General features: G+C 32.7%; 103 protein-coding genes and 1 tRNA gene (2 of these 104 cut by a window edge). 54 read left to right on the forward strand and 50 right to left on the reverse strand.

Annotated elements, in window-relative coordinates:
- On the forward strand, nucleotides 1-1,076 hold the 3' portion of the coding sequence (locus P6733_RS04995; protein WP_306350571.1) for an aminotransferase class I/II-fold pyridoxal phosphate-dependent enzyme. It extends 127 nt beyond the left edge of the window; only the last 1,076 of its 1,203 coding nucleotides appear in the window; its start codon lies beyond the left edge, outside the window; the stop codon is at nucleotides 1,074-1,076.
- 149 nt (nucleotides 1,077-1,225) lie between these two features.
- The gene (locus tag P6733_RS05000; RefSeq protein ID WP_306350573.1) at nucleotides 1,226-3,400 is read left to right on the forward strand and encodes a S9 family peptidase; all 2,175 of its coding nucleotides are present in this window, start codon (nucleotides 1,226-1,228) and stop codon (nucleotides 3,398-3,400) included.
- 77 nt (nucleotides 3,401-3,477) lie between these two features.
- Here the strand turns inward: P6733_RS05000 and P6733_RS05005 are convergent, their stop codons facing one another.
- Nucleotides 3,478-5,418: an amino acid permease gene (locus tag P6733_RS05005; protein WP_306350575.1), complete on the reverse strand. Its 1,941-nt coding sequence runs from the start codon at nucleotides 5,416-5,418 to the stop codon at nucleotides 3,478-3,480.
- Nucleotides 5,419-5,735: 317 nt separating this feature from the next.
- Between P6733_RS05005 and P6733_RS05010 the strand changes: the two genes are divergently transcribed.
- From P6733_RS05010 to P6733_RS05055, 10 genes are all read left to right on the forward strand, one after another.
- Nucleotides 5,736-6,371, forward strand: coding sequence for a peroxiredoxin (locus P6733_RS05010; protein WP_306350577.1), 636 nt, complete (start codon nucleotides 5,736-5,738; stop codon nucleotides 6,369-6,371).
- Between the two features lie 11 nt (nucleotides 6,372-6,382).
- Nucleotides 6,383-6,697, forward strand: coding sequence for a thioredoxin family protein (locus P6733_RS05015; RefSeq protein ID WP_306350578.1), 315 nt, complete (start codon nucleotides 6,383-6,385; stop codon nucleotides 6,695-6,697).
- The gene (locus P6733_RS05020; RefSeq protein WP_306350579.1) at nucleotides 6,678-6,935 is read left to right on the forward strand and encodes a DUF6952 family protein; all 258 of its coding nucleotides are present in this window, start codon (nucleotides 6,678-6,680) and stop codon (nucleotides 6,933-6,935) included. Before P6733_RS05015 ends, P6733_RS05020 begins: the two co-directional genes overlap by 20 nt.
- Before the next feature lie 214 nt (nucleotides 6,936-7,149).
- Complete coding sequence (tpx, locus tag P6733_RS05025; RefSeq protein ID WP_306350580.1) at nucleotides 7,150-7,647, forward strand: thiol peroxidase; 498 nt, start codon at nucleotides 7,150-7,152, stop codon at nucleotides 7,645-7,647.
- 29 nt (nucleotides 7,648-7,676) lie between these two features.
- The gene (locus P6733_RS05030) at nucleotides 7,677-8,051 is read left to right on the forward strand and encodes a diacylglycerol kinase family protein (protein WP_306350581.1); all 375 of its coding nucleotides are present in this window, start codon (nucleotides 7,677-7,679) and stop codon (nucleotides 8,049-8,051) included.
- A gap of 45 nt (nucleotides 8,052-8,096) precedes the next feature.
- Nucleotides 8,097-10,601 carry a DNA translocase FtsK gene (locus P6733_RS05035; protein ID WP_306350582.1) on the forward strand — a complete coding sequence of 835 codons (2,505 nt, stop codon included), beginning with the start codon at nucleotides 8,097-8,099 and terminating at the stop codon, nucleotides 10,599-10,601.
- Nucleotide 10,602: 1 nt separating this feature from the next.
- Nucleotides 10,603-11,247 carry a LolA family protein gene (locus P6733_RS05040; protein ID WP_306350583.1) on the forward strand — a complete coding sequence of 215 codons (645 nt, stop codon included), beginning with the start codon at nucleotides 10,603-10,605 and terminating at the stop codon, nucleotides 11,245-11,247.
- 6 nt (nucleotides 11,248-11,253) lie between these two features.
- Entirely contained in the window at nucleotides 11,254-12,690 is a 1,437-nt protein-coding gene (locus P6733_RS05045; RefSeq protein WP_306350584.1) for an LptF/LptG family permease, read from the forward strand.
- Between the two features lie 17 nt (nucleotides 12,691-12,707).
- Complete coding sequence (gene ribB / locus P6733_RS05050; protein ID WP_306350586.1) at nucleotides 12,708-13,841, forward strand: 3,4-dihydroxy-2-butanone-4-phosphate synthase; 1,134 nt, start codon at nucleotides 12,708-12,710, stop codon at nucleotides 13,839-13,841.
- Between the two features lie 34 nt (nucleotides 13,842-13,875).
- Entirely contained in the window at nucleotides 13,876-14,265 is a 390-nt protein-coding gene (locus P6733_RS05055; RefSeq protein ID WP_306351136.1) for an acyl-CoA thioesterase, read from the forward strand.
- 88 nt (nucleotides 14,266-14,353) lie between these two features.
- On the opposite strand, the gene P6733_RS05060 is transcribed toward P6733_RS05055, so the two are convergent.
- The 8 genes from P6733_RS05060 to P6733_RS05095 form a co-directional block, all read right to left on the reverse strand.
- Entirely contained in the window at nucleotides 14,354-15,193 is an 840-nt protein-coding gene (locus P6733_RS05060; RefSeq protein ID WP_306350588.1) for a tetratricopeptide repeat protein, read from the reverse strand.
- 108 nt (nucleotides 15,194-15,301) lie between these two features.
- Entirely contained in the window at nucleotides 15,302-16,552 is a 1,251-nt protein-coding gene (gene fabF, locus P6733_RS05065) for a beta-ketoacyl-ACP synthase II (RefSeq protein WP_306350590.1), read from the reverse strand.
- A gap of 1 nt (nucleotide 16,553) precedes the next feature.
- The gene (locus tag P6733_RS05070; RefSeq protein ID WP_306350592.1) at nucleotides 16,554-16,991 is read right to left on the reverse strand and encodes a PaaI family thioesterase; all 438 of its coding nucleotides are present in this window, start codon (nucleotides 16,989-16,991) and stop codon (nucleotides 16,554-16,556) included.
- Nucleotides 16,992-16,999: 8 nt separating this feature from the next.
- A complete protein-coding gene (locus tag P6733_RS05075) occupies nucleotides 17,000-18,184 on the reverse strand; it encodes an acetyl-CoA C-acyltransferase (RefSeq protein ID WP_306350597.1) in 1,185 nt (394 codons plus the stop codon).
- 46 nt (nucleotides 18,185-18,230) lie between these two features.
- Nucleotides 18,231-18,872: a TetR/AcrR family transcriptional regulator gene (locus P6733_RS05080; RefSeq protein WP_306350598.1), complete on the reverse strand. Its 642-nt coding sequence runs from the start codon at nucleotides 18,870-18,872 to the stop codon at nucleotides 18,231-18,233.
- Between the two features lie 71 nt (nucleotides 18,873-18,943).
- On the reverse strand, nucleotides 18,944-19,423 hold the full coding sequence (locus tag P6733_RS05085) for an anthrone oxygenase family protein (protein ID WP_306350600.1): 480 nt from the start codon (nucleotides 19,421-19,423) through the stop codon (nucleotides 18,944-18,946).
- A gap of 35 nt (nucleotides 19,424-19,458) precedes the next feature.
- On the reverse strand, nucleotides 19,459-20,295 hold the full coding sequence (locus tag P6733_RS05090) for an NAD(P)H-binding protein (protein WP_306350602.1): 837 nt from the start codon (nucleotides 20,293-20,295) through the stop codon (nucleotides 19,459-19,461).
- A 66-nt stretch (nucleotides 20,296-20,361) separates the two neighbouring features.
- The gene (locus P6733_RS05095; RefSeq protein ID WP_306350604.1) at nucleotides 20,362-21,183 is read right to left on the reverse strand and encodes a helix-turn-helix domain-containing protein; all 822 of its coding nucleotides are present in this window, start codon (nucleotides 21,181-21,183) and stop codon (nucleotides 20,362-20,364) included.
- 180 nt (nucleotides 21,184-21,363) lie between these two features.
- Here P6733_RS05095 and P6733_RS05100 point away from each other — a divergent pair, with 180 nt between their 5' ends.
- Nucleotides 21,364-22,524, forward strand: coding sequence for a pepsin/retropepsin-like aspartic protease family protein (locus P6733_RS05100; protein WP_306350606.1), 1,161 nt, complete (start codon nucleotides 21,364-21,366; stop codon nucleotides 22,522-22,524).
- Between the two features lie 50 nt (nucleotides 22,525-22,574).
- Here P6733_RS05100 and P6733_RS05105 read toward each other — a convergent pair whose 3' ends face one another.
- The 3 genes from P6733_RS05105 to P6733_RS05115 form a co-directional block, all read right to left on the reverse strand.
- Nucleotides 22,575-23,315, reverse strand: coding sequence for an SDR family oxidoreductase (locus P6733_RS05105; RefSeq protein ID WP_306350608.1), 741 nt, complete (start codon nucleotides 23,313-23,315; stop codon nucleotides 22,575-22,577).
- Nucleotides 23,316-23,382: 67 nt separating this feature from the next.
- Complete coding sequence (locus P6733_RS05110) at nucleotides 23,383-23,964, reverse strand: TetR/AcrR family transcriptional regulator (protein WP_306350610.1); 582 nt, start codon at nucleotides 23,962-23,964, stop codon at nucleotides 23,383-23,385.
- A gap of 128 nt (nucleotides 23,965-24,092) precedes the next feature.
- Entirely contained in the window at nucleotides 24,093-25,355 is a 1,263-nt protein-coding gene (locus P6733_RS05115) for a T9SS type A sorting domain-containing protein (protein WP_306350612.1), read from the reverse strand.
- A gap of 449 nt (nucleotides 25,356-25,804) precedes the next feature.
- Between P6733_RS05115 and P6733_RS05120 the strand changes: the two genes are divergently transcribed.
- From P6733_RS05120 to P6733_RS05140, 5 genes are all read left to right on the forward strand, one after another.
- Nucleotides 25,805-25,892, forward strand: a tRNA-Ser gene (locus P6733_RS05120).
- A 485-nt stretch (nucleotides 25,893-26,377) separates the two neighbouring features.
- Nucleotides 26,378-27,373, forward strand: a complete 996-nt coding sequence (locus tag P6733_RS05125) for a hypothetical protein (RefSeq protein WP_306350614.1) — start codon at nucleotides 26,378-26,380, stop codon at nucleotides 27,371-27,373.
- A 22-nt stretch (nucleotides 27,374-27,395) separates the two neighbouring features.
- Nucleotides 27,396-27,746, forward strand: a complete 351-nt coding sequence (locus tag P6733_RS05130; RefSeq protein WP_306350616.1) for a hypothetical protein — start codon at nucleotides 27,396-27,398, stop codon at nucleotides 27,744-27,746.
- Between the two features lie 366 nt (nucleotides 27,747-28,112).
- Nucleotides 28,113-28,598, forward strand: a complete 486-nt coding sequence (locus P6733_RS05135; RefSeq protein WP_306350618.1) for an SseB family protein — start codon at nucleotides 28,113-28,115, stop codon at nucleotides 28,596-28,598.
- 146 nt (nucleotides 28,599-28,744) lie between these two features.
- A complete protein-coding gene (locus tag P6733_RS05140; protein ID WP_306350620.1) occupies nucleotides 28,745-29,491 on the forward strand; it encodes a hypothetical protein in 747 nt (248 codons plus the stop codon).
- Between the two features lie 211 nt (nucleotides 29,492-29,702).
- Here P6733_RS05140 and P6733_RS05145 read toward each other — a convergent pair whose 3' ends face one another.
- Nucleotides 29,703-29,906, reverse strand: a complete 204-nt coding sequence (locus tag P6733_RS05145; protein ID WP_306350622.1) for a hypothetical protein — start codon at nucleotides 29,904-29,906, stop codon at nucleotides 29,703-29,705.
- 177 nt (nucleotides 29,907-30,083) lie between these two features.
- Between P6733_RS05145 and P6733_RS05150 the strand changes: the two genes are divergently transcribed.
- The 15 genes from P6733_RS05150 (at nucleotide 30,084) to P6733_RS05220 (ending at nucleotide 47,863) form a co-directional block, all read left to right on the forward strand.
- Nucleotides 30,084-30,296, forward strand: coding sequence for a helix-turn-helix domain-containing protein (locus P6733_RS05150; RefSeq protein ID WP_306350624.1), 213 nt, complete (start codon nucleotides 30,084-30,086; stop codon nucleotides 30,294-30,296).
- On the forward strand, nucleotides 30,289-31,515 hold the full coding sequence (locus tag P6733_RS05155) for a DNA cytosine methyltransferase (RefSeq protein WP_306350626.1): 1,227 nt from the start codon (nucleotides 30,289-30,291) through the stop codon (nucleotides 31,513-31,515). Before P6733_RS05150 ends, P6733_RS05155 begins: the two co-directional genes overlap by 8 nt.
- Before the next feature lies 1 nt (nucleotide 31,516).
- Nucleotides 31,517-33,901: a sensor histidine kinase gene (locus P6733_RS05160; protein WP_306350628.1), complete on the forward strand. Its 2,385-nt coding sequence runs from the start codon at nucleotides 31,517-31,519 to the stop codon at nucleotides 33,899-33,901.
- On the forward strand, nucleotides 33,885-34,796 hold the full coding sequence (locus P6733_RS05165; protein ID WP_306350631.1) for a DNA-binding transcriptional response regulator: 912 nt from the start codon (nucleotides 33,885-33,887) through the stop codon (nucleotides 34,794-34,796). The genes P6733_RS05160 and P6733_RS05165 overlap by 17 nt, the downstream gene beginning before the upstream one ends.
- Nucleotides 34,797-35,113: 317 nt before the next feature.
- On the forward strand, nucleotides 35,114-36,589 hold the full coding sequence (locus P6733_RS05170; RefSeq protein ID WP_306350633.1) for a serine hydrolase: 1,476 nt from the start codon (nucleotides 35,114-35,116) through the stop codon (nucleotides 36,587-36,589).
- A 186-nt stretch (nucleotides 36,590-36,775) separates the two neighbouring features.
- Entirely contained in the window at nucleotides 36,776-37,591 is an 816-nt protein-coding gene (locus P6733_RS05175; RefSeq protein ID WP_306350635.1) for a DUF2971 domain-containing protein, read from the forward strand.
- Between the two features lie 185 nt (nucleotides 37,592-37,776).
- On the forward strand, nucleotides 37,777-38,769 hold the full coding sequence (locus P6733_RS05180; RefSeq protein WP_306350639.1) for a phosphotransferase: 993 nt from the start codon (nucleotides 37,777-37,779) through the stop codon (nucleotides 38,767-38,769).
- 187 nt (nucleotides 38,770-38,956) lie between these two features.
- On the forward strand, nucleotides 38,957-39,838 hold the full coding sequence (gene bla / locus P6733_RS05185; RefSeq protein WP_306350641.1) for a class A beta-lactamase, subclass A2: 882 nt from the start codon (nucleotides 38,957-38,959) through the stop codon (nucleotides 39,836-39,838).
- 177 nt (nucleotides 39,839-40,015) lie between these two features.
- Nucleotides 40,016-41,065: a serine hydrolase domain-containing protein gene (locus P6733_RS05190; RefSeq protein ID WP_306350643.1), complete on the forward strand. Its 1,050-nt coding sequence runs from the start codon at nucleotides 40,016-40,018 to the stop codon at nucleotides 41,063-41,065.
- A gap of 160 nt (nucleotides 41,066-41,225) precedes the next feature.
- Entirely contained in the window at nucleotides 41,226-42,020 is a 795-nt protein-coding gene (locus tag P6733_RS05195) for a peptidase MA family metallohydrolase (RefSeq protein WP_306350645.1), read from the forward strand.
- Between the two features lie 235 nt (nucleotides 42,021-42,255).
- A complete protein-coding gene (locus P6733_RS05200) occupies nucleotides 42,256-42,987 on the forward strand; it encodes a YARHG domain-containing protein (protein ID WP_306350647.1) in 732 nt (243 codons plus the stop codon).
- Between the two features lie 235 nt (nucleotides 42,988-43,222).
- Nucleotides 43,223-44,143 carry a VOC family protein gene (locus P6733_RS05205; RefSeq protein WP_306350649.1) on the forward strand — a complete coding sequence of 307 codons (921 nt, stop codon included), beginning with the start codon at nucleotides 43,223-43,225 and terminating at the stop codon, nucleotides 44,141-44,143.
- Nucleotides 44,144-44,208: 65 nt separating this feature from the next.
- The gene (locus P6733_RS05210; protein ID WP_306350650.1) at nucleotides 44,209-44,613 is read left to right on the forward strand and encodes a hypothetical protein; all 405 of its coding nucleotides are present in this window, start codon (nucleotides 44,209-44,211) and stop codon (nucleotides 44,611-44,613) included.
- A 109-nt stretch (nucleotides 44,614-44,722) separates the two neighbouring features.
- Nucleotides 44,723-45,913 carry a winged helix-turn-helix domain-containing protein gene (locus tag P6733_RS05215; protein WP_306350652.1) on the forward strand — a complete coding sequence of 397 codons (1,191 nt, stop codon included), beginning with the start codon at nucleotides 44,723-44,725 and terminating at the stop codon, nucleotides 45,911-45,913.
- 408 nt (nucleotides 45,914-46,321) lie between these two features.
- Nucleotides 46,322-47,863, forward strand: coding sequence for a Fic family protein (locus tag P6733_RS05220; RefSeq protein WP_306350654.1), 1,542 nt, complete (start codon nucleotides 46,322-46,324; stop codon nucleotides 47,861-47,863).
- A 36-nt stretch (nucleotides 47,864-47,899) separates the two neighbouring features.
- Here the strand turns inward: P6733_RS05220 and P6733_RS05225 are convergent, their stop codons facing one another.
- Nucleotides 47,900-48,862, reverse strand: a complete 963-nt coding sequence (locus P6733_RS05225; RefSeq protein WP_306350657.1) for a helix-turn-helix domain-containing protein — start codon at nucleotides 48,860-48,862, stop codon at nucleotides 47,900-47,902.
- Between the two features lie 106 nt (nucleotides 48,863-48,968).
- On the opposite strand from P6733_RS05225, the gene P6733_RS05230 reads away from it, so the two are divergent.
- On the forward strand, nucleotides 48,969-50,099 hold the full coding sequence (locus tag P6733_RS05230) for an FAD-dependent oxidoreductase (protein WP_306350659.1): 1,131 nt from the start codon (nucleotides 48,969-48,971) through the stop codon (nucleotides 50,097-50,099).
- Nucleotides 50,100-50,186: 87 nt separating this feature from the next.
- On the opposite strand, the gene P6733_RS05235 is transcribed toward P6733_RS05230, so the two are convergent.
- Both P6733_RS05235 and P6733_RS05240 read right to left on the reverse strand, forming a co-directional pair.
- A complete protein-coding gene (locus P6733_RS05235; RefSeq protein ID WP_306350661.1) occupies nucleotides 50,187-50,564 on the reverse strand; it encodes a VOC family protein in 378 nt (125 codons plus the stop codon).
- Between the two features lie 171 nt (nucleotides 50,565-50,735).
- The gene (locus tag P6733_RS05240) at nucleotides 50,736-51,197 is read right to left on the reverse strand and encodes a DinB family protein (protein ID WP_306350663.1); all 462 of its coding nucleotides are present in this window, start codon (nucleotides 51,195-51,197) and stop codon (nucleotides 50,736-50,738) included.
- Between the two features lie 258 nt (nucleotides 51,198-51,455).
- On the opposite strand from P6733_RS05240, the gene P6733_RS05245 reads away from it, so the two are divergent.
- Nucleotides 51,456-52,190 (forward strand): hypothetical protein, encoded by a 735-nt coding sequence (locus P6733_RS05245; protein ID WP_306350665.1) that lies wholly within the window; start codon nucleotides 51,456-51,458, stop codon nucleotides 52,188-52,190.
- Nucleotides 52,191-52,234: 44 nt separating this feature from the next.
- Here the strand turns inward: P6733_RS05245 and P6733_RS05250 are convergent, their stop codons facing one another.
- The 10 genes from P6733_RS05250 to P6733_RS05295 form a co-directional block, all read right to left on the reverse strand.
- Entirely contained in the window at nucleotides 52,235-52,768 is a 534-nt protein-coding gene (locus tag P6733_RS05250; protein ID WP_306350667.1) for a Crp/Fnr family transcriptional regulator, read from the reverse strand.
- Between the two features lie 81 nt (nucleotides 52,769-52,849).
- Nucleotides 52,850-55,285, reverse strand: coding sequence for a TonB-dependent receptor (locus P6733_RS05255; protein ID WP_306350669.1), 2,436 nt, complete (start codon nucleotides 55,283-55,285; stop codon nucleotides 52,850-52,852).
- The gene (locus P6733_RS05260; RefSeq protein ID WP_306350671.1) at nucleotides 55,275-55,820 is read right to left on the reverse strand and encodes a GNAT family N-acetyltransferase; all 546 of its coding nucleotides are present in this window, start codon (nucleotides 55,818-55,820) and stop codon (nucleotides 55,275-55,277) included. Before P6733_RS05260 ends, P6733_RS05255 begins: the two co-directional genes overlap by 11 nt.
- A 1-nt stretch (nucleotide 55,821) precedes the next feature.
- Entirely contained in the window at nucleotides 55,822-56,595 is a 774-nt protein-coding gene (locus P6733_RS05265) for an ABC transporter ATP-binding protein (protein ID WP_306350673.1), read from the reverse strand.
- Entirely contained in the window at nucleotides 56,592-57,605 is a 1,014-nt protein-coding gene (locus P6733_RS05270; RefSeq protein WP_306350674.1) for a FecCD family ABC transporter permease, read from the reverse strand. The genes P6733_RS05265 and P6733_RS05270 overlap by 4 nt, the downstream gene beginning before the upstream one ends.
- Nucleotides 57,606-57,620: 15 nt before the next feature.
- On the reverse strand, nucleotides 57,621-58,661 hold the full coding sequence (locus P6733_RS05275) for an ABC transporter substrate-binding protein (RefSeq protein ID WP_306350675.1): 1,041 nt from the start codon (nucleotides 58,659-58,661) through the stop codon (nucleotides 57,621-57,623).
- Between the two features lie 19 nt (nucleotides 58,662-58,680).
- Nucleotides 58,681-59,133 (reverse strand): urease accessory protein UreE, encoded by a 453-nt coding sequence (locus P6733_RS05280; protein ID WP_306350676.1) that lies wholly within the window; start codon nucleotides 59,131-59,133, stop codon nucleotides 58,681-58,683.
- 4 nt (nucleotides 59,134-59,137) lie between these two features.
- Nucleotides 59,138-59,854 (reverse strand): hydrogenase nickel incorporation protein HypB, encoded by a 717-nt coding sequence (gene hypB, locus P6733_RS05285; protein ID WP_306350677.1) that lies wholly within the window; start codon nucleotides 59,852-59,854, stop codon nucleotides 59,138-59,140.
- A 7-nt stretch (nucleotides 59,855-59,861) separates the two neighbouring features.
- Complete coding sequence (locus P6733_RS05290) at nucleotides 59,862-60,209, reverse strand: hydrogenase maturation nickel metallochaperone HypA/HybF (protein ID WP_306350679.1); 348 nt, start codon at nucleotides 60,207-60,209, stop codon at nucleotides 59,862-59,864.
- Nucleotides 60,210-60,315: 106 nt separating this feature from the next.
- On the reverse strand, nucleotides 60,316-60,699 hold the full coding sequence (locus P6733_RS05295) for a hypothetical protein (RefSeq protein ID WP_306350681.1): 384 nt from the start codon (nucleotides 60,697-60,699) through the stop codon (nucleotides 60,316-60,318).
- 248 nt (nucleotides 60,700-60,947) lie between these two features.
- Between P6733_RS05295 and P6733_RS05300 the strand changes: the two genes are divergently transcribed.
- From P6733_RS05300 to P6733_RS05345, 10 genes are all read left to right on the forward strand, one after another.
- On the forward strand, nucleotides 60,948-61,847 hold the full coding sequence (locus P6733_RS05300) for a helix-turn-helix domain-containing protein (protein ID WP_306350683.1): 900 nt from the start codon (nucleotides 60,948-60,950) through the stop codon (nucleotides 61,845-61,847).
- A gap of 162 nt (nucleotides 61,848-62,009) precedes the next feature.
- On the forward strand, nucleotides 62,010-62,372 hold the full coding sequence (locus P6733_RS05305) for a hypothetical protein (RefSeq protein ID WP_306350685.1): 363 nt from the start codon (nucleotides 62,010-62,012) through the stop codon (nucleotides 62,370-62,372).
- A gap of 118 nt (nucleotides 62,373-62,490) precedes the next feature.
- Complete coding sequence (gene ureA, locus P6733_RS05310; protein ID WP_306350687.1) at nucleotides 62,491-62,793, forward strand: urease subunit gamma; 303 nt, start codon at nucleotides 62,491-62,493, stop codon at nucleotides 62,791-62,793.
- Nucleotides 62,794-62,809: 16 nt separating this feature from the next.
- Nucleotides 62,810-63,178, forward strand: coding sequence for an urease subunit beta (locus tag P6733_RS05315; protein ID WP_306350689.1), 369 nt, complete (start codon nucleotides 62,810-62,812; stop codon nucleotides 63,176-63,178).
- A 2-nt stretch (nucleotides 63,179-63,180) separates the two neighbouring features.
- Entirely contained in the window at nucleotides 63,181-64,902 is a 1,722-nt protein-coding gene (gene ureC, locus P6733_RS05320) for an urease subunit alpha (protein ID WP_306350692.1), read from the forward strand.
- Nucleotides 64,903-64,994: 92 nt separating this feature from the next.
- Nucleotides 64,995-65,498 (forward strand): urease accessory protein UreE, encoded by a 504-nt coding sequence (locus tag P6733_RS05325; protein ID WP_306350694.1) that lies wholly within the window; start codon nucleotides 64,995-64,997, stop codon nucleotides 65,496-65,498.
- A 4-nt stretch (nucleotides 65,499-65,502) separates the two neighbouring features.
- Nucleotides 65,503-66,192, forward strand: coding sequence for an urease accessory protein UreF (locus P6733_RS05330; RefSeq protein ID WP_306350696.1), 690 nt, complete (start codon nucleotides 65,503-65,505; stop codon nucleotides 66,190-66,192).
- A gap of 10 nt (nucleotides 66,193-66,202) precedes the next feature.
- Nucleotides 66,203-66,841, forward strand: a complete 639-nt coding sequence (ureG, locus tag P6733_RS05335; protein ID WP_306350697.1) for an urease accessory protein UreG — start codon at nucleotides 66,203-66,205, stop codon at nucleotides 66,839-66,841.
- A gap of 4 nt (nucleotides 66,842-66,845) precedes the next feature.
- Nucleotides 66,846-67,679, forward strand: coding sequence for an urease accessory protein UreD (locus P6733_RS05340; RefSeq protein WP_306350699.1), 834 nt, complete (start codon nucleotides 66,846-66,848; stop codon nucleotides 67,677-67,679).
- A gap of 4 nt (nucleotides 67,680-67,683) precedes the next feature.
- Nucleotides 67,684-68,580, forward strand: a complete 897-nt coding sequence (locus P6733_RS05345; protein WP_306350701.1) for an urea transporter — start codon at nucleotides 67,684-67,686, stop codon at nucleotides 68,578-68,580.
- Between the two features lie 95 nt (nucleotides 68,581-68,675).
- Here P6733_RS05345 and P6733_RS05350 read toward each other — a convergent pair whose 3' ends face one another.
- A complete protein-coding gene (locus P6733_RS05350; protein WP_306350703.1) occupies nucleotides 68,676-69,443 on the reverse strand; it encodes a phosphatase PAP2 family protein in 768 nt (255 codons plus the stop codon).
- Nucleotides 69,444-69,592: 149 nt separating this feature from the next.
- Nucleotides 69,593-70,804, reverse strand: a complete 1,212-nt coding sequence (locus tag P6733_RS05355) for an NAD(P)/FAD-dependent oxidoreductase (protein WP_306350705.1) — start codon at nucleotides 70,802-70,804, stop codon at nucleotides 69,593-69,595.
- A 184-nt stretch (nucleotides 70,805-70,988) separates the two neighbouring features.
- On the opposite strand from P6733_RS05355, the gene P6733_RS05360 reads away from it, so the two are divergent.
- The 5 genes from P6733_RS05360 (at nucleotide 70,989) to P6733_RS05380 (ending at nucleotide 77,549) form a co-directional block, all read left to right on the forward strand.
- Complete coding sequence (locus tag P6733_RS05360; RefSeq protein ID WP_306350707.1) at nucleotides 70,989-71,399, forward strand: hypothetical protein; 411 nt, start codon at nucleotides 70,989-70,991, stop codon at nucleotides 71,397-71,399.
- Nucleotides 71,400-71,477: 78 nt separating this feature from the next.
- Entirely contained in the window at nucleotides 71,478-72,800 is a 1,323-nt protein-coding gene (locus tag P6733_RS05365) for a TolC family protein (RefSeq protein WP_306350709.1), read from the forward strand.
- A gap of 73 nt (nucleotides 72,801-72,873) precedes the next feature.
- Nucleotides 72,874-76,020: an efflux RND transporter permease subunit gene (locus P6733_RS05370; protein ID WP_306350711.1), complete on the forward strand. Its 3,147-nt coding sequence runs from the start codon at nucleotides 72,874-72,876 to the stop codon at nucleotides 76,018-76,020.
- 4 nt (nucleotides 76,021-76,024) lie between these two features.
- Entirely contained in the window at nucleotides 76,025-77,122 is a 1,098-nt protein-coding gene (locus P6733_RS05375) for an efflux RND transporter periplasmic adaptor subunit (protein WP_306350713.1), read from the forward strand.
- Between the two features lie 4 nt (nucleotides 77,123-77,126).
- Nucleotides 77,127-77,549, forward strand: coding sequence for a hypothetical protein (locus tag P6733_RS05380; RefSeq protein ID WP_306350714.1), 423 nt, complete (start codon nucleotides 77,127-77,129; stop codon nucleotides 77,547-77,549).
- 63 nt (nucleotides 77,550-77,612) lie between these two features.
- Here P6733_RS05380 and P6733_RS05385 read toward each other — a convergent pair whose 3' ends face one another.
- From P6733_RS05385 to P6733_RS05410, 6 genes are all read right to left on the reverse strand, one after another.
- Nucleotides 77,613-78,482, reverse strand: a complete 870-nt coding sequence (locus P6733_RS05385) for an AadS family aminoglycoside 6-adenylyltransferase (protein ID WP_306351138.1) — start codon at nucleotides 78,480-78,482, stop codon at nucleotides 77,613-77,615.
- A 107-nt stretch (nucleotides 78,483-78,589) separates the two neighbouring features.
- Nucleotides 78,590-79,678 carry a hypothetical protein gene (locus P6733_RS05390; RefSeq protein WP_306350716.1) on the reverse strand — a complete coding sequence of 363 codons (1,089 nt, stop codon included), beginning with the start codon at nucleotides 79,676-79,678 and terminating at the stop codon, nucleotides 78,590-78,592.
- 116 nt (nucleotides 79,679-79,794) lie between these two features.
- The gene (locus tag P6733_RS05395; protein WP_306350717.1) at nucleotides 79,795-80,205 is read right to left on the reverse strand and encodes a VOC family protein; all 411 of its coding nucleotides are present in this window, start codon (nucleotides 80,203-80,205) and stop codon (nucleotides 79,795-79,797) included.
- Nucleotides 80,206-80,271: 66 nt separating this feature from the next.
- Nucleotides 80,272-81,165, reverse strand: a complete 894-nt coding sequence (locus tag P6733_RS05400) for an alpha/beta fold hydrolase (RefSeq protein WP_306350719.1) — start codon at nucleotides 81,163-81,165, stop codon at nucleotides 80,272-80,274.
- A gap of 16 nt (nucleotides 81,166-81,181) precedes the next feature.
- Nucleotides 81,182-81,589, reverse strand: a complete 408-nt coding sequence (locus P6733_RS05405; RefSeq protein WP_306350721.1) for a VOC family protein — start codon at nucleotides 81,587-81,589, stop codon at nucleotides 81,182-81,184.
- 31 nt (nucleotides 81,590-81,620) lie between these two features.
- On the reverse strand, nucleotides 81,621-82,040 hold the full coding sequence (locus P6733_RS05410) for an SRPBCC family protein (protein WP_306350723.1): 420 nt from the start codon (nucleotides 82,038-82,040) through the stop codon (nucleotides 81,621-81,623).
- Nucleotides 82,041-82,168: 128 nt separating this feature from the next.
- Between P6733_RS05410 and P6733_RS05415 the strand changes: the two genes are divergently transcribed.
- The 4 genes from P6733_RS05415 to P6733_RS05430 all read left to right on the forward strand — a co-directional run bounded on the left by P6733_RS05415 (nucleotide 82,169) and on the right by P6733_RS05430 (nucleotide 86,070).
- A complete protein-coding gene (locus P6733_RS05415; protein WP_306350725.1) occupies nucleotides 82,169-83,161 on the forward strand; it encodes a GlxA family transcriptional regulator in 993 nt (330 codons plus the stop codon).
- A 159-nt stretch (nucleotides 83,162-83,320) separates the two neighbouring features.
- On the forward strand, nucleotides 83,321-84,028 hold the full coding sequence (locus tag P6733_RS05420) for a DsbA family oxidoreductase (protein ID WP_306350726.1): 708 nt from the start codon (nucleotides 83,321-83,323) through the stop codon (nucleotides 84,026-84,028).
- Nucleotides 84,029-84,130: 102 nt separating this feature from the next.
- Nucleotides 84,131-85,477 carry a Na+/H+ antiporter gene (locus tag P6733_RS05425; RefSeq protein ID WP_306350728.1) on the forward strand — a complete coding sequence of 449 codons (1,347 nt, stop codon included), beginning with the start codon at nucleotides 84,131-84,133 and terminating at the stop codon, nucleotides 85,475-85,477.
- Between the two features lie 41 nt (nucleotides 85,478-85,518).
- Complete coding sequence (locus P6733_RS05430; protein ID WP_306350730.1) at nucleotides 85,519-86,070, forward strand: DUF4468 domain-containing protein; 552 nt, start codon at nucleotides 85,519-85,521, stop codon at nucleotides 86,068-86,070.
- A 2-nt stretch (nucleotides 86,071-86,072) separates the two neighbouring features.
- Here P6733_RS05430 and P6733_RS05435 read toward each other — a convergent pair whose 3' ends face one another.
- The 16 genes from P6733_RS05435 to P6733_RS05510 all read right to left on the reverse strand — a co-directional run.
- Nucleotides 86,073-86,237, reverse strand: coding sequence for a hypothetical protein (locus tag P6733_RS05435; RefSeq protein WP_306350732.1), 165 nt, complete (start codon nucleotides 86,235-86,237; stop codon nucleotides 86,073-86,075).
- Nucleotides 86,238-86,244: 7 nt separating this feature from the next.
- Nucleotides 86,245-87,591: a c-type cytochrome gene (locus tag P6733_RS05440; RefSeq protein ID WP_306350734.1), complete on the reverse strand. Its 1,347-nt coding sequence runs from the start codon at nucleotides 87,589-87,591 to the stop codon at nucleotides 86,245-86,247.
- The gene (locus P6733_RS05445; protein ID WP_306350736.1) at nucleotides 87,584-89,053 is read right to left on the reverse strand and encodes a c-type cytochrome; all 1,470 of its coding nucleotides are present in this window, start codon (nucleotides 89,051-89,053) and stop codon (nucleotides 87,584-87,586) included. Before P6733_RS05445 ends, P6733_RS05440 begins: the two co-directional genes overlap by 8 nt.
- A gap of 186 nt (nucleotides 89,054-89,239) precedes the next feature.
- Nucleotides 89,240-90,106, reverse strand: a complete 867-nt coding sequence (locus tag P6733_RS05450) for a helix-turn-helix domain-containing protein (protein ID WP_306350738.1) — start codon at nucleotides 90,104-90,106, stop codon at nucleotides 89,240-89,242.
- 39 nt (nucleotides 90,107-90,145) lie between these two features.
- Entirely contained in the window at nucleotides 90,146-90,520 is a 375-nt protein-coding gene (locus tag P6733_RS05455) for a hypothetical protein (protein WP_306350740.1), read from the reverse strand.
- Entirely contained in the window at nucleotides 90,520-91,158 is a 639-nt protein-coding gene (locus P6733_RS05460; RefSeq protein WP_306350742.1) for an SCO family protein, read from the reverse strand. Before P6733_RS05460 ends, P6733_RS05455 begins: the two co-directional genes overlap by 1 nt.
- Nucleotides 91,159-91,499: 341 nt before the next feature.
- Nucleotides 91,500-92,498 (reverse strand): SH3 domain-containing protein, encoded by a 999-nt coding sequence (locus P6733_RS05465; RefSeq protein WP_306350744.1) that lies wholly within the window; start codon nucleotides 92,496-92,498, stop codon nucleotides 91,500-91,502.
- Between the two features lie 60 nt (nucleotides 92,499-92,558).
- Nucleotides 92,559-98,468 (reverse strand): hypothetical protein, encoded by a 5,910-nt coding sequence (locus P6733_RS05470; RefSeq protein WP_306350746.1) that lies wholly within the window; start codon nucleotides 98,466-98,468, stop codon nucleotides 92,559-92,561.
- 10 nt (nucleotides 98,469-98,478) lie between these two features.
- Nucleotides 98,479-104,580 carry a hypothetical protein gene (locus P6733_RS05475; RefSeq protein WP_306350748.1) on the reverse strand — a complete coding sequence of 2,034 codons (6,102 nt, stop codon included), beginning with the start codon at nucleotides 104,578-104,580 and terminating at the stop codon, nucleotides 98,479-98,481.
- A 4-nt stretch (nucleotides 104,581-104,584) separates the two neighbouring features.
- The gene (locus P6733_RS05480; protein ID WP_306350750.1) at nucleotides 104,585-105,691 is read right to left on the reverse strand and encodes a hypothetical protein; all 1,107 of its coding nucleotides are present in this window, start codon (nucleotides 105,689-105,691) and stop codon (nucleotides 104,585-104,587) included.
- Complete coding sequence (locus P6733_RS05485) at nucleotides 105,684-106,787, reverse strand: hypothetical protein (RefSeq protein ID WP_306350752.1); 1,104 nt, start codon at nucleotides 106,785-106,787, stop codon at nucleotides 105,684-105,686. Before P6733_RS05485 ends, P6733_RS05480 begins: the two co-directional genes overlap by 8 nt.
- A complete protein-coding gene (locus P6733_RS05490; protein ID WP_306350754.1) occupies nucleotides 106,780-107,883 on the reverse strand; it encodes a hypothetical protein in 1,104 nt (367 codons plus the stop codon). The genes P6733_RS05485 and P6733_RS05490 overlap by 8 nt, the downstream gene beginning before the upstream one ends.
- A complete protein-coding gene (locus P6733_RS05495) occupies nucleotides 107,876-108,979 on the reverse strand; it encodes a hypothetical protein (protein ID WP_306350755.1) in 1,104 nt (367 codons plus the stop codon). The genes P6733_RS05490 and P6733_RS05495 overlap by 8 nt, the downstream gene beginning before the upstream one ends.
- Nucleotides 108,972-110,075: a hypothetical protein gene (locus P6733_RS05500; RefSeq protein ID WP_306350756.1), complete on the reverse strand. Its 1,104-nt coding sequence runs from the start codon at nucleotides 110,073-110,075 to the stop codon at nucleotides 108,972-108,974. The genes P6733_RS05495 and P6733_RS05500 overlap by 8 nt, the downstream gene beginning before the upstream one ends.
- 3 nt (nucleotides 110,076-110,078) lie before the next feature.
- Entirely contained in the window at nucleotides 110,079-113,795 is a 3,717-nt protein-coding gene (locus tag P6733_RS05505; RefSeq protein WP_306350757.1) for a peptidoglycan-binding domain-containing protein, read from the reverse strand.
- A 36-nt stretch (nucleotides 113,796-113,831) separates the two neighbouring features.
- Nucleotides 113,832-115,343, reverse strand: the 3' portion of a protein-coding gene (locus P6733_RS05510) for a hypothetical protein (RefSeq protein ID WP_306350759.1). 591 nt of this gene lie beyond the right edge of the window; only the last 1,512 of its 2,103 coding nucleotides appear in the window; its start codon lies off the right edge, out of view; the stop codon is at nucleotides 113,832-113,834.

The raw sequence follows: 115,343 nt of genomic DNA on the forward strand, positions 1-115,343 counted from the left end.
TTGAAGGAAATGCTGAAGGTTGTTATTTATATTCTCGCCATTCTTCTCCTAGTAATTTGTATTTAGGACAAGCACTTGCTGCCATGGAAGGAACTGAAACGGCTAATGTTGCTGCTTCTGGAATGGGAGCTATTACACCTGTATTATTACAATTGTGCAGTGCTGGTGATCATATTGTTTCGAGTAGAACGATATACGGTGGAACATATGCTTTCATGAAAAATTTCATGCCTCGACTTTCCATCAAAACTACTTTTGTAGACATTACAAAATTGGATGTTGTTGAAGCTGCCATAACGCCTCACACAAAAGTATTGTACTGTGAAACTGTGAGTAATCCATTATTGGAGGTTGCTGACATTGAAGGCTTGGCAAAAATCGCTAAAAGACACAATCTGAAATTGGTTGTGGATAATACTTTCTCTCCACTATCTGTTGCTCCTGCAAAAATGGGCGCTGATGTAGTAATCCACAGTTTAACAAAATTCATCAATGGTAGTAGTGATACTGTAGGTGGTGTAACGTGTGGTACACAGGATTTTATTAATGATTTACGCAATGTAAACGATGGAGCTAGTATGTTATTAGGCCCTACTATGGATAGCTTACGTGCTGCTAGTGTATTGAAAAATTTACGCACTTTACATATTCGTATTAAACAACACAGTCACAATGCCCTTTACCTGGCAGAACGTTTTGAAAAAGACGGACTAAGACCTGTATATCCAGGTTTAAAAAGCCATCCAAGTCATACCTTATATAAAAGCATGATTAATCCTGAGTATGGTTATGGTGGAATGCTTACACTGGATGTAGGTACTCTTGATAAAGCTAATGAATTAATGGAATTAATGCAGAATAGAAATCTAGGATATCTGGCAGTAAGTTTAGGGTTTTACAAAACACTATTCAGTGCACCGGGTACTTCTACTTCAAGTGAAATTCCATTGGAAGAGCAAAAAGAAATGGGGTTAACGGATGGTTTAATCCGTTTCTCAATTGGTTTAGATAATGATATCGAACGTACCTATCAAATGATGAGAGAATGTATGGTTGAATTATCAATTCTAACTTAGAATACAAAAGGAAACTAATACCGTAAAGCAGTGTCAAAACCGACACTGCTTTTTTATTTCTAAATTACTTTTGTCTAAACTTTATAGACATTTTAACTTTATTACGTTCTTGCTTTTGATTACATTAGCCTTTTAAAAAACTATACCGTATGAAAAAAATTTCCATATTATTCCTATTCATAGGAGTAATGGCATTTGCTCAGAAGAAATTAACGATCGAAGAGGCTACTCTAGGTCAATACAGAGCTTATGCACCTCAAAATTTAGTGGCGAACCAATGGAGAAAAGACACTAAAACAATTACTTATCTGGATAATACTTATTCCAAATTACTAAGCCGTAGTCAAGAGAATAACTGGAGTGAAAATACACTAGTTACTAAAGACGAACTTCAAAAGGCTTTAAAAAGTAAATTCCCTTCTGATGATTTCAATTTAAGAATGTTCCCTTATACTTATGAGTGGAAAAACAAAAATACATTAGCCCTTAATGTGGGTGGGAAAAATGGGAATTACTTCGTTCAATTTGATGTTGAAAAAAAGGAAATCACCAATGCTTTTCAACTGACTCAAAGTGCAGCACAACAAGCCATTGCTCCAAACGATGCTTATATCTCTTGGCTAGACAAAAACAACATCAATATTACTACAAGTCAAGGACAGACGATTTCTGTTACACACGATGATAATATTGGAATTGTAAATGGTAGTGATTATACACACCGTCAAGAATTTGGTATTAAAAAAGGAATGTGGTGGAGCCCGAAAAGCGATAAATTATTATACTATCGCAAGGATGAAACAATGGTTAAAGATTACCCATTGATTGACTTTGGTACTAGAATTGCCGAAGTAAACAATATTAAATATCCAATGGCGGGTATGAAAAGTGAAGAGGTTACTTTAGTTGTATTTGATGTTGCATCAAAACAATATGTTACCTTGAAAACGGGTGAACCAAAAGAGCAGTTCTTAACTTCTGTGACTTGGGATCCTAGTGGAAACTATGTCTATGTTGGTGTTTTAAACCGTGAACAAAATCATTTGAAAATGAATCAATATGATGCAAAATCAGGGAATCTAGTAAAAACATTATTTGAAGAAAAAGCAGCTACATACGTAGAACCACAAAACGATCTTACTTTCTTACCTACTAAATCAGATGAATTCTTATACCGTACTGAAAAAGATGGATATCAGCAATTATACCTTTATAATACACAAGGTAAAATGGTGAAGAAATTAGGCTACAATGATGTTGTGGTTAAAGAATTATTAGATTTTGATACTGATACAAAAAATGTATTTTACATCGGTACTGCTAATAATGGTTTAGATCGTTTAGTTTATAAAGTAGAATTAAAATCTGGAAAAACAACTATCGTTACTCCTGCTTCAGGAACACATCACGCTCAATTGAATAGTGATAAAACACTTTTATTAGATCAATTCAGTAGTACTACTGTTGCCAATGAGATTTCAATTGTAAATCTTAAATCAAATAAATCAAATTCGATTTTAAAAGCTGACAATCCATATGCTGGGAAAATAGATTTACCTAAAATGGAATTTGTTACAATTACTTCTGCCGATGGGAAAACACCACTAAATGGTCGTTTACTATATCCAAGTAACTTTGATCCATCAAAAAAATACCCTGTAATGGTGTATGTTTACGGAGGTCCACATGCTCAATTGGTTACAAACGATTGGTTAGGTGGTGCTCGTTTATTTGATAATTACATGGCACAAGAAGGTTATGTTGTATTTACATTAGACAATAGAGGAAGTGATTCTCGCGGTCGTGATTTTGAACACGTAAACCATAGACAATTAGGTCAGAATGAAATGGCTGATCAAATGAAAGGTGTTGAATTCTTAAAATCTAAATCATTTGTAAATGCCGACAAAATTGGTGTTTATGGATGGAGTTTTGGTGGATTCATGAGTATTTCATTAATGTTAAATCAAAGCGATACTTTCAAAGTTGGGGTTGCTGGCGGTCCAGTTTGTGATTGGAAATACTACGAAGTAATGTATGGTGAGCGTTATATGGATACACCTGAGGAAAATCCTAAAGGATATGAATTGGCAAATGTAATCAATAAGGCAAATCAATTGAAAGGTGATTTATTAGTAATTCACGGAGCACAAGACCCTGTTGTAGTACAACAAAATAGTATGGAATTTATCAATGCTTGTATTACCAACGGAAAACAAGTAGATTACTTCCTTTACCCTACTCACGAACATAATGTAAGTGGTAAAGACAGAGTTCATTTAAATCAAAAAATAGCCAACTATTTCAATCTTCATTTGAAATAATAAAATTTTATTATCAATAAAAAAACTCCGTTTAGATCGATTTCTAAACGGAGTTTTTTTATTGATAATAGAGTAAACTATTCTTGTGTTTTCATATTTGCCTTATTCAGCATACTGTTTTTCACACCGTAGGTGAAATACATTACTAAACCTAATGCTAACCAAATTAAGAACATCACCCAGTTTTTCCAACCTAGTTCTGCCATCATATAGAAGCAGCATAGCATTCCTGCTAACGGAATAAAGGACATTTTTCTGGTAATACTCTTATAGGTCATGAAAAGCGCAATAAAGATAAAAACCCACATTGGGATTTTATGTTTGAATAGAGCTAATCCACTTTCATATTTCTGATCATGATTTAATGGTAATTGATCTACAATTTTACTATAACGTTCAGTACCTAAATTCTTTAAATATTTCTCTAGATGTACTGGATTTGCATCCAATTGATCTCCATTAATAGTGGCTATTTTTTCGGCTACCAGTTTCAGTTCTTCTTTGTCTAATGAAGAAACTAATGCTTCCGCATTATACATCACAGGTTTATTATTAACAAAATCCATCGTTTCCGTTCGGAAGAAATAACCCGCAATGAAAACCGTAACAACAAAAATTAATGGCATCACATAGGCTGAATTCAAATAAGGTGTCTTAAACTTCCCTCTTGGTCCGTTTGGTGTACTTTCTAACTTTAAGACTCCTGCACAAACTAATACAAAGGCAAATAAAGTACCAATACTACAGACATCTACCACAAGGTTTAAATCTGTAAATAAAATTGGCACACCTACTACAAATCCTGTAAAGATTGTCGCAAATGAAGGCGTTTTAAATTTTGGATGTACTCTAGAAAATGCTTTTGGCAATAACCCATCTCTACTCATAGTCATCCAAATTCTTGGTTGACCCAACTGGAAAATAACAAATACACTTGCCATCGCCACTACCGCACTCACAGCAACGACTTTACCTAACCATTTCAAATCTTGTATTTTACTAAACACAAAAGCCAATGGATCACCCACATTCAATTCAGAATAGCTCACTAATCCTGTAATAACTAACGCAATAGCAATATATAAAACGGTACAAATAATAATCGAATAGAAAATACCTCTTGGTAAATCACGTTGTGGATTTTTACATTCTTCGGCAGTTGTACTAATCGCATCAAAACCAATATATGCAAAGAATACAGAACTAATCCCTCCTAATACTCCTGCAATACCGTTAGGTGCAAATGGATCCCAATTGTCTGTATTTACATAGAATGAACCTACAACAATAACCAATAATACCACAACAATCTTAATAACAACCATCATGTTACTGGCCTTTCTACTTTCATTAATCCCTCTGTATACCAAGGCTGTAATTAAAAAAGTAATCAGTAATGCAGGTATATCCAACACTAGGTTAAATCCAATTTGTGGCGCATTAGCATAGGCTAAATATTTTGGGATTTCTTGTGCAAATTCAGAAGCAGCTATAGATTCTAATGTATGTCCATTTTGTAATAACTTATTTACTACTTCAAATCCATTCTTAGCGGTGAAATAGTCCATAGTCATCCATTCGGGGATATGTAAACCGGGTATTCCATTGACGAGTGCTGTAAAGTAATCACTCCATGAAATCGCCACAACAATATTACCAATAGCATATTCCATAATTAATGCCCAACCAATAATCCAGGCAAATAATTCTCCAAATGCTACATAACTATAGGTATAAGCGCTCCCAGATACAGGAACTAAAGAAGCAAATTCAGCATAAGCAAAGGCCGTAAAGGCACAAGCAATAGCAGTAAATAAAAATAAAAATACAACGGCAGGACCTCCTTCATAACTCGCTCTTCCGATAGTACTAAAAATCCCAGCTCCAATAATCGCTGCAATTCCAAATCCTGTTAAATCCCTAACTCCTAAGTGTTTTGCTAATGAGCTATGCTCCTCATTTGCACTTGCTAGAATATTCTCAACTGTTTTTTTTCTGAATAAATTTGAAAAAGCCATAAATTAAATTTTCTGCTTAAATGAATTTTAATACCAAATAAGACAATAGATTCTCTACTCTTATTTTTTTATTTTAAGCAAAACAAATATATAAAACCAATCTTAAAAATAGGTTTAATGGAATAAAAAAATACAATTGATACATTTATTACACTTTTTTTCTAAAAGTCGCAGTTATTTGTTAAAACCGGGAAATATTTCACATAACAAATCTTTATATCTCAATAAATAATTATAATCATAACCTATATAAAAAATCTAGCCTTATTCCCTATTTTTGCACTATTAAAATTAGTAACCTTAAAATCTAAATAATCATGTCATTAGTAGGAAAAAAATTCCCAAACATTGCAATCGACGCCATCTCGGAAATGGGTGATAATTTAAAAATTAACATCTTTGAAGAAGCTACTCAAAAAAACAAAAAAGTATTATTGTTCTGGTACCCAAAAGATTTCACTTTTGTATGTCCTACAGAATTACATGCTTTTCAAGATGCTTTAGGAGAATTTGAAAAAAGAAATACAATTGTAATTGGTGCTTCTTGTGATACAAACGAAGTTCACTTCGCTTGGTTGAACACACCAAAAAATAATGGAGGAATCGAAGGAGTTACTTATCCAATCTTAGCGGATACTAACCGTAACTTATCTAACATCTTAGGGATTTTAGATATCGAATCTACAAGCTACAGCGAAGAAACTGATTCAGTAATCATCGAAGGATCAAACGTTACTTTCCGTGCAACTTATTTAGTGGACGAAGATGGAAAAATTTTCCACGAAAGTGTAAACGATATGCCATTAGGTAGAAACGTAAACGAGTACATCCGTTTGATTGATGCGTATACTCACGTACAAGAAAAAGGTGAAGTATGTCCAGCAAACTGGGAAGAAGGAAAAGAAGCAATGTTAGCAAACAGAGCTAGTGTAGCAAGTTATTTAAGCAATTAATAATATAAATTATGCTAATTGAATTAAACGAAGACGGATTGCAGGAATTAGTCGCAAATAACGAGAAAGTAGTAGTACAATACTCTGCTTCTTGGTGTGGCAACTGCAGAATTATGAAACCAAAATTCAAAAAATTGGCTTCAGAAAATGAAAACCTAACATTTGTAATCGTGGATGCGGAGAAATTTCCAGAATCAAGAAAATTAGCTAATGTGAGCAATTTGCCAACATTTGCAACTTTCGTAAATGGAAACATTGTAAATCAAACGCAAACGAACAAACAAGAAATTTTAATCGATCTAGTCAATGAAATTACCAGTAATTAAGCATTTAACTCAGTTTATTGAAGAAAATGATCAAGATTATCTTATCGAAACCATTGAAGTTTTAGAGCATTTAACTGAACTTCCAACAATTAAAGATGAGGAATTAGATGTTATTGCTGAATTAATTTCTAATATGTATGGTGCACTTGAGGTAAACCAAATGATCAAAGAAGGAACAGACAAGAAAGAAGCTCTTAATGCGTTCATGAAACGTGTTATGGGTTCTATTGACAAATAAGTTCCGGCAAAGAATATCTAAAACGCTCCCTAGTGGGAGCGTTTTTTTTATGCCCTATTCTCTTCAAATAACAGAATAATATTCTTAAAATCATAGGAATTATGGTATGAATTAGGCCATCTCATCAAGAACAATTCAAGTTGCTTCATTTTGCCCTCCATCTTTGTATTACCGATATAATTTCATACTTTTGAATCCTAAAAAATCACGAAAAATGGCTACAATAACATTAAAAGGGAATGCAATACACACTTCTGGTGAATTACCAAAAGTAGGCTCAAAAGCAGCAGATTTTGAACTTGTAAAAACAGATTTATCTACTATTAAATTATCGGATTTAAAAGGTAAAAATGTAGTTTTAAATATTTTCCCAAGTGTTGATACTGGAACTTGCGCAGCTTCAGTAAGAACATTCAATAAAAAAGCTTCTGAATTACAAAACACTACTGTACTTTGTATCTCAAGAGATTTACCTTTCGCTTTAGCCCGTTTTTGTGGTGCAGAAGGTTTAGAAAATGTAGTACCTGTTTCTGATTTCAGAGCTGGTGCATTTGGTAAAGCCAATGGTTTAGAAATTACAGATGGTCCTCTTGCTGGTTTACACTCTAGAGTTGTCATTATTTTAAACACAGAAGGTGAAGTAGTTTATACAGAACAAGTACAGGAAATTGTTGATGAGCCTAATTACGAAAAAGCACTAGCTGCATTGTAATTTTTCTAAGCATTACCTATAAAACTAATATGACAAAAGAAAATTCATTCGTTACAGGAAGATTAAAAAGTATGGTATATGCTGTAAAAGGCTGTTACAAACTCATTACTACAGAACACAGTGTAATGGTACAATCTTCAATCGCAGTTTTAATTACTATAGCCGGTTTTGTTTGTGAGATATCCAGAACAGAATGGATGTTTCAAATTCTAGCAATCGGAATGGTATTAGCTATTGAGGGATTAAATACGGCAGTAGAAAAAATTGCCGATTTTATTCATCCTAATTATCACGATCGAATTGGATTTATTAAAGATATTGCTGCTGGTGCTGTATTTTTTGCAGCCCTTGCAGCTATAGCAATTGGCTTGATTATCTATCTCCCAAAAGTGTTTAGCTTTTAATATTCTATTAATTTCTTTATTTTTGTAAAAATCACAAATCAGATAATGGCCAAAACAAGTAAAAAAGAAACTGTTGATAAAAAAACAGCAAGTCCCAATACTAAAAAAACACCTTGGAAAATAGGTAAACAGCAAAAAATCCTTTTTGGAAGTTTGTTGGTTTTATTTTCCATCGCCTTACTTCTAGCCTTTATATCCTTTTACATTTATGGTCAATATGACCAAAGTGAATTATCTGCTTTTTCTGATCGCTCAGAGACAGTAAATAACTGGTTGGGTAAATTTGGTGCCTTTTTAGCCGATTTCTTTGTTTACAAAGGATTTGGTATTGCGGCATTTCTATTTGTTCGTTTATTTTTTCTTACCGGATTATACAACATCTTAGACCTCTCTATTGGGAAGTTAAAGAAAATCTGGTTTTGGGATTTATTTGCCATTATAATATTCTCTATTCTTTGTGGCTTTTTCGGTAACCTTTTACCAGAATTAGGTGGAACAATTGGATATGAAATGAATATCTTTTTACAAGATTACTTAGGTAAAATTGGAACTTTACTATTATTACTATTTGGCGTGGTTATCTATTTGATTTTTAAAATTCAAATTTCACCAGAAAGTATCAAGTCCTTTTTCGAAAAAACAAAAAAAGACATCTCTAAAGATTTAGCGAGTCTTTCAAAAGAAAAAACAGTTGACAATCCTATTATTGAGGAAGATAAACCTATTATCCCTACTACACCATCTTACTTAACAGAAGAGGATTATTCCGAAGAAGATTTAGGAGAAATGACATTGAATACCCTTCCTACTCCACCTCCTTCACAGTTTGAAATTAATAAGGAATCACTAAAACCAACAATTAGTCATTCTTCTGAAATACATTTAGCAACTACTCCAGTTACACCAAAAGTTATCGTTCCAGAACCTGTAGCTCCTACCATTATTGAAACAAATGATAGTGCTTTTGTAATCGAACAAGTAGCCGAAGAAGTTACGGTTGAAGAAAACCTTGCTGCTCGATTAGTCAAAGATTTTGGAGAATTTGATCCAACCTTAGAACTTTCCAATTACAAGTTCCCAACAATCGATTTATTAAAAGAATATTCTTCTGGGGGAATAACCATCAACCAAGAGGAATTAGAAGAAAACAAAAACAGAATTGTTGAAACCCTTCGTAACTATAAAATTGAGATTGCTCAAATTAAAGCTACTGTAGGTCCATCTGTAACCCTATATGAAATTGTACCGGAAGCGGGTATTCGAATTTCAAAAATTAAAAGCTTAGAAGATGATATTGCACTTTCATTATCGGCCTTAGGTATTCGTATTATTGCTCCTATCCCTGGAAAAGGAACTATTGGTATTGAGGTACCGAACAAGAATCCAACTATGGTTTCTATGAAAAGTGTAATTGGTTCACCAAAATTCCAAACGGCAGAAATGGAACTACCAATTGCCTTAGGGAAAACAATTTCGAACGAAACATTTGTTGTCGATTTAGCAAAAATGCCTCACTTATTGATGGCAGGTGCTACAGGACAAGGTAAATCTGTAGGACTAAATGCGGTTTTAACTTCTTTATTGTATAAAAAACATCCTGCTGAAGTAAAATTTGTTTTGGTTGATCCTAAAAAAGTGGAGCTTACGCTTTTCAATAAAATTGAAAGACATTATTTAGCAAAATTACCGGATTCAGGAGATGCAATAATCACCGATAACACAAAGGTAATCAATACTTTAAACTCTTTGTGTATTGAAATGGACAACCGTTACAATCTGTTGAAAGATGCTATGGTTCGAAATATAAAAGAATACAATGAAAAATTTAAAGCTCGTAAATTAAACCCTGAGAATGGACATCGATTCTTACCATATATTGTATTAGTAGTCGATGAGTTTGCCGATTTAATTATGACGGCAGGTAAAGAAGTAGAAACTCCTATTGCACGTTTGGCTCAATTAGCACGTGCTATTGGTATTCACTTAATTATTGCAACACAAAGACCATCAGTGAACGTAATTACAGGTATTATCAAGGCCAACTTCCCTGCTCGTATCGCCTTTAGAGTAACTTCAAAAATTGACTCTAGAACGATTTTGGACAGCCAAGGAGCCGATCAATTAATAGGTCGTGGGGATTTATTATACACCAATGGAAATGACTTAGTGCGTGTTCAGTGTGCATTTGTCGATACTCCTGAGGTTGAGAAAATTACAGAATATATTGGTTCACAAAAGGCATATCCTGATGCTTATTTACTTCCAGAGTATGTAGGCGAAGAAACTGGCATCAATCTTGATATAGATATCTCCGAAAGAGATTCAATGTTCAGAGAAGCTGCTGAAGTAATTGTAACGGCACAACAAGGTTCCGCTTCATTATTGCAAAGAAAATTAAAATTAGGCTACAACAGAGCTGGTCGATTAATCGATCAATTAGAAGCTGCTGGTATTGTAGGACCTTTTGAAGGTAGCAAGGCACGTAGTGTTTTAGTCCCTGATTTGACTTCTCTAGAGCATTTTTTAAATAATGAAAAAAATAATTACTAACATGCAAAAACTTGTCCTCCTGACAGTATTATTCTTAGCGAGCTTATCCATTAATGCACAAGACGCTAAAAAAGCAAAAGATTTATTAGACGAAGTTTCTACCAAGGTGAAAAGCTACGACAATATTTCTATTGACTTTAAATATGCTGTTAATAATCCTAAAGATAACGTAAACCAAGAAAGTCGTGGCGATGTTATCCTAAAAGGAAATCAATATTATTTGAACTTCATGGGAATCAGCAAGATATTTGATGGAAAAAAAATATATACAATTGTTCCTGAAGACGAAGAAATCAGTATCTCAAAATATACTGACGATGATAATAATGCAATGACCCCTTCTAAGATGCTTACCTTTTTCACGAATGGATATAAGTATACTTGGGATATACTTCAAAACGTAAAAGGCCGTAAGATTCAGTATGTGAAACTAACACCTGTAAGCGCTAAAGATCAACGTAAAGAAATCTTATTAGGTATAGATGTACAAACAAAACACATCTATAATATGATTGAAACTAGTAAAAATGGAACTAAAACCACTTTAACTGTAAATTCTTTCAAAACGAATCAACCATTGTCAAAAAATCAATTTACCTTTACCGAAAGTAAATATCCCAATTACTACATTAATAAATTAGATTAATTTGAGGTGAAAATTCTTGACCGTTACATTCTAAAAACATATCTGATAACATTTACCTCGGTATTTGTTATCCTTTTTTTTATATTCATTTTACAGACTGTTTGGCTCTTTATTGCTGAATTAGCGGGTAAAGATTTAGATTTTATTCTAATCATTAAGTTCTTATTATTTGCTTCCCCTAAGTTATTTCCATTAGTACTACCACTTACAGTGCTCTTGGCTTCTATCATGACCTTTGGAGATTTGGCTGAGAACTATGAATTTGCTGCCATGAAATCTTCGGGAATATCACTGCAAAGAGCCATGAAAAGCTTAATTGTTTTTATATTATTCCTAAGTGTTGCAGCATTTGTATTTGCCAATAATGTAATTCCCTACGCAGAATACAAGTTTATTAATTTCCGTAAAAATATTGCACAAGTAAAACCTGCAATGGCTATTGCCGAAGGACAATTCAATGACTTGGGGATTTACAACATTAAAGTCAATAAAAAATCGGGAGAAAATGGTGAAAAACTTGCCGGGATTACAATCCATAAAAAAACAGGACTTGGTGGTAATACAACCGTTGTAATTAAGGCCAAAGATGGAGAATTGATTAGTAGTGAAAAATCGAATATTCTTCAAATGGTTTTAAATGATGGTTATTATTATGATGACATCGTACCTAAAAAATATGAAGACCGTCAGAAGTTTCCTTTTGCAAAAAGCTCTTTTAAAAAATACATTATCAATATCAACCTAACGGAACTAAATCCTGTTGATGTCGATGAAGAAAAAGTAGCTAATACAAACAATATGCTTAACGTAACCGAATTACGTTATACACTAGATTCATTAAATACGAGTTACAAAAAAGATTTAATGTCTTTTACGGACAATATCTACCAACGTACGGGTATAGCATACTTCCCTCTCAATCCAGCTTTAGCAAATAAAGATACTGTAATCAATAATTTGTTACCGCTATACACAAGAGATGAACAGACTCGAATATTAGAAATTGCGAGTAGTAATATTATCAGTTCTCAGTTTAATATTGACAACATTAAAATTGGTTTAGAAGGACAACTAAAAAACATTAATAATCACTGGTTGGCCTTAAATGAAAAGTTTGTAATTGCCTATGCTTGTATTCTAATGTTTTTCATTGGTGCACCCTTAGGCTCTATCATCCGTAAAGGAGGACTTGGATTACCTATTGTTTTTGCCGTATTAATTTTCATTACTTTCCACTTCATCAATACCTTTGGTCGAAAAGTGGCTCAAGAAAACGAATTATCACCCTTTTTAGGGTCATGGATGTCCTCTATGTTGTTGACTCCATTTGCTATATTATTAATTCATCGTGCCACAAACGATATTGGATTAATTAACATGGATGTGATTACACTTCCAATACAAAAATTATTTAATAAGATTTTTAAATCCAAGAAGAACTAACTACACAATAAATACACATGTCAACTACAAAAATAAAACTGAATACTATAGAAGAAGCTATAGAAGATATCAGACAAGGGAAAATAATCATCGTAGTGGATGATGAAGATCGTGAAAATGAAGGTGATTTTATCGCTGCTGCGGAAAAGGTAACACCCGAAATGATCAATTTCATGGCGACCAACGGAAGAGGTTTAATCTGTGCTCCATTGACAGAAAGCCGTTGTAAAGAACTTGACTTAAACTTAATGGTAACCAATAATACTGTTTTACACGAAACACAATTTACAGTTTCTGTAGATTTAATTGGTCACGGTTGTACTACAGGAATTTCGGTTCACGATAGAGCTAAAACGATAAAAGCATTAATTACTGAAGATACTAAACCAGAAGATTTAGGTCGTCCAGGACATATATTCCCATTACGCGCAAAACAAGGTGGTGTATTGAGAAGAACAGGACATACTGAAGCTGCAATTGACTTTGCTCGTTTAGCAGGTTTAAAACCAGCAGGAATCTTAGTAGAAATCTTAAATGAAGACGGATCAATGGCACGCTTACCACAATTGGTAGAAGTTGCTCAACGATTTGATCTGAAATTAGTTTCAATTGAAGATTTAGTAGCTTACAGAATGCAACACGACAGTTTGATCGTTAAGAAAGAAGACTTTGATATCGAAACTCGTTTCGGAACATTCCGTTTAAGAGCTTATGAGCAAACGACAAACAAACAAATACATTTTGCCTTAACAAAAGGAACATGGAACTTAGGTGATTCTATTATTACCCGAATCAACTCTACTTCTGTTAACAATGACATTTTAGGAACTTTGACAAACAATGCTGATGAAAAATTAGACAATATGTTCAAAGTAATTAACGACGAAGGAAAAGGCGCAATTATATTCATCAATCAAGAAAACCAATCGCTTAATTTATTAAACCGTTTGGCAGAATTGAAAGTATTACAAACACAAGGTATACACAAAGCTCCACAAATTAAATTGGACCATAAAGACTTTGGAATTGGAGCTCAGATTTTACATGATCTTGATATTTCAAAAATCCGATTAGTTTCCAATTCAGAACAAACGAAACGTGTAGGAATGATCGGTTACGGTCTTGAAATTACAGAATACGTTTCATATTAATATTTTTTATAATAGATACATGCCAGAATTATCAATGAATACCCTTGAACAGAAAATACAGAACTCTGAAACGCATATTTTCAAAGCTGTTTTTCCAAATACAACCAACCATTACGACACCCTTTTTGGTGGTACTGCATTACAATTAATGGATGAAGTTTCTTTCATCTGTGCGACCCGTTTCAGTCGTAAAAAAGTAGTGACTATCTCTACTGGGCAAATCGATTTCAAAAAAGCTATTCCAGCAGGAACTTTAGTAGAATTGATTGGTCGCGTTATTAAAGTAGGGCGTACAAGTTGCCAAATCCAAGTGGATATTTATATGGAACAAATGTATTCTGATTTAAGAGAAAACGTTGTTTCAGGTACATTTACTTTTGTAGCAGTGGGAGAAAACAAGAATCCAATTCCTATTTTAGATTAAACCTATACTTCATTTTGAAGAAAATAAAAGCCTCATTTTAGTTTTAAAATGAGGCTTTTTTAATGATTTAACAGATCAATAAATTCTATTATTTTGTTCTTTTAAGCTGATACGGATACAATTCATAAATAGCATTGTCTTCATTAATCGTATATCCTTTTGCTAAATCTATTTTAGCTTGCTCTGAGAGTACTTTCGATTCTTCCATTTTTCCCATTTTATACAGGCATAATGTTTTGTAATATTTAGCATCCGAAAAATTGGTGTATACGCTTAAAGCCTTATCAAATTCTTGATTCGCCTCTTCCCATTTTTTCTGTTCATATTTTGTTATGCCTAAATAAAAAACATCTAAATAATGTGCTTCTCCCCTTTTCTTTTCCTGATCTAAAATATCATGGGTAAATAACTCTTCTGCTTTTTTAAATTCATTGAGTTGCAAATAAGACAAAGCGATATAGAAATTATAAGTATGGTCCATTTCATATTGATTTCCATATTTTACGATACATTCCTTGAAATCTATAATGGCATCTTTGTATTCTTTCGAAAAAATACATTTGATAAAAGCACGATACGGTAAATACTCTGCATTGTTATAATATACTGCTTTATCAATCAATGCCATTCCTACTTCATACTTTCGTTGTTTAAAATAAGGCATTGCTTTCTGTTGCCACAAATAGGCAATTGTACTATCTTTTTTCAAACCAGCATCCAAGCATTCCTGCCATTCTGGAAAAAAATAATGACTTTTATGCGCGCAATTTTCGGCAAATTCTTTGATAATTTTATCCTGTCTTATTTTCTTATCGACATCTAATTCTGTTTTCGTCTGACTGAATACCAAACCAAAATTCAACAATAACACCAAAGGGATAAGAAATTGATAGCTTGAGTAATAATAAACCTGATGAACTTTTTGCATAGAACAAATTTTATATAAATATCAAACCAAAAATAGAAACAAAAAGCCACTCAATCATGAATGGCTTTTAAAAATTTACATTATATCCGAGTAATTAAATTTTCTGTATTACAACTCCACTTTCTTAAAAATCGTACTAGCAGTATGTCCACCAAATCCAAAGGTGTTGTTTAAAGCATATCGAATTGTTTTCTTAAGTGGTTTACCCAAAACAATTTGATCTTTATTGACAATTTGATCATCCAAATGTTCTGTATTAATAGTAGGTGGAACAATTCCATCCTGAATAGCCATAATAGTAATAATACTTTCTACTGCTCCTGCTGCACCCAACAAATGTCCAGTCATTGATTTTGTAGCACTCACAGCAATTGGGAGCGTATCAAAAACAGTATGAATGGCTGTTAACTCACTCAAATCACCTTGCGCAGTAGAAGTTGCATGTGCATTAATATAATCGATATCCGATGGTAAAAGTTGGGCATCTGCCAATGCTTTTTGCATTCCTAATGCAGCTCCAAAACCATCGGGTGGAGTTCCTGTTAAATGATAAGCATCGGCGGCCATACCACCACCCACCATTTCGGCATAAATTTTAGCACCTCTTTGTACAGCATGATCCCAATCTTCCAATATTAAAGCGCCTGCTCCTTCCCCAGCAACAAATCCATCACGATCACGATCAAAAGGACGCGAAGCACCTGCCGGATTATCATTGTGTTTGGACAAAGCTTGGGAAGCATTAAACCCACCAATCGATGAAGCGGTAATAGCGGCTTCAGAACCGCCTGCAATCATAATGGTAGCCTTTCCTAATCGAATGGTATCAAAAGCGTTTATAATTGCTGTATTGGACGATGCACAAGCCGAGACTGTTGCATAATTAGGACCATGTAATTTATTCTTGATCGAAATAACGCCTGCCGCAATGTCCACAATCATTTTTGGAATAAAGTAAGGATTGAAATGTGGTGTACCATCTCCTGCATGAAACTCTTTCAACTGTTCTTCAAATGTTGTAATTCCCCCATTACCCGAAGCCCAGATTACTCCAATTTCTGAGCGCTCTGCCTGACTCATGTTTTCAAAAGATAAATTGGCATCTTGTATGGCTTCATCTGAAGCAGCAATAGCATATTGCGTAAACAAATCATATTTTCTGATTTCTTTACGTTCCATATATTTTTCAGGATCAAATCCTTTGACCTCACAACCAAATTTAGTTTTGAATTTAGTGGTATCAAACTTCGTTAATAGTCCTGCACCACTTTTTCCTGCTACTATATTTCCCCAAAATTCTTTTACAGAATTCCCCAATGGTGTTATGGCACCTAGTCCTGTGATAGCTACTCTTTTCATTTTATTTTTTTATTTCGGTTTTCAACAAATTGGTATATCCTTTGGCTATTAATCGGGTTTTATCTTTATCCCAAACTTCGCACTGAGCATTCACAATTGTTTTTCCTTTTTTATTAATTGTTGTTGCTGCGATGATAACATCATTTTCCTTAGCAGAGGCAAAATAATCTATAACATTATTGATGGTTACATAGAAAAAAGGTTCTCCATATGAAATCATGGTTGCCCCAATAGCATCGTCAATCATCGCCCCTATTACCCCACCATGTAGTGTTCCAAAAGGATTAGTCATTTCTTTTCGAATCGTATATTCAAATGTTAGACTTCCTTCTTGTACAGCTAACATTTTTGGTTTTAACCAAACCATAAATGGCGAAGGTGAATCTGTAATTTCTTTACCAATATGATTTTTCAAAAATTGCATTGCATCATTACTCATAAAGTCTATTATTTAGTGTTCGTTAAATTTTCTACTACTATAGCGGATGCACCACCGCCACCATTACAGATTGCTGCTACTCCATATTGTCCGCCTTCTTGCGCTAATACAGATAGTAAGGTCGTAATGATTCGAGCTCCAGAACATCCTATAGGATGCCCCATAGCAACTCCACCACCGTATACATTTATTTTTTCTGGCGCAATACCCAATATTCTTTGATTGGCTAAAATCACAGCCGAATAGGCTTCATTAATTTCAAAATAATCGATTTGATCTAGAGATAAATTCGCTTGTTTCAATGCTTTTGGAATGGCAATAGATGGTGCAGTAGTAAACCATTCTGGTGCTTGAGCAGCATCGGCATATCCAATTATTTTTGCCAAAGGCTTTAGATTGTTTTGTTTTAATACTTTTTCTGAAACTAATAGTAATGCAGCAGCTCCATCATTCAAATTACTTGCGTTTGCAGCCGTTATCGTACCTCCTTCTTCAAAAGAAGGTTTCAGTTTACTTACTTTTTCTGGAATAATTTTGTAAATATCTTCATCGTCCGTAATCGTAACTACACCTGTTTTTTGTTGAATTTCAATCGGTACAATCTCTTTTTTAAATTTTCCTGATTGGGTAGCGCGGGTTGCTTTTTCGTATGATGCTAAAGCATATTCATCTTGTTCTTCTCTGCTTAGGTTATATTCTCGGGCGCACAATTCGGCAGCATTTCCCATGTGATAATTATTATAAACATCCGTCAGACCATCTTTAAGTAAACCGTCTACCAATACTGCGTTTCCAAACTTATCGCTTTTTCTATGCATCAAGTAATGGGGTGTATTACTCATACTTTCCATTCCCCCTGCCACTACGATATTATCAATTCCCAATTGGATTTGTTGTGCCCCTGTTATTACAGCTTTCATACCCGCGGCGCATACTTTATTTACTGTAGTACAATCGGTTTCTACTGAAATCCCTGCAAATATTGATGCTTGACGGGCTGGTGATTGTCCCACATTGGCAGACAATACGTTACCCATATAAACTGAATCAATTTCGGTTGGTGCAATCGATGTTTCTTCAAGCACACTACGTATTGCTATTTCACCCAATTGTGGTGCACTAAAGTTGGATAAATTCCCTAACAAACCACCAATAGGCGTTCTTTTGGCTGCTACTATATATACATTTTCCATAATAAAAATATTTTATACCATTCGGTATATTTTTGGTTAAAAAATTTTAGGTTAGCTCGTCAATTATTTTTTTTATTGAATTCATGATTAATTTCATATTCCCCATATTACCCGAAAGCTTGGTAATCATTATAGATCCTTCAATCAAGGCGATAATAGTTAAGGCGGTTTGTTCCGTCTGTATATCTTTGGCTTTAAATTCTCCCGCAATGATTCCTTTTTCAATAAGGGATATAATACTCGACTTCCATTTTTCTAATGCCTTATTTGCCAGTTCTTTTAAAACCGAATGGGTATCGTCTGCTTCTATCGCAGTATTCAAAATCGGACAACCTCCTCTCGCCATAAGTGCTGTAAAATACTTTTCATAAAAAGTAGAAAAGACCATTAGTTTTTCTTTATAGCTTTCTTTCTTTGCTATTTCCTGTTTGAACGCATTTTGAAAATTCTGATGGTTGTAATGAAAAACCGCAATGGCTACTTCATCTTTATTCTCAAAATTGCCATAGATACTGCCTTTGGTCAGTCCAGTTGCCTCGGTTATATCATTTAAAGAAGTGCCAGCAAATCCTTTTTGATTAAAAATAGGTGCTGTTCTTTCAATTATAAACTGTCGAGTACGTTCTGCTTTGGTCATTTTTTCTATTGTTGGTGTAAAATTATACCAATCGGTATTAATCTGCAACAAATTTTAGATTAATTTATGAAGAGCATTTGCAACACCAGGCCACAAATGCTCTATAGACTGAAAAAGTAAAATTAATTTTTATCAAAAATGCAGCGCACTAAAACGAGAACTAAAGAGGAAATGGAAGCTATCGTTCTTATCCAATTCAAAGTATTCCAAGTGTTTTCGAAAGCAACTCTACTTTCTTTAATTTGTTCTATGCTAAGTTCTTTTAAATTTATAGCTTCTAATGTAGTATTCAAAGGAACATTTCCCATCATGGTCACCCCAAATGCTCCTATCCAATAAAACAAAGTGGCAGATACAAGTAACCAGAAGTGATAGGACATTCCAGAGGTGTAATTCAAATAGGTACTGATAGGCAACAATACCATAGCACCCATAAAACAGAGCAAAAATACAGGATTCTGAATTTCACGATTGATGGACTGCATTGCTCCTAGGTATTCTACATCGGATAATTTGCCTAATCCTAAGGTTACTGCGCAAGACCAATTGAAAAAAAGTCCGGCGATTAAGGCTACTGTAATGGCTGTGAATAGTAAGATCATCTTTTTTCGTTTCATGGTTACTAAATCTCAAATTATTAATTCCAAATTCCTGTTGCTGCAACTTCTCTCACGTATTGTTGAAAGTCCTTTGGTTCTCTTCCTAGAGCACGTTGTACCCCATTGGACACTTGGGCATTTCTACCGTCCAGAACTTCTGTAAACAAATAGGTCAACAATCCAATGAAATCTTCGGGAACATGGTATTCTTTTAGCATAGCGTTATATTCATGTATTGCAACCTGCTGATACTCTATGATTCTATCTGTTGCCTTACTAATTTCTTTCATCGCATCACTAAACGTAATTAAATGTGTTCCGGTTACTTCATAAAGTTCGCCATTGTGTTTATCATCCAGAATGGAGGCAACAGCAACATCGGCAATATCATCTGCATCAATAAATGGCTCTCCAATTTCACCAACGGGTAGCGCTACAAATCCTGCTTGTATGGACTCTAAAAAATTCCCTTCACTAAAGTTTTGATTGAACCAACTGGCTCTGATAATCGTCCAATTGCATCCAGCTTCTTGTACAATTCGTTCACATTCTTGTGCTTCTGCTTCACCACGTCCAGAAAGTAATATTAGTTTTTTTACTCCTTCTTTAACGGCTAGTTTTGTAAAATTCTGAATGGTTGCAATTGCTCCTGGCACGGCTAAATCTGGTTGGAAAGAAATATATACCGTAGTAATATCTTGCAAGGCAGGTTTCCATGTTGATTCATTTTCCCAGTCGAAAGGTATTTCTGCCGATCTTGAACCAATGCGTACGGGATAATTTAGTTCTTTCAATCGCATCACAATTCTGCGACCTGTTTTTCCAGTTGCTCCTAATACTAATGTTTTCTCTTTTGTTTGTGCTGTTGATTTCATAATTTCTATTATTTTTCAACAAATTTAGAAGCGTTATACTTCTCAAAATAGTACGAATCCGACAGCTTAGAAAATAGTGGTCTCTTTTATTATTGGTTCTTTAGGTGTATTCAGTACCAAATAATCTGTGGGCGTTAATCCTGTAAATTCTTTAAAAGTCTTTATCAAATGGGATTGATCTGTAAAACCATTATCATAGGCTACATCTGTTAATTTCGAATAAGAATCGGTATTGAGCTGATTGAGCGTAGATTGAAATTTGCAAATCCGGGCAAACATACGTGGAGACATGCCTACATGATGCATAAACTTTCGTTCCAATGTACGTTCGGATAATTTTAATGTCGTGTATAGTTCATAAATGGAAATATCACCATTGTTCTTAATCATCTGATGGGTAGCAAAATGCAATATTGGGTCAATTTCTAAATTCTTTCTTCGAATGCGATTCAGTATGTAATTGGATATAATATTAATTTGATCTTGTAGCTCAACGTCATCCAATAATTGTTCGGTTACTGTATTAAATAAAGTAGGATCGATGAGTTTTAAATCAATACAATCATTGGTAATTTCATGGGCATTAAAACCAAAAAGTGACTTTACCACATGTGGATAGAGAAAAAACACAATCATTGTGAATGAACCTTTGGCTACAATTTCAATGGGTTTTATCGTTTGTCCGTGTAAGTATATTGTGGCTAATTTTTTATTGACAGGATTCAATATTAAATTATGGGCTGACTGTCCGTATATAATACCAGGGCAACCGTCTGCAAAAAATTTCATAATGTGATTTTTATTCATCCCATCTATACAGGAGATAACACCTATTTCTTTTACAAAAGGGGCCAATGGTATCGTTGGTTGTAGAATCTGGTAGTTCATTAGACTAAAAATTACACTTCACTTAAAACAACATAAAGATATTAAAATCAGAACATTAAACTAAAACTATATCTTGAATTTTATCTTCAAAAATAAAACTCCTGTATTCTAGTTAATTATAGTGATACTTTCTTATTTTTAGAATTCTTAAAATCAACCCATTACTCGCTATCATTACTTATGAAAAAAGTACTCTCCTGCTTATTTTTACTGGTACTTACTATTGCCTCTGCTCAGATTAACATCAATTCGGGTGAAATACTAGAGAAAAATTATTATACCAAAATCCCTTATAGAATTGTCAATGGGCTCATCATTATTGAAGTAGAAATCAATGCTGTAAAACACGATTTTCTATTGGATACCGGAGCGATTACCACGCTATTTTCAAAATTCCGCTCTTCCGATTTCAAACAAGATATTGCAATTCCAATTAAAGATTCACAAAACAATATAAAAGAACTAACCACCTTAACCATTAATCAATTCAAGATTGCAGGTTTAACATTCCAAAACATCCCTAGCCTACTGGAACATGAGGACAACATTATTAGTGATTGCTTTAATGTTGATGGAATTATAGGTAGTAATGCCTTCCGCAATTCTGTTATAGAATTTAACTTTGATAAGTCGGAAATTATTGTGACAAACGATGTTAAAAATTTAGATTTAAAAAAAGGGAAACCATTGAAATTTACAATGGAAAGCAAACAAAATTCGCCTATATTTTTCATTGCTCATTCTGGAAAAAAAACGGTTCAAAACACCATTTTATTTGATACCGGATACAAAGGTTTTTATATGATTACGTCTAAATCCTATGATGCATTTAAAGAATATCATGTATTCCAAAAAGAAATTATAGGCAAAGGAATAAACTCTTACGGTTTATTTGGTTCTGAAGCAGAAAGTGATAAAAAAAGGATTTTAATTCCTGATTTACAAATTGGTAATACGACGATTGAAAATATTTGGACGGAAACTTCCAACGATAACATCTCAAAACTAGGAGTTGATTTATTACATTATGGAACGGCTATTATTGATTACTCAAAGAAAAAATTCTATTTCATATCCAATGCTTCAAAACTTCCTTATAAGAATACTATTTGGCCCATTAGTCCAAACTTTAAAGATGGAAAATTAGTTGTAGGTGCCCTATGTGATACTTATCTAAACAAAGCCAATCTTGGAGATGAAATCATAAGCATTGATACCATTGAAACCAAAGTAAGCAGTATTTGTGATTTGATTACTGATCCTATTCTGAAAAAGAAAAGTATCTTGAAACTAAAGAAGAATACGGGTGAGATTTATACCGTTGAAATGGATAAATTATAATACAAGAAATCGGGAATAAGCCATGGGTATATTCCCGATTCTCATTTTTCTTAATTCTGATTGATTAAACGCAATGTATCTTCTGGAGATTTAAGCATCATTTGGTAAATATCCTTAGTCTGACCATTTCGAATGGCATAAAGATCATTTTCTAATCCTTCTAATACATCTTGCGCCACTGCTTCAGAAGACATCATCGGAATATCCAATCCTTCTGTCATTTCTGTTTCGGTAAAGTGTGGGAAAACTTCAAATACTTTTATAGAAAATCCTTTTTGTCCAAGTACTGTTCGCAATGATTGAGAATAGGAATGTAAAGCTGCTTTAGAAGCGCTATAAGTCGCTACATTTGCTAACGGTAAATACGATAATACGGAAGCAACATTTACAATTGCAGCTTCTTTACTTTCTTTTAATAATGGTAATAATACTTGTGTTAAACGAACGACAGAGAAGTAATTAACCTCCATTTCATAACGGGCATTCTTCAATAAATCGTCTCCTTCATCTGGACCTTGCGGAGTCAAAACTCCTGCGTTATTGATTAGAATATCAATACCTTGGTGCTCATTTTTGATTTTCTGAACTAATTGTTCTACATCTGCTTCTTTGGATACATCACTTACCACATAGGTTGTGTTTTTTAATGTTTGTATCGCTTTCTTTAGTTTTTCTTCATTCCTACCGGTAATAATTACTTGATTTCCTTTTTCTGAAAAAATTTTTGCCATAGCTAGTCCAATTCCTGAACCACCGCCTGTAATTACAATTTTTTTATGCTCAACATTCATGATTATATAGTTTTTAAATTAATTAAATTTAGACCGTTCGGTCTTTTATTTTAGAAAAAAAAATGAATCAAAAAGATTCAATTTCAATTTTTAATTGTTCCATAATTTTTTTCATCTGATTGGTATTGCCCTGAATACGCCCAATCAATATGCCGCCTTCAACTAATGCAAAGGTTTTAATTGCAAACAATTCTGCATCTACATTTTTGTTAAACTCACCTTTGGCCATTCCCTCTTCTACAATGTTTTTAATTCGGTTTTGGGCATCCATAATGGCTTTATTTACCTGCATCTTGATTTGTGGATTTGTATCATCCGTTTCAGTACCAAAATTCAACAGCGGACATCCTCCTAAATCATTCATCGCCAAATCGTTCGTATAGTGATCCAATAGAAAAAAGAGCTTATCTTTTGCTGTATTCCGTTTTATTAAAACACGATCAATGCCATCGGCAACCCCTTTGGTCAAGTAATTAAAGGCTTCTAAACAAATTTCATCTTTACTTTCAAAATTACCATATATACCTCCCTTTGCAAGTTTGGTCGCTTCCATAATATCACTGATGGCTGTACCCGCTATCCCTTTTTGGTTAATAATTGGTGCTGCTTTTTCAATAATAAATTGTCTGGTTCTTTCTGCCTTGGTCATTTGTTCTTTTCATTTGATGGTACAAATTTAGACCGTTCGGTTTTATTTACCAACTATTATTTCATTTATTTTTAAAAATAAAAAAAGCGACCCTTAAACTGAATCGTTTTAAAAGACTGTTTTCCAACTTATTGTATACTTATTTTTTGATTATAATCTATTGTATCAGATTTTAATCGTACCAAATAAATACCGCTTTTACAGTGTAAATTATTTAAGTCCAACGTATAATTTCCTTGCGAAAACAGTACCTTATTAGAAAATATTCGCCTTCCAGACAAATCGTATAAAGAGAGTTCTACCCTTTCATTCCCAGTAGTTCCAGGAATCCTGAAATTTAGAAGATCTTTTGCCGGATTAGGATAAAGTACCGCTTTTGTTAGGTCAAAATCGGCAACGGATAAACTTCCGATTGTAATTTGCTTTTCTATGATTTCTTCACAGCCATTGCGTATTGCTTTCAACTTGATTGTTTTAATTCCATTGGTTAGAAAAACATGCGATGGATTTAAATCTGTAACAATAGTACCATCGCCAAAATCCCACTCTAAGGTAGTATAATTTGCAGCAGCATTCGTAAAATCGACAGTATTACCATTCACCACATAATTAAAATCAGAATGAAGATTAAACATATTAATGCGCCATTGTGCTTTATTCGGTAAAACAACCTGATCGGCTATTCCATGAAAATATTCTGCTCTAGCTTGTGGTATTCCACCATAAAAAGTAGTTCCTGTTACAGGTTCTTGAAAGATCGCTGCATACATTGTGGCAGCAATTAAATAAGATCCATTTAAATTCGGGTGAATGTCGTTGAAAGAACCGTGCAATAATAAGTCTTGTTGGGCTGTGTAATGCATTCTAGCACTCTCCCCTGCCGGAATCATCGGAATCTGCAATCCATCTGCCATTTTGGTTAAAGAATCTTTTATTCGCGTCTGAACAACGAAATAATTGGGATAGGTTACCGCGGACTGAATTCCATTGGATATTTCATACAATAATATCTTCGCGCAAGGACTGTACTTTTTAATGGAATCCATCAGTCTTTTCCCTCTTTCAATCGTGGTATTCACCGAAGCCGAAGTTCCTCCTGATTCATTACTCCCCGGTTGTAAAACGACTACATCCCAAACATTATTCTTAAATAGGTTATACACATTCGCATCGGCTACATGGTTTACAAAACCCGTTCCACCCGGAGCATACATTTGTGTTGTTACATTTTTACCTTTATTGTTTGCCACATCGCGAAACAAAATAGGCATATCATTAAAGTAGGTAATACTGTTTCCTACAAATAAAACTCTCTTCTCTGGATTTTGAGCAAAAAGGCTCGTATTTCCTGCCCAAAGCAACAGGCATAAGCAAAGTAATTTTGATTTCATATGCGTTTGTGGTATTGTGATGGATTAATCATTCATGGTATTGAATATTGGTCTCTGTTTTTTCAAGCATAAATATATAAAAACCAATGTATTAAATGCATATTACAAAAACGGTAGTTGTGCCTTTCGTCTCTATTATGCATTCTAATTTAATTATTGATTCTATTTTGTTTTAGAATGTTCCTTCTTTTTACCTAGCATTTTTATCATTTTTATTCTATAATACGGGCTTATCTATTTCTCAGAATGTCTTTACTTTCGCTTGAGAATGGGAGATTCTGTGTTTTTTTGCATTAAAAAGTAAAAATTATTTTGCAGGGAAATACTGATACTGAAATGGTTAAAAAAATAGTCCACATTTGAGCAAAAAAAAGTTCAGAAATGTTTTTGATAATCGGAAAACCTTCCTATATTTGCACCGCAATCAAGGCGATTGATTGTGACATACTGGAGAAATGGCAGAGCGGTCGAATGCGGCAGTCTTGAAAACTGTTGACTGTAACAGGTCCGGGGGTTCGAATCCCTCTTTCTCCGCCAGTAAATAACAAAACCCTTTAAATCATATGATTTAAAGGGTTTTTACTTTTTAGACAATACTGAAAGTTGTTTATTCAAATCTTATAACGAAAAACAAAACACTTCTCAAGATTTCATCTTTCGTTTTTCTCTCATTCCTATTTAAGAAAATAGGTATAAATACCTAAGGCTTCATTTTTATTTAATAGTATACTTGTAAAAATAAATTTTAGTTGATTGCGGTTTTCCGTAAAAGACTTGATTATAAAAGGCTAATCTTTGTTTTGAAATGAATTGAAATAGAAAAACAATGTCTTTTTAAGTAAACAATTTTACAAGAATTTCTGAAGGAATAGAAAAGAATACTATTTAATTTAATTTACAGAAAAATAATTATATTAGCTTATAATTTCACGAAATACAGATATAGATGGAGTTTCACGAAGCTTTAATGTCTTTTGTTTCGTAAAAAAACAATGTTAGCTTCCACCTTAAACCAAATTATAATGAATATAGAATCAATGTTAAGAGGAAATCAACAAAGAGTGAACAATAGACGAGACCTAATTTCGTCTTTAAAGGATTACTTCGATATTGCATTATTCTCCAAGCTAAAATCCGAGAAAAATGAAAGTATACAAGATCAGGTAATCTATGATAATAGTGATTTTTGGAATAAGGCTTTGTCTTCAAATCTATATGCAGGACAAATAATAAAATTACAGAGTTTTAAAATGCTTGAGTGGATTCCAATTTCACCAGGATTGTTTCACACACAATTTGCTAGAAATAAAAGAGATTATGCATTAGAGAGGCACTTTGAGAATGAAAGAAGAAAAGGAAATGGACAAATTGAACCACATTTTATTGAATTACGACCTGGTGATAAAAAAAGTATGGTCAAAGGTGGTATTGGTTCGTTGAGACTTGGTCCTAAAAAGATTGAAGGTAACCTAAAACATATAATGTGTGCATCATCCAATGGTGTCAGTCATGAGGGAATAGTTGTTCTGTTGGAATCTGAACATTATAGCGATGTAATCTCGGAGATTAGTTCCAAGCAAAACCCAACTGTAAATCTCAAAGGAAGAATTATGTTACTTCCAAAAGAGCTATCTTTAATTAGCTATGAATATAATAGAGACGTACCTAAATTTTATATTGAAGTGGAAGAACTAACGTTGCTAAAGAATGACAATCCCAGTCAAGGTGTGGTAAGCGTTGCAATTACTTATGCTAGAGAAGAGGCATTAAAAGAATATGATGCCTTTTCGTATTCCTTCTGTCAATTTTCGCCATCATTAACGGAGCATAATTTAGATGGAGTGACCGATTGGTTGAAAAACTATGCGATTAAGTATTCGCAAACTGATTCACCTTTGATAGTTGGAGATTTTGATGAATATTATAATCACTTTGAAAAAGTGCAATTTCCAATAAGTGACATAGCAAATGGAATGATATCAGTTGAGAATCTACATAAATTTAAAAAGCTATTTTGAATTTAAGATAAACGAAACAACAATGGGAGACAAGAATATTATAAACAATTCGCAAGTAGGTGCAGTAGGCTCAAATTCAAAATCAACTAAGAATAAATTTGAGCAAAATAACTATACTTTACCTGATAATATAAATTTTGACTTATTAAGCCAAGAGTTAAGCAAGCTAAAGAATAATTTAAAGTCTAATGCAGAGAGTCCAGAAGAATTCAAGGCGATTAGCGAAGTAGCTGAAGCTGAAAATGCTGCAAAAAAGAAAGACGGCAATAAGGTTGTACAGCATCTTTTAAATGGAGGCAAATGGGTTTTAAATACCGCAAAAGACATAGGAGTTGAGGTAGTGGCTGAGATTATAAACAAACAACTGAAATAAAAGGCGAAAAGCTAACAGGCGTTTGGCAAAAGTGACGGTTCAGTGCTCCGCAGACACATTTGTGGTAAAAATCGCCACCTTCGCAAAGCCCCAAACCGTTAGCTGTCATTGTACAGCGCCCCGTAACTAAAGACAAATCAAAAATTGATGACAGCGAAATTTCCAGCTATAAATACTACACTTTCACCTGCCGAACTTGGTAAACTTATTCAAGAGAAATATAATTTAAGTGACAAAACCGAATGTAACATCTTTCGGCTTGCAACGAACCATTTATACATAGTTCAAGATGGTGAAGCAAAATATGTTTTTAGAGTTTATACCCACAATTGGCGGACATAATTAAAAAACAATTAAAATCTAATTATGAAATTTATTTACCTAATATTATTTACCACACTAATTTCTTGTAACAATCAAAAAAATGAAATCGTAACAAATGAAATAGAACCGGAAGTGGAAAATACCGAACAAAATAACGAAGTGTTTAATACAGAACAAAATGACAAAGTGTTTCTTGGAAAAGTTGTAATAATTTTGTCTGAAGAATTGAAAGGAAAAGAAAAATTAATAAATATTCAAGACTACGTTGAAAATGGAAAATCATTTATTCCAATTTTTTCTTCAATTGAAAAATTTAACGAATCTACTCAAGGGAAAGTAACTAATGAGATTGTTGAAGTTGATGGAATATTTTTATTGTCGATATTAGATGGAACTGAAACTTTGAAATTAAATCCTGGACTTAAAGATGAAATAGTTTTTAATTCCGAAAAGTTAAAAGAAAAGTATTCTGAAAATATAACAAAAATAAAAGCGAAAATGGAAAACATAAAAAACAGACAAAAATAATACGTCTGTCAATAGCAGTTGTGGTAAATTCCTGTTTTTTTTTCACATTAAAAAAATACTCGGCTTCGAAAGTCCCCAACCTCGCAAAGCCCTAAACTGTTAGCCGTCATTGTACAGCGACACCATAAATATTGAACAAATAGAAAATGATTGACAGTTTACCAACATATATTTCGCTGACTTTCGGACTGACAACAGTTACGACTTTATTGTTTTTTATTTGGACAATTAGAAATTCAAATTCTGAACGAACACGAAAAAAAGCAATGCCAATTTCTATCGGTTTAACAATTTGGTTGATAATCCAAGCGGTTTTGACTTTAAAAAACATTTACAACTCTGATACAAACACTTTTCCACCAAAAATTATATTGACAGGAATTTTGCCTACAATTTTGACAATTATTTTATTGTTTTCAACCTCAAAAGGAAGACAATTTATCGACAGTTTACCACTTAAAAACTTGACTTACCTAAATATTGTAAGAATACCGGTTGAAATAATTTTGTTTTGGCTTTTTCTCAACAAAACAATTCCAGAATTAATGACTTTTGAAGGTCAAAATTTTGACATTCTTGCCGGAATTTCTGCACCAATTATTGCATATTTTGGACTGACAAAAACAAAATTGAACCGAAAAACTATTTTAATATGGAATTTTATTTGCCTTGGACTTTTAGTAAATATTGTTGTGAATGCTCTATTTTCAGCACCTTCACCAATTCAAAAATTTGCTTTTGACCAACCGAATATTGCGATTTTAAATTTTCCATTTAGTTGGTTACCGACATTTATTGTTCCAATCGTATTGTTTGGACATCTAACATCAATCAGACAATTAATGAAATATAAAACTGAAATAATCGCGAACGAAAAAACAACGAACGGCTAACAAGGGTTTTGCAATAGTGGGGCGAAGCTGCAAAGTTCAACTGTTGTGCAAAATTGAAGTTTTGCGCTTCGATTGCCCCACCATCGCAAAGCCCCAAACCGTTATCGCTCAGTGTAAAAGCCAACCGCACAAATGGCACATTTGGTTTTCCCGACACACGAGTCAACGCTCAAAAAACCAAAAGAGCCATTTCCTTCCCCCCTACCAATAGTTACGATTTTGACTTTCTTCTGGTCGGATACATTACTTGTTGATCTTTGAACTGACCGATTTCTTCTCTGAGTGTTTGATTAATATTTTGGATTAAGTCATTTTGAAATTTCATAATGCCTAATAAATCGTGCATTGCGTTTAAATTTTCTAACTGTTTATAGACTATTTCCTCTAAATCAGCTTTGGTATATCGTTTACTCATAGTGTATATTTTGAATTATATATTGTAATACAACATATATACATATTATTTTATCATATTTCACAACACGTTTTTATATTGTAATTTCGTATATTAATATAAAGCAGTAAAAATAAGGTGTTAAATTATATTACTACACCATATAAAAATATTTACACTGACTTATAAATGGTCAAAATGAACAGAATTAAGGAAGTCCTAAAAGAACAAGGAAGAACTCAAACATGGTTATCTGAACAGATTGAAAAAAGCTATGTAATAGTAACAAATTACTGTAATAATAATGCTCAGCCTAGCATTGAAGTACTCCGGAAAATTGCAAACATACTAGACGTTGATGTTAGAATATTATTAGTTCCCACAAAAAATAGTAATCCTGAGGATGAGTAAAAAGAAAACATATATAGACCTTTTTGCGGGGTGCGGTGGACTTTCTCTTGGATTGTTTAATACGGGTTTATGGAAGGGTAAATTTGCTGTTGAAAAAAGTCTAGACGCATTTGAAACACTTCAATATAATTTGATTGATAAGAAAAATCATTTTGATTGGCCAGACTGGTTGCCAAAACAAAATCACGACATAAATGAAGTAATCAAAAATCATAAAGCCAATTTAAAATCACTCAGGGGAGAAATTGACCTAGTCGCAGGTGGACCACCTTGCCAGGGGTTTTCAACAGCTGGAAGAAGAATTGAAGGAGATTCAAGAAACGAATTAATAAAGTCTTACATCAAATTTATTAGACTTGTTCAACCTAAAGTTATCTTTTTTGAAAATGTAAAGGGCTTTACTCAGAAGTTTGATAAAAACAAAATCAAGGGAAAAATCTATTCAGAATATGTTACGAACGCACTGGAATACGACTCTCTAAAAGGCGATTTTCAAGGTTATAAAGTTGAGGGCAAACTGATTGATTTTTCAGAATTTGGTATTCCACAAAAAAGGACAAGATTTATATTAGTTGGCATTAGAAAAGATATTGTTAGTCAAATGAAACCAAACGATTTTTTTGAGCAAATCCAAAAACAAAAAGAGGCCTTTTTAATTAAAAAAGGAATTGGATTGACAAATTCGTTGGAGGATGCTATTTCAGACTTGCTAAAAATTAATGAGGTTGTATCTCCCGATACAAAATCATTTTCAGCAGGTCTTTACAATCCAATTCAATCAAAATATCAAAAATTACTCAGAGGTAAAGTTGATTCAAAAATTCCTGACAGCCACAGATTTGCAAAACACAGCGAGGAAACATTAAGAAAATTCGAGTTTATTCTCCAAAATGCTGAAAAGAATAAAACACTTTCAAACGAACTTAAAGAAAGGTTCAATCTTAAGAAGAGGACGGTGATTCCATTATCAGGTAAGACACCAACATCAACAATAACAACCTTGCCAGACGACTATATTCACTATTGTGAACCAAGAATTTTCACAGTTCGGGAGTATGCAAGAATACAATCATTTAATGATTGGTATGAGTTTAAAGGAAAATATACTACTGGAGGAAAAAGAAGAACCCAAGAAGTACCGAGATATTCTCAAATTGGAAATGCAATCCCACCACTTTTTGGGGAGCAAGCAGGATTAATTCTTAATAAATTATTTTAAAATGCAGAAGCCGTTACAATTTAAAATCAGCTCTGCTTTAAAGAATATTATAGGTAGAGATTTAATTACAGATGATTTCATAGCAGTATTTGAATTGGTTAAAAATTCGTATGATGCACACTCAACTAGAGTTGATGTAATCTTTGAAGACATATACAGTAGTAATGGAAAAATCATTATAAAAGATAATGGAAAAGGAATGAGCTATCAAGATTTACTTGACAAATGGCTTTTTGTTGCCTACTCAGCCAAAAAAGAAGGAAAAGAAGAGGATAGTTATGAAAACTATCGCGATAAAATTAAAGTTAAACGTGCTTATGCTGGAGCAAAGGGTATTGGAAGATTTTCTTGTGATAGACTTGGAAGTGAATTATACCTTGAAACTTTGAAAGACCAAACGGATGCAAAATCTGAAGTTTTAATTACCGATTGGAATAAGTTTGAAGAGGATAGTAATGATGAATTTGTAAATGTTAGCGTTCTTCATGAAACGTTAGAATCGAATTCATATGGAATACAACACGGAACCGTATTAGAAATATCAAATTTACACAGTGATTGGGATCGTAAAAAATTTGAAAATCTGAAAGATTCCTTAGCAAGATTAATTAACCCTTCTTCCATACAGGATGAAGATCCCTTTAGGATTTTTTTAACCGTCACGGATGAAATAGATGGAGATAAAAAACAGATTACTAAAAACTCAAAAAAGGCAAAAGAGGGTAAACTTGATGAAAACGAAATAGAATATTTTAATGTTATTAACGGTCAAATCCGAAATCCAATATTTGAGACATTACAATTAAAAACAAGTTACATCGAATCTGATATTCAAAAAGATAAAATTATCACCACTTTATTTGAGGGTGGCAAATTTGTTTATAAGATCGAAGAAGAAAATCCATATACGGATTTAGTTGATATACATTATGCTATCTATTTTTTAAACCAGTCTGCAAAATCCACATTTACTAGGCGTATGGGTGTAGAGCCAGTAAACTATGGACATATTTTCGTTTATAAGAACGGTTTGAGAATATATCCATATGGTGAAAGAGGCGAAGATCCATTTAAAATGGATAATCGAAAAGCCCAAGGACACTCAAGATACTTAGGTACAAGAGAGGTTATTGGATATATCTCTATAAGTAGTAATAATCCTAATTTGAAAGAAACATCAAGTAGAGGTGATGGTTTTATCAAAACTAAAACTTATGATAATCTTGTCGAACAATTTTATGAAACTTTAAAAAAGCTTGAAAAATACACAATAGAAATTACTGATTGGGGTAATTTTTTATCAGAAGATGATTATATCAATATAAATCAGTCTTTCATTAAAAATGAAGGAAAAGATAATCAAAGTAATTTTGATGTAAATGACAATATATCAAAGTTAATTAAAAATTTAACCACATCTAAAAATGTTTTAAGTTTTCAGCTATCAGAGAATATTTTGAGCATTTTAGATGCTAAAAGTGAACAATCTGCTCAAGGGGTTTTGAAAACGATTTCCGAAAAAATTAAGCAGGGAGAATTTGACGAAAAAGAAGTAATTCAAACAATTAAAAATGTAGAGAAGAAAATTTCTGATTTACGGAAAAGTAAAATTGAAGCAGAAGAAGAAGCATTACTTAAACTTGTAGAAAACGAAGAGTTAAAAAATGAATTAGACCGGGAAATTGCGGAAAAACTTTTTGATAAATCTCAGATTGGTCGTGAGAAAAAAGATTTATTGGCTCTTCAACATCAAATAATCCATACCGCTGGAAATATAACTTGGAGTTTAGATTCTTTAATTGATTCAATCAACGAAGATATGCCCAAAGATAAACTGATTAAAGATGTTAAGGATATTAGTCTTGAAGTACTAAGGATTGTAAGTGCTTCAAGATTTGTAACAAAGGCTGGGTTTAATACACAAGCAGAAAAAATAACAAATGACCTTGTATCTTTCGTCAATGATTATGTTCAAAATATTTACGTTCCTGCAGACTCCTTCATACATCAAAAAAGACCAATAAAAATTGAAATAAAAGAAAAAAGCTCAGTTAAACATATACTAAAATTCAGGCCGTTTGAAATCACAGTGATATTAGACAATTTGTTTTCAAATTCAAGAAAAGCCAAGTCTACTAAAATTGAACTTGATTGGATAAAGAGTAAAGAATATTTGGTTTTAAATTTTAAAGATAATGGAAGTGGTATTCCAGATGAAATCAAGGATAAAATTTTTGATTTTAGATATAGTAATACAGATGGTTCTGGTATCGGGCTTTATCACGTGAAAGATTTATTAAGTAAATATAAAGCATCAATTGAATTTGTGCAATCTAATCAAGGAGCCGAGTTCAACTTAAAATTCCCGTATGAAGCTAAATTATAAAATTATCTGGGTTGAAGATAAAATTGACACTCGACCATTCTTATCTTTAATAGAAAATGTAAAAAGTCATCTTGAAAATGAGTTTTTCAATGTTCATATCTATACAGCAGAAGATTTTGACGAGTTCAAAGAAAAATATGAAGACAGTCAAACCTATGATCTAATTATTACAGACTTAAATCTAAATGAAAGCCACGGAAATGAAGTAATTGATTTTATTCGTGATGAAAAACATATCTTAACAGAAATATTTTTCTACTCTGCAAATAGTGAATTGCCTACTACAAAGTTAGCAAACAGTAACAGAATAACGTTCTACCAGCTTGACGGACAAGATTATCATAAAGAACTGCAAAATTCAATAATTGAAGTGATTAACTTAACAATTGCAAAGTTTCAGAACATTGTAACAATGAGAGGGATGATAATGCAAGAAACAAGTTCCTTGGATTTGAAAATGGAAGAAATTGTTCGAAAACAGTTACATAATCCAAACCTTAAAGAACATATTACGCCATTATTGAATACGATTTTTGACAACATTTTTGCCAACGCTAAGGAAAAATACGAAAGAGCAGAAAAAAGAAAAGTAAAAGATATTTTACGAGATACTGTTCTTTTTAATTCTTCTCAGAAAATATTTGCTTTAGGTGCAATTTTAGAAATAATGCAAGAAGACAATTTTGCATCTAAATACAATGATGAAGTTATACTCATCCGCAACCAATTTGCACATTCTGAACTTAAAAAAAATGAACAAGGCAAGCAGTATTTTAAAGTTAAAGGAGAAGAAGTGTATTTCGATAAGGAGTTATGTAAAAAGATTAGACGTGACTTGAATGATTATATCATAAAAATTAATGCAATTGAAAACAAAATTAATCCTACCGAATAGCCACACACACATTGCCAAGTCGCACCAGCCCAAGCTCAAGCCAAAACTTAGCAAAGAGTGTGTCTGCCCAACCGCACCGCAAAACCGACAGATAACCAAGCGGACGAAAAAGAACAACGAAGCGATAACATCACCTATACGCAAGCAGGGGTTCTGTGCTTTGTAGGACAGGTAATTAGTGAATTTGAAGTTCAGTTCTTCGTAGGAAGTTCAGGGGTTAAAATCCCTGCCTGTGTATAGCCGAAAAACGTTGCCATCAATTATAAAAAATCGTCACAATCAACGAAATTTATCGTCTTTAGAGAAAAATATATTAAATGAAACATCAATTTTACAGTCTATTAATTGTCTTATCAATTTTTGCTTCCTGCTCGAGTATTTCAAAAACTGAAACATCCAAAAAGAATATTCAATCCCAACAACTCGATTCATTGTTCAATTTCTGCCACTCGAATGGAATGTTTAATGGAGCTATTTTGGTTGCAAAACACGACTCTATCATTTACAAAAAATCTTTTGGATTTACGAACGAAGAAACGAAAAAAAAAATTACTCCTGAATCAGTTTTTTACATTGCATCGGTTTCCAAACAATTTACTGCAATGGGAATTATGATATTACAAGAACAAGGTAAATTATCTTACGATGATAAAATCAATGACTTTTTCCCAAACTATCCCGAATATCTAAAAAACATAACCGTAAGACAACTTTTAAACCATACTTCAGGAATTACGGATAAGGAATATTATAAGTTGACCAACCCAAGCAACAAAGATGTACTCGATATGCTTCTGAAACAAGATTCCCTTGAACTTGAAAATGGAAAAACATTTAGATATAGCAATGCGGGTTATGTTATGCTCGCTTTGATAATCCAAAAAATATCGGGGAAACCAATTGATCAATTCTTCAATCAAGAGATTTTTGAGCCTTTAAAAATGCAAAACACTACAGCGACTAAAACTGCAGTAGAAAAAATTTCCACCAAGGTTGATGGCTACAATCTAATTGGGTCAAAAGTTGATTACACATCTTCCGTAATTGGACCCGGTGGAATTTATTCAACTCTAAACGATATAGAAAAGTGGAACAAAGCATTAAATTCTAATAAATTAATCTCGAAGAAAACGCTCAATGAAGCTTTCAAAAATGGTAAGCTAAATAAAGATTCTATAACCATCAATATGAACGGTCAAGAATATGGTTATGGTTTTGGTTGGATGCCATATAATAAAAATGAAAAAGAGTATGTTCAACACGATGGATTCGTGGAAAGTTACAGGTCTTTAATAAAGAAAAATCTAACTGATGGTTATGATTATATATTCCTGACAAATCAGGGTGCTAAACTTGCAATGAATGAATTGACTAAATCAATTGACATGATACTTGATCAATCCAAATATCAAAAACCAAAAATTCCTGTTATCAACAAAATATTAAGTGAGCTAAACTTAAATGGCTCATCAGATTTGGCAAGTAACGTCAAGAATAAAATTGATAAAAATCCTACTGATTACATTTATGATGAAATTAGTATAAATGAACTTGCTTACACATTCCTTCGAGACAATCAACCAAAAACAGCGATTGAAGTTTTCAAACTTAATACAGAATTAAATCCAAATTCCGCAAATACTTTTGATAGTTTAGCTGAAGGTTATTTTTCCAATAAACAATTTAAATTATCAACAGAAAATTATCAAAAATCAATAGAATTAAATCCAGAAAATAAGAATGCAAAGGTAATGATTGAACGTATAGGAAAAATAACTGTGGAGAATAACTAATGGCAACACACGTTTTGCGCTATTGCGAATTTTGTGCAAGCCGGACGTTTACATTTCGCAAGAAACTTTATCTTTAACAGAAAATAATTCGTTCCGAACTTCGCAACCATCGCCAAGCGACCAAACGTTGTGCGTTATTTTACAGCGACAGGGAACTTAACGAGACATCAAAAATTGCAAAACTATATGACTAAAAATTACGCTGAAAATTATCCTAAAATAATTTACAAATACAGAAGTTGGTCAAATAAATATCACAAAGATATTTTGTTAAAAAATCAAGTTTATCTTTCTTCACCAATAGAATTTAATGATCCATTTGATTGTAAAATTCCAAAAAACTTTCTACTAATTAACACACCTGAAAAAGTTGAAAAATATGTAAACGATGTAATTGAACGACAAAAAGATTTTATTATTTCAAAAGGTTTGAGCATAGAAAATGAAATAATAGAATACGCAAAAACATTACAAAATATTCAGAAATTCCAAAAAGAAAGAGAAGAAATAGAATTTCCAATGATTGATAATCATTACGGAGTTTTATGTATGAGCGCTAAATGGAATTCAATTCTAATGTGGTCGCATTATGGAGATTATCATAAAGGTTTTTGTATTGGATTTAATGAAGAAAAAATGAGGGAATCTGGACTATTTGGAAAAGGCGGACCAGTAACTTATTCAGAAAATTTTCCCATAATAAATCCGTTAGATAATGAAGATCGCATGATTGTCTCATTTTATCAAACATATTATAAATCAGTAGAATGGTCTTATGAAGAAGAATATCGTTTCACAAACTTGATGTTTCCAGAAAAACCATCGAATGAAATGAGAATAAAAGTTTTTGCAGAAAATTGTATTGAGGAAATAAATTTAGGCGTAAATATTGAACCAAGCCACAAAGAAGAAATCATAGTTGAAGCAAAAAAAAGAAATATTAAAATTTATCAACTTATAAAAATTCCATTCAAATTTGAATTTGACAGAATCGAAATATAAAAAAACAACGCACAACAGCCGTTTCTCGCAATTGCGAATTTTGTTGTACGTTCAGGTTCACATTTCGCAAGAAACTTTATCTTTAACAGAAAATAATCAATTCCGAACCTCGCAACCATCGCCAAGCGACCAAACGTTAGCTATCATTGTACAGCGCCCCGTAACTAAAGACAAATCAAAAATTGATGACAGCGAAATTTCCAGCTATAAACACTACACTTTCACCAACCGAACTTGGTAAACTTATTCAAGAGAAATATAATTTAAGCAACAAAACCGAATGTAGCATCTTTCGGCTTGCAATGAACCATTTATACATAGTTCAAGATGGCGAGGCAAAATATGTTTTTAGAGTTTATACCCACAATTGGCGGACAAAGTTAGAAATCGAAGAAGAATTACGACTTTTAATTCATTTAAAAGAAAACGACAAACAAGTTGCTTATCCAATAGCAGACAAATCGAGCGAACAGATACAAGAAATTGAAGCACCAGAAGGAAAAAGATTTGGTGTTTTATTTTCTTACGCAAAAGGAACAAAAACAGCAAAATTTTCAGATCAAACTAGTTTCTTAATTGGACAAGCATTAGCAAAAATCCATCAATCGGCTGAAAATTTTGAAGTATCAAGAATATCATACAACACTCAAAACTTGCTTGACGACTCTATTTTAAGAACAAAAGAATTCTTTAATAAAACTAACAGCGAAATTGAATTTTTGGAGAAATTGTCAGCTTTTTTGACATTGAAAATGAATGAAATTGACAATCAAAAAATGAGATCTGGAAGTATTCATCTCGACGTTTGGTTTGACAATTTACACATTGACAATGAAAAAGACGTAACATTTTTTGACTTTGATTTTTGTGGTAACGGTTATTTATGTTTTGACATTTCTTATTATTTATTTCAGTTACTTGCAACAAATTTGAATGAAGAAGAATATCAAATAAAAGCCGATAGTTTTTTAAACGGTTACCAAACAATAACAGAAATTAGCGACGAAGAAAAAAAGTTTTTGCCTTTTGCGTGTTTAGCAATTATGAACTATTACATAAGTATTCAGTGTGACAGATTTGAATATTGGACAAATATTTTCCTAAATGAAGATCATTTAAAAAGAATGGTTGGGAATTTAAAACGTTGGATTGCTTACAATAAAATTGAAATAGAATAACGAACGGTTAACTTTGGTTTGGCAAGATTACAGGTTTAGTGTTTAATTTAAAGTTAGTGCTATCTTTGAAATTAGTGCTAAATCGAAAGTTTCAGCTTCTTAATCCGCCACATCGCTAAGTCGCGAACCCTTGAACCGACCGTAAACACAATGCAAACATTAATATTAAATAATTTTTAGAACATAGATGAGACTATTTTTTTTAACTTTTTTAATTTTCTTAACTTCTTCACAAATCTTTGGACAGACTGAACTTCGACAAGAATTAGAAAATATCATTGCGACAAAAAACGCTACAATCGGAATATCTATAAAAAACATTGAGAACAAAGATACATTAAACATTAATGGAACTCTAAACGCTCCTTTAATGAGTATTTTTAAATTTCATATTGCTTTGACTACATTAGACTTGGTCGACAAAGGAAAACTTTCATTAAAGCAGAAATTTTTTGTAAAAAAAGAAGAATTACACGAAAATACTTGGAGTCCAATAAGAGAAGAATATCCAAACGGAAATATGTATTTGACATTAGACCAATTATTGCGATATACAGTTTCACATAGTGACAACAATGGATGTGACATTCTTTTAGAGTTGATTGGTGGTACAGAAACTGTTCAAAAGTTTATCAACAAGCAAGGGATAAAAGATTTTACCATCAAAATAAACGAACAAGAAATGCGGACTTGGGAAAGTTTTTACATAAACACAACAACACCATTGGCAACAACAGAGCTACTTGAGAAGTTTTATAAAGGGCAAGTTCTAAAAAAGAAGACAACAAAATATTTATATCAGTTAATGGTTGAATGTTCGAGAGGAATTACTTGGATGAAAGCTGGACTTCCCAAAGAAACAGAATTAGCACATAGAACTGGAATTTCAGATAGAAATAAGAACGATTTAAGAGCAGCGATGAACAACGTGGGAATTTTTAAACTTCCGAACGGAAATCATATTATTCTTTCTATTTACTTAAAAAATATTACAGAAGGACGTGAGGATACCGAAAAAATAATTGCCGACATAACAAAAGCGACTTGGAATTACTACACGAAAAAATAAAAACTGCCACCAACAAGGGTTTTGCAATAGTGGCTCGAAAGTGCAAAGTTCAACTGCTGTTCCTTGGTTCAACTTTTGAGCAAAGTTGAAATTTTGTGATTCGATTTCCGCCACATCGCCAAGCGCCAAGTGTTATGTTCTATTTAATCACATAATCAGACAATTAAACTATAAACTATGACAATAAAATATTTAATGATATTTTTGATTTTTGCATTATTTGGTTGTAAAAGTAATTCGCTAATCAATAAACAAAATGTTGAGAATGCGATTACAAAAAATGCTCTTGAGTTATTAGAAGACAAAAGATTTCATTCTGTTTCTGTAGCGGTGTTTAAAGATGGGGAATCAACGATAAAACATTTTGGTGAATTATCTATTGGAAAAGGAAATAAACCAAACGATTCTACACTTTATGAATTAGCTTCTGTAACTAAAACTTTTACTGGCTATGTAGCCGCTAAAGCCGTACTTGATAAAAAAATAAATTTAGATGATGATATTAGAATATATTTAAACGGGCTTTATCCTAATTTAGAATTTAAAGGGGAAAGTATAAAAATCAAGCACCTCCTCACGCATACAAGCGGGTTTCCTAATTTCCCTATAAAAAGCGAAAATAAAGAAGCTTTTTTTGAGGGATTAAAACTAATCAAAATTGAAACAAAACCTGGAGAAATATATTCCTATTCAAACACGGCTCCAGAGTTAACAGCATATATACTTGAAAAAGTGTACCAAAAAAGTTTTGAGGAATTGGTAACTGAATTTATTTTGAAACCAAATAAAATGAACCAAACCAAATTCACATTAAATGATAATGAAAAAGCAATTTTAGTAAGAGGTTACAATGATAAAAACGAGTTAATGCCAAACTTCAATAGAACTTTATGGGGAGGAATTGCAGGATTACACTCTACGACTACGGATTTAGTAAAGTATATGAAATTGCAACTTGACAAGTCAAATCTTATTATAAATGAATCTCATAAAAAATTATACAAAGAAGGTTCTGATTTTTGGGAAGGCTATCATTGGTATATATTAGAGAATGGTAATGAATTAATTTATAGACATCACGGAGGTATATATGGAATGCAGAATTGGTTTGTGATTTATCCTAAACAAAATATAGGGATATCTATATTGACAAATACTAGCTTCAATGAAACAGGAGAAATTTTGGAAAAAGTAGTTGATAAATTGTATGGCGACATAAACAAATAGATATAAGCTAAAAAATAAACCGCACATAACTGCCGTTTGGCAATATGACAGGTTTACTACTAAATTGAAAGTAACTGCTTCGAGATCTGCTTCTTCACCAAGCGTCAAATTAGCGGTCATTGGATTGTGAAACCATATAAATACAAAATCTATTAAAAAAATGAATACTAGAAAACTTATTTATTTGCTTCTAATTTTATCATTCTACAGTTGCACTACGCACAAAAAAGCAATAAATGATGAAAATTGGACGAAGATTGCTACAGAAACTAAAACTATAAACAATATAACGTATTACTTCCCTTCTGAAGTTGAAATTCCACGTAGAAATCTTGCAATTGAAGAATGTCAAAAAGCAATTGATGAAAATTTAAAACTCATTGGAGAAACAGAATTCAACAATAAAATGGACGTTGAATTTTTAAAATCAAGAAAAGAAATGCTAAAATATGGTGGAATGGCTGCTCAAGGCTTGGCTTTACCTGACAGCGATGTATTATTTTCACTACTTAAAGATACTGGATCGCCGATAAAACATGAAATGATGCACATGATTACAATGTATAAATGGGGAATGCCTCCAACTTCTTCAACGTGGATGAATGAAGGGTTAGCAACTTATTCAGGTGGAACGTGTTCTAAATACGCATTGGAAGAGATTTATAAATATTTTATTCAGAGTGATAAACTTATTACTATGGACAATTTAACACAAGATTTTTATAAAAATCCCGATATGATTGCTTACACTCAAGCTGCTTTTATTTGTGAATTTCTAATTGAGAACTATGGAATATCGAAATTCAAAGAACTTTGGAAAAACGGATATGAGAAGCTAAATGAAATATATGGTTTCGACTCACAAACATTAGAACAAACTTTGAAAGATTATATAAACCGAAAATACCCAACAAATATAAATTTTAATTGGGAGGAGTTTAATAAAGGATGTTAAAAGCAACGAACCGCTAGCAGGTGTTTGGCAAGATGGAGGTCTTGAACTGGATTTAAAGCTGATTTTGTACTTATAAAAATACATTATAGAAAAAGTATCTTTTCCCCTAACCTCTCCAAGCATCAAAACATTTTTCTCTCCAATATGCTTTTTATTGGAACTCAACTATTATTTTTGGACTTCTATTATATTGGTTGTCGCATTTTCTTTAATTATCATTTAAATGAGCTTTAAAATGAAACAAATCCTTTACCTATCCTTTTTGTTCTTTTGTTTTAAAGGAACCGCACAAATACTAAAAGACTGCTCGACTTGCTCAACGCAAATCATCAAATCGGAACAAATAAAAAATTTGAGTATTGACGAAATACGATTATTAATCAACGAGATTTTTGCACGAAATGGGTATCAATTTGAAAACTCAAGATTCCAGAATTATTTTGAAGAAAAATCTTGGTACAAATCAAAAAACGACAACAAAAGTGTTTTATTTAATAAAACCGAAAAACAAAACATAAGTTATTTACAAGAAGTGACAAAATCACTAAAAGCAAAACAGGGTGAGCTGATTAATCAGATAAAATTATTTAAAGAATTTGTTTTAACCAACAGAACGAAGGAGCTAAAATCACAATTTGGTTTTTTCTATGAAAACCAGACGGGAGATGATGAGCCAAAATCACTCAAAAAGGTTCTGAATAAAATCAATTTAGACGATATCAATTATTACAAAAACAAAGGGTTGAATAGTGTAATGGAAGATAATGGCTTTGTGAAAATTGTATACGAACTTTCAATAGAAGGAGAAAGCATCAACTTCTACTATAATTATATGAGTCATTCAAAAATAATTGAAGGTTTTGATGTATTTACAGATTATCACTCAGAAGAAGAATATATGTATAATTGGCAATTTGAGTTTACAAATGGTAAATTAAAATTTATACGGTTAGCGGTTGCAGGATAAAAAACTGCCGAAAGCGACAGAACTAAATTACAAAAGACACTTTCATAAAAAGTATATTTATCTATAAATTAGGAAGTAATACGGAATGAAAAATAAATACTACTACTAAGTATTTGGTGAGATTACGAAATTTTCGATAAATTCACGTTTCCATAAACATTAGTGCTCAATTGAAAGTCGTTACTTTTACAAGCCGTGGCTCATTAGGTGAAAATATAACCGAAAACCGTAGAAAATGACATTTAGATATGCAAGACATACAACTGACCTCCATAAGATTGAAAAATTTTATACCGAAATCGTTGGACTTCAAAAAATAGGCGGTTTTGAAAATCACAAGAATTATAATGGACTTTTTTTAGGCCATAAAAACTCAAATTGGCATTTAGAATTCACTACTTCGACGGACAAACCTAATAACAAATTTGACGAAGATGACATACTTGTTTTTTATCTAAACTCTACTATCGAATTAACGGAAATCGAGAAAAGAATAAAACTAAGAAACATAAATCTTGAAGTTCCTAAAAATCCATATTGGGCAGATAATGGAATTATGATTTCTGACCCAGACAATTTCAAAGTTATCTTTTCGGTTAGACAACTTGATTTTAATTCTAAAGATGATTTGACAAATTTAATCATAGACAAAGGCATCAAAAATTGGAGTGAATTAATTGAGTTTACAAGGAATTTGCCATACGGAAGAAACTTAAACCGAAAGGATTTTTCACTTGTTATTAAAGAAAACAAAGGAACTTGTAGTTCTAAACATTCCTTTTTAAAGAAAATTGCCGACTTAAATAATTTTGATAGTGTAAAACTAATTTTAGGGATGTATCGAATGAATAATTTGAATACACCAAAAATTGGGAATACTATTTTAGAAAGTGGGTTAGAATATATTCCAGAGGCACATTGTTATTTAAAATTAGACAACCAACGGATCGACATAACAAATTCTAATTCTGATATTGAAAATTTAACCCGTGATATTATACTAGAGGTTGAAATTGAACCTGAACAAGTGGATACTTTTAAAGTTAACTTTCATAAAAATTATTTGAAAAATTGGATAAATGAAAATGAAATCAAAATGGACTTTGACAGGGTTTGGGAAATCAGAGAACAATGTATAAAAAAACTCGAAGAATAATACGGCTAACCAAATGTATTGGAACAATCAAATGGATATAAAATACTGAAAATATTGAGGACAGCATGAAAAGTAAGTTACGAAAAATAACTATCGACAATTTAGAGTATCTATATGCTGTAATTGACAAATATAATTTAGGAACTCAAACCAATACTTTGACCGTAAAAGTATTTTTAAGTGGACAAAAGCAGACACCCTTAGTTATTGAATTTCTAACGATTGGTATTTATTATAGCCTTGGTCACGATGCTATGGAAAGTCCACTGATATCAGGAATTAATTTGACCAATAAAGTAACAAACGTGGTAGAAAAAATAAATCTTAATGAGCCAAAGAATATACGTGAACTGATTTTACAGGGACGGAAAAACGGTTGGGTAGGAAGTAACAAAATAGAAAACCAAAATGGCCTAAATTATTTGATCGCATTGGGTTATGAAATAGATGTTTTAAAACCACTAAATTAAACGAAGTAATACATAATGCCTCTACATCTTTAATCCCAACGAGATCAAGTTTCACAGTAAAAAATAACACAGAAATAGAAACTTCTATTGCAATTATTGAACAGAATTTATGACGAGAGAATTAACTTTATCACAACTTCGTTTTTTGACATTAGAAAGTCAAGGATTAACCACGCCCTACCCTTTTGGAAAAGGAAAAAATGCTGTACTTAATGCTCTGGAACAGCTCGGATATTTACAAATAGATACTTTATCAATCGTAGAAAGAGCTCATCACCATACCCTTTGGACAAGAATTCCAGATTACAAAAACATCTATTTGGATGAATTAGTAAAAGAACAAAAAGTATTTGAGTATTGGTTTCATGCTGCCTCCTATCTTCCAATGAAAGATTTTCGATTTGTATTACCTCAAATGTTAGAGATAAAACAGAGTAAAACACATTATTACAATGCAGATCCAAAAGTTATGCAATATGTAATGGACACCATTCGTACAGAAGGTCCAAAAAAAGCAAGAGATTTTGAAAATGAAACTAAAAAAGCAGGAAGTTGGTGGAGTTGGAAACCTACCAAAATAGCACTTGAAAGGCTTTTTATGCAAGGAGATTTAATGATTTGTGGCCGCAACGGGATGCAAAAACTGTATGACATAAGCGAAAGAGTATTGCCGCAACATATTGAAACAACAATGCCCACTGATCGTGAATTTGCAGAGTATTTGGTAAAAACCTATTTGAAAGCTTACGGGTTTACTACAGTAAAACAGATTACATATCTTAAAAAAGGAGCATTAATACGGAAAAACGTTGATGAAGTATTAAATTCAATGCTCCAAGATGGAACAATACAACAGGTAAATATTGAAAATATGTCTCCTGTTTTTGTGCATAATGATTTACTAGAGAAATCTTTAAACAAAACGACTTCAACCATTCGGCTTTTATCACCATTTGACAATTCAATTATTCATAGAGACCGTGTAAAACAACTTTTTGACTTTGATTATAAAATTGAGTGTTACACACCAAAAGACAAAAGAATGTATGGTTATTTTTGTTTACCGATATTGTTTGGCGATGTATTTATAGGTCGTGTTGATTGCAAAGCTCATCGAAAAGAAAAGGAGTTTGAACTGATACAATTACACATTGAAAACACAGATATAAATCCAGAATTATGGATCAAACCTTTTATTGAATTAGTAAAAACCTTCGCTACTTTTAATAATTGTGAAAGTTTGAAACTAACAAACGTAAATCCATCCAAATTCACAAATACAATTAAACAATTATTATAATCTAAAAAAGGAGCACAAAAAGTCAAACGCACTATTACTCGTATACTAGTGCAATTCTAATCGATTGTAAAATATTTTTAGAGTTTTTTTGCCATCCTAAACACTCTATTATTTTAAAATTTTAATTCACAATTATTTAATTAATTTAGCTAAATCATTCTGTAAAATGCAACTATGATAACCTTTGTTTCTTATATACTGGGATACTCAATGTTCTACCTTTTAGCCATATTAATAGGAATATTTTTTGACCTTATTGTAAAATTGAGAGTATTCAATACCATTCGCATAGGAGATTTCCAAAAGGATAATTAAGTATTATATCCCAAAAAATTAAAATTATAAGTGTTTTTCACCTTTTATAAGTATTTTTCACTACTTTTAAATAATCATTTTTCACTTTAGGACATGGATAATAAGCATTTTTCACGAAAAATAAGTGTTTTTCACGGTATTAAAACACCGGAAGAAGGAACATTAGTAGGTTATGGAGCTATCATTGAACACTACTCCTTACCTATTCCATTTCCTAATCGATTAGTATTGATAAGTCCTAAAAAACGTCAATACACAACCGAAGACTGGCAGGTACTAACCTCACGTCATGAACCTGAAGATACTTTATACAAACAACTTGTATTTGCTTTAAAATATGAAGGTGTTAATTTATTATTCTTCAAAAAACTTTTTGAATTAATTCCTGAACAGGATATTATAACCTTAGTTCAAATAGAACCTCAAGGACAATACAGCCGTAAGATTTGGTTTTTGTATGAATGGTTGTCTGGAAAAACACTACCTATCCCAGACTTAGACAAGGGAAACTTTGTTACATTAATAGATGAAAGTATTCAGTTTGGACTATCCACCAGCACAAATTCCAGTAGACATCGCATCAAAAATAATTTGCCCGGAACCGTTGAATTTTGCCCAATAATCTATAAAACAGATAAATTGGCAAACTATATCAACGAAAACCTTTCTCATAAAAAGAATAATTATCTAAGAGCAATCCGTAAAGATGTATTACAAAGAGCTTCTGCATTTTTGTTACTCAAGGATTCAAAAGCATCCTTTACAATTGAAGGGGAAACGCCTACCAATACTCGTGTTGTAAGATGGGGAAAAGCTATTGGTCAAGCGGGTTCAAAACCTTTAGATAAAGAGGAATTACTTCGTTTGCAGCAAATTGTCATTGAAAATAGTCGTTTTATTGAAATGGGATTTAGACAGGAAGGTGGCTTTGTAGGGGAACATGACCGAACTACAGGAGAACCTATTCCAGAGCATATTTCGGCAAAATGGCAAGATCTCGATAGCCTCATAAATGGCCTATTTGCTACCTATCAAAAAATGGAAGAATCAAAATTTGATGCTGTATTAGCAGGCGCAACCATTGCTTTTGGTTTTGTCTTTATCCACCCTTTTGTTGATGGTAACGGAAGAATTCATCGCTATTTAATTCATCATATATTATCGAAAATGCAGTTTGCACAGCAAGGTATTATTTTCCCTGTTTCAGCTTCTATTTTAAATCATATTGATGATTACAGAAAGGTTTTAGAATCTTACTCTCATCCCTTATTAGATTTTATCGAATGGGAAAAAACGAGATCTAACAATGTTGAAGTTCTAAATGATACAATAGATTTTTATCGCTATTTTGATGCTACCAAGCAAGCTGAATTTTTATATGACTGCGTAAACGATACGATTGAACATGTTATCCCACAAGAGGTAGATTATCTCCAGAAGTATGATGAAATGAAAAGCTATCTGGATGATATTTTTCAAATGCCGGATAAAATGGTCGCGTTGCTCATTCGTTTTTTAGATCAAAATAATGGGAAACTTTCGAAAAGGGCTATTGAAAAAGAATTCTCAAAATTAACAGAAGAAGAAATAGAAGAAATAGAAAGTAATTACAAGAAAATAATGCTTGAAGTATAATCTGGTTGATTAATAAAAGAAAAGAGTTCAACCTCTTTACTGTACCGAATACTTTTTGGGTTTCATACCCATGTGTTGCTCAAACATTCTTGAAAAATGACTTAGATTCGTAAAGCCCAATCGATAGCCAACTTCTGATACCGATAGTTTTTCTTCTTTCAAAAAACGAGCTGCTTCTTTCATCCTAAATTCCTGATAATAATTGAAAATACTATTCCCAAAAATTTGCTTGAATAATCGCTTCAATTTGGTTGGGCTCATGTTCGAACTAACTGCCAATTCCTGAAGTATCGGTGGTACATCCAAATGAGTAAGGATACGTTCTCTTACCTTGTAAATTATTTGTACATCATTACCGTTTAAAGCATAGATGTGCTTTTCATCTCGCTTAACCAATTCCATCAGTAATCGGCAAATCAACTCTTCCGCTTTTATCCTCATAAAGAATACTTCAAAGGTTTCATCAACTGATTCTGTTATCATTTCATCTACAATTTTTTGTAGTGAAGGAAAAACCATTTGTTCAAACAATAAGGGCTGTGTATTCTCTAATAGACTTTGTAAAATGGGTGATTTTTCTGAGGTATATAGTAATTCATTCAGATAATTAGCATCCACATCTATATTAATCGCTTCCGTTTTTGTATCAATAGGAATGATAACGTCAGTATTCATTCTGCTAGTTCCAATTAAAACTGAAGGAATTAATTTTAATTGATTTTCCGTAGATTCTATTTCTGTTTTCGGAAAAATGTGTTGGAATTTAAATAGTATCATCTTTCCTAAATTATTGACATCAGGATTTTCTAAAACAATTTCCTCATGCAATTCATAGTTTAAAATCAATATTCGAATGTGTCCGTTAAAAACAAATCCCGCACAATATCCGTTACCATATTTCTCGGGTATTTCCACTCTTCCATTTATCACTTCTGTACCCAATAACTCCGCTAAGCTTTTGAGAACATTAGGTACTGTTTGTTGTCTATCGTTTTTCATAAAGTCTTTTTATAAAAGTCTTTTACGACTATTTTTGAATCAAATATAGCTATTTTACCTCTAAAATAGTTACCAATTTTGTACTGTACTTAAACAATATGAAATTATGTTACTAGACCATAAAAAAATAGCAATCATCGGTGCAGGACCAGTTGGTCTTACGATGGCCAAATTATTACAACAAAAAGGCATAGACGTAACCGTCTATGAAAGAGATACAAATCCACAAGCAAGAATTTGGGGTGGTACACTCGACTTGCATAAAGATTCAGGGCAGAAAGCCATGAAAAAAGCGGGATTACTAGAAAGTTATTATGCCTTGGCTTTGCCTATGGGAATAATTATTACAGATGAACAATGTAATAGGTTGTACACTAAAAAAATAACACCCGAAAATCAATATGATAATCCAGAAATCAACCGAAACGATTTAAGAAAAATGATTCTCAATAGCTTAGTAAACGATACAGTTGTTTGGAATAGAAAGCTTACTGGACTTAAAGAACAGAACAATAAATGGCTTTTACATTTTGAAAATAAACCGGATGAAACAGCAGATGTTGTGATCATAGCCAATGGTGGAATGTCCAAAGCGAGAAGCTTTGTTACTGATAGTGAAGTTGAAGAAACGGGAACTTTTATTATACAAGGAGATATTCCACAACCTGAAATAATATGTCCCGAATTTTATCAGCTATGCGATGGTAAAAGGTTAATGACTTCTCATCAAGGTGATTTATTTGTTGCAAATCCCTACAACAATGGTTCTTTGACCTATGGTATAATTTTTAAAAAACCTGAAAAATGGAGTAATGGTAATGAATTGAACTTCCAGAATACCGACAGCATTGTTTCCTTTCTTTTGGACAAATTTTCCAATTGGGATAAACGATACAAAGAGTTAATCCTTTCAACACCATCATTTGTGGGATTACCCACTAGAAAAATCACCTTAAATACACCTTGGAAAGATAGTCGTCCCTTACCTATAACGTTAATTGGAGATACGGCCCATTTGATGCCTCCTTTTGCAGGACAAGGTGTAAATACTGGACTTATAGATACTTTGATTCTATCGGAAAATCTTACCAATGGGAAATTTGAAACTATTGAAGCTGCTATTAAGGATTATGAACAACAAATGTTTGTTTATGCCTCTGAAGCACAGGAAGAATCAAGCAAAAATGAAATAGAAATGCGTAATCCTGACTTCTCTTTTAAAACACTTATTGGTTAAATTTATTTTCCTCAACTAAAAAAAACAAGCCCTTAAAATCATATGACTTTAAGGGCTTTCTTATTCTTAATTTGTTCTACTTATTCCTTAATCGATCGGTTCCCATAATTGGATTTTGTTTCCTTCCATATCAATAATATGAACAAACTTTCCGTAATCGTATGCTTCTATTGTGTCCACAATCCTAACACCTTCTTTTTTTAATTCTTCAACTAACGCTTCCAGATCTGCTACTCTGTAGTTAATCATAAAATCTTTGGTTGAAGGTTCAAAATATTTTGTTGTTTCAGGAAATGGACTCCATTGCGTCGATCCATTTTTAGTGGAATCTGAAGCTTCTTTCCATTCAAAAGTTGCTCCATAATCGTTGGTATCTAAACCAAGATGGGTTTTATACCACTCTCTCATTTTGTTTGGATCATTACACTTAAAAAAAATGCCTCCAAGACCTGTTACTTTTTTCATTTTATTGGTTCTTAATTGGTTTTAGTCAAAATTGAATTGAATACGAAAACGGAATTTTCGTTCGCACCAAAAATATTATTATTTTATCAATAATTTAATATTTTAACTACTGTAAATTATACTAATTAAGAACTCATGTCACTATATATAAATCATTTTGATCTAAAAGAATTACACAGCGTATTTGCGCAACCAAACAATCTGCCCTAAATGATAAGCATCGTGATCCAGTAACCCATGAATATGGTATATAGCAGAATTATCACTATTTGACAATTGTTTTTCTAGATCTTCTTCCGGAAAGTTCCGAATAATATCCGCTGTTTTTTTAAATGATTGTTGTAGCTGTTGTAATGTAATTTGCCAATTTTCCTCTGTTTGATGTTCTGGCAAATAAAAATCAGGAATATCACCCTCTTGTACTAGTTCTTCCAACTGAATAACTCGCATGGCGCGTTGATGCCAATAAATAACATGATTGACTAATTGCCAGGCATTATTGGAAGTTCCTATTTCACGTAACGCTTCTTCTGCTGTCATACTTAAAAGATAACTTTGAAAAGAAACGCCTAGCCATGGATCGCCACTATATACTTCTTCTAGCTGATCCGCTATAAATGTGGTATATTTCATGATATTTTTTTTATAAATATATAAAAAACAACAATATACTCAACTCCATACATCTCTTTTAATCAAAAGGTTACAGTTCATATTATGGATAGATTTTCATTTTTAATTTAGATTCTAGGTCTTCTTCTTTTACAAAAAAAGTTAAAGTTTGAATACCTAATTAAAAATTTAATAGGTTCGTATTCAATCCAAATGAATTCAATTATTTAATAGAGCATAAAACAGGAATCTATTTTATGAAATTCTAAAAAAATCATGATGAGAAAAATAATACTATTATCCGTATGTTTTATATATGGAATACAATTTGGACAAGTTCCTCATGGATCCATTCATGTTGATGTGACTTTCTTATTAAAAAATGAAATAACGAATCCTGTAAAAAACAAAAAGGATTTAGAACCTCTTTTATTACAGGAAAAAATTTCAATATTTCCTGCTTACGCAAGTATTGGAGTATCCAAAATGCATAGCGATAGTTTGATTATAGGGTACTCAACAGATCCAATATTCATAATGTTTGAAGAAAAAAATCTGCCCAACACCAATGAAAATAGTGTTGGATTACGAGACGGCTGGGTTAATTTCTCCTATCTAAACAACAATTATTATGTGACAAAGCTAGTACAAAATGGAGTCGAAATGATGCTCTATCTCTATACTGGTGTAAGTGATTCATTTTTTAAAAACAAACAACCGAATTTAGAGATTACCAATGTGTACTATGATAAAATAAAATTTAATCCCGGTACCTATGTTATAGATCTACACAACAAAGATTCTTTCGTGTCTAAGAAGCTTGAAAAGAATGAAGATGTATCGAACTATTACAATATTGGAATGGATGGTTACCTAGTCATAAAGAATGAGGCTATCATTTTAAGTAAGGTTAGCAATACGGTTATTTCTCCCGAAGAGTTACAAAAAGCTTATAAAACCAAAAACTTTAAGAACAATAGTGTCTTACAGAAAATATTAAGGGTTTATAATTAATAACGATTGGATTACATCAATGCAAAAAAAAATCTTGAATTAAATCAAGATTTTTTTAAACGTGATAACGTTTCGGGAGTCATTCGCAAATAATTTGCAATATGTTTATTTGGGATTTCCTGAAACAATTGAGGACTTCTTTTTAAAACCCGTTCATATCGTTCCTTTGGTGAATTGGTCAAAAGATCTTTCTCCCGTTCAATTTGTTGCAAAATCAGATCTTCTAACACTGAATTCCATAATTTAATATGTACCAAATCCTTATTCATAAAGTCTAGAAACTTTTTTTTCAATATAACCCGAACTGTAGTCTTCTTTAAAGCCTGAATATAAAAATCTGAAGCTTTTTCCGATAAAAAAGAATCCAAAGCAACTATCAGATTATGTTGATACCCAAAGCGTATCATCCGTTCTTCATTGTCATCTATTACAAAAATCCGAAGGCTTCCACTTTCTACGAGATAAATAGCCGTGTCAATACTACCTCCTATTTTCAAATATTGATTTCGCTCAATTATCCGAGTTTCCTCAAATAAATCATGCTGTTCTATGAGATTTTTTATTGCTTCGTTTTTCATTTTATCGGAGTACAGTACTCAAATATATGAATTTACTGAACTTATTTCTTCCTATTCATTTTCATTCTTTTTGAATATCATTTAAAAAGAGTAACCAATAGAACCCATAATTGTTCTTGGAGCACCTGGAAAGGCACGAGTATAATCAAATCCCCCAATAAAATAATAACGATCAAATACATTATTGACATTTAAAGCCATATCAAAATTTCCAATGTGGTAATAAGTTGCAGCATTTACAGTTGTATAAGACGGCCAATATCCCCAAAGTTTATTTCCAGCACTATCCGTTCCTATCGCATTATCCATTCTTCTCTCATCTACATAATTGAAACCAGCACCAAAACCTAAACCTTTTAAAGTTGATGCAGGAATCACATACTTCAACCAAGCGCCTGCCATATTTTTTGGAGCATTTCCTAATGGTAATCCAACTTCGGAAGCAATGGATGAGCTTTTCACCTTCGTTTTATCATAACTATAATTGGCCATAATTTGTAAATCGGGTGTAATATTACCGTGTATCTCCAATTCTACTCCTTGTGAAGTAACACTACCCGATTGTCTGTAAATTGGATTTCCTGCATCCGTTAAAGCTCCCGTTGTAATTAGCATATTGTCTCTTTGAATATGAAAGAAAGACAAATCTACTTGTAATTTTTTCTTAAAAAATTCTGTTTTAAAACCTGATTCTATTTGAAAACTTTGTTCCGATTTAAAAGGTTTATCGGATCCATATAGTTCTGGTTTTGCAACAAAATTGGCGGCTAATGGCACATAACCTTGTGAATAACTCGCAAAGTAATTAATTTGATTCGTTAAGTGATACATTAATCCCAATCGCGGTAATATAGCCTGTTGTTTAGCCGTAACTATTTCATTTGGAGCTGTTGTTTTTGAATTGTAAAACTCCTGACGTAACCCCAATACAAGGTTTAAGCGATCGCCTATATTCATCTGATCCTGAGCATATACACCTACGGCATGATAAGGACTTAGAAAAGGAAAAGAGGCTTGCGGTAGACGAATGTAGTTCCCTACATTATGCAAACTATAAGTAGGATGTTCTAAATCGAATGTAAGTGGTACTGCTGTTCCATTCACTAAAGCACTACGGGCTTCCCATTGCTGATTCTTTGAATCTCCCATATAAGAGGAATAGTCTACTCCGAAAACAAAATGATGCCTGATTTTTGATCCTTCTAAATTATACGTAAGATAGGTTACTGCATTGTCTGTATATTCTTTAACATCACGCGCCAAAAAACGCATGTTCATGATGGTATTTGTTGGTGCATTAGCAAAACTATTTAACGTACGATGTTCATTCAATTGCTCTTGGTATATAAACTTCATATAATTGGCATGAAGCATCAATCCTTCGGCTAATTTTTGCTCTAAATTTACCGATAATGAGTAGTCTTGAACTTTAAAAAAATCACTCGGTTGACTCAACGTAAATGAACGTGGCAAAGCATAAAAATCATTTCGGCTAATTCCCATACCGCGATCTAAATATCCATCGAAATTATCCATAATAAAATCAACATTTACTTGAGTTCCTTCCGCCGGTTTAAAAGTAAAAGAGGGTGCAAAAATCAATGTTTTACGTTGGTTAACATCACGGAAAGTTTGCGAATTTTCATACCCAAAATTAAAACGGTACAAAATAGTTTTATCTTCATTTAATGGACCTCCAACATCGACTGTAGTTCGTAAAGTTTGAAAACTTCCTGATGAAAAAGCAACTCTTCCTTTGAAATCATCCAAAGGTTTTTTGGTCACCATATTTATCGTTCCTCCAGGTGTAATATCTCCAAAAAGTGAAGCTCCCGGTCCTTTCAATACCTCAATACTCTCTAGATTAACCGTCAAGGGTACTCGGAAATAACTCGTTCCATACCCATAACCCGAACGTAAACCATTTACAAGTCTATAGCCTGTTTCATAACCACTTTTAAAACCTCGAATGGTGAAGTCATCATAGGAGGATGCCAAATTAACACCGGCCATATCATGTGCCATTTCTGTAATCGTAAAAGCTTGTTTATCTTCTATTAAACCACGTGTTATCAAGGATACAGATTGTGGTAAATCTTTTAATTTCCCCGTAAGCTTTCCGCCTAATTCAGCATTATTCGTCCGATAAGAGGTCTTTTTTCTTCCTAGAACAACAACTTCATCTAATTGCGCCCCTTCTTCTAAATGCAATAAAAAACCATTTTTAGTATTCCAATCTATTGAATCTAATTGAATGTATTGTTCTTGATATCCCGCTGCGGAAAGTTGCAATTGTACGGGGAAATGTAATACCTGAGAAAAAGAAAAAGTTCCCTTTGCATTCGAAACTGTTATTGCACCATTCTCTAATTGTATCGTTACTGTTGGAATGGGTTGATTTTGTTGATTCACCACTTGCCCAAATATTCTTTCTGAATCTGATTGTGCAAAAAGCATTACAGGGAATAAAATAAACAGTCCCCATAAAATCATATTTTTGTTGTGCTTATTGTTCATGTAAATTGGATAATTTATGTTCTAATTCTTTATTATTATTGAGATTTTGATCCATATGCAACGTGTGAAAACCGTCTTTATAAATTTCTTTTTTAAGTATAAATCCTTGTCGACACCAAAATTCATAGGCTCCTGTTAAAAAAGGATGCGTATGCAGATATAGGTAGTCTAAATTGATATTATATGCTTCTTGCAAAAGATGATTGAACAGCATTGATCCTAGACCTAATCTTCGGTAAGCTGGTTCAACATACAAGCGGGCAACTTCAACTATTCGGCATTTTGGATAGTCTAATTCTTCAAATCTATAATCGTAAGGAATCATCCCAATAACCCCTATTAGCTTATCATCATTATCTCTAGCTTGCCAAAAACCTCCCGTTTCAGAAAATAAGTACGTTTCCTTGAAATAGTGCAAATCTTTAGGTTGTTGCTTTGGATCAAGCATTGGGAATAATTCTATTCGGGTTTGGGTTACATATGCCACAATCTCGTCTACTTGAGATTCCAGTATGCGGGAAATATTAATATTCATCTTAATGCTGTTGTAAAAGTGGAGAAATCATTAATTTCCCTTGGTTTTCCAAAAATATCAAAGGCAATTGGTATACCTCTTCTAGCAATGCTCCTCGTTGTAAATCGTTTAAATCACGTAATTCTACTAAGCCTTTATTTCGCATAACATAAAATTCATCTCCATACATAAAAGCCAAATTGGGATCATGCATAATACAGATAACCGTAATTCCTTTTTGGGTTAATGTTTTTAGTTTTTCCAATATAAATACCTGATAATACAGGTCCAGATGATTCGTTGGTTCATCCAGTAAAATAATCTCCGGTTGTTGTACTAACACACGGGCTAATAAAATAAGTTGTCGTTCACCACCTGACAAACTTGTGTATTCTTTATCTCTTAGGTGTAGAAGATTTAAATCGGTCAAAACTGATTCTGCTATTTCGTAATCTTTCTTATGGGGCATATAGGTTGAAAAAGCAGCTCTTCCCGTTAACAATACATCAATTACCTTGAATGGGAATGTTGTTTTGTGAAACTGTGGAAGAAAACCTAATATACTACTGAGATTTGCATACGTGAGTTTTTTTCTGTCTTTTTCATAAATTGAAACGGTTCCTGAATAGTTTTTTTCGAGTCCGGTCATGACATGAAACAAAGTAGATTTCCCACTTCCATTGCGTCCTAAAATCACCGATAATTTTCCTTTTTCAAAACCAACATTAAGTCCGTTAATAATTTCTTCTTTCCCATATTGGAAAGCTAAATCATCTATTTGTATTGCTATTTTCATGAGTTCCAGTAAATAAGTGTCTTTTTCATTAGATATATAAAAATTGGGGCGCCAATAAGTATTGTAAAAACTCCTATTGGTATTTCAAATGGCATCACAGAGCGTGAAAAATCATCTATTATCAACAAAAGCATTCCTCCAATGCAAATATTTGAAGTGGTTGTATGTACATTGCTCGCGCCAAAAATCATACGGCTCATATGGGGTACTACTAGTCCAAATAAGCTAATCACTCCAACGGCTGCCACGGCTGCTGCAGTCACTAATGTTGTAGCAGCTATTAAAAGAATTTTCAATGCCATAGGATTTACACCTACTGCTTTGGCTTCATCGTCTCCCAAGGCTAATAAATTTAGCTTCCATCGTAAAACCATCATTACAGTTAATCCTAAGATTATTGGAGGTGCTGCATACTGTAATTTTTCCCAAGAAGCCGTATGTAGATTTCCCATAGTCCATTGTACGATGGCTTGCAATTTATACGGATCACTTAAATACTGTAGAATGGTTAGACAGGCTGTAAAAATTCCGGATACCATCATTCCCGAAAGTACCACGCTTACCATATTCGTCTTCGATTTTGAATACGAAATAAAATACGTGAGTACTACTGCCACTATACCAAAACTAAAGGCAGAAATATTAAGGGACAACAACGGAAATACAATGGCAAGTGCTGCTCCAAAAGCAGCTCCAGAAGAAATCCCTAGGATAAAAGGGTCCACAATAGGGTTTCTAAAAATTGCTTGTAAGGTTCCTCCACAGGAAGCTAAGGAGGCTCCTACCAAAAAAGTAAGCAAGACTCGAGGCAATCGTATATTACACAATATAATCTCCATTTCGGAGCTATTAACTGTTAAGTCTGCCCGAAAATCATGCATTATATAATGTTGTAAATACTGTAATAATGCAACAATATTTAGTGATTCCGATGACCCTAGCATCAATGATATTAGCACAACCGGTAAAGGAAATGCTAATAAAACACCCAATTTAAATCTCTGTGACATACTCTTTTATATGATTTAATTGGAAGCAGTACTTTCCGTAAAAGAGGCCGCTTTTGAACCGTACAATTTGTTTAGAACTTCCTTGCGCTCCAGTTGCATTTCCTCAGCAGTCGTTTGACCGTATACTAAATGGCGTAACTCTTTGGCTAATAGTAAAAACTTCAACGTATGCGGATCATAGAAAAATGTAGGTTTTAAAACATAAACTTGTTTCGTTTTGACGGCTTTTAAAGATGAAAGTTCTTTTAAGTCATAGACATCACTAGCACTTGAATTCCAAAGTAATATTGCATCTGGATTCCATTTATATAATGATTCTGCTCCTACATTTGGAGCTTCCAATGTTAATGGGCATGCATTCTTTGTTCCTGCTAAATTCATAGCCAAATCCAAAAGTGTTCCCTTTCCTGACGTAGAGAAAACACGTCCTTTTGACCAAGCATAATACACGCTTTTTACCTCTTTAATTTCAAGATTGAATTGTTGCATTTCAGCAATTTCTGCTTGTACAAAATCTAAAACTTTCTTCCCACGTTCCTCAGTTCCTGTTAAAGTTGCCACTCCCATGAACTCGTTAAAAATTGCTTCTTTATTTGAGCTTGACGCAGAAAAAACAGGGATTTTTAAGCTTTCTAATTGGGCTATCGTTTCGGTCTCTGACTCGTATACAATAACTAGATCAGGTTTTAAACTGAGTATTTTTTCCAAATTGGTTCCTATAATACCAGATGTAGGTGTAGCAATAGCTTTTTGGGCAATACGTTCGTCTAATTTGGCGAAATATGAAAATTGATCTGCATTCTGGTATACCTGTAATGGAATTCCCTGAATTCTATCACCAGCCTGTAACATTAATAATTCATCTACAAAAGGTGCAAAAAGAACAACTATACGTTGTGCAGGTTTGGTCAATCTAACATCTACCCCTCTAGAATCCTTCGCATGAATATTCCCTTCATTTTCCTTTGGTTTTGCAGCATTTTGACAAGCTGTCCCAAAAAATAGTACGATCCCAATACCCAATATAAAAAGGAATCTATTTTTATTAATTATCATTGATTTATAAACTAAAGTTTTAATAACGGATAAAGTTTTTTGCTAAAAAATACGTTTGTTCTAACGTAATAGCATTCTCATATTTTCGAACTAATTGCTCATACAAATTCCCATCATAGGGTACAGCATAACCCTTATTATTGCTATGATAAATAGGCAAATGTCGATTTCCAATGTAATAACAGAAGTCTGCTATTAAACTAGGCGAATCTGAATAAAAGCAAATTCCTAAATAAGGTTTAATACTAATCGTTGCAATATGTTTCTCATTGCTGTACAAACGCATTCCTTGTCCCCATTCTAGGTTTGATTCTTTGGATAGCGATAGTAAGTGTCCTTGAGAAGTAATTCTGGTAAATTGTTTTTTTTTGGTTTCATACCATTCAATTTCCAAAATATCCGGAGATAAAGTTTCCATTGGATTGTGATCGTCTAAGGAAACTTTATCAATATAAATAGGCTCCAGATGCATTGTATTAATTACTCGTTTCTGCTATTTTTTGTTTTTTATCAAGTACTTTTTGTTCTAACCAAGCACACCATTCTTCCATTCCGTCTCCTTTTAAGGTACTTATCGTTTGAACTTCTAATTTTGGATTTACCTCCCAAGCATCTTTAGAAACTGCTTCTACTGAAAAAGGAACATAAGGCAATAAATCGCACTTGGAAACCAATACTAACTCGCTGGTTAAAAACATACGAGGGTACTTTTTAGGTTTATCATCACCTTCTGTTGTTGCCAATAATGTTACTCTGTAGTCTTCTCCCAAATCAAAGGCAGATGGACATAGCAAATTCCCCACGTTTTCAATGAATAACAAATCAACTGCTGTCAAATCAATATGGTCTAAGGCTTGTAAAATCATTTGCGCTTCAATATGACACATCCCACCAGTTACAATCTGAAGTGCATTAATCCCTACTTCTCTCATCCTAACAGCATCACGCTCAGTCTCTGGATCACCTACTAATACGGCAATGTTGAGTTTTTCTCCCAGCATCTTTCCCGTTTCTTGTAATAAGGTTGTTTTTCCAGATCCTGGAGAAGAGCATACATTGATGACACAAACATCTTTTAAGCGTTCACGAATTGCTTTGGCTACAAAATCATTCGCTTTTAATAAGTGTAATGTGGTATTATCACATTGCACCGAACCTACCGGCATGCGGTTACTTTTTGGTGTATTAGACATAAAATTGTTATTTTTTTGTTTTAAAAATCACTTTGGATATATAAAGTTCATTACCCTGAATAATTACATGGGACGGTGTCCCGCAGGGACACACGAAGCGATGATAATAGACTTCAAAATTCGCCTGACAAGTTTCGCAAAAAGCAATAATGTCATTGATCCGAACTTCTAGTTCTACTTTTGAAAATGGAGAGTCTTCCGCTGTATAAGCATCAAAGGCATTTTGAATTAATATAGGTTGTACATTACAGAGTAAACCGGCAGTCACCTCTATTTTTTCAACCTCTTCAACACGCTTTCCATATTGTTCTTCTAGGGTTTGAAAAATATCCTTTACAATGCTTAATTCATGCATAGAATAAGGAATATCACATTAATTAATAATGACTATTTTGAGAGAGTAATAGATATAGTTCTAAAAAGAATAGAAGTGGTCAGTGAGAAATCTATTCTAGAAAAAATTACGAGGGAATTCGCAACTGATGAAATAAAAGATACTTAGGAAATGTAGACGGAATACATTTTATTAAAGGAGTTTTTATCCGTTTTAATGCTGAATTATTTCCATACCAGACACTTAAATGAAATAATTTTATTATGGATGAAGTAGTTTTATAGGTCTCAAAATCATTAGACGTATCCAAACTACCTGCACTTAAACTATAGCACCCAGTTGTTTTTTCTGGCTGTACTGCAGTAACAGCACTTTCCTGTACAAGATGACTTCTAAGTAAGAAGATATTTGACTCAACAGGATGCAACTCATTTTTAGTACTTGCCTGTGAAGTACTCCCTATTCCAAAGCATAAAAGCAGCAAGAAAATCTTGATAATATTAGGGAGCATAGCTTTCATTGCAATTTATAGATACTTTTGATGGTTAAATTATTGCAGCAAATTTACTGCACTGCTACAATGGTCACTAGCACAAATCTTGACTTTTTGTATCCAAAATTCATCAATAATCTCAATATTTTTTCTATTGGCGAAAGAAATAACGTACATTTGAAAAAAATAAAATCCCACTTTGCTGAAGTTACAAATTAGAAAAAACAGGTCACTCTAAAAAACGTATCATATTAAAAGTCAAGGTTATGGATTCATCGATTAAATTAATATCAAATTACGAGTATAAAAAATTCTTCTTGCCTGATGTTTCAGAGGGTGCATTATTTAATACTTCTTCTTTACAGGTATATGCTATTCAGAATTACCTCAAGCATATTTTAATTCCTGTAAAACCATACCGTACTAGTTTTAATTTTTTAATGTATATCCAAAAAGGATCTGTGAAGCAACATTTAGACGGATTGGATTATTTTGTTGGAGAAAATCAAATCTTAAATATCAAACAAGGTACAATCACAGCAACATTAGAATTATCTGATGATGCAGAGGGTTATATGGTTATTTATGAAAACAATATTATTACTAATATTTCCATCAACAAGCATGATTATCATTTCTTCAACTCAAGTCCACATATTACCGTACAAGAACATAGTAAAGACTGGCTCATAAAAATATTAGAATTACTCAAAGAAGAGTTACTGACAGCCAACAATCAGTTGGAGATCGCTATTACCCTTTTTCAGGCGATGTTATTAAAACTAATTCAAACTGAAAAAATATCAAAACATAGTCCCGTTCATAGTAGTCGACAACTCGATATTGCCTTTCGATTCAGAGAGATGGTTCAAGAGCATCATATCGATCATAAGAATGTAAACTTTTATGCTCGTAAACTAAATATCTCGGAAAACTATTTGAATAAATGTATTAAGGAAGTATCGAATAAGCCTCCTAAACAATGGATCAATGAAATTAGTATACTACACAGTCAAATTCTATTACAAGATAATTCAAGAGATATTGCTGGAATCGCTTTCGAGCTAAATTATCAATCTCCTTCTTATTTCACACGCTTATTTAAAAAACTAACCGGCTATTCTCCCACAGATTACCGCTTATTGAAACAACAACAAAGTAAATAATACTATCATTTTAGATATAGAGTTCATTTTTAAATAATGCTATGTATCTCGAAAAAATGAGTCCTGATTTATACTATAAAAAGCAAGATTTGAACTACTCTCTGTAGACAACTAATTCTGAAATTTGTGGCAATTAAAAGGTACAAGCCTGTTATTCCACCAATGATAAGATTCAAATGTAAAAAAGCTCTAGGAATCGCAATATTCGTTATTGCGCAGCTCTTTGTCATGTTATCTTTACATCATTCTCATGTACCTTCACACTACCACTCTAAGAAACAAATTGAAGCCAGTCGCTTATCTTCTCGCTCCAATATTAGCATTATAGAAGACGTTTTTGATTTACAAACAATACCAGAACGCATCATTCCCACACCTCCTATAGCCCTACTAAGTGCTTTTTTTCGAATTTGCACGGAGGTAACATTAAAAGCTTCACAGCTAAATTATGCACAAGCCAATAGTACTATTGATAGTTCTACTGTGCCCATTTATATTCTCTACCGTCATTTAAAAGGATTGTAACCCGCAACAATTTCCCTTTATTAAACATTTAGACTGAACGAAAACAATTCGTTCTGTTTAGCTATTGCATTGGAATGAATTGTAATAGATCAAAAGCATTAACCTAATATTTATAATTATGCATTTAGTACCTAGAGAGACTGAAAAGCTCTTATTGCACCTAGCTGGTGAACTCGCTAAAAAGAGAAAAGCACGCGGAGTAAAATTAAATTACCCAGAAGCAATTGCCTACATCAGTTCGGAATTGATGGAAGCAGCACGAGATGGAAAAACGGTAGCTGAATTAATGAAATTTGGCGCCACCTTACTCACTACAGATGATGTTATGCCAGGAATTTCAGAAATGATACACGATGTACAAATCGAAACTACATTCACTGACGGAACCAAACTGGTAACAGTACATAATCCTATTCGATAATTTAAAAAAGTAAATCATGATTCCAGGAGAATATTTTATTCAAGATTCCGATGTTGTTTGTAATGAAGGTCGAGAGGTTACTACATTAAAAGTAGTTAATACTGGAGATCGTCCTATACAAGTAGGTTCACATTATCATTTTTTTGAAGTGAATAAAGCGATGTTGTTCGACCGCGAACAAGCTTTTGGTAAACGTTTAAACATTATTGCTAGTACAGCAATTCGTTTTGAACCCGGAGAAGAAAAAGAAATTATGTTAGTTCCTTTTGCAGGAGCAAAAAAAATATACGGACATAACAATCTAACCAATGGCGATACTGATGCAGAAATAAGCAAAATGAAAGCTATGGAACTCGTTCGTGAATTAAACTTTAAGACTTTATAGCCATGAGCTTAAGCGTAAATAGAAAAAATTACACCAATATATTTGGCCCAACCACAGGAGATAAGGTTCGTTTGGGTGACACGGAAATTATTATTGAAATTGAAAAAGACTATGCTTCTTATGGGGATGAAACCAAATTTGGAGGTGGAAAAACAGTCCGAGATGGTATGTGTCAATCTTCCTTGAGTACTCGAGATGAAGGTGTTTTGGATTTGGTAATTACAGGAGCTATTATTTTAGATCATTGGGGCATTGTAAAAGGTGACATTGGAATCAAAGATGGGAAAATAGTTGGTGTTGGTCGTGCCGGAAATCCGGATACAATGGACAATATTACACCAGGAATGATCATTGGAGCTTCCACGGAGGTGCATGGCGGATCTGGTTACATTGTTACACCAGGAGGAATTGATACACACATCCATTATATCAGTCCAACACAAATAGAAACTGCCCTCTATAGTGGTGTTACTACAATGATTGGTGGTGGTACTGGACCTGCAGATGGTACCAATGCAACAACGGTTACCCCTGGAAAACATTGGCTAAAACGTATGTTACAATCTGCTGAAGCCTTTCCTATCAACTTTGGTTTTTTCGGAAAAGGAAATGTGGGTAGCGAAGCTCCAATAATAGAGCAAATAGAAGCTGGAGCCTTAGGGGTAAAAATACACGAAGACTGGGGAGCAACTCCTGCCACGATTGATAAAGCTTTAACGGTTGCCGATGAATACGATGTTCAAGTTGCGATTCATACGGATACATTGAATGAAGCTGGTTTTCTAGAAGATACCATGGCAGCCATAAATGGTCGTGTAATTCATACGTTCCATACTGAAGGTGCGGGTGGCGGACATGCTCCTGATATTATTAAAGCGGCAATGTATCCCAACGTTTTACCTGCTTCTACAAACCCTACACGTCCATTTACAATCAATACGATTGATGAACATTTGGACATGCTTATGGTATGTCACCACTTGCGTAAGGATATTCCTGAGGATGTTGCCTTTGCCGATTCACGTATCCGACCTGAAACTATTGCTGCCGAAGATATTCTTCAAGATTTAGGGGTATTTAGTATTATGTCTTCTGATTCACAAGCCATGGGACGTGTTGGTGAAGTAATTACCCGAACTTGGCAAACTGCAGATAAAATGAAAAGACAACGCGGTTTTCTACCTGAAGATCAAACATTACAAAATGATAATTTTAGAGCAAAACGTTATATAGCAAAATATACAATCAATCCTGCTATTGCACATGGTATTTCCAGTTATGTAGGTTCTATTGAACCTGGAAAGATTGCCGATCTTGTTATTTGGAAACCCGCTTTATTTGGTGCAAAATCAGAGATTATTGTCAAGGGAGGAATGATTGTAGCGAGCAAAATGGGAGATGCCAATGCCTCTATCCCTACTCCACAACCTATTATAATGCGTACTATGTTTGGTGGATATGGACGAGCCCTTACAAAAACCTCTTTCAACTTTGTATCAAAAATTTCCCTTGAAAAAGGAATCCGAGAAGAATATGGTTTGGAAAAAGAACTTTTACCCGTGCAGGGTTGCCGTAACATTTCTAAAAAAGATATGATTCATAATGATGCTACACCCGAAATAATGGTTAATCCAGAAAACTATCAGGTAAGTATAGATGGTGAAGTACTCACTTGTGAACCAATTGATGTTGTGGCATTAGGACAACGTTATTTCTTGTTTTAAAAGTGTAATATAACATCTAAATAGGATTCTTGTGGATTACAAATTAAACCCAAGAATCTTATTTTAATTGAATTTTTCAATATACTAATCTTATGATTGTAGAGGTAATTATTGGTAATCTAGCGGACCGAGCATCTAGTACAAAAAGGATAGACTATATCCATATCGAATGGTATGAATCGACAAAACGAATTCAACGTCTTCGTTCTGATGAAGGAATTGAAGTTGCCATACGCTTCTTTCAACAGGAACAAAAATTATTGGATGGTGATATTGTATATGAAGATGCTGAAAAAATGATTGTCATTCAAATTAAATCGACCGAAATTATGATATTAAAACCTTCAACTGTTTTAGAATTAGCTCGTCTCAGTTATGAAATTGGAAACAAACATTTGTCGATGTATTATGAAAATAGCCAAATTATAATGCCTTATGAAAGAACAATATACCAATGGTTCCAACATATGAAATACAATCCTGTGAAATGTGAAGGGAAACTCTCGCATCTTTTTGATGCACAGGTTAAAATCAATTCACGTCGGATTGACAAAATTCAATTGAACAAAACAACAATTTTAAATATCAATACATAAACTTATGGATACTCCTTATTTAGGAAGTCTCTTGCATTTGACAGATCCTACTTTGCCCATTGGAGGATATACGCATTCTAATGGTTTAGAAACCTATGTACAATATGAAATTGTACATAACAAAGAAACGGCTGCCTCCTATGTTGTGCAAATGCTTAAATCGAATCTGAAATATACCGATGCCGCTTTAATGAAATTAGCGTATGATGCTACTGCCTTGGGTGACATCGAATTATTGATACAACTTGATCAGGAATGTACGGCTCTAAAAAGCCCAAAAGAGATTCGAATTGCCAGTCAGAAACTAGGATTGCGCCTACTCAAGGTTTTCAAACGTTCCATTGTAGACAATCGAATCCATTTATTTGAAAAAGCCATTGCTGAAAAAAAAGCAGATTCCCATTATTGTATTGTATTTGGCCTTTTTGCCCAATTAATGAATATTCCATTACCTGAAGCCTTGTATGCATTTTACTATAATGCTTGTATTGGAATGATTACGAATGCTGTAAAATTAATTCCATTAGGACAATTAGATGGTCAAGATATACTGTTTGAACTCTATCCATTACTACAAGAATTAGCTGTTGAGACTTTAACAATAGATCGTAGTTTAATTGGCCTTTGCAATAGTGCTTTTGACATTCGTTGTATGCAGCATGAACATTTGTATTCCAGACTTTATATGTCTTAAAAAAAATAATATGACACAAAGAAAATATGTAAAAATCGGAGTTGCCGGTCCCGTAGGATCTGGCAAAACTGCCTTATTAGAACGCCTTAGCCGTAGATTGATTAATGAATATAGCCTTGCTGTAATTACCAATGATATCTATACCAAAGAAGATGCTTTATTCATGACCAAAAATAGTTTGTTACCTCCAGACCGAATTATTGGTGTAGAAACTGGTGGTTGTCCTCATACAGCTATTCGTGAAGATGCAAGTATGAATTTAGAAGCGGTGGAAGAATTAGCAGAACGTTTTCCTGATTTAGAATTACTACTTATTGAAAGTGGTGGAGATAATCTGGCGGCTACTTTTAGTCCAGATCTTGCAGATATTACCATATTTGTAATCGATGTAGCCGAAGGAGAAAAAATCCCACGCAAAGGTGGGCCTGGTATTACACGTTCTGATTTGCTCCTCATCAATAAAATTGATTTGGCTCCTTATGTAGGTGCAGATCTAGGCATTATGGAAAGTGATGCCCGTCGTATGCGCAAAGGCAATCCATTTTTATTTTCAAATCTGCGTAGTGGTGAGGGTTTGGAAAATATTGTAGGATGGATTAAAAAATATGCCCTATTAGAGGATGTAGAAGAACCAAATTTAGTGCGATAAATTTATGATTAGTTCTTTAAATATTCATGTTGCATTAAAACAAGGAAAATCATATCTCAAAGATGCCTATGTCACTCAACCGTTCCGAATTGTTCCTGTAGGTCAATACCGCAACGATAGTGCCGCCTATTTAATGACTATGAGTTCTTCTCCAGGTATTTTAGATGGGGATGATTATCGTATTTCAATTCAGGTGGATGCCCAAGCGCAATTACAACTGCAATCACAATCGTATCAGAGGTTATACCACATGGAAGGATCAGCGCACCAGCAAATGACAATCAAGCTGGATGATCAAGCTGCATTTTCGTATGTGCCACACCCTGTAGTACCGCATGAAAATGCTAGTTTTTACAGTACAAACACAGTGCATCTTTCCGATGATTGTGATTTTATTCTTGGTGAAATTCTTACATGTGGACGTAAAATGTCGGGTGAGATTTTTCGCTATAGACATGTTCAAAATCTCGTGGAAATTTTCCATAAAAATCGGCTGATTTTTAAAGATAATATCTTATTACAACCGCCTAGTACAAATCTTTCCGCTCTAGGTTTATTTGAAGGATATACCCACCAAGGAATGTTGTGTTATATCAATACACACGCACTTCCACTTCAGGACTTGATTGAGTCTTTATCTGAACGTTATCGAGAAATCGAAGGAATTGCATTTGGTATTTCAGAATTGCAATGCAATGGTTTTGCCATTCGAGTACTTGGATATGGTGGAGAACAGCTTTATAAGATATTCCAAGAAGTACAAAGTGTCATTTGGGATCAATATATTTTACCATCAAAGAAAACTAATACTGCTTTACTCTATAGCTCTAATCATTAAATCTATGAATGAAATAAAAAAACACATTGCCATATTCTTTAAAGGATTTGCTCAAATTATGTTGCAAGAGAATCCCTTCACCGGATTATTATTTCTCATTGCAATTGCCTACGATTCTGGTACGATGGCTTTAGCAGGTGCAGTTGCCAATATTGTATCTATAGCCACAGCAAAACTCTGTCGCTTTGAACAAAGTGATATTGATAAAGGCCTATTTGGCTTCAATTCAAGCTTAGCGGCTATTGCACTAGTATTTTACTTTCAAGTAAATTTCTGGATTTGGTTAACTTTAATTATCACTGCCATCTGTACTACTTTGATGATGGGATGGGCTATTAAAAAACGTATTCCAGTTTATACTTTTCCTTTCGTATTAGCGACCTGTATCGCCTTATTTGTACTAAGTATACCTGAATTAGCTGTACGAACAGTACCAGAACATTTTGTAGACATACAGGAATTAGATGATTTCTGGGTACAAGGGCATGCCTTTGGACAAGTTATTTTTCAAGGATCTGTGATTGCCGGTATGATTTTTTTCATCGGTGTATTTATTAGTTCTCCCATTGCAGCATTATATGGTTTCATCTCAATATTAATTAGTGTCTCCATTTCTCATCACGGTCATGAACCAACCGAACAAATTACAGCGGGTGTATTTAGTTTTAATGCAGTACTCTGTGGGATTGCTTGTAGTGGTCCTAAACCCAAGAATGGTTTTTATGTGTTATTAACAGTGCTTATAGCAACTTATTTTGATATGTTACTCATTGATAATGGTTGGGCAACACTTACTTTCCCTTTTGTTTTTGCTATGTGGATATTAAATCCTTTAAAAAAGTATATTTTTGATCCTTTAGAAGGACGACTTTCAAGCATTCGTTTTTTTAATTCAAAATAAAAATATCAATTTTTTTAAATACCCCTTACTCTATTTTGAAATGGAGTAAGGGGTATAAAATTAAAATCGTTCAAAAAAGGTTTTCTATTCTTAATTTAAAATGTCATACCAAAACTAGCACCTACTTCTTTTCCATTATAAAAAGGAAGTAAAGCTGCTGCTTTTTTATCATCCTTAAACTTAAACACTTTATTTTGTAAATAAGGATAAATCAGATAAGCTAGTTTAGTACTTAAAATACCTATTCCAGCCCCAGCAATCACATCTGTCAACCAATGTCTGTCATTATAAATTCGGAATATACCAGTCGCAGTAGCAACGATATAACCTGAAAATCCATACCAAAACGATACCTCTTTATACTCCTGAAATAAGAATTCAGCTCCTGCAAAAGCTAACGCTGTATGTCCTGACGGGAAAGAATTGTTTTTACTACCATCTGGACGTTCAATCCCAGTTGTGTACTTTAATCCTGTAATTACACCTCCCATAATCATCGTAGAAGTGGCTAAAATTATAGTTCGATCTCGAAAGTTATTCTTACCCTCAATTCCAATGTTGTTCAAAAAATAGACAGATAGTGCCGGAGCATATTGTATATAGTCATCTATTTTTATTTGCTTATTGGAAAAATCGCCTATATTTCTTTTAACTTTTAAATCAAAACCTTTCAGTCCTCCATTCTGAGTTCCAATAGCTCCATATCCAATTAATACAGCAGGAATAATAAATTCCTCATAGTTTGTATTTGATCTCTTTGTTGTACTATCATTTGCAATCCTATATACTTCTTCACTTTGGGCATTTAGATTAAAGACAATGCTTAATAGTGATATAATAATTCCTTTTTCTTTTAATTTCATAGCCAATTTCAATAAATAATAAACTTGCTTTTTTTAACTTCTGCAAATCTATTTTCTACTGTACTCAACTACCATCACTTAAAGTTTTTAAAACAAAAAGAAAAGGTTTTTTATTATTAATGGATTGAAAAGATTTATCCAATAAATAATTACCTTCTAAATCGGAAATAATCTTGTAATGGATGTTTTTCATTTTTCAGCATAGCTGTTACCATGTCCATGCCAATTACTGAAAATGTGATTCCATTACCTCCAAAGCCTAATACAAAATAGGTACTTTTAAAGTTGGGATGTATTCCGATATAAGGTAATCCATCCTTTGTTTCCCCAAAAGTTCCGGCCCAAACAAAATCAGTTCTAAAATTAGTTCTCAAGCCCAGTTTATCCAATTGCTTTTCTAATTTGATACTTTTACTATGCAATAAAGCATCCCGTTTTGAGGCATCTACAAATTCTTCATCCTCACCTCCTATTAATATTCTATTATCATCTGTAGTTCTCATATAGAGATAAGGTATAGCCGTATTCCAGAATAAGGTATCATTCAAATGGGATTGATTCGTTTCTTCTATCTCTCCTACCATTGCATAAGTAGAAAGTAATTTCACAAAATTGTCTTTTATCAACTCTACGCTTTCAAAACCATTACAGTAAATAATTTTTTTAGCTTTGATAGTATTACCATATTCCGTGACTACTGTAACACCATTTTGCTTGTAATCTACTTTCTGAACATCTGTTTTATCATAAATGATTAATCCTCTCTTATGGTTAAATTCCAAAATATCATGTGCTAACCGAAACGCATCAATACTCCCACCTTGTTGAGAAAGTATTCCGCCAAACGTATTGGTTAACTTATATTTTTGCTCAATTTCTTTTGGTTCCATCCATTGTACTGGGAAACCGTGTTTTTTTCGTGCTTCAAACTCTTCCTTTAGCCATTTTACATCTTTTTTATATGCTGCAAAATAAAGCGATTCCTTTTTTTTGAATCCACAATCTGAATTTACTTTTTTTACCACTTTACCTAAATCATCAATTGATTTAAAACAAGCCCAATAACAGTCAACTGCAGCTTGTTCACCTATTTGTTCGATGAGTTGATACAAAGGCACATCAATTTCATATTGTAACATCGAAGTAGTGGCTGAAGTACTTCCGTTAGCAATTTCTCTACGATCAATAAGCATGGTTTTGTATCCCTCTTCCATACATTGATGAGCGATTAAACTACCTGTAATCCCACCACCTACGATTAAGATATCTGTTATTGCGTCTTCTCGTTGCGAAGGGTATGAATTAATAATACCATTTTTCACTAACCAAAAGGGTTCATTCGATCTAAGTTTCATACTCATAAGATTATCCTATTAAACTAACTTATTTAAATTTAGGTAATTATATTCAGTTAAGAAAAAGTGGAAGTTTAAAAAAATTAGTTTCAATAGATAGGATCCAAGTAGTCTTTCCTAAATTATGCAACTTTCTACCAGAATTGTGCAATACTATATTCTGTAATAAAGTAGACTTTTGTAATCTATTATGAAAAAAGCATTTGTCCTATTTCTCACATTTATATTTTTGGCATTGTCATCTGGCTTTACCAAAAGCATTCATATTTGTAAGGGTATTAAGCAGGAAACGTATTTTTTCAACCTCAACAAAGAAGGGCAACCCTGTTCTAAATGTGCAATCAAAGGTGGAGGAATAATCAAAGGGTGTTGCAAACATGAAACTCAAGTACTAAAAATAACCGAAAAGGCACAAAAAGTGACTCCTGATAATCCTTCTATTGTCAAAACGTTAGGAGTTGCTTTACCTTTTCACTTTTTCAAAATAGCTTTTGGTTATACTACTCCAAAAGTAAATAACTCAAAATTCTCTTATGTAGTACAGTCTATCTCCCTAAAGAATACGCTACTCTACATTTATTACTGCGTTTATCGAATTTGATTTTATTCAATTGAATTAATACTAGTATTTCACAAGAATACTATTGGATTTCTATTGTTTAATTTTAAATACAAATTTATGAAAATGCAATTCTTTGCATTGGTATTGCTGAGTTTGACAACGGGTAAACTGTGGGCACAAACAACAACATTATCTGATGCTCTTGGACGATCTGTCCAGAATTTCGAAAAAATAAAAGCGAAAGAAGCAATGGTACAAGCTTCTCAAGAAAATATAACCTACCAAAAGAGCCATTATTTACCTGATTTTACCTTAATGGCACAACAAAGCTATGGTACAATTAATGCTCAAAATGGACCTCTTTATAGCTATGGTGGTTTGGGCGTTGCTTCTACTTCCATGCCCTTACAGGAACAAAACTGGAATGCTGCTTTTGGTTCACTCTATCTAGCCAATATTAATTGGAATTTATTCACGTTTGGCAAAATCAAAAGTCAGGTTAATATTGCAAAAGCAGATTATACTGTCTCACAAAAAGATTTGGAACAAGTTAAATTTCAGCATCAAGTCAAAGTGGGAGCCGCCTATTTGAATTTGCTAGCAGCACAACGGGTTAAATATGTACAAGATCGAAATCTGGAACGAGCAGAAGTTGTCGCTACAACCACACAAAGCCGTTCCGAAAGTGGACTAATTCCCGAAGTGGACTATTCCTTAGCAAAAGCGGAAGTTGCTAATGCAAAATCGGCTGTAATTAAAGCTAATGATAAGGAACTAGATTATTCGAAATCCCTCGCTGTAATGCTTGGAGAAGAATATCAAGCGTATCAATTGGACTCTTTATTTACAAATAAAACACCTTTGCTTTTAGAAGAATCTACTACCGAAATCAGTAAGCATCCTGTATTAGAATGGCAAAAAAGTACTGTTGAAAAAAGTAAGCAACAAGAAAAGCTTCAATCGGCACTTGGATTACCTTCTATTTCGGCATTTGGTGTAATGCAAGGTCGTGGTTCTGGTTTTGATTGGAATTATGTACAAGACAATGCTGCTTTTACGAAATCCTACTCCGATGCTATAGGCATTGATCGTAGCAACTATATAGTGGGCGTTAGTATTAGTTGGAATATAATGAACTTGTATCGTCAATCCTCAAAAAAGAAAGAGCAAAAGTTTATTACAGAATCCCTACAGATGGATTACAATTATATGAATCAGGAATTGGTTGCTCAACATCGATTAGCAAATGACAAATTAAAAAATGCTATTCAGAATTTTGAGGAAACTAAAATTCAGGTTAAGGCTGCAACAGATGCCTACCATCAACACACTGCCTTATATAACAATGGTCTCACAACTATTGTCGATCTCACTCAATCATTCTACATGCTCAATAGAGCAGAAATTGAATATGAAATTGCACAAAACAACATCTGGTAAGCCTTATGGATTAAAGCTGCTGCAATAGGAGATTTGAACCTTGTACTAAACGCTATACACTAAACCCGAAATTATGAATTTAATACGTTTTGCCTTGCGCAAGCCTATCTCTATTATGGTGATGGTGCTAGGGCTTTTATTCTTCGGGATTAAAGCTACAAAAGAAATAAAAGTCGACATTCTACCCGATATGAATCTTCCTGTGGTTTATATTGCTCATTCCTTCAATGGGTATACACCTCAACAAATGGAAGGTTATTTCACAAAAATGTATGTGAATATGATGCTTTTCACGAAAGGTATAGAAAGTATCGAAACTAAAAATACCCAAGGATTGACCTTGATGAAAATGAAATTTTATGAAGGAACAGATATGGGTCAGGCTATTGCTGAAATCAATGCTTTATCCAACCGTTCTCAGGTCTTTTTACCACCGGGAGCTCCACCTCCATTCATCATCCGATTTGATGCTTCATCTCAGCCGGTTGGACAATTAGTATTCCGAAGTAATTCTAAAACAAACAATGAATTACAGGATATTGCCAACTTTATGGCGCGTCCTTTCTTGATTAAAATTCCAGGATTAACTACTGCTCCTCCCTTTGGCGGAAGCCCAAGGACTATTGAGATTAATATTGACCCTAATAAGTTACGTACACATCAACTTAGCCCAGATCAAATTGTTGAAGCCATTAGTCGTAATAATATTACTTCTCCTTCTGGAAATATTTATATTGATGATATCAACTACTTTACTCCTACTAATAATACGATTAAGGATGTAGCCGACTTTGGAGATATTCCAATATTTAAGGGAACTGTAGACAACGTCTATATTCGGGATGTAGCCACAGTAAAAGATGGTGCTGATATTACTACAGGATATGCTTTGATTGATGGAGAGCGTTCGGTTTATATTAATATTGCGAAATCTGGGAATGCTTCTACGCTTGAAGTGGTGAAAAACTTAAAAAAAGCAATTCCAACAATTCAGAATAATCTCCCGAAAGATGTTTCCATTTCGTATGAATTTGATCAATCGGTATATGTAACGAATGCTATAAAAAGTTTAGTAATAGAAGCCATATTGGGTGCTATACTAACGGGGCTAATGGTATTATTATTCCTTCGTGATCGAAGAGCGGCTTTAATTGTTGTCTTGACTATTCCTATCTCAATTATTTCTGGAGTATTATTCCTTAAATTATTTGGACAAAGTATCAATATTATGTCTTTATCTGGACTGGCTCTAGCAATTGGTATTTTGGTTGATGAAAGTACGGTAACAATCGAAAATATTCATCAGCATCTGGCGATGGGAAAAACTAAAACCCGAGCAATTCTAGATGCTTGTAAAGAGATTGCCTTTCCCAAGTTGCTAATTTTACTTTGTATCTTGGCAGTATTTGCTCCAGCTTTTATGATGACAGGAATTCCAGGTTCCTTATTTATGCCGTTGGCTCTAGCTATTGGATTTTCCATGATCTTTTCTTTTATACTTTCGCAAACGTTTGTCCCTGTAATGGCAAACTGGCTTATGAAAGATCAGGAACATTCTGAACACAAAGAAGACAAGTTTGATGGTTTCAAGAATCGTTTTGTTCGCTTTTTAGAATCATTAATGGATCGCCGTAAACCAATCCTAATAGCGAGCTTTATTATTGTCGCAATCAGTGTGTTTTTTATGTATAACAATACAGGAAAAGATGTACTCCCAATTGTAAATTCAAGTCAGTTTCAGGTTCGTATTAAAGCTCCAGAAGGTACTCGTATTGAAAAAACTGAGTTAAAAATAAAACAGGCCTTACTAGAACTAGAAACAATCGTTGGCAAAAATCATATTGCTATTTCATCTGTATTCATTGGTCAGCATCCTTCAACATTTGCTGTTAGTCCTATTTATCTTTATAATGCAGGTCCTCATGAAGCACTTATGCAAGTTGCCTTAAAGGATTATGAAGGGAATACGAATGAGCTAAAAGAGAAAATTCGCAGTCACATGAAAATGAAAATGCCCGAATTGCAATTTTCTTTTGAACCTATCGAGTTAACCGAGAAAATATTAAGTCAAGGAACGAATACACCTATTGAAATCCGTTTTTCTGGTATGATGAAGAAAATGAACATTATGTATGCCAATAAGTTATTGATGAAACTAAAGGAAATTGATTACTTAAGAGATCAACAAATTCCTCAATCTTTAAATTATCCTGCTTTCGATATTAATATCGATCGTATAAGAGCTGCTCAACTCGGAATTGATGCACAAGATATTGCTCGTTCCTTAGTCCCTACAACTGCTTCTTCTCGCTATACCAATAAGAATATGTGGGTAGGTGGAATGATGGGAATTGCCTATGATGTACAAGTACAGACACCACAGAACATCTTAAACAGCAAGGACGAACTATTGAATGTCCCTTTGGGTAAAAATTCAGATCGTCCCGTACTTGGAGATGTAGCAACAATTACACCGACTAAAGTTCTGGGGGAAAGTTATAACATGGGTACTATGGCCTATACTCCTGTTACCGCAAATATTCATGATGCTGATTTAGGAAGAGCGCAAAAGGATATTGATGCTGCTATTGCTTCATTGGGCGAGTTGCCAAAAGGTCTTAATATTCAAGTTTCAGGAATGGTTCCTGTTCTTGATGAAACGATGAATAGTCTTGCCACTGGATTATTAATTGCTATTATTGTGATCTTCTTAATGTTGACAGCAAATTTTCAATCCTTCAAAGTATCCTTTGTTATTCTTACTACTGTACCCTTTGTAATATTAGGTTCCTTGATATTAATGAAAATTACAGGATCAACCTTAAACTTACAATCTTATATGGGGATTATCATGTCTGTAGGGGTTTCCATTGCCAATGCTGTATTGCTAATCAGTAATGCCGAAACGCTTCGATTACAACACGGTAATGCACTTCAGGCCGCTATTGGGGCTGCTACCGTTCGAATCCGACCTATCATTATGACTTCCTTGGCAATGATTGCAGGAATGTTACCGATGGCTATAGGTCATGGAGAAGGTGGAGATCAAATCGCACCATTAGGTCGAGCAGTAATTGGAGGATTAATTGCTTCCTCATTCAGTGTATTATTATTGTTGCCTTTAGTATTTGTATGGGTACAAAATAAAACAACGACCAATTCCCCTTCATTAGATCCAGATGATGAGGATAGTATTCATTATATAACCTTAGAAAAATAAAACCATGAAATTATTTCAATATATCCTTATAGGAAGCGCTTTTATTTTGGCGTCTTGTAATTCTGAACCGAAAAAAACCGAAATGAAAGAGGGTATGTCAATGCCCATGATGATGCAGAATTTTGAAACGGTAAACATCAAGAAAACAAATCCTTTGGTTCCCCTAAAATTAGCTGGGGAATTAATTCCTAATCAACAAACTTCTATTTATGCAAAAGTAAATAGTTATGTCAAAAAGTTAAATGTTGATATTGGTTCCATTGTCACTACTGGGCAAATCATTATGGTGTTGGAAGCACCCGAAATTCAAGCGCAATTGGCTTCTGCAAAATCAAAATGGAAAGCTCAGGAAGCCATATACATTGCAACCAAACTCAATTATGATCGCATGTTTAAAGCGAATGAAACGAAAGGTGCTATTGCAAAAGATGCTTTGGATCAAATCACAGCTAAAAAATTGGCCGATCAAGCACAATTGGAAGCTGCCAAATCTGCTTATCAGGAAATTCAAATTATGAATGATTATTTGGTTATTCGCGCACCATTCAATGGAATTATAGCAGAACGAAACATTGACTTAGGTTCGTATGTTGGTCCTATGGGTAAAGGTTCCGATAAACCTTTATTAGTTATTCAGGATAATAAAAAACTAAGGGTCTCCTTTTCTGTACCTGAAGCCAATACGCCTTATTTAGCATTAGGTGATTCTATTCATTTCAAGGTTACTTCCATTCCTCAGAAAAAGTACATGGCTCGAATTTCACGTAAGTCGGGTGTACTGGATTTCAAATTACGCTCTGAACGTATCGAAGCTGATATTCTAAAAACGAATGAAGAACTAAAACCATTAATGGTTGTGGAAGCCATGTTGCCATTACAAGCAAAAGAAGCTACTTTTTTTATTCCAAAAACAGCATTAGTAGAAAGTAACATCGGTATGTATGTGATTCGTATTGAAGATGGAAAAACAAAAAATATAACGGTTACAAAAGGCCGTGCTCTAGCTGATCAATTTGAAGTTTTTGGTGAACTACATGAGGGTGATCCAATTCTTTTAAAAGCTACAGAAGAAATAATTGAAGGAACAAAAATCAAAAAATAAGAAAATGAAACTATTCAACAAATGTCTTTTCATTGCTGTAGGTTCAGTAATGTTTATCTCTTGTCAGAAACAAGAAAATACCACCTCCAATGCCCCATTGGCCTCAACAGAATTACCTGTAAAAAAAGAATCTACTTCGCAAAAAGGTCATCATGTTCCTAATGATGAAGTATGCATGGTCAATAATGCGCATATGGGTTCTAAACAGATGGAAGTTCCCTTTAACGGGAAAATGTATTATGGCTGTTGTGCAATGTGTGTAGAGCGTATTCCTAAAGATGAAACCGTACGTACTGCTATCGATCCTTTTTCTGGAGAAAAAATAGACAAAGCTACCGCATATATCATTGTATTGAATGATAAAGGGGCTGTTGCTTATTTTAAAAATGAAAGCAATTATTCCAAGTTCATGCAAGCCAATCAATAGATTTAATTATTAGTAAAAAAGGAGCAATAATATGCTCCTTTTTTATTGTTCTATTTTATAATCTTATTGTACTGCATTCTTCATAGTATGCATGTATTTTCTAATATCTTCCTCTAAAGTTATAGGATATGGATAGTTTAATTTTTCTGCAAGATAAATTCCTAACTCATGACACAAATTGGCGGAAGCCAATAAAGCATTCCAATTTTCTTCTATAACACTTCCTGAAAAAGTAGCCTCTATTTTCGTCCATAATTCAGGAGACACATAATTCTTGAATAATCTTCCGTACTTATTTGTAGTTACCTTCCAATCATTTTCAAGTCCAATGTACCATTCAATTATGGTTTGCAAATATTCTGTTCTCATATTATTCTCCGACATAAATTTTGCATAAAAAATATCTCCTCGAGCGAGGCATTTTACGATATAGGTTATATCCCACCAAAAATCATTCAAAATCTGAATAAACTCTTCTACTGTTGGTTTTTTAATCATGATTGAAGCATATGTAGGTGGCTTCATATTTAACGTAAGATTGTCTTTATCTATCAATACTTTATATCCCACATCCCAATCATCTTGCAAATCAACTTGATTTACTTCTTTTAGGAACTGATCTACTGAATATATTTTGAAATCTACTTTTGTATAATCATCATAAAGTACCATCCGCATGGCATGTTTATAATCAAAGGTTTCTTCACTTTCTACAATTTTTGCTATTACGGTTCCAAAAGAACTGAGCCAATCCTCCGTACTTAAAAATTCAGAAGCATTTTCTACCACTAATTCTATATCCAAATCACTAAACTGGTCTACTGGTGCATAGGGATTCACTAATGAACTTGTGAGCAAAACAACACGAACTTCATGTTGTATTTGAGCCCACTCTACAATTTGTTGCAATTGAATTGTTCTATTATATTCCATTTCTTCTTTCATCAAAAAATCTTTGTTTGATTACAATAAAAAATACCTTGTTAATAATATGAATTTTGATAAAATGCCTGAACTAAACCTAAATCGTGTTTCCTCCTTTATTTCGAAACTTTATATTGTTTCTTTTTTAAATCCATATAGAATTTTTCTTGCTCATTTTGGACCCAAATATAAAGATTGGATTTTTTACGTTGTTCCAATATTGTTTCTCCTTTTACAATATTTGTAGTCGCATAATCGATCGACAAAATTTTGTATGGCATAGACACCACATTAATTTTTTTCATTTCATAAAGATCAAACAGACTGTTTTCTGTTATAGCATAACCTAAGATATTTTTTTCGATTTCATAATATGGGTAATGGTTCTTAGAAGATTTATAAATATTAAAAATATCGGAGGACAATTCCTTTTTTAATTTATATTTCCCTTTCTGGTTAATATAGCTGTATTGATCTTTTTGGTCTGCTATATCCTGAACCATAAACCAGGTATTCTCAGTATCTTTCATTCCAATAACTGGGCGGATATTTTTATGAACGAACTTAAAACCCTTAAGCGGTTTGCCCAATGAATCAATGATTCCATAATGAATGATATCAGGATCTTTTGTTTTTTTTCCAGCAATGGCATAAACCTTACCGTCTATTTTGATGGGTATTAAAAGTGGTGTTCTCGGATCATATGATTCATATAAATCAGAATAAGCTGTGATATCAATATAGACTGAGGATTTCTTATATTCAAAGCCTTCATATCCCTTTTTTGAAGATTTTTTTTCCAATTCTTGTGGGAAAGCTCGGGAGTAAGTAATCGGGGGCAAAACCTCCATCACACCAACTTCTGATGCCTCAAAGGTTACCTTTCCTTCATTATTCAAAGAGAAAAAGAATTCATCAAAAGTAATACTATCGCGTACATAGCCTAAACGATAATCTCCTTTATAGAAATTCAGATAATTCGCAAAAGCCGGTGTAACTTTTTTTAAAGATTCCTTGTGCAAGTAGCCCCATTTACCTCCTTCTGCATAAGGAACCAGAAGCATATAGTCTTCTTTCTTTATGGTATCAAAATAGGATTTGGTTTTTTCAACAAATTCAGAAAGTGATGTTTGCTCTGAATCAATTTGTGCTTTTACTGTTTGGCTTAATAATGCCATTAATATAATAATACTGTATTTCTTCATTCCCGTACTTGAGATAATTTAGGTGTATACGCTAAACAACATGTAATTTTAGCTTCATAATCAAAGATACAAATTAAAGTTTGTCAAGTAAGGCAGTCCATTCTTTCTTTGGAATCCTATGAATCAATAAAACTCAACATCCAGTGTACTCCAAACTGATCTGTAATACTGCCCAGTACTACACCATAGAAGTTTTTCTCGATGGGAAGGCTTTTGATTCTTTTTACAGATAATTTTTTATAATAACTTTTTAATTCCTTTTCACTTGTACAATTCAATAGGAGTGCCATTGCATTTCCTTTCACTAAACCTTTTTCTTCTACCATATCGGAGGCCATTAATATAGCCCGATCACTTTTTAATATCGAATGAAGAATTATTTTTTTCATTGGTTTTGGTAAAGCAGCCGAAAGTGGTGAATCATCAATCGTTTGAAAGAATAATTCACCACCAAAGCATTTTTTATAAAATGTCATTGCTTGACGGCAGTTGCCATTAAACGTTAGGTATCCGTTAATTGTAGGCATTGATTTTGATATTTTAGATTGTATATCTCTTGTTTTGAGTACAAAAACCCAAATCTTATCTCTTCTCTATTTTGTATTTAGAAAAGTATTAATCATAGGAATTAATTTATCTGTCGACATCATTAAGGAAACATGAGTCATACCGGGTATGATAGCCAATTGTGATTTTGGAAGTCCCGCAATATCTCCTGATACTCCACCACCTAATAGTCGATACATAGATGCCGTTTGTTTTAAATCTACACCATCATTATCACCCATAATTAACAAGGTAGGTGATTTGATATTCTTCATGTTTTCATCTCCTAAACTGTATTCTTTTTTCTCTGATTCTATCATTTTTCCAATAAATTTATGCCAGTGTCCCGCATCGGGTGCTAATCTTTTATATTCAGCATATAAAGGCGTATTATCGAAAAAGTCAGGTTGAAAGGATTGAAACATTGCTTTCACTTCTGGTAACCATCCATCGCTTTTATAGGTGGAGGATAGTATCACCAATTTATTCACTAACTCTGGATTTTTAATAGCCAATTGAAAGGCTACTGTTCCTCCTAAACTATATCCTATTACATCTACATTCTTCAATTTCAAATATTGCAATACTCCAGCCGCATCACTAGCTAAACCCTCATAGGATATAGGGCGTTCGATATCTGCCGTTCTACCGTGTCCTTGCATCTCAATAGCAATAACTTTTCTTGTTTTGGAAAGTTCAGGAATGAGTTCAGACCAGTTCATATCTATACTCATAAATGCTCCATGTAATAATAGTATTGGCTCACCTTCACCATATACTTCATAGTACAATTTCATTCCATTTACAGGGGCATAGCCAGTTATTTTCTCTGGTTGTTTACTCTTTTTCATAGGGTTTTGTGCATCTATTGATTGAACGTTTATAAATAATAACAGTAGTAAAACAAGGCATTTACTGATGATTAATTCTTTCGTTTTCATAGGGTTTAATTTTATATTATCCTGGCAATTTGCTCATATCCATATAGAGTACTCCCCATAAATGTCCATCCAAATCTTCAAAACTACGTTTTTGCATGAATCCGTAATCTTTTGGTTCTGAAGGCTCAGTTCCACCTGCTTCAATGGCTTTTGAAACAATTTGGTTTACTCTATCATTACTTTCTACAGAGAATGAATGAAATACTGTGGTGTTCGTTTTGGGATCTGAAATTTTCTTTGTTGTAAATTCTTTGAATTTTGGATGCGTCAGCAGCATGATAAAGAATTCGGCATCTTTGTAAAACATGCATGCTCCCGTATTATCAGAAAATTGAGGATTATTTGCAAATCCAATTTTGGTATAAAAGTCCATCGCTTTTTGAAGGTCCGCTACCGGTAGGTTGATAAAAAGATTTGTTGCCATTTTATTGATTTTTATAGATGAATAATTCGTTCTAGTTATTTTCTACATGTTTTTTGAAGTTGTTCAAAATAGATTGCCAACCTTCTCTTTGCATTTCCACAGGATTCATTTGTTCTGCATCAAAAGTTTCTACAATTTCTGTTACGCCCTCTTGTGTTTTAAACAGAATTTTTACTTTTCTTCCGTCACTCATTGTATACTCAATAGATTTATGGGTATCAACGACATCATACACTCCTTCAAAATCAAAACCAAAACTTCCATCTTTGGCTTCCATACGTGTTAAGAATGCTCCTCCTACTTTTAAGTCATTTTCTGCTTTTGGTGTATGCCAATCATCCGAAGCCGTTGTCCATTTTACAATGTGTTTTGGATCATTCCATAATTGCCATACTTTTTCTACTGGAGCATTGATTTTTGCTTCTACAGTAACGTTTGTTTTTGTTTCCATTTTTATTGTTTGTTTTGGTTAATTAATTTCTACTATACAAACTTACAATCGATTACAAAAATATTAAATGTGTATACACGACAATCAAAGGGTGTTTTGCGACAAAAAAAATATAGTATATTTATCACATGAAAAATGTATCCATATTAGTACCCGAAACTGCTATTATTGAAGCTGTAGCAGATCCACATTATATGTTTAAGGCTGTAAATCAATTTTTACAAGCTTCTGGGAAACCTGCATTATTTAATGTTCAGCTTGTAGGTCTTACCAAGCAAGTGAAATTGAATGGTAGTTTATTTACAGTACACACCGATCAACTTATTAAAGATGTTGAAAAAACAGATTTAATCTTTATTCCAGCCATCAGTGGGGATATTACAACAGCTCTACAGTTGAATAAGCGTCTTGTGCCTTGGATTGTTGACCAATATCAAAAAGGTGCTGAAGTGGCTTCTTTATGTATTGGCGCTTTCTTATTAGCCTCTACAGGTTTATTGAATGGGAAAAAATGTTCAACACACTGGAATGCTGCTAATGAATTTCGGACTATGTTTCCTGAAGTCGAACTAGTTGACGGCAGTATTATTACAGAAGAAAAAGGAATCTACTCTAGTGGTGGCGCAAATTCTTATTGGACACTACTACTCCATTTAGTAGAAAAATATACAGATCGTGATACTGCTATATTAGCTTCAAAATTTTTTGCAGTTGACATTGATCGTAACAGCCAGGCTGCTTTTGCCATGTTTCAAGGGCAAAAAGATCATAAAGATGAAGCTATAAAAACCGTACAAGATTATATTGAAAATAATATTGAGGACAAAATCACAATTGATCAATTGGCAGATATGGTTTCAATAGGCCGTAGAACATTTGAAAGACGCTTTAAACAGGCTACTAACAATTCTGTATTAGAATATATCCAAAGGGTAAAAATTGAAGCAGCCAAGCGTAATCTGGAAAACAACAGAAAAAACATCAACGATGTTATGTATGATGTTGGTTATACTGATACAAAGGCTTTTCGAACGGTATTCAAAAAAATAACTGGATTGTCGCCTGTAGAATACCGTAATAAGTATAATAAAATGGCACAAGAATCTGTAATCGCACAATAAGGTCTTCTACTATACATCTTTAAATCTGTCTTTATGCTCCATCATATAGGCAGATTTTTTCTTTACCATCAACTTACTATACAAAAGTATAGCAGTTACTTTTGTATAGCATTTATTCGTAAATTTGTATTTCAAATTAAAGATACAATGGAACAAAAAATGAAAATAGAAATATGGAGCGACATCATGTGTCCATTTTGTTATATCGGAAAACACCGCATGGAAAAAGCTCTTGAATTATTTCCTAATCGCAATGAGCTGGAAGTTGTTTGGAAAAGCTTTCAATTGCATCCACAAATACAATATGATTCTACTAAAGATGCTTATGATGTAGTAGCAGAAATGAAAGGTGTCCCAAAAGATCAAATGAAAAGCTCTTTTACACAAATTGAAAATATGGCCAATGATCTTGGAATCAAATTTGATTTTAATCATGTGAAAATGGCTAATACTTATGATGCACTGCGATTAGTACATCTTGCTGAAAAATATCATCTTGCTACCGAAGCTAAAGAAACTTTATTCAAAGCTTTTTTTGAAGAAGGCAAGAATTTAAGTGATTCATCAATCTTATTAGAATTAGGACTATCCATTGGTTTACCTAAACAAGAGATTGAAGATATGCTGGCTTCAGAAGTATACGCAGATGAAATGAATGAGGACCTTTATGAGGCGACACAGATTGGTGTAAGAGGTGTTCCTTTTTTCGTGTTTAATCGAAAGTATGCTGTTTCTGGTGCACAACCAGTGGAGGCTTTTGTGCAAACCATAGAGAAATCATATGCGGAATGGAAAAAAGAAAATCCAACCGTAAAATTAGAAATTATTGAAGGGCAATCTTGTACTCCAGACGGAATCTGTGAATAATCCTTTCAGAACAATGAATAGAGAAAGACTGGTTGATTCCAGTCTTTTTTGTTTATAATAATTATCTACTTTGGTCCAATAATTCAATAAAATATTCCTTTTTTGGCGAACTATTTTACTCCTAATTTATTTACCTTCGTTTTGAAGAAAGAATACATTTTCAATAATTATCGAAGTATGGAGAATTACAGTATCGTCATATTTATTTTAGCCATTATGATTGGGTTATCGGCAGTCGCAAATAAGATAAAATTACCGTATCCCATATTATTAATTATTGCAGGAATTGCTATTGGTTTTATACCTGATATACCCGAAATTAGTATTGAATCGGATATTGTTTTTCTTATTTTCCTACCACCTCTACTCTATGAAGCGGCTTTCAATATTCCATCACATGAATTCAAAACTCATATCAATACCATTAGTACTTTAGCCATATCCTTGGTTTTTATAACTGCTGTGGGAATTGCAGCTACAGCGCATTTTCTAATTCCAGAAATGACATGGCCTCTGGCTTTTGTTTTGGGGGCAATACTATCGGCTACCGATGCCGTTGCTGCCATGAGTATAACAAAAGGCTTAGGATTATCTCATAAAACCAAAACTATTTTAGAAGGAGAAAGTCTTATTAATGATGCTTCTGCCTTAGTCGCTTATAAGTTTGCTGTGGCAGCTGTAACGGGAACTGCTTTCGTATTGTGGAAAGCTTCCTTACAATTTGTTATTCTATTAGTCGGTGGATTATTAATCGGTATTGTAATGGGTAAAATACTAGCCTTTATTCTAAAACGAGTGCATGAAAATCATATGGTAACCATTAGTTTTATGTTGCTCATGCCCTTTGTAACCTATCAGATTGCTGAGGAATTGAATGTTTCTGGTGTAATTTCGGTTGTTACTTTAGGATTAGGAATTGCCCGATTCAGTAATAAAATTTTTCCTGAACCATTAAAACAGGAATCCAAATCGATTTGGGATATTATTATCTTCATCTTAAATGGATTAATTTTCATTTTAATTGGATTAGAGCTTCCCTATGTAACCAAATCAATTCCAAATGATCAACTCATTCCTTATACCCTCTATGCTTTAATCATTTGTATTGTTGCTTTATTACTCCGCACAGCGAGAGTTTTTTTACAACAAGTAAATCTTAAAAAAGCTTTTCAGAAAAATAAATGGAAGATTACAGAACATGCCCTCTTGGATATACGCACGAGTATTATCATTAGTTGGTCGGGTATGCGTGGTATTGTTTCCCTCGCATTAGCTTTGGGATTACCTGTAATTATGCTCAATGGAGAACATTTCCCTGAACGCAGTGCTATTATCTTCATCTCGGTTGTAGTGGTTCTGTTTACACTTATTGGACAAGGGCTTACCTTGCCTTGGATAGTAAAAATGTTGACCAAAAAAGACCCTAATAACAAACCCGAGACTTTATAAAATTTAAATTGTAACTTTCCATAGATCAAAACACCAATATTATGAAGTCTATAATTCTATTGTTTCTAGTCAGTTTATCCACCTATGGTCAGATTATAGAAGATATTCCTATTGACGATCAAAAAGGCGTTCATTTTAATACCAACTTACAAGTTGAAGGTAAAACAAAAGAGGAGCTTTACACCATTGCTAAAGAGTTTATAACGGTGCCTTTTAAATCTTCTATTGTTTCCATTCAAACGGAGGATAAAGAACAAGGTCTTATTATTGCTAAAGCAAGTTCCTTTATAGAAATTAGTTCCGGAATCCTATATGCAGAAAGATTTCGCATGGATTACATCTTTAAAATTCAATGTAGAGATAATGTATTACAATATGAAATTTATGACATTACCTACTTAGGACGTTCGGGTTTTCGCAATGCAGAAACTATATTCGAAAAATCGTATTACTATAGAGAAAATGGAAAACCCAAATCGATTCCAGAAAAATTTAAATTACAAACTCAAAAAAAGGTAACTTCAATTCAGGATTTACTGATCGCATCTATTAAAAGTCCTGTAGTTCCTACTGAAAATAGCAAAAAACAATAAAATCAATAAAGCCCTTTAATAAATTGGTAGTCTTTCTCTAATGGGTTTATTTTATTATTAATCTCTTTTTCTTTAGTAAGGCGTAATGCCATGATATTGATCTTGACTACATATACTACTGATAGTAATACAAAAATGACAATCATGATGGCTAATGTTTGTACCATTTCTTATTTATTTTAAGGTTAAAATGTATTCTGATAATTCTGATAATTTATCTTCTGATAGTTGCTGAAAACCAGGCATTTGAGGATAATCCGCCCTTTTCTTTCCAGGGTTTTTAATCCAACTTTTTAATCCTGCGCTATTATCTTTATAGATTGATGCCATTTCTGTCACAGGTGGTCCTACCAATTTTTCAGTTGGTTTATGACAACTCGCACAGTACTGATTGAATGTTTTCTTTCCTTTATCTGCCGTAGAAATTTCCGCAGTATTTCCTTGTTTTTCAAGCTGTTTACGTTTGGCAATGGCTTCTTTTTTAATTTTCTGAAATTGTTCTGTTTTTATATGTACTAGCTCTTGGTGTTTTTCCAAGGCATTGGCACGGTATATCTGACGTCCAGAACCCATAAACAATACTGTTATACTCATAAGTATAGCCACTTTATAAAAGTTTTTACCAATATTCTCTTTTGCTCCTAGCAAGCCTTTCCACATCATAAACATTGCAGGTAAAGCGATACTGGCTCCTGCCAAAATAACTAGAATTAGATTCCATCCAATTCCTTTTGAGGGCAAGGTCAATAATACAATCGGACCAATCATAAATTGCCCAATAGAACACATCAATGCTAATGAATATCCTTTCTTCTGAATATCATATCGGGTTAATTGAAAGAATAATTTCTCAAAGGGATAATTCTTTCTACTCATATACCAAAACAGAAACAATCCTGTAACTGATAATGATGCTAGCAAAAAGTGTAAATATCTTGGAAATACATTGGGTAAGGTCAAAGCGCTCATAAAGCCTTTTACAACAGCCCATTTCTCTGGAAAGAGCATCAAATTGATATTGGTTAGAAAAATTAACGGAATGAACAAAAAAATCAATACCGCCAATCCTAATATTGAAATATGCAGTGCTTTATTATGCTCTAATAACTTCCATGTATATTTATGTAAATAGGTTAATAAGAACGCAATAGACACAAGTGGAATAACAGCAATCCATACTAATCCCGTTAATGCATTTGCCGAATAAAAATAGATGGTATATAATACATTAATACTGAGTAAGGGTGCCACGCCTAGTACAACAGCAATACTCTTGTTGACCGTTGTCGTTTTTGCAATTTCATAAGCTAAAGTATCGTATTCTTTATTTCGCAAACCTTTAATTTCTGCCCATAAAGTCAGAATAGAACCGCCTAGCATCAGATTTACAAATACAATATGCAATAGGAATGAAATTACCAGAATAATAACCAACATCCATTCGGGTAAGGGTAATTCTAAGGGAATATCTTTTGGTACAGGAGTTGCGTTGGCTTGGAGAAATATAAACAAACTATTCATTTTCTGATTGATTTTTATTGTTTCGTTCTTGTTGTAATACCGCTTCTACGGTACTAGTTGGGCTTATACTTAATCCTTCCGTTTGTACTCCTTCTAGTGATAATCCCGTATCTTGAAGGTATCTTATATAGGCGGCAAGTGCTAGGCTTTCTTTTTCATTCCCTGGAAATGGAGGCATATATGTTCTTCCATTGTGCATATTTGGAATATAGGCCGCCATAGAATTAATATCCAATGGTTTCCCGATGCCATACATTCTTTCAAATACATCGATGACACTATTTACTCCCTGTGTGGTATGGCATCGGCTACAGGCTATCACAAATACATTTTTGCCTGCTTCAATTTTATTTTCTTCTGTAACTTCATTAACACTGGTATATGTGGCATGCTTCAAAACCCCATCTTGTTGGTACACCACATAATCATCTTCCAACAATAAATTGGAATACATATATTGCCCAATTACATAAGGTTTTCGAACAAATTCTCGTACGCGTTCAAAAAATCCTAGAAAAGCAAATACCATTAAGACAGGTACAACTATCATATAGCTTTTAATAATTTTGGCTTTGAGTAAACCTATAATGGCTATAATTACAGTTAATCCTACTCCACCCATGATAAAATACTTTAGTAAATCATAGTATTGAGCAAAATCCATTGTTCCTACTGCTGTACTCATATTAGCCGTCATTGCTTCAGGAATAGCATTATAGTATACAATAGCTCCAATAAGGGCAATTGGTGCCCAGAGAATGATCCACTTGGATGCTAATTTCAAAGCCATTTGGCGTATTGTAGTTCGGAATGGTGCATAAAATGTAATGAGTAACATTCCAAAAGTTCCTCCCATCAACATGGCAGTTGGTGTTCGAAATAAAAGTTGCGGTAGATATAATGGATTTGTAAAACCATTGAGTAAACTTTGATGGGTCATCCAATTTCCGGGATCCATCATAAAACCTAGTATTGAAACAATAATAGCCATCGTTATCCATGAGAATAAGCTTAAAAACCAACCGAATCGGATATGGCGTAGCTTTGCATTCAATGACGTATTACTATTTTTCCATGTCAGAAAATAAATCATGATTAGGATTACTTCCGTAACAAAAACCAACCATTCGGTAAACCATGCCCAATAGAATACCCGAATCAGGCTTCCTATGGAAGAGGGACTTACCAAGGATACTGAAAACCATATTCCGACACCTGTCAAAGCTCCGATTGTTGTCGTAATGATAAAACCTACTTTCATCATTTTGTATACCATCGTATCCCATTCTAAATCAGTAATCTGATTTTTACCACTCTGTGATACTCCTTTTTGTTCTAGCCATGTAATAAAAGGAATAAAGCCTACTGCTAGTCCGTGATTAATGATTACATGTAAGGTGGCTATACCTGCAATCAGCATTCTGTTGTTCAACCAATCCAGATGAAACATTGGAAAATCCATACGTTGTTTTTTCTGCAAAGTTCTGTTGATTCCCCGATTTGGCTTAGAAATTAAAAAGCAGGAAGTTTAGATAAACGTTCCTGCTTTTTTAAGTAATACGGATTTGTATTTTGAAAAAACTATTGGCGACTATCGTTTTTCAATTCTACTATTATAGTTTTCCATACAGTACTATTTTGGTATTTCTTATTCATTTTGATTTTTTCGGAATAATTCTGGAGTGAGTTCCGTTTGTTTTTTAAAAAATGTTACAAAATAAGAAGTATGGTCAAAACCGAGTTCATCGGCTATTTCATTAATAGAATCTGTTGTATACAATAGTAAACGTTGTGCTTCAATAATGATTTGCTTCCGAATTAAATCACCGGCTGTATGCCCTATTTCTTCCTTACATAGTTTATTTAAGTAATTAGGTGTAACATGAAGTAATTCAGCATAATCGGATGGCATTTTCTTTTGTTTGAAATGTTGCTCTATTAGCTTTTGAAACTGAAACATTTTCTCCTGTTTAGGATTGTAACTTTTACTTATTCCCATCGGATTATACAATCGTTCCATTTCAAATAAAAAGATATTCAAATAGGACCGTAATACGTTTTTCGTTTCTTTTTTGCGCAATCTGAATTCATCGGACAAGAATTGTAATAATTGATTCCAACGTCCTTTTTGTTCTTCATTAAGTCGTACATATACTCGTGCATTTCGATCAAAAAAAGAGAAATGATTGAGCATATTGTTATTGTATCGCAAGGAAAAGAATTCCTCTGTAAAGCAAATTAATTTCCCTACTGCATCTCTATTGATGTTTGTACTACTGATGCAACCTGGTTTTATGATGATAATTTTTGCATTATCAAGGCGTATTTTCTGGCTATCGATTATTATTTCGCCATCTGCCTTATCGATAATATACAATGCATAAAAATTCTGTTTGTGGGGAAGTTCTAAAAGAGGACTGTTTTCTAATAATCTTTTTATATCACCCATCCAGAAATCTTTTGTGCGTTCACCAAATACATCCATGTTGCAAACGGGTAAATTTCCTGTCTGCATTTTGTTAGTTTAGTTTATGAATAAAAGTAAATGATTTTATTACACAGGCTTAGGAGGGTGAAAAACGGAAAAAAGATGGCTTGAAACTATAAAGTCAGTTTTATATTCTGGATAAGTAGCATGTTCTTCATAGTGTACCTCAACTTTTTGTAAGTAATCGATTGTAGTAGTACAGAAAAGCTGAATTTCTTTATCTTTTACATTGGGTAGTTTCTGTTCTTTTTTTTCATTTTCTTTCAGTTCTTTAGAAAGAAAACATTTTCCATTACAGATTGGAATCGCATCAAATCGGTTAATACAAATTGTATTAGCAATGTATTCCTGATTTATAAAAAATGAAGATACAATCCAAAAACTACTGGTGCTTTGGTACAGGAAGGTAAGCAGAAAAAGATGAAATATGAATTTCTTCATTACTTAGGCGTTTCTTGTAGCAAAATTACAATTTCTTTTATTAATCGGTCTACATCAGTAGGGTTCGTTCCATCATATACTCCACGAATGTGTCTTTTGCTATCAATGAGCAAAAATCCTCCACTGTGGGCATATCCTCCTGGTGCTTTTTCATCTTCATAGGCTTGAGCAAAGTAACCTTTCTCTGCCATAGTATAGATATCTTTTTTTGCTCCGTATAAAAAATGCCATTTTCGGGAATCTACACCCAGATGTTCTGCATAACTTTTTAATGCAGGAATACTATCATTATCAGGGTCAATTGTGTGGGAAACAAATAGAACTTTATCATTTTTCTTGTACACATCATATACCCTTTTCATTTCAGTATTCATAACCGGGCATATTGTTGGACATTTTAGAAACATAAAATCGGCAACATATATTTTATTCTTAAAAGTTTCATTGTTGACCTTAATGCCTTCTTGGTTTAAAAATTCAAAATCAAGAACTTTAAAGTACCCTTCTCCTCTACCTTGAATTCCTGAAGATTCTTTTACCTGAGCTGTATTTCCCAAATAAGGTAATTTACTCCCTTCTTTTTGACAAGAAAACAGAGCTGTAAGAAATACAAAGCTTAAACCAATCCACTTTTTCATAACCGAACTATTGTTGCGGTACAAATATAAACTAAGAAATGGTTGCAGACTACAAATTAATAGTAGTTTTTAGCTCAAACTTTACACTAAACAATTGCTTCTTATTACTGGACTTAACCAAGTTTTTTTAGCGAGGTAACCTCATCACATTCAATAGAAATGTCCATCTACAACATTTCTCTTAGCTCACTGGTACCCAATGTATACTTTGCGTTTTATTTTATACCCTATCAGTTATAGTATATGAATTTAAGTGCGTTTGTAAATTAGTTTTATAAGTGATGATTTTAAAGCTGCCTATAAGGATTTAATGCAGGAATGCTCCAGTAGACTTGATTAAGTTAATCAAAATTCAAAAAGCTTTTCTTTACCCATCCTTCTTCTGTGCTGATTTGACACCATCCGTTTTTTTCATCAATAATAAATAGTACACTTTGCTTCTGTAAGCTATTTATTTTAGGAAACTTAACGGATGGTCCTGTTCTAACATTTAGACCGTCTACAGTAACAACACAACGTTTCGCTTCTTTAGTATAACGCCCTGAGACCCAATGTTCTGCTGAAGATGATATTTTAATCCAACCTTTCTCTTCTTTGTAAATTCGAAGAATCGAGCCTAACCGAACTGATATTCGATCTTTAGCAATTGGTTTTGATCTACTTGGCCCTGTACGAACATTCAGTACTGTTGTATTTACAACTACATATTTTATGACATCCACTAGAGGGACATTTGGTGTTTCTGAATTTAATAAGGCATATACTTTCGGAATAAACGAGGTTTCACAGTTGGCTACTTTATTTCCCTCAAAGAAATTTGTTCCCGGACAGGATTTATTATTTTTTGTTCCATTATTTCGTTCTCCTGTAGAGAGGTTGAACCAATGGTGATACACAATACTATTCGTATTGGCTGCCAGATTAAACTTTCGACATAAAGCTGCTGTTGCTCGGATAATACTATCACTTTGTGCCTCAGTCATTATATCTCCATTCAAATCAAAGTTTCCTAAGTTTTCAATACAGATTGAGTTTGCATTATTGCCATATATACAAGCTGGTGATTTTTCCATACTTCTACCCGTGACAATCATACCGTCTGGAAAGATCGTTAAATGTTGTCCTATATCTCCCCATCCATTTTGATTCACGTGATAGGATTTCATCCCCTTTTGTAGTTCAAAATGATTGTTTCCTTTAAAATCAATATACGAGGGTACATAGGTATGATGTTCTTGTATAGTAACAATAGTTCTACCAATTTTCAATTGACTAATATAGTTTTCAAATGCCTCAACTGACATTTTACTAAACTGATATTTTGTTTCTATTGTTTTCATAGTATTCATATCTTAATAGGCTGTATCATATCTTTCTTTATTATATATTTAATCGTTAAATCAACGAACAATGAATGAACTTTCAATTACCATTTCACCAATACCAAAACCATCTTCAGCTAAATAAAGTGTTAATATATTTTCCTGAGTACTAAACATTCCTGTTGAATTTTCTGCAATTACCTTAAAATGATGATAAATCTTATTTCCTTCTCCATTGAGTGTTTCCAATGTTCCTGTTTCTAAATCTGTTGAAATTAAAGGAACTTCAACAGATAATTCATTTGAAGCAATTTCTTTGATTTTTATCCAATTTCCTTGAGCATTTATCTTATAAAGATGATATTTTCCATTGTACAACGTTTTCTCCCAGTACAACACTACTTCTTTGATTTGGCCTGCTGGGTTAATCGGTAATGAAGTATAATTTATTATTGGAGATTCTGGTAAAGCATTTTCCACCATTAACGTAGCAGTAATCTTTGATGGCTTTGATGGGGCATATTCTGCTACTATTCCCATACCTTCTTCAAAATATTCCACTTTTCTAGATACTGTTATTCTATAGTATAAAGCTTCACCATAAGGAATTTCATTCAAATCTGAAAAATTATCACTAAAAATCCATAATGCATTATCATAAATCGCTTCATCATTGATGTCAATAATTTTAACTTTTGACATTGTACGAATTGATTGCGAATCAAGCATATTAAAAGCTCTGTACAATGTTATTTTTCTGATATTCTGTGCTTTATGATAATTATTAATTTCAAAAACAATAGAAGATTCTCTTTCAAGGACACTATCCCTTAAAACTGGCATAATTCTTTTTATTTCTGGAGCTTCTGGGGGATTTGTATTGACTAACTTTATTGGTCCAAGAAAAGGACTATAGGATCCCATTTGCATTTGACTGTTAAGCTCTTTAACACTATAAAAATAAATATTACTCGAAGTTCCATCCAAAGTAAAATCTGTAAATAAAACTTTATGTGGGCTTGTGCTTACAATTTTAGCCATTGGTGCCATGTCAAAATCTACATCTGTTGCTGCTAAAATATAACCGTTACGATCTTTAATCGTTTGTTTTTTGGGTAAAGGATTGTAAATCTCTGGACGTAAGTTATTTGGTTTAATGTGTTGATATACAATCGGTAGTTCTGTTAATGACACAAAAGTATTCTGAATGGTTTGTTCAACAAAATCTATTATGCGTAATTCTTTATCAGCATTTGAATTTGCTAGAATTACAACTTGTTTTAGAGCACTAATTGATATAATAGGACTAATATTTTCATTATAAGTCTGATTATGCCAAATAATAAAATTATTTATAGACTCAATTAATTGCGGGTTATTTGGTAATGGCATAATGTATCCATTTTCTGGCGGATACATATTATAGGTTTCTTGATTTCTAAGTTGATTAAAACTAAAAAAATTGTTCCATCGATTCGTTAAAAATTGTTCATCATTACCTCCTAATATTCCCAAAGCAGTTCTTATTTGACTTACAGTACTAACATCATATAAAGCACCCAAAATGCCCTCATCATTCGATCTATAAAAAATTGCACTATTAGGTTTGTGTCCAAAAACTGTTGTAAAGGAATAGGTCGCTTTACCAAAGAAATCTGGTCGAGTTGCATACAACGAACCTATGGGTAACTCAGGGGTTTTGGGAGCAACTAATTCCTGAGCAAACATTAATGTAGGAATACTTATTTTTGAAAAATATTGATATACTGTTTCATGGCTTCTGAATCCAAAAATAGAATATTTTACTCCTTCATCTTGTCCAGGAAGAGTTTTCGCTTCTGTAAGGTTTTTACTTACATCTACATATAAATAAATTTTATATCCAGGATAAAAATTAATCAGTTGTGCTCCTAATTTCACAGCATCATATGTACTTTCAGGACTAAAAGAAGTATCTTGAAAATAAAGTACAACATTCGAAATCGATGAAAATTCAAGTTTTACAATTTCAAACGTTTTTCTTTCCCCATTCATAACAAAGGTAGATTCAGTTTTTAATCGTACAACACCATTATTCCATTCAACCGAAACTCCATTTGCATTAAATTGCGAATGTTGAGGCAATATAAAATCAATAAAAGTCATTTTATAAAGTCCATTATGACCATATATTAGATTACCATTATTATCTTGTCCAACTGGTTCTTCTTTTTTCTCAACTATTGCATTTTTCCAAAAACCTCTTGATTTCTCTATAAATCTCTGACTTTGGCCATCTAAATCAGTTGTATGATATACTTCTCTTCTAATTTTCCAATCGGAAGAATTTGGTATTCCAACTTTAACTTTTAAACTATGAGGATTAGCAGTGCCCCAACTAACCAAATTTTGCATATTTTCAACTATCATAAACAATCCATCCAAGGTAATAATTGGCGATTCAAGATTATCTACATCAGTTATTGTAGTTGCAGTTTGTCCAAAACTTAATGTATCACTAATTTCTTTTTTATAGACCTTTATTGTAGGTTGGGTTGGTGAAGGAATAATTTCGTGAATTACAAACTGCTGCTCTCCCATAATAAACATTCCTCCAATATAATTCTGATATACTTCATTGGATAAATTTGGAACCAACGTGTCTCCTGTACTAGCCATGTAATAACTATTTGTTATAAGGACTGATAACAAGGGATTTGTAGGGTCATCTTTTAGTTCTATTACTTTTCCTGAAACGCTATTAGGAACCTGATTCCTGAAAAATATTTCTATTTCTTCTGCATATAATTCTTTATCATCTGGATGAACTAGATCTAACGGTATATTTTGCTCAATTTGGGCATCTGTAAGATAATCATATTTTGGTTCAATTAATAAACCTGTTAATTCATGATATGTATGATAATCATAAGTAAGCCGTATTAAAGTCTTATCAGTTATATTCTCATTAATTAAAGCAGTATAACGATCCTGATCTAATTGAGAGGTTAAAAGTAACGGTGTTTCTTTTCTAATTAAATGTGCATTAATTTTTGTGGGAGCTTTTAATAAATTTGCAGGTTTTAAATCTGTTATAATAGAATGAACAATTTCACTACTAGTTGCTCTTGAAAAGATATTAATACCATAAGATCCATAATAATGTGTCCCTGAATCACTTTGTCTATGAATATAAATCACATTTGTTTCTTGTGACACAATTAAAGGAATAGTTTCATTATGTGGTAAACCTGAGTGTACCGCATTTTGATAATTTGGATCATTTGATAATTCTGGTATCATCCAAGTTACTTCATTATTCTTTTTATATTCTATACCTGCATAAACAGGAAAAGTAAATTCTTTACGATCAAACTCCAGTAATGTAACATAAAAAGGCTGATTAACCTCATCTAGTGGTTCATCTTCTGCTATTAAAGAAACATGTCGATATCTCCCATCGAATGTATATCCTTGTGAATCTGTAATTTCTGGAGAGCTTGGTTCTTCTATATCATTGCTACTAACGACCCCAGGTATAATTTCTTTAATCTGAACTGCAATTGGTAATCTTTGATTATTAATAGTTGTTGGTAAGCTTACTGATAAATGTTGTATTTCTCTTGACCCTAATCCATCTTCAAAATCTCCAAATGTTATATATTCAGTAACATAAATATATGAACCATTAAAAACATTGCTTTCTACATCCAGCATACCTAAACCTAGCATTCTGGCCATATGAAAATCATTAGCTCCAAAATTCAACATATCTAGTAATGAAATATCCATTACTTCATCTTGTAAAACAGGACTTCCTTCTTCAGCTCCTAATACAATTGATTCAATAGCAGAAGGATTATCAAATGCATTACTTAATTCTATAAATTTTGTAGTCACCATTTTTACATTTCGATCATCTACACCTAATATAGGACCACTCCATCGATCTTTGTAATTTGCTGTATTTACAAATGCATTATCATTAAATCGTGGCCATTTATTATGGATTAATCCTAATTCTGGTTCAAGTCGTGAAAAAACAGTTGAGTCATCTAAACTTACAGCATAGTTTCCTAATACATCCCATGCTAAGTTTGCATTTGATGTAGTAATAAAATCAATATAAAATTCAAAATATACTTTTGAAACTAAACAAGAAGTTGTTCTATATCGGATACTACGTATATTTTCTCCCATTAAATGTACGTCTGCTAATTGATTCCCCGTATATTGTTTTCGTGAAAAAGTATTTTTAGGAGCAGTTTCTAAATTTTCAGTAACTGATAAAACTTCTGTTTTTATTACTGAAGCTGTATTGTAATTAGTACTACTTAATTTTGCTGCAAAGAATAAGTCTTTCTTGCTTTCCAATTCAATAATTTCATCCCCATATTCTGTTATAAAATTCAATGGGTTTATTAATGGATTGATCGAAGTTCTTAATCCAGAATATTTTAATTGATTTTTAAATCTGACATAAATTAATTTTCCTGATAACTTATATACCCATAATGTATTAAAATCATCTACAACCTGAGGTGATGTATTAAAATCAAGAATTAATTGTGCTGCTCTTTCATAGCGAGCTCTGTAAACCTTAACGTAATCATTTGGTTTATTAAAATTAAAATTTGTTTGTGCATAATCTCCTTTAGGTAAATGTTTCTTCCCTAATAATCCTCCAAAAATCCATCTTAAATGAATTCCTTTTGCACTACCATCTTCTCCTGTTGACCCAGCAGTCAACAACATTAAATTAGGGGATTGAAGGGATAAGTAATCTGAAATACTAATGCTTTCCCCTTTCTGTTGACAATGTGTTTTAACTTCGGAAATTAAATCAATATTGTTTGATTCTATACCTTCAATATCTAGTTTAGTTATATTTAATCGAATATTAATCTCTCCAACACTATAACTCTTATCTATAAGATTAACAGGTTCAAGTAGATTAGTACTACAACTATTTAAATCTGAATCGGTGTGAACTATAAATGAATTTTCTTTCTGATAGAAACAATTCAATGTTAGATTATCATTCATGTGATATAATGATTTTATACCATTCTCATGCTCTTCAGAAAGTACTATTTCTTTTGACCAAATATTATTATAGTCTGAATTAAAATAGTGGATTACTCCATTTTTTATATCATATTGTATTATATAAAAATTGTCTCCTTTCAAACATAATTTTACATCTTTTCCATTTGAATTGGGTAAAGAATAGAATTTAGTTGAGGCTGTACTTCTAAATTTAGCCAAAAAATTCATCCTTGTATCCAATGTTTTCCCAACAATAAAATACTCTTCATTTGAAGTAATCTTTATATCTTGAATATCCCATTTTTGATCTTTAATCTCAAAGGAATACTTCATTTTAAGATCTGAATCTAATTCAATAATAATCCCTAGGTTTGAATTAATATTATTCCCTGTCAATACTAGTCCTCCTATCTTACTTGTAATTACAGTAATTGAAATTTTTTGATCAGTATATGACAGCTCATAATTACCAACACTATCTCCTTTTCGATTTAATTTACTTACTATAGGCGCATAATCTATTCCTTTACAGCAACTTACAATATAAAAACAATAATCATTACAACTGTGTTCAATATGAAGAAGTGACTCTGTATCCAATGTAAGGATTTCCTTTGTCCAGTATATTTCCCCATCAATTCCAGCAAATGACATTAAGTAATGTCTATTTCCAATTAAACCATAGGCAATATAACTAATACTACCTGTACCTTCAGTATAATCTTTTATTTGAATTACCTTATGTATTACAATTGGATCAGCTATATCTTCAATTGTATATTGTTTTTCCCATATTAGATTTCCATTTAAATCAATTTTTGTAATTAGGCCCTTAAACTCATACTGCCCTACTGCAAAAATAAAGCGCAGTTCTTCCTCAATAAATGGTTCTGAATAGTAATATGTCTGTTCAGTTCTATTGGATTGGTTTTGTTTTATATATTGGTTAATAAAAATCATTGTTGGAATTTTACGCGTTAATATCAATAATCACTGTTACATTTTCTCCTACAGGAGTATAGGCTGTACCATTCCATTCTTTATACTGAAATCTAATTTTCAAGTTTGGTTCTGTTATTACATTTCCTATTTTCATAATTAAAACCTGAGCATAATCTTTTGAATAAAGCATTTTATAATTTGGATCTATCTCATTATTGTTATTTAATACTATTATAGTATTTTGTATTTCTCCGACTGGTATTTTAGGATTATTAAAAGGCTCTGGATTACGAATCAATAAAGCTATTAATTGATTTGTCTGTTCATTTCGAATCACGTTAAATTCTGTAGTCGTTGCAAATTCTAATGGTTTTAATAAAAATACACCTTCTAGTACCCGATCAAATAAATGAGAATATTTAGTTATTAAATTAGGTAAAACATTAACATTAGTTCCCGAAATTATATCAAAAGCATTAGAAACAGCTTGTGATGATATCGATATTGACAATTTAAAAATAGCAGGTTTTTGATTTCCTTCCTCATCTTTTAGTATATAACTATTGATCTGTTTTTCAAAAGTTTCATACCGTGACGTCTGAAATACAAAACTATGTACTTCTACATTTTCATTTTCATCTAAACTACCGTTACTATTTACATCAAAGGCTGAATAAACTAAGGCTGTGTATAACTTTTGAGGTTTTAGATTCGTAAGTTTCACCGAATATGCATAACTCTCAGGAATTACAGCATCACCAATATGCAATTGACACGGAATATCACCATTCTCGATTAATGCATTTAGTAATTGAATATCTGCTGGAATCCTTGGATCATTATCATCTATCCAAATAGAATCTACAGCACCATTTCCAACAGGTATAGGAACCGTTTCTTCATTGAATTCAATTGGTAGCGGATATGGTATCAATACATTCGAAATTGGATCTTTAATTTTAATATTAATAGATCCTTCTAATGCTGGTAAATCCATATACTTTGGCCAAGATGAAAGCATATGATAGGTTAATGGTTTTGTAAAGAATATTGTTATTTTACATTCATAATGTCCCCAGAATAAAGGTTTGGATTGTAATAAATTACTATCTGCATTTGGATAGGAACGATTATAGTCTATATACTCTCGTAATGATGTTAATGAATAACCTTCAGGATTTAATAATTTTCCATTGGGCCTGTTAATTATAGTCCCATTTATATCGTATTCATTTCCATAAGTAACCCCTGGTGCATCGTGAAAATATCCAACTCCACCAGCCGTTTTAAACCCATAGAAATAATTATATGTACCATATCCAGCTCCATTATTCACTTCATCAATTAATTTAAAGCTAACATAATATTTTGTGTTTGGTCTCCAGATGGGTTGTACCATTTTTTCAATAGCTGCTTCCATAGCTAACTGATCTGCCATCTGTGCTGCAGAATCAGGTATTAAAGAATTATATTCATATTTTTCCAATGTTAACCATTCCAATTCCTGTAATGAAGTAATACATTTTATTTCATCTTCTGGTTTACAACTGCAATGTCCCTTTTCTTGAAGTACCTGCATAATTTGACCTGCAATACTAGATAACAAATTATAAGCTGATAAAATCTGATTAAAGGGTACACCATCATTAACCAATTTTGTTAATTGAAATAATGCATTTGAAAAATTATTATAATAGGGTTGTAGCAAAATGACTATCCCAGGATAAGTAGTCTCGTAACCTTTAATAAAATTTTGGAACTGAGCATAACAAGACATATTTAATTCGTCTACTGATGCTATCGACGTAAAGCAATACCCAGAAAGTAAAATATTATATAGATTACATAATTTTTCATCTTTATTTGAACAAGGGTTTTCTGAAGCAGAACAACCTTGAGCTAATACTGCTAATAATTGGACCATTAATAAGTCATATTTTACCTTATCACTCGGATAAATTAGTGTAATAATCCCATCCGAATTCGAATACGTTTGGGTAAATAAAGCTTCAATTTCTTCTCTTATTGATCTTACTTGATCTGAAACTGGAGTTATAGGCTCAATTACAATTTTAATAATTGGTTGGTCAGTATTAGAGTAAACAATAGGGATATTTAATTCTTCTCCTGTTTTATAAAGTTCTTCAATTAACTGATACTGAACCCGTGAATGATTTGGCGAAATATAGCTACTATAATATTTGATTCTTACACCGAGTGAATTTGAGCTTAATTTTAATTTTGTATCGACACTATTCTCTGGAAGAATTAAAACTAAATGATTGTAATTTGTAAAACTTAATGATTGTGCATAATCATACACATTCAATTCATCCGTAACTTTAAGGCAGTCTACTGGAATAATATTATTTTGTAATGTAAAGTCTTCATTAAATACTCCAATGATTTTACAATAAATTCCATTAATAAAATAAGCTCTTTCAGCATTATCATAAAAATAAAGTTTTCCCAATGTTTTATTCAAAACATTCATCACATCATACTTTAATGTTTTTGTTTCGCAAAACAAAGTTGAAGGTGTAATCCCATAATGTTCTGGAATAAACCAACCTGGTTGACCTCCATCCAAATATGAAAATGGATTATTTGCTAAAAGACGAATTGTATTATATCCATTTCCATTATGTTGCCAATAACCGATTTTCAGATTACTTACTTCATTTCTCTTAGGTCCTTCTTCAACCAGTGCTTCATAAGGATGATAGTCTATCCAATTTGTACCATCCCATGCCTTTACTTCAATTTTGTCTATGGAATATTTATGTTTTACCTGTCGTAATACGTGTCCTCCTGGAACGGTTTGTACAGGCGGTATTAAATCTACATAATTTGATGGTGCAGTTGTATATCCACCTAATTTCTGACTCACATTGACTGGAATGAGTCCTTTTACACTTTTAATATCAATATAGGTGTCCAATGGAATAACTTGTGTAATAGATTCGGGATCAACTATCATTAAATCTTTTCCCAAATATTTAATTTCAAATATTTCATTCGTTAACATGTGTATCCCTTTCACTAATTCTTCTGTACGGTTTACACTGTTATTCTCTGGAATATTTTCAAATGGCAATGCAGCAATTGGTGAAGTATCTACTTCATTACTAATACGCCATTCTATTGCTAATCTAATACTAAATTTAATTTTAATGAATCTAAATACACGAATTCTTCCTGCAACATGAATTTTTGCTGCTATAAGAAATGGTTTTACTGCTTCTGCAGAAAAAAATACATCCAATGAGAACCCTGCTGATATTAGTCTCCATACATTAACATCTATCTTTCCTCCAAAGTATAAATACCCTCCCATCTGCGGTCTTTCAAAACTGACTCTCCCACCTGCCTCAATTCCTGCTCGAATAAGGACTTTTATTCCGAATACATTTTTCTTAATTTCAAAATATGTAGCCGCTCCAATTTGAACACCCTGAGCAGAAATCATCAAGTATGACAGGGCTCTTAAATTAATAACATCTCTAAATAATGTAGCCGTATTTGGCTTTTCTCGAGTCCCAATATTTACATACCAAGCCGAATTGTTATTGAACATAAAACGGGCTTCTACCTGAGCATGCAAATCAAAGATTTTACCTGTACGTTTTGGTAATTTATAATCTGCTCCCATTCCCATTTCAATAGAACTATCACCCCATGCCACAAAAGCGAAGAATGGGGGTTCTTTCAAATCATCTAATCCTAAGCGGGAAGCTAATATTGAAGCTCTACCTTCAATCATAAATAAAGTAGGTAATGACAATAACATCATTGCACGAACTGAAATTACTGTACCATCATCAAATGAAGTACCTAATATAGCTCCAACTCCTACTGAAAATGGTGTACTGTAATCCTTTGTTTTATTCGGTCCGCTAAATTTACTGACGTGTATGCCACGGGGTGGATAAACATAATAATCATACCAAGTATTCACTCCCGACACCAATCCAACAGCTTCTTTCTCCGCTACATAACGATAACCCAATAAACCCTTAAAACCATAAATTGCTATAGGACCTATAGGAATAGGTGCTGGAAGTTGATCAAGGGATACATCGATAATGAATGCTGGTTCTTTCGGCTGTAAGTGCATAGCTGCACTAGCTTTAACCTTTGCTTTTGGTAATTCTAAACTTACACTTCCTCTATATTCCCGTGTTTCTCCCGGATCTGGTATTGTTAAACTACCGTGAATAATTGCCAGAGCATTTGTCGGATCTGCCCCCCCAGGAATAATCATATCAATTTCTATTGAAGAAATACTAATATATGAATCACCAACTCCATTATACTCATCATTATCTATCGTATAATAATATTTTATTCCTTGACCACGGGCATCTAATGCTAACGGATTCATACTGATGGCTCCATTAAAGCCCCAATAATTGTATTTTCTACCATTTCTTTCATGGGCTCCAAAATGAATACCAGTAACTACCATTTTTACAGGTCCTAAATCTATTGTAATGTTTGATGGAATAAATCCATTTCCACCTACAATTTCAATATGTCCATTACTATATAGTCGGATATTTGGAATAATTATTTTTTGATTTCCAATCAGCTTAGTCATTATGGCATTATCGAACCATATTTCGCAAGAAGTTCCTACATAAAAAGTATTATCGTCCTTACCCAGCTCAAATGTTAGAAAATTAAAATTGACAAAATCAAATAAATTTGCCTGAAGTCCTCCTTCAACAGCAGCAGTTAAATTAAAATCGCCATCTTCATATAAATGTCCTGCAACATCAATATGCAAGGGTAACCCTGTTGTTTTATTTTTAAATTTGGGGATTTTCAATGCACCTCGAATATTCGAAGCTACTACAACATTCTGTTTGAATGTAATATCAAAACGATTAAAGCCTAATGAAAATCCATTATCTCCCCCAATTTTAAACCAAAAAAAGTCATCCGATGTAGCTGGAGTACCATTTACTGTTTCTAGAATAATCGTTCCAGATACTCCCCCAGAACCAATTAATAGCCTCCTACCAGCAATTCGTAATGTTTGTCCATTATCCTCTTTAAACCATAATTTTGGTAAAGTTATTGCTGCATAATCTGCATAAACCCCTTTAAATGTTTTAGGGCGACCATCGGCATCGGCCTCAGGGATATTTTTATCTTTATTTAAATCAATTTTTAATCCTGAAAATTCTGCTATCAAGCCTGTATTACCAATCATAGAACGGTTTAAATCAAAACTACTCAAATTGTTAAATTCAAATCCTCGCTTTGATGAATACTCTAAACTTCCCGCATTAAATTTTAAATAACTAAAATAGTTATCGGGTAATGGATCATTTATTCCTAAATTAGGCACAGGTTCAATGCCAGTATATACAGGCACCAACCATTTACGTGGAAATTGTAATCCTATACTAATCTCATGAATAACAGCATTAAAATTTAACTCTAATGCTTCTTTTAAATTTTCTTCAATATTATCGAAAAATCGAGCAAATAATTTTTTTACACGATTTAGTCCATCTATTTCTATTACACTTTCATAAGTAACCTCGATAATATTAAAATCTAAATCATCTATTTTATTTAAAACTAAATCTAATTTTTCTTGTTGAGAATAAAAATCATCATCAGATATTGTAATATTTTGACCATAATTAGTATTAAATTCCTGAACAAAGTTTTCTAACCCTTCTCCACCAGGATAAAATACAATAAGTACTTCTCGTAAATATTGAGAATGATTGATTCCAGATAATTCTAACAGGACATTCAATACCGACTTTACCGTATTATCAAATGATTCAAAATTAAAATTATTGATATATCGTAATATTATCCACGAGTAATCAAAACTAATCGGAATTTCTGTACTACCACTCGTTGCGGGATTTAACACAAGACGCAAATCTTTCTCAATAGGAATATCTATTCCAATAGAATTATAGGATGTCAATGTCAAACTGTAAAATCCTGAAGAACCATCATAGCTTTGACTAGCAATCAAATTTTTCACATAAATATCATCAAAAATACTAATCAAAGCATCTCTAATGGCTTCAATCTCATTAGGTATTTTATCTAATGGAAGTAACTGACTTAACGAAGGGTGCATTATAGTATTTGACATATATTTATTCTTTATAATATTCTATGATTCGTGTAGCAATTAAAGTTGGATCGTTTTTGTGGCCTTCCAGATATAATTTACATGTAATCCAATTATGCTGAGCATCATATTCGTATTCATAATAACGATTAATCGCTGGCTTATTTCTAAGCCCTGGGGTTGTAAAAACTTGCTCTGTAATATCTCCATATCGATTGTATTTCCCAATCATTTGTTCTGCGGGAAATGCCCTATAGTTACCGCCTTCCATTATATACCTTTCTACTTGGTTTATATAATTTTCTTTGGAATCATAAGTATATTTTTCCTCAAATTCTTTCTTACCGTTTATTAGATAAGTAATTTGAATTAATCTATTCTGACTGTCATATTTATAATTTCGTTTTATATTGCTATTGTATGGAGTGTCTAAATAATGCTCATAATAGGTTCCTAAAATTGTATTCTTTTGATTTTCTCCTGCATTAATTTCTTGGCTTATTAAATTCCCTTTTTGATCATAAATATAATGGGTTCGGGTATGTATATAAGCTGCAGGAGGAGGTACTATTTCATAATCGTCTAATGGTTGATTTTGTATCTCTTCTATTATCCTGTTTTTATCATCAAAGGTATATGAATATACACCTTGAATTAAATCTGGTTCAATTTCTATATTTGTTCCTCTACTCCATATTTTTTCATTTAATTTTATCCCAATATTATTATAAGCAGGAAAAGGAACGGCTTGTTTAATTCTATATTTTTCTTTTTCTATTCGATCTTTTTCATTGTATACATAATTTGTGGTTGCTTTATAGTTTATAGGCTGTGTGATGGAGTCTTTTAAACTCGAAAGATATAAAACCATCATTCCATGCCTATCAAATTGTTTATAACTTACACTACCAACATCATTTTTTGCTTTGAGAAGTAAAATTTCATATTTACTATATCCTTCCTTTATATAAGTATAAAAGAAACGCATCGATTCCACCTTTCCATGTAAGTTGAAAGCTCTAAGACTAGTATGAATTCCACTATAATCTACATTATCCTGCGCAGTACATCCTGAAATATTTAATATCAGGACACAGAACCAAAACATTATTTTCGTTATAATTCTATTCATAATACTTTATTATTCGTGTAGCAATTAAAGTTGGATCATTTTTGTGGCCTTCCAGATATAATTTACATGTAATCCAATTATGCTGAGCATCATATTCGTACTCATAATAACGATTAATCGCTGGCTTATTTCTAAGCCCTGGGGTTGTAAAAACTTGCTCTGTAATATCTCCATATCGATTGTATTTCCCAATCATTTGTTCTGCGGGAAAATCTCTATATGTACCACCATTAGATACATATCGTTCTACTTGGTTTATATAATTTTCTTTGGAATCATAAGTATATTTTTCTTCAAATTTCTTTTTATCATTGACCACATAAGTAATTTGAATTAACCTATTCTGACTGTCATATTTATAGTTTCGCTTTAAATCACTATTATATGGGATATCTAAATAATGCTCATAATAACTTCCTAAAATTGTATTCTTTTGATTTTCTCCAGCATTAATTTCTTGGCTTATTAAATTCCCTTTTTGATCATAAGTATAATGGGTACGGGTACGGATGTAAACTGCAGGAGGAGGTGTTACCTCATAATCGTCTAAGGGTTGATTCCATATCTCTTCTATTATCCTATTTTTATCATCATAGGTATAGGTATATAAACTTTGAATTAAAATGGGTTCAATTTCAGACCCAGATCCTCTGCTCCACATTTTTTCATTTAATATTATCCCAATATTATTATAAGCAGGAAAAGGAACGGCTTGTTTAATTCTATATTTTTCTTTTTCTATTCGATCTTTTTCATTGTATACATAGCTTGTTGTTAGTTTATGATTTATCGGTTGTGTGATCGAATCTTTTAAATTATAAAGATTTAAAATTATCATTCCCTGTTTATCAAATTGTTTATACCCCATACTACCAACATCATTTTTTGCTTTAAGAAGTAAAATTTCATATTTACTATATCCTTCCTTTATAGAAGTATAAAAGAAACGTACCGATTCCACCTTTCCATGCAAATTATAAACTCTAAGACTGGTATGAATTCCACTGTAATCTACATTATCCTGCGCAGTACATCCTGAAATATTTAATATCAGGACACAGGACCAAAACATTATTTTCGCTATAATTCTATTCATAATACTTTATTATTCGTGTAGCAATTAAAGTTGGATCATTTTTGTGGCCTTCCAGATATAATTTACATGTAATCCAATTATGCTGAGCATCATATTCGTATTCATAATAACGATTAATCGCTGGCTTATTTCTAAGCCCTGGGGTTGTAAAAACTTGCTCTGTAATATCTCCATATCGATTGTATTTCCCAATCATTTGTTCTGCTGGAAATGCCCTATAGTTACCGCCTTCCATTATATACCTTTCTACTTGGTTTATATAATTTTCTTTGGAATCATAGGTGTATTTTTCCTCAAATTCTTTCTTACCGTTTATTAGATAAGTAATTTGAATTAATCTATTCTGACTGTCATATTTATAATTTCGCTTTATATCGCTATTGTATGGAGTGTCTAAATAATGCTCATAATAGGTTCCTAAAATTGTATTCTTTTGATTTTCTCCTGCATTAATTTCTTGGCTTATTAAATTCCCTTTTTGATCATAAGTATAATGGGTACGGGTATGTATATAAACTGCAGGAGGAGGTGTTACCTCATAATCGTCTAAGGGTTGATTTTGTATCTCTTCTATTATCCTGTTTTTATCATCAAAAGTATATGAATATACATTTTGAACTAGGTTAGGATCAATTTCAGACCCTGTTCCTCTATCCCATATTTTTTCATTTAATTTTATTGCTATATTATTATAAGCAGGAAAAGGAACGGCTTGTTTAATTCTATATTTTTCTTTTTCTATTCGATCTTTTTCATTATATACATAACTTGTAGTCGCTTTATAGTTTATAGCTTGTGTGATGGAATCTTTTAAATCATAAAGATATACCTCCATCATTCCATATTCATCAAACCGTCTATATCCGACACTCGCAACATCATTTTTTGCTTTGAGAAGTAAAATTTCATATTTACTATATCCTTCCTTTTTATAATTATAAAAGAAACGTACCGATTCCACCTTTCCATGTAAGTTGAAAGCTCTAAGACTAGTATGAATTCCACTATAATCTACATTATCCTGCGCAGTACATCCTGAAATATTTAATATCAGGACACAGGACCAAAACATTATTTTCGCTATAATTCTATTCATAATACTTTATTATTCGTGTAGCAATTAAAGTTGGATCATTTTTGTGGCCTTCCAGATATAATTTACATGTAATCCAATTATGCTGAGCATCATATTCGTATTCATAATAACGATTAATCGCTGACTTATTTCTAAGTCCTGGGGTTGTAAAAACTTGCTCTGTAATATCTCCATATCGATTGTATTTCCCAATCATTTGTTCTGCTGGAAATGCCCTATATGTACCACCATTAGATACATATCGTTCTACTTGGTTTATATAATTCTCTTTGGAATCATAGGTGTATTTTTCTTCAAATTTCTTTTTATCATTGACCACATAAGTAATTTGAATTAACCTATTCTGACTGTCATATTTATAGTTTCGCTTTAAATCACTATTATATGGGATATCTAAATAATGCTCATAATAACTTCCTAAAATTGTATTCTTTTGATTTTCTCCAGCATTAATTTCTTGGCTTATTAAATTCCCTTTTTGATCATAAGTATAATGGGTTCGGGTACGGATGTAAACTGCAGGAGGAGGTGTTACCTCATAATCGTCTAAGGGTTGATTCCATATCTCTTCTATTATCCTATTTTTATCATCATAGGTATAGGTATATACACTTTGGAGTAACATAGGTTCAATTTCTGCTCCTGTTCCTCTGCTCCATATTTTTTCATTTAATTTTATCCTAATGTTATTAAAAGCTGGAAAAGGAACGGCTTGTTTAATTCTATATTTTTCTTTTTCAATCCGATCTTTTTCATTATATATATAATTTGTTGTTGCTTTATAGTTTATAGCTTGTGTGATCGAATCTTTTAAACTCGAAAGATATAAAACCATCATTCCCTGTTTATCAAATTGCTTATAACCTACACTACCAACATCATTTTTTGCTCTGAAAAGTAAAATTTCATATTTACTATATCCTTCCTTTATATAAGTATAAAAGAAACGCATCGATTCCACCTTTCCATGTAAGTTGAAAGCTCTAAGACTAGTATGAATTCCACTATAATCTACATTATCCTGCGCAGTACATCCTGAAATATTTAATATCAGGACACAGGACCAAAACATTATTTTCGCTATAATTCTATTCATAATACTTTATTATTCGTGTAGCAATTAAAGTTGGATCATTTTTGTGGCCTTCCAGATATAATTTACATGTAATCCAATTATGCTGAGCATCATATTCGTATTCATAATAACGATTAATCGCTGGCTTATTTCTAAGCCCTGGGGTTGTAAAAACTTGCTCTGTAATATCTCCATATCGATTGTATTTCCCAATCATTTGTTCTGCGGGAAAATTTCTATATGTACCACCATTAGATACATATCGTTCTACTTGGTTTATATAATTCTCTTTGGAATCATAGGTGTATATTTCCTCAAATTTCTTTTTATCATTGACCACATAAGTAATTTGAATTAACCTATTCTGACTGTCATATTTATAGTTTCGCTTTAAATCACTATTATATGGGATATCTAAATAATGCTCATAATAGGTTCCTAAAATTGTATTCTTTTGATTTTCTCCAGCATTAATTTCTTGGCTTATTAAATTCCCTTTTTGATCATAAGTATAATGGGTACGGGTATGGATATAAACTGCAGGAGGAGGTGTTACCTCATAATCGTCTAAGGGTTGATTTTGTATCTCTTCTATTATCCTGTTTTTATCATCAAAAGTATATGAATATACATTTTGAACTAGGTTAGGATCAATTTCAGACCCTGTTCCTCTATCCCATATTTTTTCATTTAATTTTATCCCAATATTATTATAAGCAGGAAAAGGAACGGCTTGTTTAATTCTATATTTTTCTTTTTCTATTCGATCTTTTTCATTATATACATAACTTGTTGTTCTCTTATAATTAATGGGTTGTGAAAGTGAATCATATAATCTGTAAAGAAACAATATCTCCATGCCATATTGATCAAATTGCTTATACCCTACACTCGCAATATCATTTTTTGCTCTTAATCTCAAAATTTCAGCATTACTATATCCTTCCTTTATATAAGTATAAAAGAAACGTACCGATTCTACTTTTCCATGCAAATTATAAACTCTAAGACTGGTATGAATTCCACTATAATCTACATTATCCTGCGCAGTACATCCTGAAATATTTAATATCAGGACACAGGACCAAAACATTATTTTCGTTATAATTCTATTCATCACTTAAATATTAAATGTATTTAACACTTCCTGTACCCCATATTTATGCCCTGATGAAGGGGTTAATAATGTTTTATGTATTTCTGTTTGAGCATCTTTTAGCACATCGGTTGATTGGAATGGAAACCATTTCCCATTTTTATATAACACGGAAGAATCAATTAGTCCGGCCATACCCGAAACAGCTCCACGTATAGTATCTACTCTATGTTCACTTGATGCAGCTATGCCCAATTTGACTTCCAGAGCAGCATTGATATTTGTCATAGCCCCTAGAAAAGATAAAGAATTCACGATATCATCTACTCCCATTCTTCTACCTTCCTCTGTTAATATTCCATTTAAATAATTATTAAATTCATCATAAGCGGTGAATATGGTCATCATCGATTGTAAAAAATTGGGGTTGTTTAGCTCCGTAGCATATGTATCTACAATATATTTATTCAATCCTACTGGTACAGACATTAAAGTTCCATCTGGATACTTGGCCCCATTAGGATCTAGCAGACCATCTTTGAACATTTGTTCGTAAAACTTACTACCCAGATTTATTATCAATTCGGTTTCCGTTTCCTCCGTATTTACAATATTTGGTTTATTTGCTAAATATTTAATAATCGTATTTCTGTGATTTTTAATATTGTTATTGACTATATTTATTAAATTTTGAGAACCAAGCACCTCAATCAATAATAATTTCCTATAATAAAATGTTAAGACATTGGTTATTGGTTCTATGGATAATTCCATTGAAACATCTAAATATATTCCGGCATCAATACCAAACGTTTTTGCCCTTTGAAGAAAATCTCTTTTACTCTTAACTTCACGATCTCCTATATTGCCAGTAGTGCTGTAATTATTAACAACCTTATCCCCTACATTCGCTTTGGCTTTTAGGTTCCTTCTTTCTAATTGATTAATTCCTGCTCCTACTTTCGTTCTAAAAGTATAGCTCTGCATGAAAGACAGCATGTCCGCTATATTTTTTTCATCAAAGTTTAGATTTTGCCATAATTTATATAAATTTAATCGAATCATAGTTTCTTGTCCAGGCATACAAAATGTATTTACATCCCCAGTATAACTTCCAATTTTCACGTTACTTTCCCATGTCCAATTACTACCAGTAACATATCTAATGGCTCCAGCTATTCCTTCTACAATAGGTATATTATTCCCTGTTAAACTAACATCGTTTAGAGTTACAACAGAAGCAGCAACTTTTCTAGTTCCTTCAAAAGCGACTCCAAGTAAAATTCCTGTATCGCTTGTCAACAAACTAAAAAAGCGATTAATAAAGGCCACAGAAGGCTTCATGAGTAAACGCTGTAAAAAATTACCCATTGCCCCTACATTTAACTGGTTTTGTGCATTAAAAGTTAATTCTACTTTTGTACTACTGGCCACTCTACCATCAACTTCAGGTAATAATGGATTATTATTATATTCTGCTTCGTATGAAAATTCGTATCCCAAAACATGTTCTCCCGAGATTTGTATTCCAATTCCGGGGAGATTACTTAAAATATTATCTACCCCTACAAAACTCTTCTTCTCGTTTTGTTCCGAACTCGTCTCTACTGCTTTCTTTAATTTTATATTTTTATCCGGATTTGGATTACCTGCAATAAATCCAACCTGAGCAGCTGCGCTAACTTTAGTACTTTTTTCAAGTACTATGGACATATTATTCAGATAATTTCGTGGACTAATATTTAATAGGTTTAAACAATTTAAAATCTCAGAAGCCGCTTTAACCAAAAAACCACCGTAAACAGTTACAATCATAGCCAGTAATCCCGTTTCTTCAGGACGAATCGGAAATTCATACTCAGTAATTCCTTTAAACTTAAACCCTGATTCTATAGAAGCCAAAGCATTTATTCCAATAGGTTTTTTTGTTTTTCCACTTCCTAATGAAAATCCTAATGAGTAGGAATACCCTGTCGCAACATCCCCACCTACATATAAACTTCCTTCAGATCGGTACATTATAGTAAGTTCATTTTGAGGTGTCATTTTACGCCATATTGATCTACCTCCCATTGCATCAGTTGCAATTGGGAATAATCCCCAAGTAATTCCAATAGTAGCTTCACATATTCCTCCTAAACCTCTTGGCCAATATTTTGCTAATGATTCAATTGCAAATCGATATGCATTTTTATAAAAAGACCATACCTCACTGTATAAAGCTATAGTTGCTTCTTTTACAGCAGAAAATAATATGTTAAATATTGATGTAGAAGTCATTTGACCGATTCTACCTTGCAATGCCAGTTCAGAAATGTAACGCATTAATTGAGCATTTTGAATAGCTGGATCGTCATAAGCTTCTAACATTTCATAATGCCTGAAGTTTAAAAAATAATATAATGAATCTGCAAATTTCCTTGATGGTATACGAATATTTTTACCTCCATCTGCTATAAAAGAACTTGTCTCACCATTCGGCTGAAAAATAATTTTAGTATTTGGATCTAACTCTTCTTGTTTTTTTAAAAAACGATAATAATTTGGTAAACCTGTATAAGTATTATTGTCATTCGGATCAAATTTATTATCAAAAAGATTTGTTGACTCTAAATGATCTATTTTATAGCGATTTTGTAAACTATCTCTTTTCATTCCCCATTCTTTTATAACTCCAATAGTTTCTTCACTAGAATTATAATAATATAATAGGTTTAAATAAAACTGAAATCGGGCATCCTCAGATCGTTGTTGTCCTTCAAATGGAACTCTATTCGGTAAAGTAAAAATAGGTACATCATCATTATATGGATCTTTAATGATATAATCTCCAGTGCCATAATAATTTTCTTCTACAATTGTTGAAAAGTTTTCTCCACTTTTCACCTTATAAATTTTTGCTTCTGGATCATCAAACAATAATGGAGGAGTATTTTCTGCCTCTAAGGTTATATTATCCATCGGAATTAAAAAACTCCCCTCTACATTCTCCATTTTGATTTTAGTAGTATCCTTATCCAACGATAAATGATCTATAGGAGAAAATCCTTTATTTGCTCTGCTTATATTTAATTTTTCAATAGACTTATCATTACTAGTATCTAGAAATCCAAAACCACTATTAGGCAGAGCAACATAAACTTTTGATTCTTCCAGAGAAATATAACTTCCTTTTATTGGCTCATCACTGTCAAATTCTATTTTTTCTCCCCCTATGTTTAATACATATTTATATTTCCCATCAGGATCTCGTTCCTGTTCAAAACTAAAACTATTATTAGATGACTTCCCAATAATATCACCTGAATCATAATCTTGAATTACATCGTTATGAATTTTAGTGTCAAGTGCTAGTAAGGTCTGTGTATCTACTATACCTGTTGTTGGTAATCCAACCCATTCCTGAAATTTCTTAACAGCAGATTCTAAATTATCATCAAAATTAAAAGAAGTGCTATCTAAAGGATATGCAGGTCCAAAATTATGATTGTCTTTATTAAGATAATGAACAATATTTAATGCTAATCTAATTATTCTTACTGCAGAATTATTTTTAGAACTTTTGGTGTTTTTACCTAAGGGTCCATATGCTACATCATCATTTTTTGCTAATCCGACTAAGTATAAATTTGTATTTAAGATAAGACTTCTTAATTCTCCACCACCTCTTACACTGTTAGGAATATTTGTTACAGGTAACGAAATATTGTTTATCGCTTTTTTTGATATATATATTGACATATGGATATTACTTTAAAAAATTATATTGAAACTTAATTAATATAGAATAGCAGTTATTAAGCTAATTTTTTCATCATTAACTAAAATCTCCTCTGGATAATCTATTAAATCTATTGTAAGCATATTATTATTACCTTCAACAATTGTGGCTACACCTAATGATAAAGTGTATTCTTTTATAACAAACTTGAAAGCAGGGATTGAGACTAAATTATTTGATTTTATATAACTAGGATGTTTTACAAAAAATTCATTATCGGTATAAGCTGTAGTTTCTAAATCTTTTAAAGCCTTATACTCTTTATGCGTTAGAGTAATTGCTTCAAATGTTTCAAAAACATCGTCTCTAGTTTTATATTCACCAATTCGTGTATAGAATAAGAACTTTATTAATGAATTAGAATCTTCTGTATTATTAAATGAAAATTTTGCTAATTCAAAATTTTCAATTTTATTTGATGTATTTAGTATTTGATTTAAGTATCCAGCTGTAGAATCAGCCTGAGAATTTAATTCTAAATCTTCTACTACTCCAATAGAAGTATTTATACTTTTATTTTGAAATTTACCCGTTGCTATTATCTCTTTTGGATAATAAGCCTTGTCTTCTACCTTTTGATAAACTAAATCACTCTTATAACTAAAAAAAGTAACATTATCTTTATCAACAGCTATACCTGAAGTGGGGTAATATGCTTCTCCTCTTTCAGCATTAACTATAAGAGGTGAGTTTAAAGATGAATAAGTATAAACTCTAAAATGTCCATCTTCAATATTCTCGTTTCCAAAAATATTATTCATCTTCAAAGAGAAAAAGTTATTCCAAATCGGACTTTCATATTGTTGATTGAGGCTATCACCAATTGCTGATTTTTTTAATAAAAAATAATTTGCGCCTAACTTATTATCATTAAATCTCCAGTTCTTTAATCCAATTGGCTCTGTCCTTTTCAATTGAATATTAATACTATTATCTGATAATGCAATTGGAGTATGTCGCATTTCCTTATTTCCGCTTCCTGTAAATATTTTACCTACATAAGAAGAAATAAAATTTAAATTTTCTGGATTACCTGCCAATATTGGGAGCATAATAAATAAATTGTCTCTATCTGTATTATACTGTATATTCTTCAGTATTAAAATCGGCCATTTTGAATAATAATTATGGGGTTCGAAAATAGGTTTTTTAATACTTGTATTGGTAGAATAAAAACCTAACTCAACTGTATCTTCTAACTTAAAAAAATGATTATATGAAAATCCTTGATCATTTCTTACATCTATATATACAACATTTTTATTATAAAATTTAGATAAAAAATCATTCCCATTTACTGTTTTTTTTATGATCTTATTTTGGTTTTTTGAAGCCCCATAAAAAGCTGTAATATCAAGATAATTTAAAATCTCCTCTTTTTCCATTCTAGTGTTAAACATTTTGATTAATTTCTCTTTTGTCGGGAGATTTTCAACAAGTATGAGCTTAGGAATCTGAAAAATATGTTCCGATTTTTTCAAAATGTCTAATTGGGTTTCATAACCAAT

Source organism: Flavobacterium aerium (genome assembly GCF_030766725.1).
In the GTDB taxonomy this organism is placed as follows: Bacteria; Bacteroidota; Bacteroidia; order Flavobacteriales; family Flavobacteriaceae; genus Flavobacterium; species Flavobacterium aerium.

Bases quoted from the DNA above. Each gene is read 5' to 3' on its own strand.
- P6733_RS05000 (WP_306350573.1), top strand. From the start codon at position 1,226: ATGAAAAAAATTTCCATATTATTCCTATTCATAGGAGTAATGGCATTT.
- P6733_RS05005 (WP_306350575.1), bottom strand. From the start codon at position 5,418: ATGGCTTTTTCAAATTTATTCAGAAAAAAAACAGTTGAGAATATTCTA.
- P6733_RS05010 (WP_306350577.1), top strand. From the start codon at position 5,736: ATGTCATTAGTAGGAAAAAAATTCCCAAACATTGCAATCGACGCCATC.
- P6733_RS05015 (WP_306350578.1), top strand. From the start codon at position 6,383: ATGCTAATTGAATTAAACGAAGACGGATTGCAGGAATTAGTCGCAAAT.
- P6733_RS05020 (WP_306350579.1), top strand. From the start codon at position 6,678: ATGAAATTACCAGTAATTAAGCATTTAACTCAGTTTATTGAAGAAAAT.
- tpx (WP_306350580.1), top strand. From the start codon at position 7,150: ATGGCTACAATAACATTAAAAGGGAATGCAATACACACTTCTGGTGAA.
- P6733_RS05030 (WP_306350581.1), top strand. From the start codon at position 7,677: ATGACAAAAGAAAATTCATTCGTTACAGGAAGATTAAAAAGTATGGTA.
- P6733_RS05035 (WP_306350582.1), top strand. From the start codon at position 8,097: ATGGCCAAAACAAGTAAAAAAGAAACTGTTGATAAAAAAACAGCAAGT.
- P6733_RS05040 (WP_306350583.1), top strand. From the start codon at position 10,603: ATGCAAAAACTTGTCCTCCTGACAGTATTATTCTTAGCGAGCTTATCC.
- ribB (WP_306350586.1), top strand. From the start codon at position 12,708: ATGTCAACTACAAAAATAAAACTGAATACTATAGAAGAAGCTATAGAA.
- P6733_RS05055 (WP_306351136.1), top strand. From the start codon at position 13,876: ATGAATACCCTTGAACAGAAAATACAGAACTCTGAAACGCATATTTTC.
- P6733_RS05060 (WP_306350588.1), bottom strand. From the start codon at position 15,193: ATGCAAAAAGTTCATCAGGTTTATTATTACTCAAGCTATCAATTTCTT.
- fabF (WP_306350590.1), bottom strand. From the start codon at position 16,552: ATGAAAAGAGTAGCTATCACAGGACTAGGTGCCATAACACCATTGGGG.
- P6733_RS05070 (WP_306350592.1), bottom strand. From the start codon at position 16,991: ATGAGTAATGATGCAATGCAATTTTTGAAAAATCATATTGGTAAAGAA.
- P6733_RS05075 (WP_306350597.1), bottom strand. From the start codon at position 18,184: ATGGAAAATGTATATATAGTAGCAGCCAAAAGAACGCCTATTGGTGGT.
- P6733_RS05085 (WP_306350600.1), bottom strand. From the start codon at position 19,423: ATGATCTTACTATTCACAGCCATTACAGTAGCCTTAATCGCCGGACTT.
- P6733_RS05090 (WP_306350602.1), bottom strand. From the start codon at position 20,295: ATGAAATCAACAGCACAAACAAAAGAGAAAACATTAGTATTAGGAGCA.
- P6733_RS05095 (WP_306350604.1), bottom strand. From the start codon at position 21,183: ATGAACTACCAGATTCTACAACCAACGATACCATTGGCCCCTTTTGTA.
- P6733_RS05100 (WP_306350606.1), top strand. From the start codon at position 21,364: ATGAAAAAAGTACTCTCCTGCTTATTTTTACTGGTACTTACTATTGCC.
- P6733_RS05105 (WP_306350608.1), bottom strand. From the start codon at position 23,315: ATGAATGTTGAGCATAAAAAAATTGTAATTACAGGCGGTGGTTCAGGA.
- P6733_RS05110 (WP_306350610.1), bottom strand. From the start codon at position 23,964: ATGACCAAGGCAGAAAGAACCAGACAATTTATTATTGAAAAAGCAGCA.
- P6733_RS05115 (WP_306350612.1), bottom strand. From the start codon at position 25,355: ATGAAATCAAAATTACTTTGCTTATGCCTGTTGCTTTGGGCAGGAAAT.
- P6733_RS05125 (WP_306350614.1), top strand. From the start codon at position 26,378: ATGAATATAGAATCAATGTTAAGAGGAAATCAACAAAGAGTGAACAAT.
- P6733_RS05130 (WP_306350616.1), top strand. From the start codon at position 27,396: ATGGGAGACAAGAATATTATAAACAATTCGCAAGTAGGTGCAGTAGGC.
- P6733_RS05135 (WP_306350618.1), top strand. From the start codon at position 28,113: ATGAAATTTATTTACCTAATATTATTTACCACACTAATTTCTTGTAAC.
- P6733_RS05140 (WP_306350620.1), top strand. From the start codon at position 28,745: ATGATTGACAGTTTACCAACATATATTTCGCTGACTTTCGGACTGACA.
- P6733_RS05145 (WP_306350622.1), bottom strand. From the start codon at position 29,906: ATGAGTAAACGATATACCAAAGCTGATTTAGAGGAAATAGTCTATAAA.
- P6733_RS05150 (WP_306350624.1), top strand. From the start codon at position 30,084: ATGAACAGAATTAAGGAAGTCCTAAAAGAACAAGGAAGAACTCAAACA.
- P6733_RS05155 (WP_306350626.1), top strand. From the start codon at position 30,289: ATGAGTAAAAAGAAAACATATATAGACCTTTTTGCGGGGTGCGGTGGA.
- P6733_RS05160 (WP_306350628.1), top strand. From the start codon at position 31,517: ATGCAGAAGCCGTTACAATTTAAAATCAGCTCTGCTTTAAAGAATATT.
- P6733_RS05165 (WP_306350631.1), top strand. From the start codon at position 33,885: ATGAAGCTAAATTATAAAATTATCTGGGTTGAAGATAAAATTGACACT.
- P6733_RS05170 (WP_306350633.1), top strand. From the start codon at position 35,114: ATGAAACATCAATTTTACAGTCTATTAATTGTCTTATCAATTTTTGCT.
- P6733_RS05175 (WP_306350635.1), top strand. From the start codon at position 36,776: ATGACTAAAAATTACGCTGAAAATTATCCTAAAATAATTTACAAATAC.
- P6733_RS05180 (WP_306350639.1), top strand. From the start codon at position 37,777: ATGACAGCGAAATTTCCAGCTATAAACACTACACTTTCACCAACCGAA.
- bla (WP_306350641.1), top strand. From the start codon at position 38,957: ATGAGACTATTTTTTTTAACTTTTTTAATTTTCTTAACTTCTTCACAA.
- P6733_RS05190 (WP_306350643.1), top strand. From the start codon at position 40,016: ATGACAATAAAATATTTAATGATATTTTTGATTTTTGCATTATTTGGT.
- P6733_RS05195 (WP_306350645.1), top strand. From the start codon at position 41,226: ATGAATACTAGAAAACTTATTTATTTGCTTCTAATTTTATCATTCTAC.
- P6733_RS05200 (WP_306350647.1), top strand. From the start codon at position 42,256: ATGAAACAAATCCTTTACCTATCCTTTTTGTTCTTTTGTTTTAAAGGA.
- P6733_RS05205 (WP_306350649.1), top strand. From the start codon at position 43,223: ATGACATTTAGATATGCAAGACATACAACTGACCTCCATAAGATTGAA.
- P6733_RS05210 (WP_306350650.1), top strand. From the start codon at position 44,209: ATGAAAAGTAAGTTACGAAAAATAACTATCGACAATTTAGAGTATCTA.
- P6733_RS05215 (WP_306350652.1), top strand. From the start codon at position 44,723: ATGACGAGAGAATTAACTTTATCACAACTTCGTTTTTTGACATTAGAA.
- P6733_RS05220 (WP_306350654.1), top strand. From the start codon at position 46,322: ATGGATAATAAGCATTTTTCACGAAAAATAAGTGTTTTTCACGGTATT.
- P6733_RS05225 (WP_306350657.1), bottom strand. From the start codon at position 48,862: ATGAAAAACGATAGACAACAAACAGTACCTAATGTTCTCAAAAGCTTA.
- P6733_RS05230 (WP_306350659.1), top strand. From the start codon at position 48,969: ATGTTACTAGACCATAAAAAAATAGCAATCATCGGTGCAGGACCAGTT.
- P6733_RS05235 (WP_306350661.1), bottom strand. From the start codon at position 50,564: ATGAAAAAAGTAACAGGTCTTGGAGGCATTTTTTTTAAGTGTAATGAT.
- P6733_RS05240 (WP_306350663.1), bottom strand. From the start codon at position 51,197: ATGAAATATACCACATTTATAGCGGATCAGCTAGAAGAAGTATATAGT.
- P6733_RS05245 (WP_306350665.1), top strand. From the start codon at position 51,456: ATGAGAAAAATAATACTATTATCCGTATGTTTTATATATGGAATACAA.
- P6733_RS05250 (WP_306350667.1), bottom strand. From the start codon at position 52,768: ATGAAAAACGAAGCAATAAAAAATCTCATAGAACAGCATGATTTATTT.
- P6733_RS05255 (WP_306350669.1), bottom strand. From the start codon at position 55,285: ATGAACAATAAGCACAACAAAAATATGATTTTATGGGGACTGTTTATT.
- P6733_RS05260 (WP_306350671.1), bottom strand. From the start codon at position 55,820: ATGAATATTAATATTTCCCGCATACTGGAATCTCAAGTAGACGAGATT.
- P6733_RS05265 (WP_306350673.1), bottom strand. From the start codon at position 56,595: ATGAAAATAGCAATACAAATAGATGATTTAGCTTTCCAATATGGGAAA.
- P6733_RS05270 (WP_306350674.1), bottom strand. From the start codon at position 57,605: ATGTCACAGAGATTTAAATTGGGTGTTTTATTAGCATTTCCTTTACCG.
- P6733_RS05275 (WP_306350675.1), bottom strand. From the start codon at position 58,661: ATGATAATTAATAAAAATAGATTCCTTTTTATATTGGGTATTGGGATC.
- P6733_RS05280 (WP_306350676.1), bottom strand. From the start codon at position 59,133: ATGCATCTGGAGCCTATTTATATTGATAAAGTTTCCTTAGACGATCAC.
- hypB (WP_306350677.1), bottom strand. From the start codon at position 59,854: ATGTCTAATACACCAAAAAGTAACCGCATGCCGGTAGGTTCGGTGCAA.
- P6733_RS05290 (WP_306350679.1), bottom strand. From the start codon at position 60,209: ATGCATGAATTAAGCATTGTAAAGGATATTTTTCAAACCCTAGAAGAA.
- P6733_RS05295 (WP_306350681.1), bottom strand. From the start codon at position 60,699: ATGCTCCCTAATATTATCAAGATTTTCTTGCTGCTTTTATGCTTTGGA.
- P6733_RS05300 (WP_306350683.1), top strand. From the start codon at position 60,948: ATGGATTCATCGATTAAATTAATATCAAATTACGAGTATAAAAAATTC.
- P6733_RS05305 (WP_306350685.1), top strand. From the start codon at position 62,010: ATGATAAGATTCAAATGTAAAAAAGCTCTAGGAATCGCAATATTCGTT.
- ureA (WP_306350687.1), top strand. From the start codon at position 62,491: ATGCATTTAGTACCTAGAGAGACTGAAAAGCTCTTATTGCACCTAGCT.
- P6733_RS05315 (WP_306350689.1), top strand. From the start codon at position 62,810: ATGATTCCAGGAGAATATTTTATTCAAGATTCCGATGTTGTTTGTAAT.
- ureC (WP_306350692.1), top strand. From the start codon at position 63,181: ATGAGCTTAAGCGTAAATAGAAAAAATTACACCAATATATTTGGCCCA.
- P6733_RS05325 (WP_306350694.1), top strand. From the start codon at position 64,995: ATGATTGTAGAGGTAATTATTGGTAATCTAGCGGACCGAGCATCTAGT.
- P6733_RS05330 (WP_306350696.1), top strand. From the start codon at position 65,503: ATGGATACTCCTTATTTAGGAAGTCTCTTGCATTTGACAGATCCTACT.
- ureG (WP_306350697.1), top strand. From the start codon at position 66,203: ATGACACAAAGAAAATATGTAAAAATCGGAGTTGCCGGTCCCGTAGGA.
- P6733_RS05340 (WP_306350699.1), top strand. From the start codon at position 66,846: ATGATTAGTTCTTTAAATATTCATGTTGCATTAAAACAAGGAAAATCA.
- P6733_RS05345 (WP_306350701.1), top strand. From the start codon at position 67,684: ATGAATGAAATAAAAAAACACATTGCCATATTCTTTAAAGGATTTGCT.
- P6733_RS05350 (WP_306350703.1), bottom strand. From the start codon at position 69,443: ATGAAATTAAAAGAAAAAGGAATTATTATATCACTATTAAGCATTGTC.
- P6733_RS05355 (WP_306350705.1), bottom strand. From the start codon at position 70,804: ATGAGTATGAAACTTAGATCGAATGAACCCTTTTGGTTAGTGAAAAAT.
- P6733_RS05360 (WP_306350707.1), top strand. From the start codon at position 70,989: ATGAAAAAAGCATTTGTCCTATTTCTCACATTTATATTTTTGGCATTG.
- P6733_RS05365 (WP_306350709.1), top strand. From the start codon at position 71,478: ATGAAAATGCAATTCTTTGCATTGGTATTGCTGAGTTTGACAACGGGT.
- P6733_RS05370 (WP_306350711.1), top strand. From the start codon at position 72,874: ATGAATTTAATACGTTTTGCCTTGCGCAAGCCTATCTCTATTATGGTG.
- P6733_RS05375 (WP_306350713.1), top strand. From the start codon at position 76,025: ATGAAATTATTTCAATATATCCTTATAGGAAGCGCTTTTATTTTGGCG.
- P6733_RS05380 (WP_306350714.1), top strand. From the start codon at position 77,127: ATGAAACTATTCAACAAATGTCTTTTCATTGCTGTAGGTTCAGTAATG.
- P6733_RS05385 (WP_306351138.1), bottom strand. From the start codon at position 78,482: ATGGAATATAATAGAACAATTCAATTGCAACAAATTGTAGAGTGGGCT.
- P6733_RS05390 (WP_306350716.1), bottom strand. From the start codon at position 79,678: ATGAAGAAATACAGTATTATTATATTAATGGCATTATTAAGCCAAACA.
- P6733_RS05395 (WP_306350717.1), bottom strand. From the start codon at position 80,205: ATGCCTACAATTAACGGATACCTAACGTTTAATGGCAACTGCCGTCAA.
- P6733_RS05400 (WP_306350719.1), bottom strand. From the start codon at position 81,165: ATGAAAACGAAAGAATTAATCATCAGTAAATGCCTTGTTTTACTACTG.
- P6733_RS05405 (WP_306350721.1), bottom strand. From the start codon at position 81,589: ATGGCAACAAATCTTTTTATCAACCTACCGGTAGCGGACCTTCAAAAA.
- P6733_RS05410 (WP_306350723.1), bottom strand. From the start codon at position 82,040: ATGGAAACAAAAACAAACGTTACTGTAGAAGCAAAAATCAATGCTCCA.
- P6733_RS05415 (WP_306350725.1), top strand. From the start codon at position 82,169: ATGAAAAATGTATCCATATTAGTACCCGAAACTGCTATTATTGAAGCT.
- P6733_RS05420 (WP_306350726.1), top strand. From the start codon at position 83,321: ATGAAAATAGAAATATGGAGCGACATCATGTGTCCATTTTGTTATATC.
- P6733_RS05430 (WP_306350730.1), top strand. From the start codon at position 85,519: ATGAAGTCTATAATTCTATTGTTTCTAGTCAGTTTATCCACCTATGGT.
- P6733_RS05435 (WP_306350732.1), bottom strand. From the start codon at position 86,237: ATGGTACAAACATTAGCCATCATGATTGTCATTTTTGTATTACTATCA.
- P6733_RS05440 (WP_306350734.1), bottom strand. From the start codon at position 87,591: ATGAATAGTTTGTTTATATTTCTCCAAGCCAACGCAACTCCTGTACCA.
- P6733_RS05445 (WP_306350736.1), bottom strand. From the start codon at position 89,053: ATGGATTTTCCAATGTTTCATCTGGATTGGTTGAACAACAGAATGCTG.
- P6733_RS05450 (WP_306350738.1), bottom strand. From the start codon at position 90,106: ATGCAGACAGGAAATTTACCCGTTTGCAACATGGATGTATTTGGTGAA.
- P6733_RS05455 (WP_306350740.1), bottom strand. From the start codon at position 90,520: ATGAAGAAATTCATATTTCATCTTTTTCTGCTTACCTTCCTGTACCAA.
- P6733_RS05460 (WP_306350742.1), bottom strand. From the start codon at position 91,158: ATGAAAAAGTGGATTGGTTTAAGCTTTGTATTTCTTACAGCTCTGTTT.
- P6733_RS05465 (WP_306350744.1), bottom strand. From the start codon at position 92,498: ATGAAAACAATAGAAACAAAATATCAGTTTAGTAAAATGTCAGTTGAG.
- P6733_RS05470 (WP_306350746.1), bottom strand. From the start codon at position 98,468: ATGATTTTTATTAACCAATATATAAAACAAAACCAATCCAATAGAACT.
- P6733_RS05475 (WP_306350748.1), bottom strand. From the start codon at position 104,580: ATGTCAAATACTATAATGCACCCTTCGTTAAGTCAGTTACTTCCATTA.
- P6733_RS05480 (WP_306350750.1), bottom strand. From the start codon at position 105,691: ATGAATAGAATTATAACGAAAATAATGTTTTGGTTCTGTGTCCTGATA.
- P6733_RS05485 (WP_306350752.1), bottom strand. From the start codon at position 106,787: ATGAATAGAATTATAGCGAAAATAATGTTTTGGTCCTGTGTCCTGATA.
- P6733_RS05490 (WP_306350754.1), bottom strand. From the start codon at position 107,883: ATGAATAGAATTATAGCGAAAATAATGTTTTGGTCCTGTGTCCTGATA.
- P6733_RS05495 (WP_306350755.1), bottom strand. From the start codon at position 108,979: ATGAATAGAATTATAGCGAAAATAATGTTTTGGTCCTGTGTCCTGATA.
- P6733_RS05500 (WP_306350756.1), bottom strand. From the start codon at position 110,075: ATGAATAGAATTATAACGAAAATAATGTTTTGGTCCTGTGTCCTGATA.
- P6733_RS05505 (WP_306350757.1), bottom strand. From the start codon at position 113,795: ATGTCAATATATATATCAAAAAAAGCGATAAACAATATTTCGTTACCT.